At 63.4% G+C, this 112,004-nt stretch carries 109 protein-coding genes, 2 tRNA genes, 1 other RNA gene and 1 pseudogene (1 of these 113 running past the window's edge); 70 read left to right on the plus strand and 43 right to left on the minus strand.

The features are described from left to right. Window positions 1–89: 89 nt before the first annotated feature. Together ACYJ11_RS07915 and ACYJ11_RS07920 are read left to right on the plus strand one after the other, a co-directional pair. Window positions 90–347 (plus strand): DUF5789 family protein, encoded by a 258-nt coding sequence (locus ACYJ11_RS07915; protein WP_461647386.1) that lies wholly within the window; start codon window positions 90–92, stop codon window positions 345–347. Window positions 348–393: 46 nt separating this feature from the next. Further along, a tRNA-Cys gene (locus ACYJ11_RS07920) sits at window positions 394–469 on the plus strand. A gap of 232 nt (window positions 470–701) precedes the next feature. Here ACYJ11_RS07920 and tafF read toward each other — a convergent pair. Then, a complete protein-coding gene (tafF, locus tag ACYJ11_RS07925; protein WP_461647387.1) occupies window positions 702–1,958 on the minus strand; it encodes a TafF family fimbrial protein in 1,257 nt (418 codons plus the stop codon). Window positions 1,959–2,023: 65 nt separating this feature from the next. Further along, window positions 2,024–2,605: a TafE family fimbrial adapter protein gene (gene tafE / locus ACYJ11_RS07930; protein WP_461647388.1), complete on the minus strand. Its 582-nt coding sequence runs from the start codon at window positions 2,603–2,605 to the stop codon at window positions 2,024–2,026. A 172-nt stretch (window positions 2,606–2,777) separates the two neighbouring features. Here tafE and tafA point away from each other — a divergent pair, with 172 nt between their 5' ends. From tafA to ACYJ11_RS07955, 5 genes are all read left to right on the plus strand, one after another. Beyond that, window positions 2,778–3,446: a fimbrial protein TafA gene (tafA, locus tag ACYJ11_RS07935; protein ID WP_461647389.1), complete on the plus strand. Its 669-nt coding sequence runs from the start codon at window positions 2,778–2,780 to the stop codon at window positions 3,444–3,446. Window positions 3,447–3,857: 411 nt separating this feature from the next. After that, window positions 3,858–4,427, plus strand: coding sequence for a DUF7344 domain-containing protein (locus tag ACYJ11_RS07940; RefSeq protein WP_461647390.1), 570 nt, complete (start codon window positions 3,858–3,860; stop codon window positions 4,425–4,427). Beyond that, entirely contained in the window at window positions 4,424–5,662 is a 1,239-nt protein-coding gene (gene tafC / locus ACYJ11_RS07945; RefSeq protein WP_461647391.1) for a TafC family fimbrial protein, read from the plus strand. Before ACYJ11_RS07940 ends, tafC begins: the two co-directional genes overlap by 4 nt. Window positions 5,663–5,820: 158 nt before the next feature. After that, window positions 5,821–7,044, plus strand: a complete 1,224-nt coding sequence (locus ACYJ11_RS07950) for a DUF5305 domain-containing protein (RefSeq protein WP_461647392.1) — start codon at window positions 5,821–5,823, stop codon at window positions 7,042–7,044. Between the two features lie 240 nt (window positions 7,045–7,284). Continuing rightward, complete coding sequence (locus tag ACYJ11_RS07955; RefSeq protein WP_461647393.1) at window positions 7,285–8,427, plus strand: signal peptidase I; 1,143 nt, start codon at window positions 7,285–7,287, stop codon at window positions 8,425–8,427. A gap of 152 nt (window positions 8,428–8,579) precedes the next feature. Here the strand turns inward: ACYJ11_RS07955 and ACYJ11_RS07960 are convergent, their stop codons facing one another. Further along, window positions 8,580–8,993 (minus strand): hypothetical protein, encoded by a 414-nt coding sequence (locus ACYJ11_RS07960; RefSeq protein ID WP_461647394.1) that lies wholly within the window; start codon window positions 8,991–8,993, stop codon window positions 8,580–8,582. Between the two features lie 79 nt (window positions 8,994–9,072). Between ACYJ11_RS07960 and ACYJ11_RS07965 the strand changes: the two genes are divergently transcribed. The 4 genes from ACYJ11_RS07965 to ACYJ11_RS07980 all read left to right on the plus strand — a co-directional run bounded on the left by ACYJ11_RS07965 (window position 9,073) and on the right by ACYJ11_RS07980 (window position 11,045). Continuing rightward, a complete protein-coding gene (locus ACYJ11_RS07965; RefSeq protein ID WP_461647395.1) occupies window positions 9,073–9,381 on the plus strand; it encodes a hypothetical protein in 309 nt (102 codons plus the stop codon). Between the two features lie 112 nt (window positions 9,382–9,493). Continuing rightward, window positions 9,494–9,673: a hypothetical protein gene (locus tag ACYJ11_RS07970; RefSeq protein ID WP_005536462.1), complete on the plus strand. Its 180-nt coding sequence runs from the start codon at window positions 9,494–9,496 to the stop codon at window positions 9,671–9,673. 61 nt (window positions 9,674–9,734) lie between these two features. Continuing rightward, entirely contained in the window at window positions 9,735–10,067 is a 333-nt protein-coding gene (locus ACYJ11_RS07975; RefSeq protein WP_461647396.1) for a hypothetical protein, read from the plus strand. A 111-nt stretch (window positions 10,068–10,178) separates the two neighbouring features. Further along, a complete protein-coding gene (locus tag ACYJ11_RS07980) occupies window positions 10,179–11,045 on the plus strand; it encodes a hypothetical protein (protein WP_188977401.1) in 867 nt (288 codons plus the stop codon). A 36-nt stretch (window positions 11,046–11,081) separates the two neighbouring features. On the opposite strand, the gene ACYJ11_RS07985 is transcribed toward ACYJ11_RS07980, so the two are convergent. From ACYJ11_RS07985 to ACYJ11_RS08000, 4 genes are all read right to left on the minus strand, one after another. Next, window positions 11,082–11,309, minus strand: a complete 228-nt coding sequence (locus tag ACYJ11_RS07985; RefSeq protein WP_461647397.1) for a hypothetical protein — start codon at window positions 11,307–11,309, stop codon at window positions 11,082–11,084. Between the two features lie 194 nt (window positions 11,310–11,503). After that, a tRNA-Lys gene (locus ACYJ11_RS07990) sits at window positions 11,504–11,577 on the minus strand. 34 nt (window positions 11,578–11,611) lie between these two features. After that, on the minus strand, window positions 11,612–12,289 hold the full coding sequence (locus ACYJ11_RS07995; protein ID WP_461647398.1) for a DUF7119 family protein: 678 nt from the start codon (window positions 12,287–12,289) through the stop codon (window positions 11,612–11,614). A 128-nt stretch (window positions 12,290–12,417) separates the two neighbouring features. Then, the gene (locus ACYJ11_RS08000; RefSeq protein WP_170097536.1) at window positions 12,418–12,600 is read right to left on the minus strand and encodes a hypothetical protein; all 183 of its coding nucleotides are present in this window, start codon (window positions 12,598–12,600) and stop codon (window positions 12,418–12,420) included. Window positions 12,601–12,836: 236 nt separating this feature from the next. Here ACYJ11_RS08000 and ACYJ11_RS08005 point away from each other — a divergent pair, with 236 nt between their 5' ends. From ACYJ11_RS08005 to ACYJ11_RS08090, 18 genes are all read left to right on the plus strand, one after another. Next, window positions 12,837–13,178 carry a hypothetical protein gene (locus ACYJ11_RS08005; protein ID WP_461647399.1) on the plus strand — a complete coding sequence of 114 codons (342 nt, stop codon included), beginning with the start codon at window positions 12,837–12,839 and terminating at the stop codon, window positions 13,176–13,178. Window positions 13,179–13,270: 92 nt separating this feature from the next. Further along, a complete protein-coding gene (locus tag ACYJ11_RS08010; RefSeq protein WP_188977409.1) occupies window positions 13,271–15,034 on the plus strand; it encodes a nitrite/sulfite reductase in 1,764 nt (587 codons plus the stop codon). A 341-nt stretch (window positions 15,035–15,375) separates the two neighbouring features. Continuing rightward, window positions 15,376–15,852: RNase P RNA component (gene rnpB, locus ACYJ11_RS08015), an RNA gene on the plus strand. Between the two features lie 61 nt (window positions 15,853–15,913). Next, a complete protein-coding gene (locus tag ACYJ11_RS08020; RefSeq protein WP_461647400.1) occupies window positions 15,914–16,525 on the plus strand; it encodes a rubrerythrin family protein in 612 nt (203 codons plus the stop codon). Between the two features lie 49 nt (window positions 16,526–16,574). After that, window positions 16,575–18,635: an excinuclease ABC subunit UvrB gene (gene uvrB, locus ACYJ11_RS08025; RefSeq protein ID WP_170097724.1), complete on the plus strand. Its 2,061-nt coding sequence runs from the start codon at window positions 16,575–16,577 to the stop codon at window positions 18,633–18,635. A 158-nt stretch (window positions 18,636–18,793) separates the two neighbouring features. Beyond that, entirely contained in the window at window positions 18,794–19,399 is a 606-nt protein-coding gene (gene cbiT, locus ACYJ11_RS08030) for a precorrin-6Y C5,15-methyltransferase (decarboxylating) subunit CbiT (RefSeq protein WP_421642916.1), read from the plus strand. Beyond that, window positions 19,396–20,193: a cobalt-factor II C(20)-methyltransferase gene (locus tag ACYJ11_RS08035; protein ID WP_461647401.1), complete on the plus strand. Its 798-nt coding sequence runs from the start codon at window positions 19,396–19,398 to the stop codon at window positions 20,191–20,193. Before cbiT ends, ACYJ11_RS08035 begins: the two co-directional genes overlap by 4 nt. Next, a complete protein-coding gene (locus ACYJ11_RS08040; protein WP_461647402.1) occupies window positions 20,186–21,064 on the plus strand; it encodes a cobalt-precorrin-4/precorrin-4 C(11)-methyltransferase in 879 nt (292 codons plus the stop codon). The genes ACYJ11_RS08035 and ACYJ11_RS08040 overlap by 8 nt, the downstream gene beginning before the upstream one ends. Before the next feature lie 458 nt (window positions 21,065–21,522). Further along, window positions 21,523–22,494 (plus strand): cobalt-precorrin 5A hydrolase, encoded by a 972-nt coding sequence (gene cbiG / locus ACYJ11_RS08045; RefSeq protein WP_461647403.1) that lies wholly within the window; start codon window positions 21,523–21,525, stop codon window positions 22,492–22,494. A gap of 157 nt (window positions 22,495–22,651) precedes the next feature. Beyond that, on the plus strand, window positions 22,652–23,416 hold the full coding sequence (locus ACYJ11_RS08050) for an SDR family oxidoreductase (RefSeq protein ID WP_461647404.1): 765 nt from the start codon (window positions 22,652–22,654) through the stop codon (window positions 23,414–23,416). A gap of 220 nt (window positions 23,417–23,636) precedes the next feature. Continuing rightward, complete coding sequence (locus tag ACYJ11_RS08055) at window positions 23,637–24,563, plus strand: precorrin-3B C(17)-methyltransferase (RefSeq protein ID WP_188977425.1); 927 nt, start codon at window positions 23,637–23,639, stop codon at window positions 24,561–24,563. Between the two features lie 362 nt (window positions 24,564–24,925). After that, window positions 24,926–25,684 (plus strand): precorrin-3B C(17)-methyltransferase, encoded by a 759-nt coding sequence (gene cobJ, locus ACYJ11_RS08060; RefSeq protein WP_461648422.1) that lies wholly within the window; start codon window positions 24,926–24,928, stop codon window positions 25,682–25,684. After that, the gene (locus ACYJ11_RS08065; protein WP_188852087.1) at window positions 25,684–25,956 is read left to right on the plus strand and encodes a ferredoxin; all 273 of its coding nucleotides are present in this window, start codon (window positions 25,684–25,686) and stop codon (window positions 25,954–25,956) included. Before cobJ ends, ACYJ11_RS08065 begins: the two co-directional genes overlap by 1 nt. Continuing rightward, window positions 25,953–26,612, plus strand: a complete 660-nt coding sequence (locus ACYJ11_RS08070) for a cobalamin biosynthesis protein (RefSeq protein ID WP_461647405.1) — start codon at window positions 25,953–25,955, stop codon at window positions 26,610–26,612. Before ACYJ11_RS08065 ends, ACYJ11_RS08070 begins: the two co-directional genes overlap by 4 nt. Further along, window positions 26,609–27,832 (plus strand): CbiX/SirB N-terminal domain-containing protein, encoded by a 1,224-nt coding sequence (locus ACYJ11_RS08075; RefSeq protein ID WP_461647406.1) that lies wholly within the window; start codon window positions 26,609–26,611, stop codon window positions 27,830–27,832. The genes ACYJ11_RS08070 and ACYJ11_RS08075 overlap by 4 nt, the downstream gene beginning before the upstream one ends. Window positions 27,833–27,856: 24 nt before the next feature. Beyond that, window positions 27,857–28,228, plus strand: coding sequence for a DUF3209 family protein (locus tag ACYJ11_RS08080; RefSeq protein ID WP_188977435.1), 372 nt, complete (start codon window positions 27,857–27,859; stop codon window positions 28,226–28,228). Continuing rightward, entirely contained in the window at window positions 28,221–29,489 is a 1,269-nt protein-coding gene (locus ACYJ11_RS08085) for an outer membrane protein assembly factor BamB family protein (protein WP_461647407.1), read from the plus strand. The genes ACYJ11_RS08080 and ACYJ11_RS08085 overlap by 8 nt, the downstream gene beginning before the upstream one ends. Window positions 29,490–29,637: 148 nt before the next feature. Continuing rightward, window positions 29,638–30,318: an Rnase Y domain-containing protein gene (locus ACYJ11_RS08090; RefSeq protein WP_170097712.1), complete on the plus strand. Its 681-nt coding sequence runs from the start codon at window positions 29,638–29,640 to the stop codon at window positions 30,316–30,318. A gap of 12 nt (window positions 30,319–30,330) precedes the next feature. Here the strand turns inward: ACYJ11_RS08090 and ACYJ11_RS08095 are convergent, their stop codons facing one another. From ACYJ11_RS08095 to ACYJ11_RS08105, 3 genes are all read right to left on the minus strand, one after another. After that, window positions 30,331–31,041, minus strand: a complete 711-nt coding sequence (locus ACYJ11_RS08095) for a CbtA family protein (RefSeq protein WP_461647408.1) — start codon at window positions 31,039–31,041, stop codon at window positions 30,331–30,333. Next, a complete protein-coding gene (locus tag ACYJ11_RS08100) occupies window positions 31,041–31,247 on the minus strand; it encodes a CbtB domain-containing protein (RefSeq protein WP_461647409.1) in 207 nt (68 codons plus the stop codon). The genes ACYJ11_RS08095 and ACYJ11_RS08100 overlap by 1 nt, the downstream gene beginning before the upstream one ends. 65 nt (window positions 31,248–31,312) lie before the next feature. Next, a complete protein-coding gene (locus tag ACYJ11_RS08105; RefSeq protein ID WP_461647410.1) occupies window positions 31,313–33,460 on the minus strand; it encodes a VWA domain-containing protein in 2,148 nt (715 codons plus the stop codon). 35 nt (window positions 33,461–33,495) lie between these two features. On the opposite strand from ACYJ11_RS08105, the gene cobN reads away from it, so the two are divergent. The 3 genes from cobN to ACYJ11_RS08120 all read left to right on the plus strand — a co-directional run bounded on the left by cobN (window position 33,496) and on the right by ACYJ11_RS08120 (window position 38,944). Then, the gene (cobN, locus tag ACYJ11_RS08110) at window positions 33,496–37,419 is read left to right on the plus strand and encodes a cobaltochelatase subunit CobN (protein WP_461647411.1); all 3,924 of its coding nucleotides are present in this window, start codon (window positions 33,496–33,498) and stop codon (window positions 37,417–37,419) included. After that, window positions 37,409–38,119, plus strand: a complete 711-nt coding sequence (locus tag ACYJ11_RS08115; RefSeq protein ID WP_461647412.1) for a precorrin-8X methylmutase — start codon at window positions 37,409–37,411, stop codon at window positions 38,117–38,119. Before cobN ends, ACYJ11_RS08115 begins: the two co-directional genes overlap by 11 nt. A 66-nt stretch (window positions 38,120–38,185) precedes the next feature. Next, window positions 38,186–38,944, plus strand: a complete 759-nt coding sequence (locus tag ACYJ11_RS08120; RefSeq protein ID WP_461647413.1) for a cobalt-precorrin-7 (C(5))-methyltransferase — start codon at window positions 38,186–38,188, stop codon at window positions 38,942–38,944. Between the two features lie 24 nt (window positions 38,945–38,968). Here the strand turns inward: ACYJ11_RS08120 and ACYJ11_RS08125 are convergent, their stop codons facing one another. Beyond that, window positions 38,969–39,436: a DUF2062 domain-containing protein gene (locus ACYJ11_RS08125; RefSeq protein ID WP_461647414.1), complete on the minus strand. Its 468-nt coding sequence runs from the start codon at window positions 39,434–39,436 to the stop codon at window positions 38,969–38,971. 76 nt (window positions 39,437–39,512) lie between these two features. Next, window positions 39,513–40,286 carry a CbiX/SirB N-terminal domain-containing protein gene (locus ACYJ11_RS08130; protein WP_461647415.1) on the minus strand — a complete coding sequence of 258 codons (774 nt, stop codon included), beginning with the start codon at window positions 40,284–40,286 and terminating at the stop codon, window positions 39,513–39,515. A 171-nt stretch (window positions 40,287–40,457) separates the two neighbouring features. Here ACYJ11_RS08130 and ACYJ11_RS08135 point away from each other — a divergent pair, with 171 nt between their 5' ends. Together ACYJ11_RS08135 and ACYJ11_RS08140 are read left to right on the plus strand one after the other, a co-directional pair. Next, window positions 40,458–40,946, plus strand: a complete 489-nt coding sequence (locus ACYJ11_RS08135; RefSeq protein ID WP_461647416.1) for a cation:proton antiporter regulatory subunit — start codon at window positions 40,458–40,460, stop codon at window positions 40,944–40,946. A 34-nt stretch (window positions 40,947–40,980) separates the two neighbouring features. Next, a complete protein-coding gene (locus ACYJ11_RS08140) occupies window positions 40,981–42,192 on the plus strand; it encodes a cation:proton antiporter domain-containing protein (RefSeq protein ID WP_170097702.1) in 1,212 nt (403 codons plus the stop codon). 22 nt (window positions 42,193–42,214) lie between these two features. Here the strand turns inward: ACYJ11_RS08140 and ACYJ11_RS08145 are convergent, their stop codons facing one another. Continuing rightward, window positions 42,215–43,255 carry a zinc-binding dehydrogenase gene (locus ACYJ11_RS08145; protein WP_170097701.1) on the minus strand — a complete coding sequence of 347 codons (1,041 nt, stop codon included), beginning with the start codon at window positions 43,253–43,255 and terminating at the stop codon, window positions 42,215–42,217. Window positions 43,256–43,714: 459 nt separating this feature from the next. On the opposite strand from ACYJ11_RS08145, the gene ACYJ11_RS08150 reads away from it, so the two are divergent. Continuing rightward, on the plus strand, window positions 43,715–43,909 hold the full coding sequence (locus ACYJ11_RS08150; protein WP_004518274.1) for a XapX domain-containing protein: 195 nt from the start codon (window positions 43,715–43,717) through the stop codon (window positions 43,907–43,909). Between the two features lie 84 nt (window positions 43,910–43,993). On the opposite strand, the gene ACYJ11_RS08155 is transcribed toward ACYJ11_RS08150, so the two are convergent. Together ACYJ11_RS08155 and ACYJ11_RS08160 are read right to left on the minus strand one after the other, a co-directional pair. Continuing rightward, the gene (locus tag ACYJ11_RS08155; protein WP_461647417.1) at window positions 43,994–44,710 is read right to left on the minus strand and encodes a hypothetical protein; all 717 of its coding nucleotides are present in this window, start codon (window positions 44,708–44,710) and stop codon (window positions 43,994–43,996) included. Window positions 44,711–44,713: 3 nt separating this feature from the next. Then, the gene (locus tag ACYJ11_RS08160; protein ID WP_461647418.1) at window positions 44,714–48,166 is read right to left on the minus strand and encodes a CehA/McbA family metallohydrolase; all 3,453 of its coding nucleotides are present in this window, start codon (window positions 48,164–48,166) and stop codon (window positions 44,714–44,716) included. A 365-nt stretch (window positions 48,167–48,531) separates the two neighbouring features. On the opposite strand from ACYJ11_RS08160, the gene ACYJ11_RS08165 reads away from it, so the two are divergent. Together ACYJ11_RS08165 and ACYJ11_RS08170 are read left to right on the plus strand one after the other, a co-directional pair. Then, window positions 48,532–49,458 carry a nucleoside hydrolase gene (locus ACYJ11_RS08165; protein ID WP_461647419.1) on the plus strand — a complete coding sequence of 309 codons (927 nt, stop codon included), beginning with the start codon at window positions 48,532–48,534 and terminating at the stop codon, window positions 49,456–49,458. Window positions 49,459–49,728: 270 nt separating this feature from the next. Further along, the gene (locus ACYJ11_RS08170) at window positions 49,729–51,417 is read left to right on the plus strand and encodes a bifunctional metallophosphatase/5'-nucleotidase (RefSeq protein WP_461647420.1); all 1,689 of its coding nucleotides are present in this window, start codon (window positions 49,729–49,731) and stop codon (window positions 51,415–51,417) included. Between the two features lie 173 nt (window positions 51,418–51,590). On the opposite strand, the gene ACYJ11_RS08175 is transcribed toward ACYJ11_RS08170, so the two are convergent. The 7 genes from ACYJ11_RS08175 to ACYJ11_RS08205 form a co-directional block, all read right to left on the minus strand. Beyond that, entirely contained in the window at window positions 51,591–52,751 is a 1,161-nt protein-coding gene (locus tag ACYJ11_RS08175; protein WP_461647421.1) for a DUF7350 domain-containing protein, read from the minus strand. 94 nt (window positions 52,752–52,845) lie between these two features. Beyond that, window positions 52,846–54,153, minus strand: coding sequence for a DUF7405 family protein (locus ACYJ11_RS08180; protein ID WP_461647422.1), 1,308 nt, complete (start codon window positions 54,151–54,153; stop codon window positions 52,846–52,848). A 140-nt stretch (window positions 54,154–54,293) separates the two neighbouring features. Then, a complete protein-coding gene (locus ACYJ11_RS08185; RefSeq protein ID WP_461647423.1) occupies window positions 54,294–55,469 on the minus strand; it encodes a mandelate racemase family protein in 1,176 nt (391 codons plus the stop codon). Window positions 55,470–55,596: 127 nt separating this feature from the next. After that, window positions 55,597–56,463 (minus strand): MBL fold metallo-hydrolase, encoded by an 867-nt coding sequence (locus tag ACYJ11_RS08190; protein ID WP_461647424.1) that lies wholly within the window; start codon window positions 56,461–56,463, stop codon window positions 55,597–55,599. A 44-nt stretch (window positions 56,464–56,507) separates the two neighbouring features. Next, on the minus strand, window positions 56,508–57,590 hold the full coding sequence (gene gfo6 / locus ACYJ11_RS08195) for a D-xylose 1-dehydrogenase Gfo6 (protein WP_461647425.1): 1,083 nt from the start codon (window positions 57,588–57,590) through the stop codon (window positions 56,508–56,510). A 671-nt stretch (window positions 57,591–58,261) separates the two neighbouring features. Then, complete coding sequence (xacF, locus tag ACYJ11_RS08200; protein ID WP_461647426.1) at window positions 58,262–59,707, minus strand: 2,5-dioxovalerate dehydrogenase; 1,446 nt, start codon at window positions 59,705–59,707, stop codon at window positions 58,262–58,264. Window positions 59,708–60,971: 1,264 nt separating this feature from the next. Beyond that, window positions 60,972–61,928: a M48 family metallopeptidase gene (locus tag ACYJ11_RS08205; protein ID WP_461647427.1), complete on the minus strand. Its 957-nt coding sequence runs from the start codon at window positions 61,926–61,928 to the stop codon at window positions 60,972–60,974. Window positions 61,929–62,190: 262 nt separating this feature from the next. On the opposite strand from ACYJ11_RS08205, the gene ACYJ11_RS08210 reads away from it, so the two are divergent. Beyond that, complete coding sequence (locus tag ACYJ11_RS08210) at window positions 62,191–62,907, plus strand: fumarylacetoacetate hydrolase family protein (protein ID WP_461647428.1); 717 nt, start codon at window positions 62,191–62,193, stop codon at window positions 62,905–62,907. Between the two features lie 107 nt (window positions 62,908–63,014). On the opposite strand, the gene ACYJ11_RS08215 is transcribed toward ACYJ11_RS08210, so the two are convergent. Both ACYJ11_RS08215 and ACYJ11_RS08220 read right to left on the minus strand, forming a co-directional pair. Beyond that, window positions 63,015–64,760: an excinuclease ABC subunit C gene (locus ACYJ11_RS08215; RefSeq protein ID WP_461647429.1), complete on the minus strand. Its 1,746-nt coding sequence runs from the start codon at window positions 64,758–64,760 to the stop codon at window positions 63,015–63,017. A gap of 33 nt (window positions 64,761–64,793) precedes the next feature. Then, entirely contained in the window at window positions 64,794–65,420 is a 627-nt protein-coding gene (locus tag ACYJ11_RS08220) for a hypothetical protein (RefSeq protein ID WP_461647430.1), read from the minus strand. Between the two features lie 137 nt (window positions 65,421–65,557). Between ACYJ11_RS08220 and ACYJ11_RS08225 the strand changes: the two genes are divergently transcribed. The 6 genes and pseudogenes from ACYJ11_RS08225 to ACYJ11_RS08250 all read left to right on the plus strand — a co-directional run. Further along, entirely contained in the window at window positions 65,558–66,031 is a 474-nt protein-coding gene (locus tag ACYJ11_RS08225) for a hypothetical protein (protein ID WP_461648423.1), read from the plus strand. Window positions 66,032–66,325: 294 nt separating this feature from the next. Further along, the gene (locus ACYJ11_RS08230) at window positions 66,326–67,429 is read left to right on the plus strand and encodes a pyridoxal-phosphate-dependent aminotransferase family protein (RefSeq protein WP_461647431.1); all 1,104 of its coding nucleotides are present in this window, start codon (window positions 66,326–66,328) and stop codon (window positions 67,427–67,429) included. A 139-nt stretch (window positions 67,430–67,568) separates the two neighbouring features. Continuing rightward, a complete protein-coding gene (locus ACYJ11_RS08235) occupies window positions 67,569–67,886 on the plus strand; it encodes a HalOD1 output domain-containing protein (protein ID WP_229727272.1) in 318 nt (105 codons plus the stop codon). 146 nt (window positions 67,887–68,032) lie between these two features. After that, the gene (gene ligA, locus ACYJ11_RS08240; protein WP_461647432.1) at window positions 68,033–70,111 is read left to right on the plus strand and encodes an NAD-dependent DNA ligase LigA; all 2,079 of its coding nucleotides are present in this window, start codon (window positions 68,033–68,035) and stop codon (window positions 70,109–70,111) included. A 158-nt stretch (window positions 70,112–70,269) separates the two neighbouring features. Further along, entirely contained in the window at window positions 70,270–72,468 is a 2,199-nt protein-coding gene (locus ACYJ11_RS08245) for a PAS domain-containing sensor histidine kinase (protein ID WP_461647433.1), read from the plus strand. 86 nt (window positions 72,469–72,554) lie between these two features. Then, a pseudogene (locus ACYJ11_RS08250) lies at window positions 72,555–73,236 on the plus strand (IS6 family transposase); the annotation flags it as partial. Between the two features lie 109 nt (window positions 73,237–73,345). Here ACYJ11_RS08250 and ACYJ11_RS08255 read toward each other — a convergent pair. The 4 genes from ACYJ11_RS08255 to ACYJ11_RS08270 form a co-directional block, all read right to left on the minus strand. After that, the gene (locus ACYJ11_RS08255) at window positions 73,346–73,789 is read right to left on the minus strand and encodes a PH domain-containing protein (protein ID WP_461647434.1); all 444 of its coding nucleotides are present in this window, start codon (window positions 73,787–73,789) and stop codon (window positions 73,346–73,348) included. Window positions 73,790–74,160: 371 nt separating this feature from the next. Continuing rightward, window positions 74,161–75,165 (minus strand): ABC transporter permease, encoded by a 1,005-nt coding sequence (locus tag ACYJ11_RS08260; protein WP_461647435.1) that lies wholly within the window; start codon window positions 75,163–75,165, stop codon window positions 74,161–74,163. Next, window positions 75,162–76,100 (minus strand): ABC transporter ATP-binding protein, encoded by a 939-nt coding sequence (locus tag ACYJ11_RS08265; protein ID WP_461647436.1) that lies wholly within the window; start codon window positions 76,098–76,100, stop codon window positions 75,162–75,164. Before ACYJ11_RS08265 ends, ACYJ11_RS08260 begins: the two co-directional genes overlap by 4 nt. Before the next feature lie 95 nt (window positions 76,101–76,195). Beyond that, entirely contained in the window at window positions 76,196–76,471 is a 276-nt protein-coding gene (locus ACYJ11_RS08270) for a hypothetical protein (protein ID WP_461647437.1), read from the minus strand. Between the two features lie 232 nt (window positions 76,472–76,703). Between ACYJ11_RS08270 and ACYJ11_RS08275 the strand changes: the two genes are divergently transcribed. Genes ACYJ11_RS08275 through ACYJ11_RS08290 form a run of 4 tightly spaced genes read left to right on the plus strand, consistent with a single transcriptional unit; the run spans window position 76,704 to window position 83,087 of the window. Next, complete coding sequence (locus ACYJ11_RS08275) at window positions 76,704–79,481, plus strand: transglutaminase TgpA family protein (protein WP_461647438.1); 2,778 nt, start codon at window positions 76,704–76,706, stop codon at window positions 79,479–79,481. Next, a complete protein-coding gene (locus ACYJ11_RS08280; RefSeq protein WP_005536349.1) occupies window positions 79,481–80,080 on the plus strand; it encodes a DUF7269 family protein in 600 nt (199 codons plus the stop codon). Before ACYJ11_RS08275 ends, ACYJ11_RS08280 begins: the two co-directional genes overlap by 1 nt. A gap of 2 nt (window positions 80,081–80,082) precedes the next feature. Continuing rightward, window positions 80,083–81,471 (plus strand): DUF58 domain-containing protein, encoded by a 1,389-nt coding sequence (locus ACYJ11_RS08285; RefSeq protein ID WP_461647439.1) that lies wholly within the window; start codon window positions 80,083–80,085, stop codon window positions 81,469–81,471. Window positions 81,472–81,473: 2 nt separating this feature from the next. After that, on the plus strand, window positions 81,474–83,087 hold the full coding sequence (locus ACYJ11_RS08290; RefSeq protein ID WP_461647440.1) for a DUF7519 family protein: 1,614 nt from the start codon (window positions 81,474–81,476) through the stop codon (window positions 83,085–83,087). Window positions 83,088–83,137: 50 nt separating this feature from the next. On the opposite strand, the gene ACYJ11_RS08295 is transcribed toward ACYJ11_RS08290, so the two are convergent. Continuing rightward, window positions 83,138–84,091: an AAA family ATPase gene (locus ACYJ11_RS08295; RefSeq protein ID WP_461647441.1), complete on the minus strand. Its 954-nt coding sequence runs from the start codon at window positions 84,089–84,091 to the stop codon at window positions 83,138–83,140. Window positions 84,092–84,234: 143 nt separating this feature from the next. Here ACYJ11_RS08295 and ACYJ11_RS08300 point away from each other — a divergent pair, with 143 nt between their 5' ends. The 3 genes from ACYJ11_RS08300 to ACYJ11_RS08310 all read left to right on the plus strand — a co-directional run bounded on the left by ACYJ11_RS08300 (window position 84,235) and on the right by ACYJ11_RS08310 (window position 87,142). Then, complete coding sequence (locus tag ACYJ11_RS08300; protein WP_461647442.1) at window positions 84,235–85,521, plus strand: O-acetylhomoserine aminocarboxypropyltransferase/cysteine synthase family protein; 1,287 nt, start codon at window positions 84,235–84,237, stop codon at window positions 85,519–85,521. After that, window positions 85,518–86,726 (plus strand): homoserine O-acetyltransferase MetX, encoded by a 1,209-nt coding sequence (metX, locus tag ACYJ11_RS08305; protein WP_461647443.1) that lies wholly within the window; start codon window positions 85,518–85,520, stop codon window positions 86,724–86,726. The genes ACYJ11_RS08300 and metX overlap by 4 nt, the downstream gene beginning before the upstream one ends. A 113-nt stretch (window positions 86,727–86,839) precedes the next feature. Further along, the gene (locus ACYJ11_RS08310) at window positions 86,840–87,142 is read left to right on the plus strand and encodes a DUF7130 family rubredoxin-like protein (RefSeq protein ID WP_188852035.1); all 303 of its coding nucleotides are present in this window, start codon (window positions 86,840–86,842) and stop codon (window positions 87,140–87,142) included. A gap of 48 nt (window positions 87,143–87,190) precedes the next feature. Here ACYJ11_RS08310 and ACYJ11_RS08315 read toward each other — a convergent pair whose 3' ends face one another. Next, window positions 87,191–87,748 (minus strand): hypothetical protein, encoded by a 558-nt coding sequence (locus ACYJ11_RS08315; protein WP_461647444.1) that lies wholly within the window; start codon window positions 87,746–87,748, stop codon window positions 87,191–87,193. Between the two features lie 89 nt (window positions 87,749–87,837). Here ACYJ11_RS08315 and ACYJ11_RS08320 point away from each other — a divergent pair, with 89 nt between their 5' ends. The 3 genes from ACYJ11_RS08320 (at window position 87,838) to ACYJ11_RS08330 (ending at window position 90,874) form a co-directional block, all read left to right on the plus strand. Continuing rightward, on the plus strand, window positions 87,838–88,722 hold the full coding sequence (locus tag ACYJ11_RS08320) for a ketopantoate reductase family protein (protein ID WP_461647445.1): 885 nt from the start codon (window positions 87,838–87,840) through the stop codon (window positions 88,720–88,722). 223 nt (window positions 88,723–88,945) lie between these two features. Then, on the plus strand, window positions 88,946–90,121 hold the full coding sequence (gene dgoD / locus ACYJ11_RS08325; protein WP_461647446.1) for a galactonate dehydratase: 1,176 nt from the start codon (window positions 88,946–88,948) through the stop codon (window positions 90,119–90,121). Between the two features lie 93 nt (window positions 90,122–90,214). Continuing rightward, a complete protein-coding gene (locus tag ACYJ11_RS08330) occupies window positions 90,215–90,874 on the plus strand; it encodes a DUF502 domain-containing protein (RefSeq protein WP_005536337.1) in 660 nt (219 codons plus the stop codon). A gap of 19 nt (window positions 90,875–90,893) precedes the next feature. Here ACYJ11_RS08330 and ACYJ11_RS08335 read toward each other — a convergent pair whose 3' ends face one another. Continuing rightward, window positions 90,894–91,826, minus strand: coding sequence for a branched-chain amino acid transaminase (locus ACYJ11_RS08335; RefSeq protein WP_005536336.1), 933 nt, complete (start codon window positions 91,824–91,826; stop codon window positions 90,894–90,896). A gap of 204 nt (window positions 91,827–92,030) precedes the next feature. Between ACYJ11_RS08335 and ACYJ11_RS08340 the strand changes: the two genes are divergently transcribed. Continuing rightward, window positions 92,031–92,261, plus strand: coding sequence for a hypothetical protein (locus ACYJ11_RS08340; protein ID WP_461647447.1), 231 nt, complete (start codon window positions 92,031–92,033; stop codon window positions 92,259–92,261). A 131-nt stretch (window positions 92,262–92,392) separates the two neighbouring features. Here ACYJ11_RS08340 and ribB read toward each other — a convergent pair whose 3' ends face one another. The 4 genes from ribB to ACYJ11_RS08360 form a co-directional block, all read right to left on the minus strand. Next, window positions 92,393–93,067, minus strand: a complete 675-nt coding sequence (gene ribB / locus ACYJ11_RS08345; protein ID WP_461647448.1) for a 3,4-dihydroxy-2-butanone-4-phosphate synthase — start codon at window positions 93,065–93,067, stop codon at window positions 92,393–92,395. Then, complete coding sequence (locus tag ACYJ11_RS08350; RefSeq protein ID WP_170097669.1) at window positions 93,054–93,752, minus strand: DUF120 domain-containing protein; 699 nt, start codon at window positions 93,750–93,752, stop codon at window positions 93,054–93,056. The genes ribB and ACYJ11_RS08350 overlap by 14 nt, the downstream gene beginning before the upstream one ends. Before the next feature lie 197 nt (window positions 93,753–93,949). Then, window positions 93,950–94,930, minus strand: coding sequence for a 4-demethylwyosine synthase TYW1 (gene twy1 / locus ACYJ11_RS08355; protein WP_188977516.1), 981 nt, complete (start codon window positions 94,928–94,930; stop codon window positions 93,950–93,952). Between the two features lie 79 nt (window positions 94,931–95,009). Then, on the minus strand, window positions 95,010–95,147 hold the full coding sequence (locus ACYJ11_RS08360) for a hypothetical protein (protein WP_004518317.1): 138 nt from the start codon (window positions 95,145–95,147) through the stop codon (window positions 95,010–95,012). A gap of 143 nt (window positions 95,148–95,290) precedes the next feature. Between ACYJ11_RS08360 and ACYJ11_RS08365 the strand changes: the two genes are divergently transcribed. Next, complete coding sequence (locus tag ACYJ11_RS08365; protein WP_461647449.1) at window positions 95,291–95,458, plus strand: FmdB family zinc ribbon protein; 168 nt, start codon at window positions 95,291–95,293, stop codon at window positions 95,456–95,458. Window positions 95,459–95,484: 26 nt separating this feature from the next. Here ACYJ11_RS08365 and ACYJ11_RS08370 read toward each other — a convergent pair whose 3' ends face one another. Next, the gene (locus ACYJ11_RS08370) at window positions 95,485–96,057 is read right to left on the minus strand and encodes a peroxidase-related enzyme (protein ID WP_188852028.1); all 573 of its coding nucleotides are present in this window, start codon (window positions 96,055–96,057) and stop codon (window positions 95,485–95,487) included. Between the two features lie 148 nt (window positions 96,058–96,205). On the opposite strand from ACYJ11_RS08370, the gene ACYJ11_RS08375 reads away from it, so the two are divergent. Continuing rightward, complete coding sequence (locus ACYJ11_RS08375) at window positions 96,206–96,679, plus strand: DUF6789 family protein (protein WP_461647450.1); 474 nt, start codon at window positions 96,206–96,208, stop codon at window positions 96,677–96,679. Between the two features lie 16 nt (window positions 96,680–96,695). Here the strand turns inward: ACYJ11_RS08375 and ACYJ11_RS08380 are convergent, their stop codons facing one another. Next, on the minus strand, window positions 96,696–97,220 hold the full coding sequence (locus ACYJ11_RS08380; RefSeq protein ID WP_188977523.1) for a helix-turn-helix domain-containing protein: 525 nt from the start codon (window positions 97,218–97,220) through the stop codon (window positions 96,696–96,698). A 145-nt stretch (window positions 97,221–97,365) separates the two neighbouring features. Here ACYJ11_RS08380 and ACYJ11_RS08385 point away from each other — a divergent pair, with 145 nt between their 5' ends. The 6 genes from ACYJ11_RS08385 (at window position 97,366) to ACYJ11_RS08410 (ending at window position 101,534) form a co-directional block, all read left to right on the plus strand. Next, window positions 97,366–97,740, plus strand: a complete 375-nt coding sequence (locus ACYJ11_RS08385; RefSeq protein WP_058993009.1) for a NifU family protein — start codon at window positions 97,366–97,368, stop codon at window positions 97,738–97,740. Window positions 97,741–97,882: 142 nt separating this feature from the next. Next, entirely contained in the window at window positions 97,883–98,428 is a 546-nt protein-coding gene (locus ACYJ11_RS08390; protein WP_461647451.1) for a CDP-2,3-bis-(O-geranylgeranyl)-sn-glycerol synthase, read from the plus strand. 64 nt (window positions 98,429–98,492) lie between these two features. Further along, window positions 98,493–98,765, plus strand: coding sequence for a hypothetical protein (locus tag ACYJ11_RS08395; RefSeq protein WP_461647452.1), 273 nt, complete (start codon window positions 98,493–98,495; stop codon window positions 98,763–98,765). Window positions 98,766–98,821: 56 nt separating this feature from the next. Beyond that, the gene (gene hemC, locus ACYJ11_RS08400) at window positions 98,822–99,988 is read left to right on the plus strand and encodes a hydroxymethylbilane synthase (RefSeq protein WP_461647453.1); all 1,167 of its coding nucleotides are present in this window, start codon (window positions 98,822–98,824) and stop codon (window positions 99,986–99,988) included. Beyond that, window positions 99,985–100,746, plus strand: a complete 762-nt coding sequence (gene cobA, locus ACYJ11_RS08405) for a uroporphyrinogen-III C-methyltransferase (RefSeq protein ID WP_461647454.1) — start codon at window positions 99,985–99,987, stop codon at window positions 100,744–100,746. Before hemC ends, cobA begins: the two co-directional genes overlap by 4 nt. Then, window positions 100,746–101,534 carry a uroporphyrinogen-III synthase gene (locus tag ACYJ11_RS08410; RefSeq protein ID WP_461647455.1) on the plus strand — a complete coding sequence of 263 codons (789 nt, stop codon included), beginning with the start codon at window positions 100,746–100,748 and terminating at the stop codon, window positions 101,532–101,534. The genes cobA and ACYJ11_RS08410 overlap by 1 nt, the downstream gene beginning before the upstream one ends. A gap of 31 nt (window positions 101,535–101,565) precedes the next feature. On the opposite strand, the gene ACYJ11_RS08415 is transcribed toward ACYJ11_RS08410, so the two are convergent. Continuing rightward, window positions 101,566–102,291, minus strand: a complete 726-nt coding sequence (locus ACYJ11_RS08415) for a PspA/IM30 family protein (RefSeq protein ID WP_461647456.1) — start codon at window positions 102,289–102,291, stop codon at window positions 101,566–101,568. 236 nt (window positions 102,292–102,527) lie between these two features. Here ACYJ11_RS08415 and ACYJ11_RS08420 point away from each other — a divergent pair, with 236 nt between their 5' ends. The 5 genes from ACYJ11_RS08420 (at window position 102,528) to ACYJ11_RS08440 (ending at window position 105,530) form a co-directional block, all read left to right on the plus strand. Continuing rightward, window positions 102,528–102,749, plus strand: coding sequence for a hypothetical protein (locus tag ACYJ11_RS08420; protein ID WP_461647457.1), 222 nt, complete (start codon window positions 102,528–102,530; stop codon window positions 102,747–102,749). Window positions 102,750–102,753: 4 nt separating this feature from the next. Next, complete coding sequence (locus ACYJ11_RS08425) at window positions 102,754–103,302, plus strand: hypothetical protein (protein WP_461647458.1); 549 nt, start codon at window positions 102,754–102,756, stop codon at window positions 103,300–103,302. A gap of 75 nt (window positions 103,303–103,377) precedes the next feature. Further along, entirely contained in the window at window positions 103,378–104,841 is a 1,464-nt protein-coding gene (locus ACYJ11_RS08430) for a DHHA1 domain-containing protein (protein ID WP_461647459.1), read from the plus strand. Window positions 104,842–104,936: 95 nt separating this feature from the next. Further along, window positions 104,937–105,170: a hypothetical protein gene (locus ACYJ11_RS08435; protein ID WP_421642858.1), complete on the plus strand. Its 234-nt coding sequence runs from the start codon at window positions 104,937–104,939 to the stop codon at window positions 105,168–105,170. A 42-nt stretch (window positions 105,171–105,212) separates the two neighbouring features. Next, a complete protein-coding gene (locus ACYJ11_RS08440; RefSeq protein ID WP_170097653.1) occupies window positions 105,213–105,530 on the plus strand; it encodes a DUF5783 family protein in 318 nt (105 codons plus the stop codon). Between the two features lie 78 nt (window positions 105,531–105,608). Here ACYJ11_RS08440 and ACYJ11_RS08445 read toward each other — a convergent pair whose 3' ends face one another. Beyond that, window positions 105,609–106,685: a DUF4350 domain-containing protein gene (locus ACYJ11_RS08445; RefSeq protein ID WP_461647460.1), complete on the minus strand. Its 1,077-nt coding sequence runs from the start codon at window positions 106,683–106,685 to the stop codon at window positions 105,609–105,611. Between the two features lies 1 nt (window position 106,686). Next, a complete protein-coding gene (locus ACYJ11_RS08450) occupies window positions 106,687–107,613 on the minus strand; it encodes a S49 family peptidase (protein WP_461647461.1) in 927 nt (308 codons plus the stop codon). 123 nt (window positions 107,614–107,736) lie between these two features. On the opposite strand from ACYJ11_RS08450, the gene ACYJ11_RS08455 reads away from it, so the two are divergent. Then, window positions 107,737–109,746 (plus strand): heme-binding protein, encoded by a 2,010-nt coding sequence (locus ACYJ11_RS08455; RefSeq protein ID WP_461647462.1) that lies wholly within the window; start codon window positions 107,737–107,739, stop codon window positions 109,744–109,746. A gap of 26 nt (window positions 109,747–109,772) precedes the next feature. On the opposite strand, the gene ACYJ11_RS08460 is transcribed toward ACYJ11_RS08455, so the two are convergent. Next, on the minus strand, window positions 109,773–110,534 hold the full coding sequence (locus tag ACYJ11_RS08460) for a methyltransferase domain-containing protein (RefSeq protein ID WP_461647463.1): 762 nt from the start codon (window positions 110,532–110,534) through the stop codon (window positions 109,773–109,775). Window positions 110,535–110,619: 85 nt separating this feature from the next. Then, a complete protein-coding gene (sufU, locus tag ACYJ11_RS08465; RefSeq protein ID WP_461647464.1) occupies window positions 110,620–111,048 on the minus strand; it encodes a Fe-S cluster assembly sulfur transfer protein SufU in 429 nt (142 codons plus the stop codon). Between the two features lie 160 nt (window positions 111,049–111,208). Here sufU and ACYJ11_RS08470 point away from each other — a divergent pair, with 160 nt between their 5' ends. Beyond that, window positions 111,209–111,685, plus strand: coding sequence for a dual specificity protein phosphatase family protein (locus tag ACYJ11_RS08470; RefSeq protein ID WP_461647465.1), 477 nt, complete (start codon window positions 111,209–111,211; stop codon window positions 111,683–111,685). A 22-nt stretch (window positions 111,686–111,707) separates the two neighbouring features. On the opposite strand, the gene ACYJ11_RS08475 is transcribed toward ACYJ11_RS08470, so the two are convergent. After that, window positions 111,708–112,004: the 3' portion of a cupin domain-containing protein gene (locus tag ACYJ11_RS08475; protein ID WP_461647466.1), read on the minus strand. It continues 243 nt past the right edge of the window; the window shows 297 of its 540 coding nt (coding positions 244–540); its start codon lies beyond the right edge, outside the window; the stop codon is at window positions 111,708–111,710.

The raw sequence follows: 112,004 nt of genomic DNA on the forward strand, positions 1-112,004 counted from the left end.
CAGCCCACTCAGGAGAGACATCTCTCCGAGTGGGCTTTCTGTATTTATAACCAGTGCGTAACTACGTAACTGGGTCGAGAAACAATGGCATGACCCGTGAAGTCAAACTGAACGAACTCACGGCGCTTCTTGAAACGGCGACGTATCCGCTGTCGGTCGCGACTGCTCAGCAGGAGTTCGACGATGTACGACTCATGTACGCAGACGGTACTGAACCGTTAGCTGCGGTACTGGATCGGATCGATGACGAGCAGTTCGATTCTCCCGACGAGGCGCAATCGTCAATCTACAGTACTATCCCGGTCGAAGGAGTCGGCGAGCCGGGCCAGTCAGAGGGTGAGGGCTGATCGAATTCGCTACGCTTAAACGACCGAGTTGACTACCACTATTCGCGCCAAGGTGGCAGAGTCTGGCCTAACGCAGCGGCCTGCAGAGCCGCCCATCGCCGGTTCAAATCCGGCCCTTGGCTTCTTGATCTCTCATACGCCGATGTTTCCCGGTTAGTAACCTGAATTCTCACTCTTTTCCATGTGGAGATGACGCCACAGGAGTGCCCGAGACCAGTCGGGCACAGAGCACGGGCCCCAATCAACGACTGTAGAAATGTACTAGCGGCTGTGATCCACATTCCCAGTTCAGTGTATTGAGTATCACTACGAAGCTACAGCCAACAGTATGGGACACCGGATTGATCGAGTGGTTTAGTGCTCTCCGGTGCCATCTTCGGTGGCATGCGCTTCGGGTATCGCAGCAAGTTCCGGGATCAGCCGGTACCCAGTACCCGTCCCGACTGCAGCGGAGAACGCGATCGCCGTACCCAACTGCGCGACCGGGCCGAAGCCGGCGCTCGAAACCGCTGACACGACAAGAACTGTGAGCACGATTCCGACAAGACCGATCACCGCTTCGCGGACAGCGACGCGACGGAACCGGCGACGGCGGTCACTCGGTTGTGTTTGGAGGACCGGGAGCACATCGTGATATCGCGTCTGCACGAGGTAATTCGTCACTACAGCGAGCAGGCCAGCGATGAACATCCATGGTCCCCAGCCAATACCGAATGCCGGGTCAAAGTCGAGCGCAAATCCACTCGGCTCAGCTGGCTGTTGGCTTTCGGGTGTCGGCGGCACGGCCCCGCCGCCACTCACGGTTTCAGTCTCTTCCTGGCTGTCGATAGATGTGCCGGTTGGCTCGCCAGTCGATGTTTCGATGCCAGTACCACCGCTGCTTTCCCCAGCGGGTGCTTCAGTCGGTTCTCCAGTTGGCGTCACAGTTCCAGGCCTATCCGTACTCTCCTCGCCGGTGCCGCCATCGCTCGTATTAGTATCGCCACCACCACTTGTACCGGCGTCGTCGCTACCACCACTACCCGCATCTGTGCCGTCTCCATCGCCCGTGTTAGTGTCATTGCCGCCGCTACCTGTGTCAGTGTCATTACCGTTGCTGCCGCCCGTATCAGTGTCTGACTCGGCATCCGGAACTTCCATGGTGTACGTCACTGTCTCGGAGAGGGACGACGGGCTGTCGGCGTCTGTCGCCACGGTGAACCCGAGCGTTGCTTGCTCGCCCGGGGCAAGCGTAAGCGTATGACTCACTTCATCGACCGACTTGCGTGTACCTGTGTCTGTGTTCTGGTAGATGTCCAACCACTCACTCTCGTGCTCGATCTGGATCGTCGCCGCTTCGTCGGTACCGTTGACTCCCGCAAAACTAACGACAAACACGTCGTCGAATACGGTCTCGGTGCCCGAAAAAACGTCAACAGAAATAACAAGCTCGCCACTGCTGTCAAACGATGCGTAGCGGTCGCCGTTGGGCGTGTCAGCTGGAGCCAGCGCAACTCCGGTGTCCTCCGCCGGAGCGAGTTCATCAACGGGTTCTGAGAGCGGGACCGCGGCCGTGGACATGACTGTCCCGCAGACGACGAACACGAGTCCAAGAGCGAAGTACCATTTCATATCGTGGCGTGTGAGACTGCATAACGCTACCGTGAGCCCGTCCGCCTACTGTTCAACAACAGACATCAGTTGGTACCGCTTGCTCCTGCTGTTCGTGCCGCAAAGACGATTGCATTGATCGAACTGATCTCCTCTCCTTTGTTGCCGTTTCGAAGGTCAACGACAACTGTGAAGTCCTTGGAGTTGCCTGCGCTCAGGGAAACAGCATTATCACCGTCGCTGGAGTCATCGACGATTGTGTTTCCGTTGTACCGGATATCAAGCACGTCTCCGATGAGGTCGTTCGGGTCTGGTGTTGTCGAACTGCTTCCCCCATCATCGTTCACCGAAACACTGACTTCTTTGTCTGCGTTGTTTTTTACGCGAAGGACATCCTCAAATCGCGTTGTTGCCCGTTCATTTAGATTACTCTGCTGAATCTTAATCGCCCCGTTACTGTCGGAGCCGCCGGTAGTGATTAGATCAGTAGCATAGCTCTTGTTTGGATTTTGTTTAAAACTCACAAGCGCACTTGCATCGTCACTAGTACTAAGCGTAACTGTCCGTGTCGCTTCAACTGAGGAGAATGCACCGGAGCCAAACGCGCCGCCGACAGTCGCACTGATTGTCCCGAGTCCGAGCAGGACACTTCGTCGATTTAGCCTCATCTGTTGTACTACAGAACGCTAGCCCACCAGTTACTATTGACGTGCCTGAGCGGGGTTAATGCCGTCCATTAACGCCTCAAGCACGGCTATAACCCCGCTCAAGCAGTACAATAGTAAGTCCCCGGAAACTGTTGTGGCTGGTACGGCACGGCCATAACGTGCTGACTAACATATGAATCGCAGAAACGTACTTACGGGACTCGGCGGATTGGCAATCAGTGGTGGGGCGCTCTTCGGTACGGGCGCATTCACGAGCGTTACCGCGACGCGTTCAGTCGAAGTGAACGTTTTCGGTGCAGATAGTGGCACGGACGGGCTCGTAGACGGTGTAGACCAAACTACCGAAGACGATATCGCAGACACAATCACAAGCAACGCTGTCGATGTGCTTGTCGATACGTCGTCAAGTGACGTCTCAGTCAAAGGCCCTGACGGTAACTCTGCTACTGCAACAAACCTGTTCCCCGCTAATCCGGGTGCTCAGGATGGAGCAAACCCGGGCACAGATGGAACGTACGACAATGTGAGCCACAAGTACGTGAGCCTCGTTGCTAATGATGTGACAATCGTCTTTGGCGAAAATAATGGCCTCCCACCGAACTCGACTCTCGGGTACAATGGTCTCTTTAAATTCATGCCAAACAGTGACAGCAACAGTAAGTTTAACGTTACGTTCGGGGGAGATAATGGCGGAACTGTGCTTACGCAGGTCGATGAAGAGTCGGTTAGCGACGGAGCAGTCGTCTCAGTCTCTTCAAGTAGTAGTTCTTCAAATGCCGAAATTACGACAGAAACCTCGAATAAAAGCGAAGACCTCGACATCAGCATTACAGAACAATAAAACTCAGACGTGAATCGCAGACTGGCTTTGACAACTCAGGAAGCTATTTATTTCACTCCTATTTGTCAATAAATGTCATGATGTAGACATCGGGTAATCGCAGACAGCGCAGGTACCAGCTCCGGAGCGTCTTGCCACTGATAAACCGTAACAATGCCTCTATCTTATCTACTCACTGTAGCTAGTACACCGCGTCGACTACTCACATCTTGGCACCCAACAGTATTCAACGCTCACAAGATCATAGACTCATCTGCTGCATTATCAGTAATCCTATATATAAATCTCTGTACTACCGTCTCTGAAGCTGTCAACACCAGGTCCCGTCTGCTAACAGCCTAATCTACATACAATTTTGTTACCATTGACATTCCAGAACGCTTTTACATATTATAAACTAATATGTCGGCAATGGCAGTGGGTGGGAAGCAAAGCAACCGGACAGCGGCTGGTGACGCGATTACACGAGACGAGGTGTTTGAGCTACTCAGTAATCACCGCCGCCGATACGCATTACACGTAGCGAAGCAAGCAGACGGTGACTCAGAACTCTCGGATATTGCTGAACAGGTGGCGGCGTGGGAAAACGGGAAACCACAGAGTGAGATCACGTCCAGCGAGCGCCATCGCGTGTACACGTCAATGCAACAGACGCATCTGCCCGCAATGGACCGTGCGGGCGTGATCGAATACGACAATGGGACAGTCACGCTGACCGAACAGGCAGCGGACCTCGACGTGTACATGGATGTCGTGCCGGAAGACTCCATCCCGTGGGGACAGTACTACCTCGGATTGTCAGTTCTGTCGGGGGCTGTCGTTGGCGCTGCTGGGCTGGATGTGTTCCCAGCCAGTATTCCCGACCTCGCGTGGGCTGGTCTCGTCGTCATGTTGTTTCTCTGCTCCGGACTGTATCACGTCTGGCAGAGCCAGCAACTCCGTCTCGGAGCGGGCGAGACGCCCCCGGATGTTGAAACATGAGCAAGAAGTGGACTCGCCGGAGTGCACTTGCGCTAATCGGTAGTGGTGCCGGCCTCCTGACGTGGGGTACTGGTGGGTTCACAGACGTGACCGCCGACCGTCAGGTGAATATCGACACAACTGAAGACAGTTCTGATGGTCCGCTGCTGGGGATTACATCACTAGGCGACGGCGGTAGCCCCGGTCAGACGGTATCGTTGATAACATTACAGAACAATCTTGGAGAAGAGGTCAGCGACATAGTACTGGAGGATGCCAGTGTTGGTAGTATTGCGCTGGCTGATATTTTCAAGGGCGAGAGAGTGTCCCCTTCTAACTATTTTGACACACCTAATAGTATTGCACCAGGAGAACAGGGAGCGATCAAGGCAACACTCGATCTCCTCCCTAACGTGTCTATCGGTTCCGACCGCGAATATGATGTTACGCTTGATTTTACTGCTAGCACTGCAAATCAAGAAGTGACCGTTGAACGGGAATCTACCGTTAAATACGAAGATCCCCGGGTTTCGTACTGGGATTTTGATAAAATAGGCCTTGGAAATCCAAGCGTCCCAGATAGTTGGGGCAATAGCGGAGCCAGTCGCCTACCCAACTATTGGCCATCGCTAAGACTGTCCAGGCAGCGCCGCCGCGTCCTTTATTTCAGCGGCAATAGTAACCAAGAAGATTTCAGTGGCAATAGTAACCGAGGAGACGTAGTTAGGATATTCGACAGCTCTAAATTAGATTTCATAGAAGGAGACGAGTTCTCACTTTCCGTTTGGATAAAACCGTATTCGATTCCGAACTCGTATGCACGGCTGTTCAGCAAATGGAATTCTGCTATCGAAAGCGGATACCAATTCTTCCTCACGCGTCATTCTCGTTCTGGGTTTGAAATCGGAATCGAAACTGGACAACAAGATGGAAAAACGAATGTGATAAACACAGGTGCAACAGTAAGCCAATCTAGGTGGAACCATGTCGTCTGGACCCACCGCTCATCTGAGTCATCTGGAGACAAAGTATATGTAAATGGCGTAAAAGAACACGAGAGCGACTTGGAAGACCCGTTTGGTTCCAACGAACCCCTCCGCCTTGGCAACGGAATTAATGCTAGTGGCATCCTGAGTTTCCCGTTCAACGGCCGTATGGATGAGCCAAAAGTGTATGATACTGCGCTCACTGACGAGTGGGTGGAAAACCTCTACAACACAAGCAAAGGCGGCGATGGCGGCAGCATAGGCGGCTAAGTCCCATGAGCGTATCTACCCGAAAATCACACTGTATGTAGTGCAACAAAACAATATGGCCAACAGCGACTCAAACAAAGCAGAAAACGATAGTGCATCAGTCTTGACGGGGCTGGTGACCACGCCGTACCGCAGGTTACCGGATATAAATGGTAAAAATGGATAACGTACTTTCAGCGTCTGTTCGCTCCGCCCTCAATCGCTGGTTTGTCCTGATATTACTCGTTGCACTTGCGCTAACGCTTGCTGGCGGCTACGTCACCTACGACAGCCATATCGACGGCGCGGAAACAGTTACTGAACAACAGACCGTCGGCACGTGGACGGTGGAAAGCGAGTTCGAACACGGGGCAACAGTGACGCGTGATACCGAGGTTTTCAGTTCGGGTGAGCAACTCAGCAACCGGTCGCTGTATTTTACGACGGCATCGCCCGAACTCGATGGCACGTACACGGTCTCACACGACAACACCGACGGGAACGCGGCAGTCACCTCGACGAACCTGTCGCTAGTCATCCGCGCGGTCGAGGAACGAAACGGGAATCAGGTGGTCCACTGGCAGACACGCGACTCGCTCGACACGCTCGATGCCGTTGAGGTAGCGGACGGTGAGGCGGCAACAACCACAGTCAGCGTGGACATCCCGACAATCCTCAACCGTACCGAAGCGATACAGAACGATCTCGGGGCTGCCCCCGGACAAACCGAGGTTCTCCTCGTCGCCGACACAACTGTCGAGTCGTCAGTCGACGGAGAGACGTTCACCGACACTCGCACTGACCGCATCGAGATTGTGCCCGGACGGAGTGTCTACCGCGTCAGCACTACCACAGCGGGTGCGAGTCCCTACGACGCGACCGAGCAGGTGACCCGGACCATTGAGCCAACACGGCTGGAACTGTACGGGGGGCCTGTGCTCTGTGTGCTCGGACTGCTCTGTATGGCTTTCCTCGGGACAGCACGCAGGCGTGGCTGGCTTGAAGTCACTGACCGTGAGCGAGCGCGCAACGAGTTCGAGCGTGCACGTGACGACTTTGACGAGTGGATCTCAACGGCACGAATCCCGGATACCGACGACCGGACACCTGTCCCGACGGACTCGCTGGTGGACCTCGTTGACATTGCTATCGATAGTGACAGGCGCGTCCTCGAAGATGGTGATCAGTATGCAGTCCTCGTCGACAGTGAAATCTACACGTACACGGCGCCACCGGCTGTCGATCGGCTTGCGTCACCAGCGACACGCAATACTGAGTCCGCTGCGGAAGACAGAGAAGGAGCGACGGCGTCGCTTTCAAGCCTGCTTTTCAACGACTCGGGCGAGGACGCTGATGCAACACACCCTGATGAAAACGAGATGTCTGATTCAAACGACGGGTGACGCCGTTGATCGGTCACTTTCTACAATCGCTGGTCGCCCCGGCACAGTTTGTGCTGCGTATGTCCCTCTGTGGCCACGACAGGTGTTCGATATTGATTTCGGGAGGCACTGCTCGTGACTGTATTAAACGGTGGTCCGGAACGTGGTAGCCCATGATGACAGGGGGATCGCGTCGTCCCCTTCGACTCAGCAACACCGATTTATATTCTGCTGGTCTACATCGCGTAGCGACACATTGGCATGCTCCGAACGTATGTGACAAAAGGACTGACAATCGGCGGGTTTGTGTTGGTTCTGGCACTCATCGTGGGTGCACTCGTCGGGCAGCCAGTGCTTTTGAGCTTCGTCGTGTCCGGAAGCATGTCGCCAACGATTCAGGAAGGCGACGGCTTCGTTGCGATTCCGGAGCAGGTTGCGGGCGACATTGAGCAGGGTGATGTCATCGTATTCCAGTCACAGGAGATTCGTGGTGGGGAGCTGACGACACACCGAGTTGTCGGCGAGACTGACCGGGGATACATCACCCGTGGGGATGCGAATCCGTTCACAGACCAGGACGGGGCCGAACCGCCCGTGACTGAAAGCCAGATCGTCGCGGTCGCCTGGCAACCTGGTGGACAGGTGGTGACAATCCCGAATTTCGGCACGGCCATCCTCGCCGGCCGCGTCGTCGTCACGAACATTCTAACTGCGGTCACGACGGTCCTTGGGGTTGAGCAGGCAGCCGAGTCCTGGCAGGCAGGATCAGTGATGCTGGTCTCCGGCGTGATACTGTTTGCAATAAGCATCGGCAGCGGGATCGTGAATAGGTCCTCGCGTGAACGGGCCCGTTCGCGTGGGCAGGATACCTTTGACCCGCGCTACGCCGCGCTCTTTCTGACTGCAATCATTATTGTGCCAGCCAACATCGCAATGGTCGCTCCGAGTTCGACCCACCAGATCCCGGCGGGTGAAATCGCAGCTGGGAACAACATCGCCCCCGGTGAACCAGTTGAAGCCACGCTTGTAGCTAACAACGAAGACGCATTGGTGACTATGCTCGTCGTGTTTAACGCGTCTGGTCGGACGACTATCGAGAACCGGTGGCTCGATGTGCCGGGTGGCGAAACGGACTCAACAGCGCTGTATGTACCTGCACCGCCACGAGGCGAACAGAAGGTCGTGACCGTCTCCGAGTACCGTTATATCGTGTTGCTGCCCCCCTCGGTCATTATCGCAATGCATGACATCCACCCATTGGTAGCATTAGGTGTGATTAATGCGGCGCTCACTGTTGCTGTGCTAGCATTCATTATTGGGTTGCTTGGGACAAGCAAACGACGTGTCCGCGACACTGACCGGGATATCCCGCTGTATTTGCGATTAAAGCGTAAATTGTTGTGACTAGGAATGGGATTGTTCAACGCAACGCAGCGTACCTGACGGCGCATCGTCCAAACACGTCGAAAACGGTAGTCGTGGTGGCTGTCGTTCTCCCGGGAAAATAGACCGCACAACAGGCCAATTCCGGCCGACAATACCACTGACCGCCTCGATTACTCTCTTTCGACAGGTATCGTATGGACCTGCCGGAGCGGTTCGATGTGTGCTTTCGCCACCTCGTCCAGCGGAAAGGTCCCGTGGATATCGGCCGGAACCTGGCCGTGGACGAGACGCCCGAACGGCCCAGCGGCGGTTGGATACACCTGCTCGGCCAACCGAGCGACGGGGGCCGCGACATCGAGCCCTTCCAGCGCTTCCTTCACGGCCGCTTCGCCGACGTGGACGGACTCACCTTCGATCAGAATGAACGCGAACGGTGGGTCGTCAAACTGTGCCCGGAGAAACGCCTGAATCGCGTCGGATTCCCAGGGAACAGGCGTGATATCCGTGGCACAGCGGGTGATCGTCTCGGCAGCGCGCCGGAACAGGTCGGTACTGCCGTCGTAGACGAGAAGCGACTGAGTCACATCCACTGTAGGGGTTTGGACCGTTTGAACGTTGTGTCGTGTCACAACGGCTTATGCGTCTGCGCTCCGATGTTTCTGTATGGACGTACGGGACGAACCGACGGCCAGACTCCGCCGGCGACTCGAAATGGCACTGGAAAGCGCGCTTACCGATACCGTGTCGTGGACGGTCGCTACTGATGGCCCGGTCGTTGCTCGACTACCTGACCGCGAAATCGCGTTTGAACGGGCTGATGGTCCGGACGGCTACCGGTGGACGGTCGTGTTACGCGCGGATGGGTCGGTCGTGAGCAAGTTCGGGCAGTTCGAGACGATCGACAGCGCTGTCGAGAAGGTTGAGTCGCTTGTCCGGGCTGACGTTCGGTATACGGTTTGCTGTGACGGCTAGCTGTCACAGTTCTGAACCCAACCCGTGTGGCTAACTCGGCGGCTCCGTATCAGTCAGCAAACACCGCTTGGAGGCCAATCTCTATACGAACCCCGCACCAACAGACAGGCGTATGAGTCTGCTCAAGAACAAGCACCTCCTCAACGGGATCGTTTCACTAGTCGTCAGCGTCGGTATCACTGTCTGGCTGGCCGACGACGAAGATGCGCCGTGGAGCCTGACTGATATGGCTCTGGCCGTTGCCATTTCGTCGTTCCTCTCCGGCTTTTTCACCAGCTACTTCGCCGACTGACGGTCAGGCGAGGCTGTGAATTGGGGGAACACCGATACCAGTCCGCCCCGTCCTACTTGTCATGGACGAACCAGAACCCGTCGACGACTGGCCACACCGCCCGTTCTCGCCGGCTGAAGCCAGTGCCTTGCTGGATGACATCGATGGCGCTGTCGCGGTCTGGGTGATGCACCACGACAACGACGTTCGGTCGGCTGTTGTTCTCGATGATGCCCCCGAGGACGCAGTCATCGACATCGTCGTCGAGACCGACGCCGCATTCGAGATGTACAGTTACACGAGCGGCGTGTGGATGGACTACGGCACACAGCGAAAAGACGATCCGGATGCTCCGCCGATGGCAGGGACGCTCGACAGCTACGATGTTCTCGCTGGCGAATCTGAGACAGCCTGACCAGTGTGATGCATCTGCACCGCCGTTGCCGGGGCAAAACGGCCGTGCCACCCGCGTACCGATACACTCGAAAAGTAATCATTAAACGGCGCGGCGACTGACCCTCCTGATATGCAACGACGAGCCGCGGCGGCGTACTTCGCGTTCTTCCTCGTTATCAGTGTTGCTGCGTACGCCTACATCGGCGTCGCGGAGAGTCAGCGGCCGGCGGTGTCGCTCGACGCTGACGCCGAACTGACCAACGAGAGTGCATTCACTGTCGACGGAACGGAATACACAGCCACGAACATCCACATGTCCAGCGGCGGCGGTGGCGGCCACGGCGGCGGTGGCGGCAGTATGGCCGCTGACCTCTCGTGGACGAATGAATCGTCACAGTACACTGCGACGTTAGAGCACAACGCTACGACGACCTATCAGAACGACACCTACCGCGTGCACACCGACAGCAACGAGAGTACGGTGACCCTCGAAGAAGAACTCAACGTCAGTGGGCTCCTCGCCGAGGACTCCTCGGTCAAGAACACGCTAGCGACCCAGAACGGGACTGAGTACGTGGTCTACCGGTCGAACAATACGCAAGTCCCGCTGAGCGAGTGGCTCCCAGAGCCCGAGACGGTCTCGTTCACCACCGGCGACACCTACCCGTACGCGACCGACAGCGGGACGCAGGAGACCACGATCTCTGACGTGAGCGACAGTGGCGCGACGCTCGAATGGTTCGCCCCGCGCGAGAACACAATCGAACTTTCCGAGGGTGGGAATATCACGCTGAACGAGCAGCGGTTCTTCACGCATTTCCCCGACCACCACACCGTCCAGATCGTCCCGATTCAGCAGTACGGTCAGTATCAGGAGACACTCGACCAGCAGGACTACTTCCACGAGCGAAAGAACGGCATTTGGGGCATCTCGATCCTCTCGGGCATCGCTGCCGTACTGATGCTGGGGATGGCGTATATGCCCGTCCGCGGATAACAACGACGTCTGTTTTCGGCTTTTTGAGCGACTGATTTACGCGTCGGCTGCCCAGCTGATGTACGCCAGTCCGATACCGATCACACCCATCAGGACTGCCGCGATCATCTGTATAATCGCCGCGCCCATCGAGGCGTATGTCTGCCACGGCGTGCTGGCAATCGCCGCGAACGTGGCGACGACGAGCAATACACCGACGGTGACACCTAGTGGGCGCAACGGCTGCGAAAATACGCGCTGAACCGTACCGGTAGTTCCGTCCATACTGGTGACATTCGCTGTCTCTGTGGTAAATGAACCGGTCTCGGGCTATGCACTGTCGCGCTGTTTCTTGTACACAGAAAAGCGGGCCGGGAGAGAGTTGAACCGGAGCCAGACGTGCTCACTTCGTTGCGCGCGACTGGCAGGGTCCAACTCCTCCGTAGCGTTACCACTATTCACTGTCGTTCATAGGGTAACGGGCCGGGAGGGAGTTGAACCCCCGACCATCTGGTTAAAAGCCAGACGCTCTGCCTAACTGAGCTACCGGCCCTCGCTATTCGCTCGGGGGAGCGGCGATTAAGGCCTTACGGTCCGTCGTCGAAGTACGATTCGATAGCCTCGCTGATGACTTCTCCGGGAGAGACCCCATCGAGTGCGGCCTGTCGGCGGAGCCGACAATAGGCGTCGCGATCGAGTTGCGTTCGCAACTCCCCCAGCGCGTACCCGTTCCTGGCGAGCGCTGCGTCCACGGACGCGCCGTCGTTGACACTGCTGGCAACGGATCGGATCTGGCGGACGGTGAGGTCGTGATCGAGGGCGGCCCACGCCAGCAGGAGGCGGGATTCGCCGGAGACTCTGGCGATGTGTTTGGCCGCCGTCGGCGCGATTTCTCCCTTGGCGACGTGAATACGGACGGACCGCGGGAGATCGTGCACGCGGGACCACTTGCGGATGAACGAGACCGACGCCTCCCCGCCGGCCCGTTCGGCAGCGGCCTTGTAGGACCCTTCACCGCGGACCAGAGCCGCACACGCGGCCGCGCCGCGCAGGATGAACACGTTATCGTCGGCGCCGGCAGTGTTCTCGGAGAACTTCTCGACCGTTCTGGCTGCGAGCTCGAGGCTCTCGGGGTCGTCGGGATCGAACTCGATGGCCTCCTCGGGTCGCTGGCCAGTGAGTGCTGGGTCCCCGCGGATAACCGGTTTACCGACCGGTGATTCACGGTCGGTCGATGGAACGTAATTGTCGGGCCCCTCAGGCATCGATACGTGCTTGGGGAGCGCCGCACAAAAGTATCCCGTACAGGGGTGTCATACAGGCTATTGTAAGTCATTCCGGGATTTCGCCGACCCGGGCCGGCGCAATTAATACGCAGTCACAACAGTCTGTATCAGTCGTCGGAGGCGCTCTCGCGCTCTTCGCTCATGTGCTCCCAGATTTCTGTGCAACCGCAGCCGTCCTCGACGTTGTCGAGGTGGTCTGTGGTCGGCTCTTCGCGTTCGGCGTCGTCGTCGTGGGTCTGTTGTGCCTTCGTCATCGTTTCTGTCACAGCGGCGGCCTGCGTGGCCGCCACGTGGTGTCGTACTCCTTCATAATGGCCCCACTATCTTAAACACGGACTCTCCTGTAAGCTTGGCCCGCACTGCGACTTACAGGCAACATCTGTTTGTATCTCGTACAGAACCCAACAAATAGTGGACTATTATGCTCTGATGCAGTCACCGCATGACTGCGGTGGATTCGACCCGACCGCGGTGATACTTGCAACCGCCGATGCCCTCAGGTATCTCTGGAATCTAATGAGATGTAATGACAACTGACGTTCACCAGCTCGACGACGGGGCCTGGATTTCCGTCAACGACTCACGGGAAGTGAACGTCTCGGACCTGTGGTTGTTGGCTCGAAGCGACTTCTGTGGGTGTGAGACGACGGATTTCCTCGCTGAGGGGTTCGTGAAAGTGGGGGTGGATTACCCGGACATTCAGGCGCGAATAGCCGGGCAGTGCATCGCCTGCGGTGAAAGCGGCGTTACCGACTGGCTAACCGTCGGGCGCGTCGTAGACCCTGATTCCGGCGAGTTCTACGGTGTTGACCACGAAAGCGTCCATTTTCCGGAGAAGCGGACCCGGCTTGCCCACCCTGAGAAATAGGCAACAATTTCTTGTTTCGGGGAGTGGGGGAGACGGTTGACGGCAAAGTGTGTTGTATAAGTCTGTGAGACTTGTGAGAGAACACACTAGCTATGCCCAGTAAAGTCGAGAAATGGAAGGACGAGGTCTACGGTAACGAGATTCGGGAGCATCTGATGGAGTTCGCGGAAAAGGGCTGGGACGCCATCCCGGAAGACGAACACGACGCCTGGTTCGAGCGCTTCAAATGGTGGGGCCTGTACCACCAGCGCTCCGGCCAGGAGTCGTATTTCATGATGCGTATCGGGACGCCAAACGGCGTCATCAAGCCGGGCCAGCTCGAAGTCATCGGCGAAATCGCGAAGGAGTACGCGACCGGTCCCGTCGACAACCCCGAGTTCGGTGAGGCCTACTGTGACTGGACGACCCGCCAGTCCATTCAGCTCCATTGGATCAAGCTGGAGGACATCCCGGAAATCTTCGAGAAGCTCGAAGCCGTCGGTCTGGGAACTCAGCAGGCCTGTGGCGACTCCTGGCGGAACATCGTCGGCTGTCCCGTCGCCGGTAAGGACAAACACGAGCACGTCGACGCCTGGCCCGTCGCTGAGGATCTCCACGAGACGTTCAAGGGCAACGACGATTACTCGAACCTCCCGCGCAAGTGGAAGGTCGCCATCGCCGGCTGTGACGAGGGCTGTGGACAGGGCGACATCAACGACCTCGCCTTCGAGCCCGCTGAGAAGGATGGCGAACTCGGATTCAACGTCCGTATCGGCGGGGGTCTCTCCCGCAAGGAACCGCGCCTCGCCCGTGACATCGACGTGTGGGTCCCGCCGGAGCAGGCCGCTGACGTGGCCCACGGTATGTCTTCGCTCTTCCGTGACTACGGTGACCGCGAGGACCGCTTCAACGCTCGCATCAAGTTCCTCATGGACGAGTGGGGTCCCGAAAAGATGCGCTCGGTCCTGCAGGAGGAGTACGTCGACTTCGAACTCCCGACTGCTGGCGAGGACATGCGCGACCAGTACAGCTACAACACCGGGTCCCAGGACGGGCACAACGACCACGTCGGAATCCACGAGCAGAAGGACGGCAACTACTACATCGGCCTGAACGTGCTGGTCGGCCGCATGGGTGCTGATGACGTGCTGGAACTCGCGGAACTCGCCGACGAGTACGGCTCCGGCGAGGTCCGACTGACCCAGCGTCAGAACATCATCGTCACCGACGTGCCCGAGGAGAACCTTGACGAGTTCACCAGCGAACCCCTGCTGGAGAACTACTCCCCAGACCCGTCCCCGTTCATGCGCGGCTCCATCGCCTGCACGGGCACGGAGTACTGCTCGCTCTCGATCGTCGAGACGAAGAACCGTCAGGTGCGGTACGCCCGCTGGCTCAAGGACAACGTCGAACTGCCTGAGGACCACAAGGACTTCCACATCCACCTCTCGGGCTGTACGGCCTCCTGTGCCCAGCCCCAGATCGCCGACGTATCCCTGCGTGGGATGAAGACCCGCAAGGACGGCGAACCGGTCGAGGCGCTCGACATCGGCCTCGGCGGCGGCCTCGGCGACGACCCGCGCTTCGCTGACTGGGTGGAGATGCGCGTCCCGGCCGACGAAGTTCCTGGCGCGATCAAGAACCTCGTCAACAACTTCGAGGACGCCCGCGAGGGCGGCGAGACCTTCCGTGACTTCGTCGAGGACCGCGACGAGGAGACGCTGGCCGAGATGGTCGAACCCGAAGAGACGGACTACCACGACCCGTACATGCACAACACGAAGATGACGTGGTACCCCTACGCAGAGGACGACGACATGCAGTCCTCGCCCGCGCCGACCGACGGCTCCGGCGAGCCCCTACCCTCTGACGACTAAGACGCACTGCTGGGCACTCTCGGTTCGATTTTCTCGAATCGTACGGTTGCTCACGTTTTGCTCGCTTCTATTCACCGCCTGTGGCCGGGAGCGCGCTCCGTCGCGCGACCCGGGGAAGGGCAGGCTCACTCGAATACACAAAATCAGCAGTTGCCGTTACTGTTGCGCATACCGCGAGCGAAGCGAGCGGTTTCCCCGGACTCGCCACGGCGTGGCGAGTCCGGCCTTTTTCATCGACGTTTTTCGAGGAGTGGTTCGAGCGCGCCAGCGGCGCGACTCGAACCCGACGACAAAAAAGGTCGTTGGTAAGCCTTATTCGCGGCACTGGCGTACCCATTGGTGGCAGCGGGAGGCCGGCTCCCGTGGCGCAAGCCATGAGGAAAGTCCCCCCACCTGTCGGACAGGTGACCGGGCGCAAGCCCGGGGCGGGAGACCGTCGGCTCTGGAACAGCAACGACACGTCGTCGCCGGACCGATGAGGTGTGCGAATCCCGAGCGAGGCTGGTCGTGCCCCACCAGACGGTGCGGCACGCGGCCAAAGCGAGGGAGAGCTAACCCACCGAGGGCAGTCGCGACCCGGTGACTCCGGGGCGCGCGTTCGTGGACCACAGTTGTGCTCCACACGTGGGCCGCAGATGCCCCACGCATTCCGTGGGCCGCTGACGCGCCCCACGCCTCCGGCGACGGACCGATGGAACGGCGAAACCTCACCGGTGCAAGGCCGCGTCGACAGGTAGTCCGACGCTGCGCGCAAGCGCTGGACGTGGCCGCTCAGCCGAATGCTGGCCCGAACAGAAGGGGGCTTACTCCCCGCAGCCACATGAGCCTTCTAGCGGCGGGTCCGATGGTTACAAGCCCGCGCCGGCCACAGGCCAGAGTATGACCGCAGCCGACCTTATCGACGCAGTTCGTGACGACCAGCAGACGGAACTCTCCCGACTGGGCTCTTCGAAGACGCTGTACGCTGACACCCGCGGCGAGATGGAACCGAACGTAGTACTGGCGGCGGCGGCCGCCCGCGAGCAGGCGGCCCACGACACCTTTGACGCCTGGAGCGACGACGCGAACGACGACGCGGCCGCGCTATTTGCCGATGCAGCCACCGAGACGGCCGAGCGCCGTGACAGCCTCGACGCCGAGCCGGTCGACCGAACGCCGGCGATGCACGACGTACTCGACGACTTCGACGGGACCGTCGAGCGACTCGGCGGCTTCGTCGGCTGGGCGCTCGTCGACAAGAAGGTCAAAGAGCAGTACACTGGCTTCTTCACCGGGCAGGCGGACCCACAGACCGCGAGTACGTTCCGCAGCGCCGGCAGCGACGTGGTGGACCTCCGCGACGAGGCCGCCGAACTCCTCGATGCTGCGTGCGAGAGCGACGACAACTGGGACGCCGCGGAGGAGGCTGCTATCGACGTTGTTTCGACAGCGTACGACGAGTACTTCGAGACGCTCGAAGACCTCGGCGTGAACCCGAAGCCGGTCTGCTAACGCCTCACGAACCACGCGGCTCAAGTCCGTCCAGCCCGACGTGTGAGTAATGAGCGACACCGGCGGACCACTCTCTATTGACCGACCGGACGTCGACCGTGCGTTCCGCGTCGACGCCCCGTTCGAGCCGGCGGGCGACCAGCCCGAGGCCATCGAACAACTCGCGTCGGGCTTCCGGCAGGGGATGGACCGACAGACCCTGCTCGGTGTGACCGGCTCCGGGAAGACAAACACCGTTTCGTGGGTCGTCGAGGAGATCCAGCAACCCACGCTCGTCATCGCCCACAACAAGACGCTCGCGGCCCAGTTGTACGAGGAGTTCCGCGAGCTGTTCCCGGACAACGCCGTCGAGTACTTTGTCTCCTACTACGACTACTACCAGCCCGAAGCGTACGTCGAGCAGACGGACACGTTCATCGACAAGGACGCCTCTATCAACGACGAGATCGACCGGCTGCGCCACTCCGCGACGCGCTCGCTGCTCACCCGGGACGATGTCATCGTCGTCGCGTCGGTGTCGGCCATCTACGGGCTCGGTGACCCGCGCAACTACATCGACATGTCCCTCTCGCTCGAAGTCGGGCAGGAGATCGAGCGCGACGAACTGCTCGGTCGGCTGGTCGACCTGAACTACGAGCGCAACGACGTGGACTTCACGCAGGGAACCTTTCGTGTGCGCGGGGACACGCTCGAAATCTATCCGATGTACGCCCGCTACGCCCTGCGCGTGGAGTTCTGGGGAGACGAGATCGACCGGATGCTGAAGGTCGACCCGCTGGAGGGTGAGGTCAAAAGCGAAGAGCCGGCCGCCCTGCTCCACCCGGCGGAGCACTACTCGATTCCGGAACAGCGGCTCCAGCGAGCTATCGACGAAATCGAGAAACTGCTGGACCAGCGAATCAGCTACTTCGAGCGCCAGGGCGACCACGTCGCCGCCCAGCGCATCGAGGAGCGGACCACGTTCGACATCGAGATGATGCAGGAGACGGGCTACTGCTCGGGCATCGAGAACTACTCGGTCCACCTCTCGGACCGCGAGACGGGTGAGGCCCCCTACACGCTGCTGGATTACTTCCCCGACGACTTCCTCACCGTCGTCGACGAATCCCACCAGACGCTCCCGCAGATCCGCGGTCAGTTCGAAGGCGACAAGAGCCGCAAAGAGAGCCTCGTCGAGAACGGCTTCCGCCTGCCGACGGCCTTCGACAACCGCCCGCTCACCTTCGAGGAGTTCGAGGAGAAGACCGACCAGACGCTGTACGTGAGCGCCACGCCGGGCGACTACGAGCGTGAACACAGCGACCAGGTCGTCGAGCAGATCGTTCGCCCGACCCACCTCGTTGATCCGGCCGTCGAAATCGCGTCGGCAACGGGGCAGGTAGAGGATCTGCTCGGACGCATCGACGACCGCGTCGAACGCGACGAGCGGGTACTTGTGACCACGCTCACGAAACGGATGGCTGAGGACCTCACGGAATATCTGGAGGAGTCCGGCGTCGACGTGGCGTACATGCACGACGAGACGGACACGCTGGAACGCCACGAACTCATCCGCTCGCTCAGGCTGGGCGACATCGACGTACTGGTCGGTATCAACCTCCTCCGGGAGGGACTGGACATTCCGGAGGTGTCCCTCGTGGCGATTCTCGATGCTGATCAGGAGGGGTTCCTGCGGTCGGAGACGACGCTCGTCCAGACGATGGGGCGGGCCGCCCGGAACGTCAACGGCGAGGTCGTGCTGTACGCCGACGAGCGGAGCAACGCCATGCAGTCGGCCATTCAGGAGACCCAGCGCCGCCGGCGCATCCAGCAGCAGTACAACGAGGAACACGGCTTCGAACCGACCACCATTGAGAAGGAAGTCGGCGAGACGAACCTGCCCGGTAGCAAGACCGATACCGGCGGTATTTCCAGTGACGGAGCGAGCGACGCCGACGAAGCCGCTCGCCAGATCGAACAACTGGAAGAGCGGATGCAGGAAGCCGCGGACAATCTGGAGTTCGAACTGGCGGCGGACATCAGGGACCGTATCCGTGAACTACGTGAGGAGTTCGACCTCGACGGCGGCGACGACAGCGACGGCGTTCCGGCACCTGGGCCGGAGTTCTGAGCCCGAGTCTGTTTTCGATCCCGCTGTCTTTCCTGCTCGTTTTGCTATCCGACCAGCCCATCGACTCGTTGCTCCACCCGTCTCAGACGCCGTTGTAATCTCGACTTGGACTAATACAACCAAAATTGTTTTACGCGCTACTGTAGTTGTATAGCGTGATGTCCCGCGTCTCGCTCCCACACGATGCGAAGGCCGGTCCCACCAAGCCGGAGGTCCGGGCCGTCCTCGCTAGCAAACTCGCTCTCACCGGGTCCGACCACTTCGCGGAGGTCGGTTCCTGTACCGGTGCCGTCACCATCACGGCGGCGCGCCGGGCCGGGCGGGTCACTGCGCTCGAACGCAAGGGGAACCGACTCGATGTGACTCGCAAGAACCTCGCTGCCAACGATGTCGACGCCGATGTCGAATTGCGCGAGGCCGAGGCCCCGGAGGGCTTGCCGGATGACGCCGACGCCCTGTTCCTCGGCGGATCACGCAACTACGAGGCCGTTCTCGATCACGCGGTCGAGACCGGTGTCGACCGAATCGTCATGAACGTCTCGCGGCTCGAAGTCGCCGGCGCGGCGACGGAGGCCTTCCGCGAACGCGACATTCTGGAGGAGGTCGTCCAGTTCCAGGTGAGCCACGGTTACGAACTCGCCGGCGCGACGAGTTTCGACTCGGAGAATCCGGTGTACATGCTCGTCGGCAGCGCCAGCGAGGATGTGGCAGCCGACGGCGGGGCACCGGCCCAGACTGAGGCGACCGACGGAGGCCAGCAATGACCCTCTACGGCATTGGCCTTGGTCCCGGGCAGCCCGATCTGGTGACTGTCCGCGGGAAGCGCGCACTCGAATCGGCCGATGTGGTGTACTCGCCGGGGCGGCTCTCGCGGTCGGTCGCGACCGAGCACGTCCCCGAGGAGCGTATCGGCGACCTCGACTTCCCGATGACACGTGACGAGGAGAAACTCCGGACGGCCTGGAAAGAAGCCGCCGCCGAGATTGCGCCGACCGCCCGCGACGGCGATGCCGCCTTCGTCACGCTGGGGGACCCGAACGTCTACTCGACCTTCGGTCACCTCCGGCGGACGCTCGCCGCCTTCCACCCCGAGGTCGACCTCGAAGTCGTACCCGGCGTCAGCGCCATGTCGGCGTTTGCGACGGCGCTGGGCGTCGAAATCACCGCCGGATCGAGCCTCGCACTCAGGGAAGCTGACCGCGGCGCGTCGCCGACTGGCCCTGACCGGATGATTCTGTTCAAAGTGACCGACGCGCCGGCCACTCACGAAGGGCTGGTCGAGGCCGGCTACGACGTGGTGTACGGCCGCCGGCTGTTCATGGAACAGGGCGAGACCATCGTTACCGACGACCCGAGCGAGATCGACGAGCGAGACTACTACACGCTGGCCTACGCCGAGAAGCCCGAGACGCGCGTCGAGCAGGCGACCGACGCCTTCCTCGAAGCGGCCGACGAGAGCGGCGTCGTGACCGATGGCGGCGAGCAGTCTATCGGTGAACTGGCGAGACAGGAACGCTCCGAAGCCGTTCTCTGCGGCGACGAGGTGAAGCATGACTGAACAACCGAGCGAGACGGACCCACAGACGGCAATCGACTCTGTCGCCGGGAACCGAGACGACCGTGTGTACGAGTACAGTGCCGGCGACGAGCAGGAGGGCATTCCCTTCGTCGGAGCCGGGCCGGGCAATCCCCGGCTGCTGACCGTCGCTGGGCGGGAATTGCTGGCTGACGCCGACCTCGTGGTCCACGCCGGGTCGCTCGTCAACAGCGAACTGCTGGAGGAGTACTGCGAAGACGCCGAAACGGTGTCCTCCATCGGCAAGGACCTCGAAGAGCTGATTCCGCTGATGCGGGACGCCTACGAGGCCGGCGACACCGTTGTCCGCCTTCACAGTGGCGACCCCGCCATCTACGGCGCGGCTCTGGAGCAGATGGACGCGCTCGAACACGAGGGCGTCCCGACCTACATCGTCCCCGGCGTCACCTCCGCATTCGCCGCCAGCGCGACGATGCGAACCCAGCTGACGCTGAATGAGGTCGCGAACCACGTCGCCTTCACCCGCCCGCAGGGCAAGACGCTGGACGAGGACGAGGACCACATCTCCGAGTTCGTCGGTATGGGCGACGTCACGACCTGCATCTACTTGGGAACCCACGCCGTCAGCGAGACGATGGATCGGCTGCTCGAAGACGGCCACGACCCTGAAACGCCGGTGGCGGCTATCTACCACGCATCCTGGCCCGATGAGGACGTCATCGAGGGGACGATTGCGACCATCGGCGAGAAGCTGGAGGACGCGGGCTATCGCGCCTCCGCGATGGTCGTGATTGGGGATGCTGTTGGTGGTGAGGACTATGAGCGGTCGTTCCTCTACGGCGACTGGGCGAACCGGGGAAGTTCCGATGAGACGCAGGAAGCCGACGACTAGGATGAATCGCCTATTTCGCCGAGTACAACTCGAAAGCCCCCGGATGCTCCGGTCGAGGACTAGTAGTGGCTGGGGGTTTCGAGAAGAGTCCTTCAGTGGTGGACGACCGCCAGAAAGCCCCCGCGCGCTCCAGTCGAGGACCTCGCTGTGCGCGCTCGCTTCGCTCGCGTGCTTGCGTCGGTCGTCGTCCCGGAGCGCCCGGCCCCTTTCAGTCCACCCGACAGCACCGCACGACACCACGAGCCACAGACCTCCCCAACCGACTGCGCTGCTCGCTCGTTTCACTCGCTGTGCTGCTCATCCCTCGCACAGATTTGGCGCCCCATCGGAGCGCGCCAGCGCGCGCCGACAACAGGTGAGCGTCGCTTCGCAGCCGAGCACCGACCCACAGACACCACCTACGCGGCTTCCCGGCCGGCGGTCGCGCCTGCGGCAATTTCACCGGCCGGATATAATCCATGAGTACTGACACAGACAACGAATCCAGTTCGAACAGTTGCAAAGCACCCGATTCAGACGGCGAAGTAGCCGAAGACATCGCCATCGTGGCCTTCGAGCGGAAGATGGACACGGCCGAGGACATCGTCGACGGCATCGGCGACCGTTACGAATCCATCGACATCCTCGAATACCACGGCGACGTGTTCGAGGAGTACTGGGGCGAGTACGACTGCTTCATCGGATTGATGGCGAGCGGTATTGCGATGCGCAAGACCGCCCACCTGCTCGACGACAAGTGGGACGACCCCGCCATCTGTGTCGTCGACGAGGAACTCACGTGGGCCATCCCGATCACCGGCGGCCACCACGGCGCAAATCAGGTCGCTGACGACCTCGCGAGCATGGGCGCGGTGCCGGCGATGACGACCGCAAGCGAGGCCGCCGACAAGCAGGGCGTCGAGAAGCAGGCTAAAGCACTGGACGCTCACGTGGTCAACGGTGACTCGACCGTGGCGACGAACCTCGCCGTCTTGGACGACGAACTCGGCCCAATCGAGCGCCTCGACGGGCCGAAGGCCGTGCTGGTCGACGACGACGTGACGGTACTCAAACGCAACAAAGATGACGGCGTCGTGCTAGGTACCGGTAGCGTTGCTGGCGCGGATGTCGAGCAGTTCCACGCGGCCTGGGAGCAGGCACTCGACGAGGCTGACCTTGACCGCGACGACGTGGAGTTCGTCGCCACGGGCACCCGGAAAGCCGATGAAGAAGGAATGCTCGCCGCCGCGGAGGAGTGGGGCCTCGGCGTCGTTGCCTTCGAGAAGGGGACTTTGGAGGGGTTCGAGGGGCCGACCCCCTCGCGCTCGAAGGAACTTATCGGGTGGCCGGGCATTGCTGAAGCGTCGGCCATCGCCGCCGGCAGCGAGCACGACCTGCTGGCCGAGAAGACCCGCTACGACGAGGCCGTGACCGTCGCTATCGGACGCTAAGCTCGCTTTTTGTCAGAAATCGGGTTTTCGTTTCGTCTTTTCGTCACCCAGCAGCTACTGAATTCTCCCTGGCAGTGCTTCGATAACTGTCTTGAGTTCACACCACTGTACAACTCTAAACTTATTTATTATGTGCGCCTGTGATGACAAATGGCGCATGACAACACTACTCGAAGATAAGGTGGCGGTCGTTACGGGCGGCGCAAGCGGGTTCGGCCGGGCCATCTGCCGACGGTACGCGGAGCACGGTGCAGACGTTATTGTTGCGGACCGACAGCAGGACCCCCGTGAGGGCGGCGAACCGACCCACGAACTGGTCGAAGCTGAGACCGACCGGACGGCGCATTTCGTCGAGTGTGACGTGACCAACCCCGACGATCTGGAGGTGGCCGTCGCCGCGGCCGAAGAACTGGGCGGTATCGACATCATGGTCAACAACGCCGGCATTTCTGAGATAGCGGACTTCTACGAAACCACAGAGGAGGACTACGACCGGCTGATGGACGTGAACACGAAGGGCGTGTTCTTCGGCGCGCAGGCCGCGACCGAGGCGATGCGGGAGAACGGCGGCGGCACCGTCATCAACATGTCCAGTTCCGGTGGCATCCGCGGGACCGGCCTGCTGGTCAACTACTGCACCTCGAAAGGTGCAGTCCGGCTGTTCACCTACGCGCTCGCAGACCGACTGAGCAACTACGACATCCGGGTCAATGCAATCCATCCGGGCTACAGCAAGACCCAGATGTTCGAGGACGAGCGCATCGACGACACGAAGAAGATGATGCTGAAAGAACTCATCCCCTCGGGCCGCTTCGGCGAACCCGAGGAGATTGCCGACGTGGCAACGTTCCTCGCCAGCGATATGGCCTCCTACGTCAACGGTGAGAGCGTTGTGGTCGACGGCGGGCTGACAAACACCTGACCGCGGGGTATCGACCTGTTTTGCGGTGCCATCCGCCGACGTGATACGGTTGACCAGCCACTGCTCTTGACGCTTCCTCGAACTCGAATACAACTGAACCACACCCTCTCAACACGTACACTTGCACTAGTACAAGCACAATTGTTTTATGCGAAAGCGGCGTTGTACTCACCATGCGCCACAGTATCGAGATTCGAACGGCGGCTCTCGGAGACCCAGGATGAGCAGCGACGGACGCCAGTCGACAGCGGCCGCGGCCGAGGCGACGCGTCCAGCCGACTACGGGACGCTGTACGTGGTCGGCATCGGGCCGGGGCTCCCCCACGATATGACCCAGCGGGCGAAAGACGTCATCCAGACCGCTGACTGCATCATCGCCTCGAACCTCTATCAGGAGTTCCTCCGGAAGGACGGCACGCTCCCGCCCCAGTCGGCCGAACTCGACGGCGAAACCGACGACGGCGAAATTGCCGGCGAAGAGGGAGCCGTGCTGGAGCGACCCGACGGCAGCCGGCAGACGCTCATCCGGTCGTCGATGGGCAAACAGGTCGAACTCGCCCGCGAGGCATTCGAGCGGGTCCGGGCCGGCGAGGACATCGCCCACGTCTCCGGCGGCGACCCGAACGTCTACGGGAAGTCCGACCTGCTGTTTACGATGGCCGACGCCGACGACGCCGACGACGTGCCCATCGAGATTGTCCCCGGCGTGACCGCGGCGCTGTCGGGGGCGGCGAACCTCGGCGCGCCGCTGTCGAACGATTTCTGTACGATTTCGCTGTCGGACAAGTGGCGCGGCTGGGACGAAATCGAGGAGAAACTCCGGGCGGCCGCGATCAGCGGCTTCGTCGTCGTCCTCTACAACTGCTGGCGCGACTACGAGCGGGCCGTCGATGTTCTGCGGGAGGAACGGGCCGACGACGTGCCCGCCGCTATCGTCAACGACTCCGGCCGCGGCGAGGCCGGGCGAAATCTCGACGACGAGACGGAGACTATCACCACGCTCGGCGACCTGCCCGAGCACGACGACAAGGTCGGCGGCATGGGCTCGTCCATCGTCGTCGGCACCCACGAGACCGAAGTCTGGCGCAACGACTACCAGGAGTTCCTCGTCACCCCGCGCGGCGGGCGTGACGTCGACGATTTCTGACAATGAGCACTGACAACACCACCGACGCAAGTACCGAGACAGAATCGAAATGCGGCGCAAGCGAGGCTGGCGAGGCGCGTAGCGCCTCGAAGAACGCGAGCGGCACGGCCGCGAGCGAAGCGGAAGCAGAGACCGATACCGCCTCCAAGTGCGGCGCGAGCAAAGCAAGCTCGTCCACAGAAACGACACCGGACACGAGCGACGACAGCGCCTCGAAGTGTGGCGCGTCCTCGTCATCGTCATCGTCGTCTTCGTCCTCGTCCAGCAGTAGTTCCTGCGGGGCGTCCTCATCCAGCGAATCGGACGAGGAAGAGGAGGTCGGCGCGACGGTCGACGACTTCGACGCCGAGCCGGGCCGACTCATCGCCGTCGGCCTCGGTCCCGGACAGCCGGAGGGAATGACCGCCCGCGCTCGCTCCGCCCTGCTCGACGCCGAACACATCGTCGGCTACACGACCTACGTCGACCTGCTGCCCGACGAGATCACCGACGGAGCCGACGATATCTACGATACGCCGATGTGCGGCGAGGTGTCCCGGACGGAGGAGGCAATCGATCGCGCGCTGGCGGGCAACGACGTGGCCATCATCGGCAGCGGCGACCCGAACGTGTACGCGCTGGCCGGCCTCGCACTGGAGATCATCGAGTCCAAGGGCGCGACGGCGACGATGCTTGACTTCGATGTCGTTCCGGGCGTCCCGGCCGCCCAGTCCTGTGCCGCCCGCGTCGGCGCGCCGCTGGTCAACGATACCGTCTCCATCTCGCTGTCGGACCACCTCACCGACATGCCGACCATCGAGTCGCGACTCCACGCCGCCGCCAAGGAGGGCTTTACCATCACTATCTACAACCCGTGGAGCCGCAAGCGCCGGGACAACTACGAGAAGTGTTGTGAAATCCTGCTGGAACACCGTGACCCCGAAACGCCCGTCGGCGTCGTCCACGCCGCCGGCCGCGAGGACGAACAAGTCGAGATCGTCGAACTCGGTGAACTGCCCGAACTCGGCGAAACCGATCTCGTCGACATGACTACCACACTGCTCGTAGGCAACGAGGACACCTACGTCTGGGACGACCGGATGGTGACCCCGCGGGGCTACGAGACCAAGTACGATTACTAATGTATCGAATCACTATCGACCGTGACGCCTGCGACGGGGTCTTCGCCTGCCTCGTCCGCGACGACCGCTTCGTTGAGGACAGCGAAGGACTGGCGGCAATCGAGACGGACGACCAGACGGCGATCGAAGCCACCTTCGACGACGACCGGCGGGACGACGCCGAGCAGGCCGCCGCGGCCTGTCCGCTGGACGCGATTCACGTGGAATCTGTCGAGGAGGACGCTGGAGCCGTCGACGTACCGGCGACTGATGCCGAGGAGGTCCAGCCATGAGCGTCGAAACCGGCGCACCGAATGACATGCTCGCAGCGCACCCCGAGACGGCGTACTTCTGGGGGCGGGTCGCCGGTGATGGTGACTGTGAGGACGGCTGTATCACCGTCCGGACGAACGACGAGACGGCCGCCCGACGGCTCGCCTCCATCGCCGGGGCGGAGCGGGCCGACCGCCGCATCGTCGAGCGGGCGTACGCCCACGACACTTCGGTTACACGCAAAGAAGAGGAGTTCACGGTGCAGGTCGTCGGCGGCCTCGCTGACCGTGCCGGCGCCGCGCTTGGGCTCCCGTTCGACGGTGAGTCGGGCGGCTACCGCTTCGACGCGCTGGCCGACTACGACCGCCAGCTCCTCCGCGGCCTGCTCGAAGGCTGTGGGACGGTGTGTTTCAAGTCCGACGACGAGGCGGTCGGTATCTCCTTCGTCCACGAGGACGAACGACTCCTCCGGACGATTCAGACGCTGCTTGACCGCTGCCCGGTCGATGCGCCCTACGACGATCTCTCGGAGACGTCGTCGGGCTACTGGTTCGGCGTGGACGACGACGCGGCACCTACCCTCGGCGACTGGCTGTACGAGGGGAGCGAAGAGACGGGGCTGTTCGCGCCGAGCCGGCGGCGCAAGCTCCGGAAAAGCATTGAACGAGTCCGATGAGCGAAGCCATCACCGCGCCTGAGACGCTGGACGACGAAGCGGTGTTGCTCGTTGGCCACGGCTCCCGACGCGAGAAGTCCAACGAGCAGGTCCGCGACCTTGCGGTCGAACTTGAGGGCCGACTCGGCATCCCGGTCGACGCGGCCTTTCTCGAACTGGCCGAGCCGGCCATCGACGAGGCCATCGCGGGGCTGGCCAGAGCCGTCTCGCAGGTATCCGTGGTCCACCTCTCGCTGTTTGCCGCCAGTCACGTCAAAAACGACGTGCCGCTGGCTGTTGAGCAGGCCCGCGAGGCCCACCCTGAACTGACCATCAACAACGGCGCACATCTCGGTGTCCACCCGGCCCTGCTGGACTTGCTGGACGACCGTGCGGCGGCCGTCGAGGCCGAACTGGGCGTCGACCGGGAGGAAGACGAAGTAGCCGCTGTCGTCTGTGCCCGTGGCTCCAGCGACCCGGACGCCAACGCCGACGTACACAAGCTCGCCCGGCTGCTGTACGAGGGCCGCGAGTTCTCGCGGGTCGAGGCGTCGTTCATCGGCGTCACCGAGCCGTTGCTCAATGACACCCTGCACGACATCGCCAAGAGCCGGCCCGACGCCGTTGTCGTCATCCCGTACATGCTCGGCGACGGCGTGCTGACCGGACGAATCAAAGACGGCGCAAACGAGTTCGACGAGGAATACCCCTACGTCGACGCCGCGCCGGGCGAACCGCTCGGGACCGACACGCGCCTGCTTGACGTGCTGGGCGACCGCTGGCAGGAAGCCCGGACCGGGAGCGTGGAGATGTCCTGTGACACCTGCAAGTACAAGGTCGAACTCGACGGGTACGAGGAGGACCAGGGCGGCGCTCGGGCGATGCTCCGGGCGCTGACCCACCAGGCCGAACACGCCGACCGCGAGAACGTCGACGACGACCCGCACGTCCACGACGCCCCCGAGAAGCACGTCGCCGTCTGTACGAACCAGACCTGCGCACAGGACGGTGCGCCGGCGGTCCTCGAACGACTGCGGCAGGCCGCCCGCGACAGCGACCAGTGCGACGCCCGCATCACGCGGTCGTCGTGCCTCGGCCGCTGCGGCGAGGGGCCGATGGTCGCCGTCTACCCCGACGGCGTCTGGTACGGCGGTGTCGAAGACGAGGATGCCACCGAGATCGTCTCCTCGCATCTGGACCGCGACCGCATCGTGAGCGAACTCGTCGATCAGACGCTGTGAACACACACCCGATTCAATACACACATGAGTTGCTACGAAATCGAGGCCCTCCGACTGGGCCTCATGAACGTTCTCGGTACCGAAGACGACCACGCGCGCCAGCACGCGGAACAGGAGCTGGAGGGCCACATGACCGGCCCGATAGAGGCCCTTGCGGGCGCGGAGACGCTCGCCGGGATCGAGCGCCACCTCGACGCCGCGCTCGTGGATCTCGAAGAGGAGATCGCCGCAACCCCCGAAGACGACCCGGAGTACGACTATCTCCGGGGCCGACTGGTCGCCGTCCGCGACGCCGAGCGGGCGGTGTCGCGCATCACCATGCAGGGCGAGGATGTCCTCGCCGGGCTCGGAGAGGCCCACGACGTGCTTCACGAGGCCTTCCCGGTCGATGAGTAGCCAGCGAGCCCCGACCGCCGATCTCGGGGACGTAGCGCCGGCCCGCTCGCGCCATCAGGGCCGCCGCTCGGCGGTCACGCTGACCAATGGTATCGCGGTCGTCGGCACCGCTGATGGTGACCTGCGGGCGTTCGACGTGTCGGCGGACGCCGGTCCGCCACACCGGCGCTGGCAGTACGACACGGATGGCGAACCGAGCGTCGTCGCGGCGGTGCCTTTCGACGGCGGTGTCGTCACTGGCGAACGCAGCGTCCGCGGCGAGATCCGCTGTCACGATGCCGGCGGCGACCTGCGATGGCGGTACGAAACCCGCGGGGACCTCGGCGAGGCCCAGCAGGAGACGCGCTTCTTGTTACCTTTCGTCGCCAGCCTCGCCACCGACGGTGATCGCTGCTACGCCGCCGCCCGGCGATACGAACGCCGGACCGACGACGACGGGAACGACTTCCGCCACTTCGAGAGCGTCGTCTATGCCTTTTCGCCTGACGGCACTGTCGACTGGACCTACCGGACCGACGGCTCCCCCATCTCACTCGACGCCGACGGGAACCGCGTCGCCGTCGCGTACAACCGGTGTCCCGGCGACCACCAGCACGGCCTCGTCGTCCTTGACGCCGACGACGGCGATCCGCGCTGGATGTGGGATCCCGGAACCGACGGCCAGCGCCGCGTCGGCGACGTTGCACTGGTGGCTGACGGTGCTATCGTTTCCAGCCATGGCGACTACTGTGGGTACCGGCTCGATAGCGGCGGCCGGGAGCGCTGGCGCGTCCAGCTGGCGACGCCGACCGACGTGGCCGGCGACACCGTCTACGCGTACCCGAACCACGCCCACGCGACGGACGAAGGCGCGGTGTTCGTCACCGGCAACACCTACCCCGAGGACGGCCGCGAGACGGACGCGCGGCATCCGAGCGAGCATACCGCTATCGGCGTCTCGCTCGATGGCGACCGCCGCTGGGATGCGCCTGTTGGTGGGTTCGCCAGCGGGCTGGGGACTGACGGCTCACTGCTGGCTGTTCCCGGCGCGCAGAACTTTCGGGACCGTGATGCCGACGACCACGCGCTTCGACTGTTCGATGTCGTCGATGGCCCTATCGATACGCTGGACACCGACGGCGTCGTGACAGCGGCCGCAGTCGATGATGGAACCGCTGTTGCTGTCGAGGAACCGGTCGTCTACCACGATGAGGGCCACGAGCGCGGCGCGTACCGGTTGCATCGAGTCGGGACACGCGAGACGGTCCGCTCGCGTTCCTGACGCCGCGACGTAGCGACCTGAACCGGTAGCGAACCGTACTGACGATCTTTTGCACGGATGCGACGCTTCGGTTTGGCTCCGGTTACTGTGTTATGTAGTGTCAAACTAACCGTTCGCTGGCCGTAGCGCCTCGGTACGGGAGCCCAATATGGCCAATGACACAGATGCGGACCACGAGGAGGCACCGGCGGACGCGGACTCCGATGCCGACGACAGCACCGTCGACGACCGCCCAACCGAGCGCGAGCGGGAGTTCGCGCAGATGCAACGCCGACTCAACGAGCGGGAGATGGGCCTCGACCAGCGGAGCGCGGAACTCGACCGCCGCGAGGAGAAGATCGACGCTCGCGAGGAGGAGCTTGACCGGCGAGAGACGGAACTGGACGAGCGGGAGTACCAGCTCGATGAACGTGAAGCCACGCTCGACGACCGCGAGACCGACCTCGACGAGCGCGAGGCTGAACTGACGGAGTACGACGCACAGTTATCCGAGCGCGCCGCGGCACTCGACGAGCACGAGGAGACGCTGAACACCTACCTTTCGGGGCAGATGGCGGACGTAGAGGAGTCGGTCACGGAGACGATGCACGACGCGCTGGACCGGTACGAGGCGAACCGGTCGACCGGTCAGTTCGGCCCGACTGGCACGATGCTCGTCGGGCTGGCCGGCGTGGCGCTCGTCGTCGCCGGCATCGGGTTCGGCGCGCTGGCATCGGCCGGCACGGCCCCGTTCAGCGTCGGTGGGACGACAGCGAACCTCGTTCTCGCCGCTGTTGTCGGTATCGTCGGGCTGGCGCTGAATCTTGGAACGGTCGCCGGAAAAATCTGAGCCGCGTCGTCGTCAGTCCGCTGTCGCGGGATAGTCCAGGTCGTCTGTGGCCGGAGTATCGCTGTCCCCGAGCCAGGCATGAACCCCTGCGATTGTGGCCCACAGCACCAGCTGGCCGAACACGACCGTCCAGCGGTAGGCCGCGACGAGCGCGGCAGGGACGTCGCCGTGGACCGGATTCGCTGGCGCGAGCGCGACTGGAACCGCAAGCAGCGCGAGCGGCAGCGCCATGGCCCCGAGTCGAACGGCGGTGTGGTGATGCTCCGTCCGCTGATACGCGAGCCCGGCGAGCACTGCGACAAGCGCACCCAGTGCCATCAGGCCGGCGTACCAGGCGAGGCGCGTCTCTGTCCCGAGCGCCTGCTCGACGCCCGGTGGCTGTGGCGGCAGGACGAGCCACGGCGCGCCGGAGACGGTGAGAAAGCCGGCTCCCGCAAGCGCCAGTCGCTTCGTCGCGCCCGAACCGGGGATCGCGGGTTCGAGGAAGAAGTACACCATTCCGAAGGCCGCGACGCCGAACAGCAGACCCCAGAGGACGCCGCCGCCGATGCTCGCGACGGTCGTCGTAAGTTCGGAGACGACAGGGCTACCCCCGCCGTGGCTGTGTTCGAACGTCTCTAGCCCGGCGGTGAAGGCGTTCCCGACTGTCGCGACGAACAGGCCGTAGACCAGCCCGCCAGCCACGCCGGCCATCGCGCCGCGTTCGAGGTAGTCGGTCGCCATCAGTGGCAGGTGATGCCGGCGCTGTGCCGGAAGTTGTGCAGTGAGTCGTGCAACATCGGGTCCTGCACGAACAGCAGCGTGAAGCCAAGCGCAGCCACCAGCGCGACGGCGATGGCGATCTGCGGGCCGGTCAGCGACGCTCTGGCGCGTTCGATACGGTCGTGCACGCTATCCGCAGCGTGTTTGGTGTCAGTGTCCTCCTGCATTGAAATCTCATTTGTCTTAAGAACAAGTAAGATTGTAAAACTTCCGCCTGACACGGCTTCGGGCGTTATCGTTCGCTGGCGACGGCATCGACGCGGTCGGCAGTCAGTGCATCCAGCGGGACGACCGACGCGTCTGTTTCGTCTGCAACAAGGTCGAGCAAGCCAGCGCGGCCCGCGTCGCCAGCATTCACCACAACGGTCTTGTTGGCTTTCTCACCGAGAGTCTGCGCCGCGGTTCTGGTCGCCGCGACCGGACTCCCGTCGGCGGTGTTCGCCCGGCCGTCAGTCACGACAACGACGACGCCGGCGTCCGGGTCCGCCCGGTCGAGTACCTCGCGCGCGGCCGTCAGTCCATCCGGCAGCGGCGTCCGGTCGCCGGTCGGGAGGTCCTTCAGGTGCCGGGCCGCCAGCGAGACACTGTCGGTGGGCGGGAGCACCACGTCCGCGCCCTCGCCAGCGAAGGTGACGAAGGCGACCTGATCGCGGGCCTGATAGGCGTCTTTCAATAGTTCCAGCACGGTGCCCTTCGCGGCTTTCATCGCCGGGCGCATCGAGGCGCTCGCGTCGACGGCGAACACAACCAGCGTTTCGGCGTCGCCTGCGCGAACGGACTTCCGGAGATCCCGTGACTCGACGCGGCCACTCCCACGGCTGGCCGCCGCTCGGACCGACGCCGCGGCGTCGACTTCGTCGTCGCGGCCGGCACGCTCAGTACGGACCGTTGCGCCGCGTTTCGTTCCCGTCGCGCTCGCACGCCCGCTTGCGCTCCCGCCGTCCGTGTCGACCGACGGGGCGTCCACGTCAGGTGCGCCGCTGTCGCCGACTGCGGCCCGGGACTGGCCCGGCAGCAGCGGAGTCGCGTTTTCGGGGTCGTCGGACTCCCCCTCCTCACCATCGTCTATATCCTCGTCTTCACCCTCGCTGGCTGCTGCTTCCTGCCGCTCGCCGTCGCTGTCGGCCGAAGCAGGCGTCGGCTGCTCGCCGCGCTCGTCTGACTCGCCGTCGCCGTCCTCAGTGGATTGTTCTCTGTCGTCCGGTCGCTGTTCCTGCTGTTCGTTGCCCTCGCTTGCCTCTCCGTCACTTTCGCTATCTTCCGGGTCGCCACCGGCTGCTTCTTCCTCGCCGCCGTCTGCGTCGCTTTCCTCGTCATCGCGCTCCCCGTCTTCGGCGGACTCCCGCTCCGACTCGTCCTCCCCCTCATCGAAGTGGTCGTCGAGCACGTCGTCCACGTCCGGCGCGTCTTCGAAGGGGCGAGAGGTGAGCCGGTGGGGGAGCGCGAACTCGGCGGCGCGTTCGATGTCCGATTCGAGGACTGTCGTCCGCCCGTCCAGCGCGGCGAAGGTTCGGGCTGCCCGCGCCGTGGCGATGTCGCCGCGGTGGCCGTCGAGGCCGGCGTTCCGGCAGAGTTCGGCGATCTGTTCGCGGAACTCGCGGGCGAGGGCGATCTCCGGGAGCAGGTCGCGGGCGGTTCGCAGCCGCTCGCCCGGGCTGCGGTCGGGTTCGGTCTGTCTCTCCTCGTCGCTGCCTTCCCCGAGCGCTTGGTCAATGATGGCGACCCGGTCATCGAGGTCTTCGCAGGCAGACACCTCGGTCTGGAGGGCAAAGCGGTCCCGCAACTGCGGCCGAAGGTCGCCTTCCTCGGGGTTCATTGTCCCGACGAGCGTGAACTCGGCGGGGTGGGTGACAGTGACGCCGTCGCGCTCGACACGGTTCTGGCCGCTGGCGGCCGCGTCGAGCAACACGTCCACGAGGTGGTCGTCCAGCAGATTCACCTCGTCCACGTAGAGGATACCGCGGTTTGCACGGGCGAGCAGGCCGGGATCGAACTCGTGGTCGCCGTCGAGCGCGTCGGCCACCGACAGCGTTCCCACGACCCGATCCCGCGTCGCGCCGAGCGGGAGCGTCACCAGCGGAACCGACCGCGTTTCGACAGGCGGGTCCGTACGCGCTCGACAGTCTTCGCATTGCTCGTCAGGGCGGTCGGGCGGACAGCCGTAGGGACAGTCCGCGACCGCGCGTTGCTCGGGCAGCAGATCGGCGAGCGCGCGCACCGCTGTCGACTTCGCCGTCCCCTTCTCGCCGCGGACCAGCAAGCCGTCCAGGTCGTCGTCCGTCGCGACGGCCAGCAGGCCGTCTTTGAGGTCGCGCTGGCCGACGACGGCCGCGAACGAGACCCCCTGCGAAGCTTTTTTGCCCGCGCCGAATACAACCATACTTGTATTAGTGCAAACGGAGATTTAATAACGTTATGCCACAGCTAGGACTCTACACCGCGACGGAGAACGAACTCGGGGCTGTTCAGCGGGCCGCGGGCGAGGTCGATGCGGACCTCGTCGTGCGCTCGGAGAGCGACCTCGACGACGAGCCAGCGGTCGAGGCGTTCGTCGACGAACTGACCGACGCCGACGCCGTCGTCCTCTGGCTCCACGGGGCCGAGGACAGCATGCCCGGCTATGACCTCGCCGTCGAGCGGTTGCGCGAGGCCGGCGTCCCGCTCGTGGTGAAAGCGACGGGCGACGCCTTCGCCTTCGAGGACACGTCGGTCCCCGACGAGCACCGCGAGACCGTCTACGACTACCTCGACAAGGGCGGGGCGAGCAACGTCGCCAACTGCCTCCGCTACCTCGTGGCGAAGTACGGCGACGCCGACCCCTCGTACGACGACCCGGTGACACTGCCGACGGAGGGCGTCTACCATCCTGCTCATCCCGGCGCGAGCATCGAGGACCTGCGGGCGACGTTCGATCCGGCGAAACCGACAGTCGCCGTCTGGTTCTACGAGTCCCACTGGACCCACGAGAACACCCGCTACGTCGACGCACAGGTCCGGGCCATCGAGGCACAGGGGGCGAACGCGCTCCCGATATTCTGCGAGCCGGCGACCGACGCCGAGGGCCAGTGGAACGCCGAGCAGGTCACAGAGGAGTGGCTGCTCGATGCTGACGGCAACCCGCTGGTCGATGCGGTCTGCTCGTCGTTCATGTTCTCGCTGTCGATGGACGAACGCGGCCGCAGCGCCGACGACGAGGGCCAGAGCGCGGAGGACGTGTTCCTCGACAAACTCGGCGTTCCAGTCATCCAGACGGTCACGACGATGCGCTCACGCTCGCGCTACGACAGCAGCGACACGGGCGTGATGGGCTTCGAACTCGCCCTCTCTGTCGCACTCCCGGAGTTCGACGGCAACGTCATCACGCACCCGATCTCGGGCAAGGAGCGGACCGACGACGACGCCGGCATCGGCAGCGCGCCGAAGCAGCACTTCCCTATCGACGACCGCATCGACCACGTCGCGCGGCTGGCGGTCAACTGGGCCGAACTGCGCCACACCCCGAACGACGAGAAGCAGGTCGCCGTCGTCCTGCACAACTACCCGCCGAGCGACGACGGCATCGGGACGGCATTCGGATTGGATTCGCCCGAGAGCACGGTGAATCTCTTGGAGGAGCTTGACGCTCGTGGCTACGACCTCGGTGACACGATGCCCGATAGCGGCCAGTCGCTGGTCGAACGCCTCACTGCTCAGCTAACACTGGACGACCGCTGGGTCGCGCCCGAGGACGTGCGCGAACTGAGCGTCGACACCGTCTCGCCCGACCAGTACGGCGAGTGGTTCGACGCGCTCGACGACGACTTCCGGGAGAACGTCGTCGAGGAGTGGGGCGACCCGCCGGACCGCCCGTTCGCAATTCCCGGCGTGGAGTTCGGCAACGTCCTTGTGACGGTCCAGCCACCGCGTGGCTTCGGCATGGACCCCTCGAAGGTGTACCACGACTCGGACCTCCAGCCGCCCCACGACTACGTCGCGTTCTATCGCTGGCTCCGAAACAGCTACGAGACGGACGCCGTCGTCCACCTCGGAACGCACGGCAGTCTGGAGTGGCTGCCGGGCAAGACCGTCGGACTGGACGGCGAGAGCGCGCCCGACCAGCTCATCGACGACATCCCGAACGTCTACCCGTACATCGTCAACAACCCCGGCGAGGGAACGCAAGCGAAGCGCCGGTCCTACGCCGCCATCGTCGACTACCTGACGCCCGTGATGGCCAACGCCGGGACGTACGACGACCTGGCCGACTTAGAGGAACTGGCCGACCGCTACCGCGAGGCCGGCATGGAGGACGCCCGGACCGACGACGGCGAACACCTCGCCGAGCAGATCCGACAGACGGTCGATGAGTTGGACCTCGCGGTCGAACTCGGCATTGCTGGTGAGATTGACGAGAAGGCCGATGTACGCGGCCCCGACGAGGCGGGGTCGACGCTGGCAGAGGGAGACGTGGCTGGCGACGAACTCGGCATCGACGCCCTCGTCGAGCGCGTCCACGAGTACCTCACCGACGTGAAGACGACCCAGATTCGCAAGGGCCTGCACACGATGGGCGAACCGCCGGCCGACGACCGGCTCATCGACTATCTGGTCGCGCTCACACGCCTCGAGAATCCCGGCGCGCCGTCCCTGCGCGAGAGCGTCGCGGGCGTGCTCGGCGTCGACTACGACAAGCTCCGGAACGCGCCGGGCGAGTACGACGAGACGCTGGGCATGACCTACGCCGAGGCCGCCGACCACGTCCACGAGACCAGCAAAGACCTCGTCCGGACGCTGGCTGAGCACGATTTCGACGTGCCCGAGAGCGAACTCGAAGACAACACTTCGGAGGTGAACATGAACCTCCTCGTGGTCGACATCGAACCGCTTGGCGATGCGCGCGTGCGGTCTGGCGCGCACGACGACCTGCGCGAGGCGCTGGCCTACATCTGCGAGGAGGCCGCCCCGCGGGTGGCCGGTGCGGCCGACGAGATTCCCCGCACCGCCGACGCGCTGGCCGGCGAGTACGTCCCGCCGGGTGGCTCCGGCGCGCCGACCCGCGGCGGCGTCGACCTGCTTCCCACAGCCAGAAACTTCTACACGCTGGACCCGCGCAAGGTCCCGGCGAAGACGGCGTGGGACGTGGGCAGCGAGGTCGCCGACGGCGTGCTGGAGCGCCACGAAACCGACGAAGGCGAGTACCCCGAGGAGATCGGCGTCGTCGTCTGGGGCACACCGACTGTTCGGACTCGCGGCGAGACCATCGCACAGGTACTCGCGCTGATGGGCGTCGAACCGGTCTGGTCCGATGCCGGCCGCGTCGAAGACGTGGAGCCGATTCCGCTGGAGGAACTCGGCCGGCCGCGCATCGACGTGACGACGCGCGTCTCCGGCCTGTTCCGGGACGCGTTCCCGGCGGCTGCGGGGGTCGTCCACGACGCCGTCGACGCCGTTGTCGATCTCGACGAACCCCACGAGATGAATTACGTGAAGAAACACGTCGAGGAGGAGACCGACGACCTCGTTGCCGACGGTATGGACGAGGGCGACGCCGAGAGCGCGGCGAAACACCGCGTCTTCACCACTCGGCCGGGCGGCTACGGAGCCGGGACGAACAAGGCCGTCGACGAGGGCAACTGGGACGACCGCTCGGACCTCGCCGACGTGTACGTCCAGTGGGGCGGCTACGCGATGGGGTCGCGCGGTCGTGTCAGCGACGCCCACGACGCCTTCGAGCGCCGCCTCTCTTCCGTCGACGCAACCGTCAAAATCGAGGACACCGCAGAACAGGACGAGTTCGACTCCTCGGACTGGTATGCCTTCCACGGCGGCTTCATCTCCGCAGTGACCGAGATTGCGGGCGAGGAACCGAACTCCTACGTCGGGGACTCCTCGGACCCGGACAACGTTGATGTCTACACCAACGAGGAGAAAGTCCGCAAGGCGATGCGCGCACGCGTACTCAACCCTTCGTGGCTCGACTCGATGGAGGAACACGGGTACAAGGGCGCTGGTGACCTCTCGACGACGGTCGACGTGGTGCTCGGCTGGGACGCGACGACCGACGTGGTCAGCGATACCCTCTGGGAGGACGTGGCCGAGCGCTACGCCTTCGACGAGGACCGACAGGACTGGCTCCGGGACGTGAACCCTTGGGCGCTGGACTCGATTACTGACACGCTGCTGGAGGCCATCGACCGCGGGCTCTGGGACGCTGACGACGACACCCGGGACCGCCTTCGGGACCTGAATCTGGAAGTGGACGGTGACTTGGAGAGCCGAGCGACGGGGGGTCCGAAGGAGCGAGCGGGGAGCAGTGCGACCCGCGAGCAGGACGAGGAGGTGACTTCAGATGACGACTAACACAGATGACGCGAACAGCGACGACGACTTCGAGGAGTACGCCGACCTCGGCGCGACCACCTCGAACGCGATGGACATCGCGGAGACGTCGATGGACCGCGTGCGCGAACTCGTCCCGGACGAGACGCTGGCCGACCGGATTCGCCAGAAGTCCGTCCACGCGACCGGCGACCCCGAGTTCCAGCACCTGGTCCGGTTCACCGGCACGGACGACGACGAACCGATTCGTACTGGGGCGCGCGCCGTCCTCGATGAACAGCCTATCGTCACCGACATCACGATGGTCAAGGCCGGCATCACCGGTCGCGGCCACGACTGCCCGGTCCAGAAGGCCATCGGTAACGGCGCGGAACTGGCCGCCGAAACCGGGATGACCCGGACGGCCGCGTCGGTGCTCGAACTCGATAAGCAGGGCGTCTACGACGGGGCCATCGCCGTCGTCGGGAACGCGCCGACGGCTGCACTCGCGCTGGCGGACTGTATCGAGGACGGCACGCGCCCGGCGGTGGTCGTCGCCACGCCGGTCGGCTTCGTCAAGGCCGCAGAGAGCCGAAAGCGGCTCCGGGAAGTCGCTGCCGAGCACGGCGTCCCGACTATCACGAACGTCGGCCGCCGCGGTGGAAGTGGGCTGGCTGCTGGGCTGACGAACGAGCTGGTGCACGTTGCGTCGGACGTGCGCGAGGGTGTGGTCGATCTATGACCACACCCCCGGAACGAGCGAGCGGGGAGGAACGACCCGCGAGCCGTGAGGGAGGAGTTTCGCTGGATGGCTGACGACTACGATCTTGACTCCGGACCGGACCCGGCCGATATTGCGGCGAGCACGCCCGAGGACCCCGACGCGGACGGGCCGGTCCACGCCGTCGGCATTGGCCCGGGGAACCCTGACTTCCTGACGCCGCGCGGTGAGCAGGCGATCCGCGAGGCCGACGTCGTCGTCGGCTTCGAGACGGTGGTCGACTTCGTTGCCGACCGGACCGATGCGGACCTGCTGACCTGTGGCTACCGCGACGAACTTGACACGCTGGACGCTTTCGCCCAGCGCGTAGCCGACGGCGAGCGCGGGACCGCGGTCGCGATGGGCGACCCGAACCACTCGGGCTACCAGTTTGTCGGGAAGGTCCAGCGTGCCGTCGACCGTCCCGTCCGCGTCGTTCCGGGCATCTCCTCGCTGCAGATCGCCGCCAGCCGTGCCCGAACACCGATGGAGGACACGTCCTTTGTCACGCTACACAAGAGCGGTGATCTCTCGGCAGATCTCGACCGGCTTCGGAGCGACGTGGGCGACCGACACCTGCTCGTCCTCCCACGCCCGTTCGACCTGATGCCCGAGGACATCGCCTCCGAGCTGTTGGATGCTGGCGGCGATCCCGATCTGCCGGCGCTGGTCTACGAGTGCCTCACTCATGATGACGAGGCCCGGACCGCGACGACGCTCGGTGATCTCGCGGAGGATGCCGGCGGTGACAGCAGGGACGACACGCAGTTCTCAGACCTGTCCGTGTTCGTCGTCCGGCGGGAGTGACGCGAGTCCCCGCTCCAGTCTTGCTTAGCTAACTGCGGCTGTCTGTCCCTGCCGTCGCCTGTACTCGTTGATCAACCGGAACGCGAGCACGTATCCGATAGCGGCGAACACGACGGCCAGGATGACGTTCCCCGTCCACAGTCGGACCAGCACGTCACCACCCATCGACATTGACACACCGTCGAATGACAGCCCGGGTACCGGCCCCAGAATCCGGTTGCCGAGCCAGAAGCTCGTCGCGTACACGCCCCACTTGACCGGCGGATTGAGTATCAGCACCGAGGCAAACAGCGCGACCTTGCTGAGTTGTCTGAACAGGTACGCGAGGACGAGGAAGGCGATGAACCCAGTGCCAAGCGTCGGTAGTGCGGTGAGAAACACGCCGACGCTGAAGCTCATAGCGACCTCTCTCGGCGAGTGGTCTTCTATCAGCGCGGCCACTAGCTTCTCTTTGACCTGGTCCCGCGTCTGCGCTACTCGTCGGCGAACCATCTACGTGTCAGAACGTACCGTGGGTACAAATCGCTTCCTCTCGTTCGTCGCTCCCGGTTCTGCCGCCGCGACAGCCCTAATCGCCCTCGCCGTCGGTCGCCATCGGCCGGTTTGTGGCAGCCAGCGTCGCCTCGAAGGTCTGTGGGGTACGTGTGTCTGCCATCGTCCGTGCCGTCTCGACGGCGGTTGCAATGGCTTCGGTGACAAGCGGGTGGTCGTCCAGCGTGTCAGTGTAGGCGAGTCCGCCTCTGCCGAGGTCGAGCTTGGCGGGAATCTGTGTCTCCGTCGCGTCGCTCGGAGCGAGAAAGAGCGGTACGGCGACGGCGTGGTCGTGGGTGAGGTTGTACCTGACACATTCGACGGCGGGGTTCTGGAGCAGATAGCACGGTTCGACCTCGCCGAAGGCCGAGCGCTCGCGCAGGCGCTCGGCGTGGTACTCCGTCACCTGACGCTGGTACGGCTTGCCGCTGGAGCCGAAGGCGACGAGTGCGACAGAGGAGTCGGCGGCCTCCGGGACTGCAGCAGCGGCGCGGTCCCGGAGCGCTTCGGTCAACAGCGGACTTCGGCCGACTGGTTCACAGTAGTGCATCTCGGCGTCGACCTCGTCGAGTACCGCCGGCACGTCCGTGACTGTCGCGTGGTCGTGCGCGACGGTCATCGGCAGCGCGAACACGCGGTCGGCGTCGATGGCTACCAGTTCGTCGCGTAACTCCCGACGGGGCTCGTGGTCGTAGGTCAGCACCGTCACGTCGGTTGCTACCCCGCGCTCGCGCAACCGGCGAGCGTGTGTCTCGTAGGGCGTAGCGCGTGACGTGTCCCGACCGATGAGCAGGAGTGTGTCGTGTGGCATTGGTAGCTCCCAACGCTAAAACAAGTTGAGTTGTTTTAGCGAAAGTTGGCTTGCCTGAACGTTGGCAGGAACCCACTAATACCTTTGGGTCCCGCCTTTCGGGTGCCGACGACCTGCTATCCGTCGTCATGGGCACAGGGGCTTATACGCAGTCCAGCGCAATCCCGGGCTATGGACGTGACAGAGACCGACCTGCCTGGTGTAGGGAAGAAACACGAGGTGAACATCGGTGGCGGGCAGCAACTGGTAGTCGTGACGCACAACACGGGTACGCGCGAACTATACCTCAAAGAGGACGAGGACGCCGACTCCGAGAAACTCCTCGAACTCTCCGACCGGATGGCGCGGATGGTCGGCACGATACTCGAAGGCGCGTACTTCCAGCCGGTCGAATCCAGCCACGTCGAGACGATGCTGTCGGAAGGGACGCTGCTTGAGTGGTACGCGGTCGAGAGCGACTCGCCGCTGGTCGGCGAGACGCTGGCCGGTGCGAACGTCGGACAGCGGACCGGCGTCACCGTCGTCGCGATACAGCGCGATGACGACGTCATCTCCGGCCCCACGTCGACCGTCGAAATCGAGGCTGGCGACACTGTCGTCGTTATCGGCGAACGCGACAACTGCGAGTCGTTCGAGAAACTTCTGGCCGGAAACCTGTAGATGACTCGAACCGAGTCGCCGGGGGGCCGCCGCTGTGGCTGACCTGCTCGGTATCGGTGTGTTGTTCGCCGCCGTCGCAGCCGCCACGCTCGGCGCCGTGTGGCTGAACAAGTCGGTGATCCCGTTGTACATTATCATCGGGATGCTGCTGTCGCCGTCTGTCGCGGGGCAGTTCGCCGTCGCCGGCTACGGCCTCCCAGTCGTCGAATCCTCCGAGTTCATCGAACTCGGCGCGGAGCTGGGTATCGTCTTCCTGCTGTTTTTCCTCGGACTGGAGTTCAATCTCGACCGGCTGCTGGACCGCTGGGAGCGCATCACCAGAGCGGGGGCTCTCGATCTGGGCATCAACTTCGGTGCCGGTCTCCTGCTCGGGTTCGCGCTGTTCCGGGACCCGCTCGCGGCCTTCCTTATCGCCGGTATCGTCTACATCTCCTCCTCGGCCATCATCACGAAGTCGCTCATCGACCTCGGCTGGATCGCCAACGACGAGGCGGACCCGTTGCTCGGAACGCTCGTGTTCGAGGACCTGGTCATCGCAGTGTATCTCACGATAGCCGCCGCGCTCGTCGCTGGCGGGTCCGACGTGGGGGCCGCCGCGACCTCTGTCGGCGTCGCGCTATCGTTCATCGTCGCGCTCCTGCTCCTAGCCCGCTACGGGACGCCGTGGTTCGAGCGGGCCTTAGAAACGAACTCGAACGAGTTCACAGTGATACGAGCCGTCGGCATCACGGTCCTCATTTCCGGTATCGCCCTCGCTATCGGCGTCAGCGAAGCCGTCGCCGCGTTCTTCGTCGGGATGGCCTTCGCTTCGACAACGCACACGCACAAACTGGAGAACCTGCTGGAGCCCGTCCGCGACACGTTCGCGGCGGTGTTTTTCTTCTGGATCGGCGTCGAGACCGACCCCCGACTGTTCGCAAGCGTCGCGGGGCTGGTCGCCGCCGCTGTCGTCGTCACGACGCCGACGAAGATCCTGTCGGGCTATCTGGGCGGCCGCGTATACGACCTCGACCCCCGTCGGTCGATGCGTGTCGGCCTCGGCATGGTCACTCGCGGCGAGTTCTCCCTGATTATCGCCGCCGTTGCGTTGACCGGCGCAGGCACGTCGCTGTCGACAGAGCTGGCCAACGCTGTCTACTCGTTTACCGTCGCTTACGTCCTTCTGATGAGTATTCTCGGAACGATGCTGATGCAGTACTCGGCCCCTTTCGAGCAGTTCGCGACAGCTCGGTTCGGAACAGAGTAACGACAAAAACGCGAGGGCGGACCTACAGCTCGCTGTCCGGAACGACCACGACCTTCCCGAAGCCTTCGCGGTCCTCGATTATCTCGTGTGCCCGCGCGATCTCGCTCATCGGCAGCGTCTCGCGGACTCGCGGTTCCATCTCCCCTTGCCAGACCAAGTCCAGCACTTCGTCGGCCTGTCCCGGGGTAGCCATCGTCGAGCCGATGACCTGCAACTGGTTCCAGAAGATGCGGTTGATGTCTGTCTCCGGATTGCCGCCGGTGGTCGCGCCGCAGGTGACGACCCGGCCGCCCTTGACGAGGCTCTTGAGCGAGTCCTGCCAGGTCTGTGCGCCGATATGGTCGACGACCATGTCGACGCCGCGGCCGTCAGTCAGGTCCCGGATCTCGCCCGCGAAGTCCGTCTCCTCGTAGTTGATCGTGTGGTCCGCGCCCAGTTCCTCGGCGTAGTCGAGCTTCTCCTGACTGCTGGCGGTCGCGAACACCTCAGCGCCGGCGTGGTCGGCGATCTGGACGGCGGCGTGGCCCACGCCCCCGGAGGCACCGAGGACGAGGACGGACTCGCCGGCCTTCAGGTCGCCACGGTCGCGTAGCATCCGCCAGGCGGTCTGGAACACCAGCGGCGACGCGGCGGCTGTCTCCCAGTCGACGCCCTCCGGGACCGGTGTGAGGTTCTCCGCCGGCACGGCGGCGTACTCGCTGTGGACGCCCCGGACGTGTTCGCCGATGATGTGGAAATCCGGCGCGAGTGTCTGGTCACCCTTTCGACTGAACTCGTCGCCCCCGCCGCTTTTGCCGGCGAGGACGGCGACGCGGTCGCCCGGTTCGAATCGCGAGACGCCGTCGCCGACCTCGTCGACGACACCCGCGGCGTCACTGCCCGGGATGTGTGGCATATCGAGGTCGATGCCGGGAAGCCCGCGCCGGGTCCAGATGTCGAGGTGGTTCAGCGCGGCCGCCTTCACGTCGATGACCACCTCGTCGCGGCCCGGTTCGGGGTCGGGAAACTCGCCATACTCGAGTACATCACGGTCGCCGTGACTGTCGAACTGAACGGCTTGCATCGTCATCACTTCCCGTGGCTTGGTTATAAACGCCAGCCTCCCGGAGGCTATTCTGGTCGTGGTTGGTCTGCTCGGACCCCATCAATTTGTGTGCGTCTTTTCTGTACTCTGCTTCTTTAGGGACTATTTGTTTACACAGTGCGCCGTTTATTCTCGTTCTGCTCTCTCTTGCTATGTTATATTCTTATATGGCGGGATATCATTGAGTAATACGAGAATAAGACTGCCAAACTTCGATTGACTCGGATATTTGGATGTACTTCTGGGTGCTATAGATTTACTTTGGTTGGTGTGTGTTACTATTCACCACTGCTGGCTCGATGAGGAGCATACTTACCGCTTGAATCCGTTCTTTATGCCACCAATGGCACACACTTCAAACACACCCATCGGCCGCTCTCAGGTCGCTCCGACACGCGACTGCGTGGGTCCTCGCTGCAGGACAGTGGTGACCGACCGATGAATCTCTCACTTGTTATCGTCGCGACGATGACCGGCGTCGCTACCGGTGTCGTGTTCGGACTGCTGGATGTTCCAATTCCGGCCCCACCGAACCTCGCCGGTGTCATGGGAATCCTTGGAATCCTCGTCGGCTATCGCCTCATCGAGTACTTCGACGTTGGCGTCAGCCTGCTGTCGCTGCTGAAGGTCTGAGCAACGACACGGCTCTTTTCGAACCGAATCGTCTCACATTTCGCGCCCAGAACGGCGACGACGGCAGTGACTACACTACCGCCGTCAGTGGTCTGCGTGCTCGGTTCCGTTATGCTGGTGAGTGCTTTCGTTCCCGCTGTGGTCGGTTCCAGCGTGGTCGTGATCGCGAGTGAGGCGGCCGTGGTACGTGTCGAGTGTCCGTTCGAGCAGCGCGGTCCGCGTCTCGTGGCCCTCGACGACCGGTTCGACCCACCGCGATTCAGTTCGCCAGTAGCCCATGACGTCCCCGGACGGCTCGATTACCTCCGCATCGAGGCCCTCGACCCCCCAGTCGTCCGTGTACGCCTGGATGAACGAGACGACGACCGTTTCGATGCCGGCCGCGAGTTCGTGGCTGCGCGTGCTCTTGGTGACGTAGGTCAGCCTGATTCGGCTATCTTCGACGGCGAGGGAATCGATATCGACGAACCACTTCCGCAGATTGGACTCGAACGCGGCGAGTTCGGTGTCGGCAGCGATATCGGCTTCGTCGTCGCTACCGTCGTGGCTGTGTCCATCGCCGTGGTCGTGACCGCCGTCTGTGTGCGTGTGGCCGTTCGCTCCGTTGTGATGCGCCCTATCGTCTGCCTGTGCGGGCGTGTCACTCGCCTCGGGTGTTACCGTCGAGCCGCCGGCTCCGGTATCGCCCGGCTGGCCGTTCTGGGTACCGCCGAGGCTGCTACAGCCAGCGCTGGTCACCGCAGCCAGCGCGAGGGTTCCGAGGAACCCACGCCGACTCCGTCGCTGGCTGGTGTCTGCCATGGCTCAGGGCCTCCGTCGCGTTGCAAGCAGCGCTGCGCCGACGAGCGCGAGCAGCGTGACGACGGCGGTGAACCCGGGTCCGGACGCGGCGCTCGTCTCCGACTCCGCGGTTGCAGTATCATCGGCCATCGTTCCCGCCGACCCGTCCTCAGTGTCTGGCGTGGCGGTCGCCGTGGCACCGCCGGATTCGCCGTTGCCGTCCGTTCCGGATTCGGCTCCCTGCTCGGCCGAAATCCAGACCGGGCTGGTCAGCGCCCGGTCGCCGTCCTCGTCGACGACGCGGAAGGCGACCCAGGCGTTCCCGTCGATGTCAACGTCGGTGCTCATGGTGTCGTTTGTGCCGTCGAGCGTGACGTTCGAGACGGTCGTGCCGTTCCGGATGACCTCGGCGTAGGCTAGTTCGTCGAGGTTCCGGACCGTTGCGGACGCCTCCACGGACGACCCGGCGGTCGTGTTCACGGTTTCGCCGGGCATCCTGTCGTCGACGGTGAAATCGACGGCTGGACCGTACGTCGCGTACGTGTGCCCGTCCTTCACTGACTGGGCCCACTTCTCGGGCGTGACGGTCCCCTCGACGTATGCACGGGTGCGGGCGCTCCCGTATTTCGCCGGGAAGCACTGCGAACAGTGGTCGTCGCTGACCCCGGTCGCCGTGATATCGTAGCCATTGTTCCAGAGGGTAAACAGCCCCTGAACGCTCGCGGCGTCGGACTCGCCGTACGGACCGTTGTACGCCTCGATGGCGTCGACCATCGGGAGGTACTCCTCGTGCTGGCCGGGCGCGCTGTCGAGGCTGACGAAGCGGTCACCCGGATGGTTGATCTGGAACACCGTCGCGTTGTGTCGGCTGCGGGACTCCTCGATGAACTCCACGAGGGTCCCGTCGGAGTCGATCATCTCCTCGCCGTGCAGCGGATAGGGGTTGAAGTGCCCCAGGTCACCGGTGGTGATCTCCTCACTCCGGACGAACATGATCTCGCGCTCCTGTGCCTGTGACTGCATCGACCCCCAGCCGCCGATGGCGTTGTGGTCGGAGATGAACACCGCATCGACGCCCGCCGATTTCTGGATGGCGACGAAGTTGTCGATTGGCGTCTTGCCGTCGAAGCTGACGCTGCTGTGGGCGTGGGGGTCGATGCCGACCCAGTCGCGTTCGCTGGGGTCCAGTTCCTCGGTGAACGTCGCGTTGACGCTGACTGCCTCGCCGGGCGTCACCGAGATGTTCTTCTCGACCGGTTCGGCGATGTAGCCCGTCCCGTGGTTGAACACCAGCGTGTAGTTACCGGGCGGGAGCTGGAACGAGGCCGTCCCGGCCGGCGTCGTCTGTGTGTAGACGGTCTGGACCGCGGTGCCGTCGTCGAGCACCGTAATCCGGGCGTCGGCGGGCCTGACCTCGCCCTCGTCGTCTATCGTTGCAGTGACGTTGACGGGAGCCGGCCCCTCCAGCGAGTCGAAGTCGGCGGTGGCCGTTTCGCCGCCACTAACGGTTACGGACTTGGGCTCTGATGCCGCAAACCCGCTGGCATCGGCCGTCAGCGTGTACTCGCCGGCGGGGAGTTCGAGTTCGTACGTTCCGGTCTCCGATCCGACGGTGTAGGTGAACGCACGGTCGCCTTTCGAGGCGGTGACTGTGGCCTGTGAGACGGACTCGTTGTCCGTACTCTCGATACTGCCGGTCACCGTCCCCGTCTCGGTTCCCTGCTGCTTGTTGTAGTACTCGCTGGTCGCGCTACTTGAACCGTCCTCGCCGACGAAGAAGGCGAACTCCGCCGACCGCGTTTCGCCGGGATCGAGGCGGTGTTCGAGCCACGGGTCAACCCAGGTCGTGGAACCCGTGTACGAGGTGAAGGAGCCGTTCCCGCCCCAGACACCGTAGCTCACGCGGTCACCGGTGAGCGCAGCCCAGGGCTGGTCGAGCGTGTCGGCACTCACTGGCGGCGAGCGCGTCTCCTCGACTGTCCCCGAACCGGGGAGCCAGGTCGACTGCCCCTCGGAACTCAGTGCGGCCCCGCTCTGGAGGCGCTCGGAATCGTTGACCGGGAGGCGCTGGTCGCCGCCGTTCTCCATCGTGGTGTTGATCCAGATGTGGCTGGAGTTAGCCGGTAGCGTGTACGTCGTCGTGACGGACACGTTCGGGTTCGTACTGACGTGACCAGTCGCGGTGACGACTGCTGCGCCGTTCGGACCGGTGGCGTTCTGGCGCTCGAAGGACTCGTAGTCCGGCCACGTCCCGAAGTTGTTGAACGCGAACTCGGCGACGCCGATCTGGTCGGTCGTCAGCCCGTACGCGTTGGCGTCGTAGATACCGCCCGGCAGCGTGCCGAAGGGACCGTTCGTCTCGGTGCCGATGGCGGCGGCGACTTCGCTGTTTTTCAGGACGATCGTCTCGTTCGCCGGCGTCTCGCCGCCCTTGACTCGCTCGCCGGTGACAGCGACCGGCTTGTCCGGTCGCTCGACGTGGCCCGACGAGGCCAGCCACTTCACCGTCCGGAAGAGGAACGGCCGCGTATCGGTCTGCTGGTGTTCGGCCTGCCACTCGTCGGTGAGATACGTCGTGACCGACTTCTGGCTGCCGAAGGCGACGACGCGGCCGTTGTTACCGATGTCCCACGTCGCGGCTGCACCGACGATGCGCTCGCCACGAGGGTACTCTTTCTCTGTCGTGGAGTAGGTGTACTCGTAGGTATCGCTGTCACCGTACAGCAACGGGGCTTGCGTCCCGTTTTCCGTGTCGGTGACGTTGAGACTGACACCGTCGTACTCCACGGTGTCGACGTTGTTCATTATGGGATGCTGGCCCGTGTTGTGGAGCACAACTCGCCACTCGTAGTCTTCGACTGTCTTGTTGGTCGGGTCCTGAATGTTCCGGAGCCACTTGTCGCTCTCGCCGTTGAAGTGGAGTCCGTACGGGTCGGTAATGTCGTTGAGCTTGCCGGCGTGGCCCTGCAGTGGTGAGGTCCACTCCCCGACGACGAACAGGCTGCCGCCGTTTCTGACGTACTCGTCGATCGCCTCCTGTTCGGCCTCGCTATAGGCTGTCTGGGGGACGGGAATGATGACTACGTCGTAGTCCGACAGCCCGTTCGCGGCCGAACTGTTCCACGAGGTTAGCCCGCCTGACGTCGACCGTTTCGTGTCGACGTCGTACCCGCGTTCGCTGAGTCGGTTTGCGAACTTCGTGAACGTCGAGCCCTGATGACTCCCGTCGATCAACACGTCGACCCCGGCACCGCTGTTGTTGAGATCGACTGAATTGTCAGGGACTGGACAGCTACGGTCCAGCTGACAGGTCGCCCCACCACCCGAGGCCGTCTGTGTTGCTGTCTGACTGTTCGCCGTTGCCAGCTCGTTTTGTTCGCTCGGTGCAGCAGCGGCGCTTCCGAGGAAGCCGGTGCTGACAACCGACAAAACGAGTAGTACGCTGAGTAGTACTGGCCGTATGTGATTTCTATTCATCACTTTCTGTACAGTATTGTGACTATATAGTTAAAATTTATCATAGACGCACTGTTTCCGGATACTGACTGTTCTCCGTAACGAATAATCGACTTCGCCTCGTCCCTGCGAACCGTGGCTCGGATTTCGGCTCTGGGGATGGACCTACTTCTTACTGTCCCCTGCTATCACACCGCTTGGCCAGTATAAGACGGCGTTGACGGACACACCGGATCTGTCGGCCACACATTCCGACACACTGATTGTGGTAGCGACGACAGCCCAACAGATTCCCACAGAATACTGCGGTCTGTCTACAGCGGGGCTGCCGTGTCACGACTGGGACGTACCAGCTTTTAAGACCTGGTGGGCGGAATTCCGAAGGTATGTCACGGAAAATCTTCTTCGATACCGACCCTGGTTGCGACGACGCGGTCATGCTGGCGATGGCGCTCGGTCACGATGCAATCGACGTTGTCGGTCTTTCGACTGTCTGTGGGAACACGACTATCGAGAACACGACGCGAAACGCCCACGCAATACTGGATATCGGGGGCTACGACGTTCCGGTATCCCGGGGCTGTGGCCGCCCGCTCGTCGACGACCTCACGACCGCCGAGTGGATTCACGGTGAGAACGGACTCCGCGGCGATATCCCCGACGCCGACGGCGATACACGGGACATCCACGGGGCCGACGCAATCATCGAAGCCGCTTACGAGTACGGGGACGAACTGACGATCGCGGCCGTCGGTCCGCTTCCGAATCTGGCACTCGCACTGGCCAAGGAGCCCCGGTTACCCGACCTCGTCGAGGACATCTATCTCATGGGCGGGGCGGCGATGACGACCGGGAACGTGACGCCGATGGCCGAGGCCAACTTCCACAACGACCCTGCGGCGGCCAGCCGCGTCCTGCAGGACGCCAACACGCGGATGGTCGGGCTGGATGTGACCAACCGCGCCACCGTCTCTTCCGAGTTCATCGAGGAGTTCCGCACGGCTGGTGGCGTCCGAGCGACCGTGGCTGAGTGGCTCGACTACCGGCCCGACTCCGGGACCTACCCGCTGGCCGACGCGCCGGCTATCCACGACGCCGCTGTCGTCGCCGACCTCGTCGACGACTCGGTACTCACCTTCGAGGAGTACTACCTCGAGGTCGACACGACCGGCGGCCCCTGCCACGGGGCCGTCATCTGCGACGAGCACGGCACGACCGACAACGACCCTAACAGTCGTGTCGCTGTTGACATCGATGTGGCCCGTTATCGGGATGTCCTTGAAACGGGGCTTCAGGCCTACGCGACACAGTAACAGCTGCTTGCTGTGCGGTTTTGCTAGTATAAATTCCTCTTAGAGCGATGTGAAACTACATCGAAACCAGACCACGGAAACACAGGCGACTGAACCGTTTTATCACGCGTGTCCGACTCCTCTACTGTGCCATTGCCGACTGGGTGAAATATGGCACAACTTCTGTTGCTCATTTTGCGCCAGAGTCCCGCACCAGCGTCTGTGTCGATCGATTGTCGGACGCTTATCGAGATCGATCCCGGCAAACATTTTATATAAAAGTTCAATCTAATGGGTACTGTGGCACGAAGCAACAAAGATGACGTAGAAACCCCTTCAGCGGACCGAACGGAGAACGATACGGAGAACAGACCAGTCGACCGGCGGAAGTTCCTCTCGGCTACTGCTGCACTCGGGGCTGTGGGTCTCGCTGGCTGTTCTTCCAGTACCGAGGACGGGACTGAGCAGACCGACGAAGAATCCGAAGACGCTCAGGAGACCGCGACTTCATCTGGAACTGCCGAGACCGAATCTGAACCTGCAACGGGCGAGGTGACGCTCGTCCACGACACCCACGTCCACGGCAGTTATGGCGACCTCGAAGAGGCGGCGAACATCGCCACCTACTTCGACCTGATGAATCAGATTGCGGACAATAACGAACACTCGATAAAGGTTGGATCCGGGGACGATCTGGCCACCTCCATTCTCTCCGCACAGTTCGACGGGAAACACATTGTCGACGCGTTCAACGAAGGCGGGCTGGAGTTCGACACGTTCGGAAACCACGACTTTGACAGAGGGCCGGACGTTTTGCGGGACCGTATTATCGACAGCGAGTTCCAGTGGGTAAGCGCGAACGCCCGCAACACACAGACGGGCGACGTGTTCGGTGCTGAGCAGGGAGCGAGCCAGTACGAACTCGTCGAGGCCGGCGACGTGACGGTCGGTATCACGGGCATAATCAACGTCGAAGCGCCGACGATCACGACCATGGGTGAGACCACGGATGTCCCGGGCCTTGAGGAACCCGTCGACGAGGTCGTGACCGAAATGCGGGACGACGGTGCCGACCTCGTCGTCGTGCTGTCCCACGTGGCGAGCCCGGTTGCCGTCGAACTCGCGGAGGCTGTCGACGGGATCGACGCTATCGTCGGCGACCACGCCGCGAAGTTCTCCGAGGAGCCGCAAGTCGTGAACGACACGGTGCTTTCGTTTGTCGGGGACGAGTACGAGTACCTCGGCGAACTGACGCTCACCGTCGAAGATGGGGAGCGTACCGACCACAGCCTGACGGTGTACGACACCGCTGCTGCGGTCGAGGAGGACCGTGTCGAACCGCACCCAGACGTGCTCGAAGTTGCGCAGAACTACGAAAGCCAGCTCAGTGACGAACTCGACGTCGTCATCGGGGAGACAACCGTTCCGCTCGATGCCCGCGAGGACGTTGTACGTTCCGAGGAATCGAACTTCGGGAATTACATCGCCGATGCGCTCCGCAGCCACGGCAATGCGGACATCGCAATTCAGAACGGTGGTGGCATTCGGACTGACGAACTCTACCCTGAAGGCGACATCACGAGACGGATGGTCTACAGCGTTCTCCCGTTCGGAAACAACCAAGTGACCATCGAGGTGACCGGTGACACGCTGGTCGAGGCGCTGGAACTCAGTTCGACTGGCGGGGGTGGATTCTTGCAAGTGAGCGGTATGCGGTACACCTACGACCCGGATAAATCGAAGGGCGACCGCGTCACTGAGGTAACGGTCGGCGGCGAGCCACTCGACACCGAAGCAACCTACACCGTCGCAACAAACGGCTTCACCGCCACCGGCGGCGACGGCTACACGATGTTCCAGGATGCTCCACGCATTATCGACGCGAACGAGGGCGAACTGCTGTCGGTCATCGTCGAGGACGCAATCAAGGAAGACGGAACGATTTCGCCGTCGGTCGAAGGCCGCATCACGACAGCGTAACACACAGATATGGACTCACTTGGGCCAATCGGTACTGTCTCGGCGCTAGCAGACGTTTTCTGGTCTGACGCTCCGTCTCGGCGTTTCATCTCGCTCGTAGCTGGCGTGACACGGCCAAGCCACACCTCACGTGAGAAACATTGTCTCTTCGCTGTATCCCTGAACGGCCCTGACTACTGCTCTCCAAGTGTGAGCGTCATGTCGTCGAACTCCAGAAACGCAGTCTGGTAGCCGCGATGTCGCGCGATCTGCGGCGGGGCTCCGACCTCTAGCGTCACCTCGTCACCCATTGCGATAGCAGGGAACGGGGCACCGTAATGGTACCCCAGTTCGGGGTGAATGGCTGCCTTCAGTGGCTCGCGGACCTCTTCACCGGCGCTGGAAACAGTTGCTCGGAGGCCCATGAACGGGAGTGGATACTGGTTGTACGGTGTTCGAGCGGACACCGCGAGATACGGGCCCGAACTGTCGATTCCCGCCGGAGCCTTGCGCAGAACCTGTACCACAAATTTCGCGGCCCCACCCTCGACGATACCACCGTGATCTCCCGGTAGCGCCGTCGCTTCCGGCAGCGATCCGTTGGGTTTCATGTTCGTCTCCATCGGTTCGAGCGCCCCCGCTTGCCCTGCCTCGTCGACGAACCGCTCGCGGATGTTGTTCGTGATGTCGGTTCTGAACAGCAGGTCGAACTCGGCGTCCACCGAGTCGGTGAATCGCCCGCGATACTCCCCTAACTGCCGCGCCGAAACCGGGTCAAACGAGAGTTGCACCGTGTGCTCACCCTCGTCGGGAAACGCGACGTTGTCTCCGAAGTGGGGGCCCATCTGCTGGGACAGCATCGGCCACAGCGACTTCTCGGCCACACTGTCGCCGCTCGCGGCGTCTCGAACCTCGACTGGCGGGCTACCCAGCGGGATACGCTGGTTGTACTCCGGGTCCCACACGGTTGCCATAAGGTGCAGTCCCTGCCCATCGTTGATCCGCACGTAACTCTTCTCTTGGCCAGCCAGTACCCAGAAGTCGTGAAGCAGTGTATAGGACATCGCCACCATGTACGGCCCCACCTCGGTCATACCGACCATCCGCATCCCGTCCTGATGTGCCGGGATGTGTACCAATGGGCGTTCCTGCGCAGTAGCTGTCGGGAGCTCGTTCTCCCGCCCCGCGTCGGTTCCCTCGGACGTTGCTTCGGTCCCGCCAGGTGCAGCCCCGGATGGAGTCTCAGTCTCGCTTGCGGCGTCGTCCCCCGTTGCACAGCCGGCGACACTCATCCCAAGTGCTACCCCGCTCGTAGCGATGAAGTCACGGCGCGTAGGGTCTCTCCCGGGCCACATGGTCTGTATAGTAATTAGTCTCTCGGAAAGAATATAAAACCTTGTCAGGGACACACTATCGCCGTCGTTCGGGAGGGCTGTGGGTCCAGTCGGGTCACGACGGACGGGGGAACGAGCGCTTTGATCGGGGCGGGAGCAAGTAGTTCCCGCGTCGAACTGTGGTAATGTACTGCAGTATCCCGTTGTTGTTCTTCGTGCCGACGCCGCCGACATTCGCAACGTCGGTGCCGTTCATGGCGCTCCGGGTCTGAATAAAGTCCGCGATGCTCTCCTGGAGACTGAGGAAGTGGACACCGGTTCGGCCATCGTCTACCGTCGCGAAGTCGCGTCGGAGGAGCCGTGGGTCGCCGTTCTCGTCTCGCGCACGTGCGAGCTTCTGGGCGTGCCCGACCACGCCTTCCTCAAATGCGTCGTCACTGACTCGGTCACCGACGCCAGTCTCTGAGACGAGCGACGAATCACCGAGGTTGTCGCCGACACCCTCGACCAGATCCTCCGCTGCGTGCGTCGCCGAGAACATCTTTGCGACGCGCTGCTTCCGGGAATCTTGGTTGTACCACTGGTCCAGCTCTGTGCGTAGCAGTGAGAGGTGTTGCGTGGTGCCGCCCGCGAACGGACCCTCAGTGATCGTTACGCTGTCTTCTGTTGCCTGATTCTCTACAAACCCCGATTTGAAACCCATGAACAGCGGTGCATCTTCGGGGACCGCTCCGTCCGGAACGCCGTCCACGTCGTCGTGTTCCGCCGGGAGCCCCGGACCGATAAATCCCGTCCGCCGATCGACCAACTCGACTATCCCGTCTATGGTTTCGGTGACTTCACTCCCGTTTGCGGTTTCCAACTCACCGAATAGCGCTTGCTTGGCCTCGATCACCGCCGAAGCGCGGTCGCTTGCCAGATGCACGAGGAGATCAGGGGTGTCGAACGACGGGTCCTCGAAGGGGGCTAGTGCCGCTGGCTGTGGCAGGTCAACCGATTCCGGAAGCGGCTCGTCATATCGGTCGAAGTATGCCGGGGAGTAGCCGACAGTAAACAGCAGCCCGTCAGACGCCCACCGATACGTCTCCTCTAGCTCGCGAAACGCGTTCGCAGCCTGCTTCCGGTCTACGTCGTCGACCGGCCCGTCGCCAACATAGTTAGCCAGTAGCAACACGTGATGCCGAGCGAGCACCGGGTTCCCGTGCTTGTCGGTTCGGGAGAACTCGTTCCATGCGTGCTGTCGATTCGGTAGTTCAGCCGCCGATTCGGTGCCGTCTGGCCGGTCGGTATTACGGTTAGCCTCCCCCGTCTCCGTTGGCTGGCTCTCTAGATTGAGGCAGGCTGCGAGCCCTGTCGACCCTCCGACCGCGACGGCTGCGCGGAGCGCTTCCCGGCGGGTCAAGGTGCTGTCTCCGTCTGTCATCAGCTACTGCCCGTTCGGACGAGTTCGGGATAAATATTTGCCTGACATCCAACAGGACGACGTTTGGCGGCCTGTCCTCGCTGGCGACAAGGCGCTTCCGCTACTGAGCGATCAAAACAGATGGGATGTGCTATGTGCCGCTATTCGTAGACGTGGACGCTTCCGGTGGTGTTGTCCTCGATGTAGTCCCAGTCATACTCGACGCCCAGACCGGGGCCGTCAGGGACACTGACCGTTCCGTCGTCATCGACAGCGTCCATCAGGTCGGAGTAGCCGCCCTCGTACACCGGCGGCTGAGTGTTCTGGCAGTCCGGGTGGACAAGCGCCATTTCGTAGTAGTTGGAGTTGCGGCAGGCGGCGATGCAGTGGCGCTGGGCGGGACCAGGCGCGTGGAACTCCACGTCCAGTCCGAACGCCTCGGCCATGCGGGCCACCTTGATCGCGCCGGTGATGCCCGCGTCGTACTCTGGGTCGGCTCGGAGGAAGTCGGTTGCCTCGCTGGCGGCGAAGTCGGATTTGATTTCCAGTCCGCGGATGTGTTCGGTCTGGAGAATCGGCGTGTCGAGTTTCTGTGCCAGTTTCTTGTGGGCGTGCTGTGAGATGCCGCCGTCGCGGAACGGGTCCTCGTACCAGAAGAAGTCCTGTTCGTCGAGCGCTCGGCCCAGTTCCAGCGCGTCGGCGAACGTCTCCAGTTCGCAGGCGGGGTCGTGCATCAGGTCCATCTCGTCGCCGACTGCTTCGCCGACAGCGTGGACCGCCTCGACTTCGCGGTCGAGGCTTCGAGAGTCGTCGCCGCCGCCCCAGCCGTGGATCTTGAAGCCGCCGAAGCCCTCGTCGCGGCACTCCTCGGCGAAGTCGGCGAAGGCCTCGGGCGAGTCCAGCCCGCCCGCGTCGTCGCCGTGATAGGTCGATGCGTACGCGGGAATACGCTCGCGGTAGGTCCCCAGCAGTTCGTGAATCGGCGCGTCGTAGTACTTGCCGGCGAAGTCCCACAGCGCGATGTCGATTGGCCCGATACCCATCCGGTCGTACTTCCGGAGCGCGCGCTTGCATTCGGACCAGTGCTTCTCGCGTTTCAGCGGGTCTTTGCCGATGAGGTACTGTGAGACGATGTTGTACTGGGCGGCTGCCGGCGAATTACCGCCGACGTACTCGCCCGTGATTCCTTCGTCGGTATGGATCTGTACGCCGAATAGTTTCCGCGTGGTTGTCTCGCCCGGCGCATAGACCAGATTGAAACCGTGCTTGTCGGTCCCCACGTCCTCAAGGGGGTACTCGAACTCTCGGCTTTCGATTTTCGTTATTGTTGGCGACATTTGTCTGACGTTCCGGGGTTGGGTTATTAAAGCTATCCCGCGGCAAACGAACGACAGCACGCTGGGTGGCTGTTTGAACCTATATCCGCTTCATCAAACGAAAGGCTGGGCGGAAACGGCGACGCCATCAGCCGTCGCCCAGCGCGTTGAGACGGCGAATCCCGGGCTCACCCAGCCGCACTGAACAGCCGATGTACAGCGGCTCGATGACTCGGGGGTAGTCGAACGACACCGCGTGCTCGTGAAGCACCTTCGGGTCGCCGGCTTCGCCCTGCCACATATCGTGATGGGAGGGGAGCAACCGGGATAGCTGGAGCTGGTTCGCGGCTTCGATGATCTCGTTTTCGTCCATATACCACTTCGTTCTGACACCGCGGTCCGGATCGGGCTCGTAGATAGAGCCGACGGTGCCAAACGCCAGCGCCCCCACGTCGATGTCGAACCGCTCGCCGACGTCGGAAAACGCCTCGGCAGGCCGGCTATCGCCGGCGTGGAAGAACGTTCCGGCGTCGTGCTCGATGACGTACCCCACCGGTTCGATGGCGTCGGGGTCGTTCGTCCCAGTAACGTGGACGGTGAAATCGCCGACAGCGAACTCGTCGCCGACGGTGATCTCGTTGCGCTGCTCGTCGGGCACCCGCATCTCACCGTCGTAGTCCGGGGACTCGTACGATGCCGACGGCGCATACAGATCCGCGCCGAGGTCCTCGACCAGCGGGCCGTACGACGGCGGATGCATATGATCGATGTGTTCGTGTGTGACGAGTGTGGCATCACACTGGGTCGCGTCCGCGGGGTCCATCGGCACCGGAATTATACGGATGAGGTTCGGCGGATCGCCAGTACCGAAGTAGGGGTCGATGTACAGCGTCGTCGACTGCGAGCGGAGTACGAACCCGTTACAGCCGAGATACCAGATCACGACGCCGTCGCCGGGATCGGTCGCTTCTATTTCGTCGCGGACGAACCAGTCATCCCACGTTGACTGAATCATGCGCCGAACTATGCCTGGCCGGGTCAAAAAATCTCGCACCGCATTCAGTCGAGTGTGACCGTCGACTCCGTTTCCGAGGCCTCGTAGACGGCCTTGATCGTGTTGATGTCGACGAGGCCGTGTTCCCCGTCAGCGTAGGGCTCAGTGCCGGTCAGCAGACAGTGGGCGAAGTACTCGAACTCCTCTTCCATCTGGTCGATCTGTTCGAAGTCGATGTCGACCGTCGTCCCCTCGTGAGACAACTGGAGCGCGCGGTCGTCCCAGGGGTAGAAAGCCGGTTCGACGCGGACCTTGCCCTCAGTTCCGAGTACGGAGATGTGGCTGTCGAGATGTGCGTTCTGGCTGGCGGTACACACCGCGTATGCGTGGCCGGGGAAATCTAGCTGGAACGCCCCGTGTTCGTCGGGCACGTCCGCAAACTCCTCCTGCACTGATGCGACGGTTCCCCGGACGGCCACGGGGTCGGCATCCAGCAGGAATCGGCTCGTGTTCAGCGGATAGATGCCGATATCCATGACGGCACACCCACCGGACAGCTCCCCGTCCAGCCGCCACTGGTCGGGGTCGGGGACGAGTTCGAGAATGGGTTCGGTCATGTTGCCGTGGACGAACAGCGGCTCGCCGATGTACCCCTCGTCGATGAGGTCCTTCGCTCGCCGGACGGCTGGCTCGGTGTGCATCCGATAGGCTATCATCAGCGTCGCGTCGTGTTCCTCACAGACCTCGACCATTCGCTCGGCGCGTTCGATGGTGGCCTCCATCGGCTTCTCACAGAGGATCGCCTTGTCCAGTTCTGCCGCCGTCTCGACGTACGGGAGGTGGAGCGCGTTCGGGGTGACGATGTAGACGGCGTCGTACGCGTCGCTTGCGGCCCCGTCGTGGAACTCCTCGTAGGTGATCGCGTGCTCGACTGTCTCCGAATTGGCTGCCACGTCCGCCGCTTTCTCGCGGTCACTGCTGACCAGCACAGTCGTTTCACAGAGCTCCGCCGCGTCGACGGCGGGCATCGCCTGTTCGGTGGTCCACCAGCCGACGCCGATCATCGCGAACCGAACTGGGTCGTCGGTCTCTGTCTGTTCTTGCCAGTCTCGACGGTCGAATCCTCCCGTGAGCGCGTCAACGTTCATGCCGCTGTCATCGACTGGCTGGATATTATCTTTTGTGTTGGCACGCCCGTGTCAGCCTGCACTGTTCCAGAGCGGCGAATAATAGTTCACCAGTTAAGTAAGCTAGTCCCGACAGATGACATAGGTGTTTGGTATCGTGGAACGATATGATAGTCTCACCTGCAGATAGCTTACACCGACCGGGTCGACAGTTCGAGTGGAAAATGTTGTCTCACGGGCCGCTTGTGGTCTGTCTTCGTCTCCGCTCTCCGGTTTCCGTATCGAGAATAACGACAGTACAACCGTTACGGAAGGTGTTCCATCATTATGAACGAAGGGCCGTGAGTGGAGTACCTCGGTTCGTTTGACAGAGTATCGATTCAGATCTCTGCCCCACTCGCTGTGTGCACACGGGGTATTTTTCGCCGCACTCAGACTGGCCCGGTTAGTGGTATTTCCCGGTAGTGACGCTTGGTCCGGATGCTGGGGCGCTAAAAACGAAAGTGGAACGTCTGTATGGGACAGACAGTGCCGATGCTGGGACCGGTCCACCATCGTCGGTCGGTTGGGCTACGACCATGACTTTGCACGCTCTTGCGGTTGACAAGAGCGACAGGAAGTAGCGATTAGTACGACATAAAAACTATGTAACAAAAATGCCACTTCGTAGTTAGCGGTAGTGGCCGCCTCGATTAGCTGTTGCGGTACACCGTCTTGATGTAGCTGAAGAACTCCAGTCCGGCGTCACCCTGCTCGCGGTAGGTGTTCGTCGAGGAGCGCTTGAGGCCGCCGAAGGGAACGTGCAGTTCCAGCCCGGTCGTCTTCTCGTTGACCTTAACCACGCCGGACTCGGACCGCTCGATGAACTCGTTTTCTTCCTCGATTCGGTCGGTCACGATGCTGGCCGAGAGCCCGTAGTCGATATCGTTGGCGACCTCGACACCTTCGTCGAAGTCGGAGACGGGAATTACGGCGAGCACCGGCCCGAACACCTCTTCCTGTGCGATACGCATGTCGGGCTCGACGTCGGAGAAGACAGCCGGCGAGATGAAGTTCCCGGCGTCGTACTCGCCACCGGTGAGTTCCTCGCCGCCCGTTTCGAGAGTCGCACCCTCCGACTGTGCGATATCGATGTACTCTAGGCTTCCCGCGAGTTCGTCCTCGCTGACGTGGGGACCCATGCCGGCCCGGTCGAGGCCGTCTCCGATATCCAGGGACTCGGCGTAGTCGACGATGGCGTCGAGGAACTCGTCGTACACGTCCTCGTGGACGATAGCCCGGGAGGTCGCCGTACAGGCCTGCCCCGTCCCGCCGAAGGCTCCGGCTCCAACGATGTCGGCCGCTTTGTCCACGTCGGCGCTCGGCATGACCACAGTCGGGTTCTTCCCGCCCATCTCCGCCTGGGCGCGCTTCCCGTTGCTCGTCGCCTGTTCGTAGACGTGTTCGCCGACCGAGGCACTGCCGGTGAACGACACCACGTCGACATCGTCATGGGTGGTCAGTCGCTCACCGACCTCGCTACCGGGGCCACAGACCAGGTTGATGGCGCCGTCCGGAATGCCAGCCTCGTCCAGCGCCTCGACGATCATCGCGCCGACGGTTGGCGCCTGCATCGCGGGCTTGATGACGACAGTATTGCCGACCGCAAGCGCCGGGGCAATCTTCCAGGCCGGGATCGCGATGGGGTAGTTCCACGGCGTGATGAGCGCCGCGACGCCCATCGGCTCTTTCTTCGTCTGCAGACCGGCGCGACCGCCGCTTGGCTGTTTGACGGTGCCGCCGAAGTCGCGGGCCTTCTCCGCGTAGTAATAGAAGATATCAATCGCCCGCTGTACCTCGCCTTCGGCTTCGCCGAGCGGCTTCCCCTCTTCGCGGGTCAGTGTCTCCGCAAGCTCGTCTTTCCGGGATTTCAGGATTTCACCGGTCTCACGCAGGATCGCACCACGCTCCGGGCCGGGCATCCCGCCCCATTCGTCCGTTGCTGCTGCCGCGGCCGCGACCGCTTCGTCGGCGTCCGCCGCCGAGGCCACCGGAACCGTGCTGACGATGTCAGTCTCGTCTGCCGGGTTCGTGACGTCCTGTGTCTCTCCGCTCCCGGTCCACTCACCGCCGATATAGTTCTCATACGTCTGCGTCATACGTTTGATTCATCTCATTCCCAATACTTACGCGTTTCCCATCCTTCGTTGTGCCGCGTCGTTCGACGGTATGGAACGACCGGCTGATGCCGGTGGGTCACGGGAATGCTCGATAACACCGAAGTCGGTGCCATCGCCGCCTGTCCACCGGATTGTGACAACTGAATCATAGCGGAATCGCAATCGAAGACCACTAAAATAGCTACCGCTGTCAAACACCGCGACAACACGGATCTGTGTGTTGCCAGATCTGTCACAACGGGCGGCGTGGCCGCGTTGCGATATTTGTGTTGCTGGAAATACTATGTCGGTCCGTACCGACTCCTGAGCTATTCTGTTGCCCTGTCGTTATGATTGCTCGTTGCTTCGCCCTCTCCTAGTATATAAACCTACTTCATAGTATAACATGTGTATGTATGTTATCGATCCGTTGCTGGTCGTTGCTGGATTGGCTGTCGTCGGTGAGGCGCTCTCACACCATTTGATATAGCGATACTTGATTGATAGCGATGAACAGTACCGGCGAAAAAAATACCAGTCAATGCACTGTAGGACGGCCCAATTCTCTCGAACCAGGTCGAATTTACCATGCTAACGGCTCCAGCCTTCTATCTCGATTTCAGATTCTGGATACTAATTCGACGAATATGGACACAAATGCCACATCAATTTCTCTAGGAGACACTATTTAGCACTCAAATTGATACTGGCGTCTGTCCCGAAATTAAACCCGGGCTAACTCGTCGCTGTCCACTCTTTCGAGAAGTGCGTCAACAAGTGCGCTCTTCCGGTGTGATACCAGCAGATGGCAGTAAATGTCCTCTTCACTGTCCGCACCACAGTTACACAGCGGGCATCCATATGTGTCGCTCTTTGCCCCCTCCGTCGCTCGTTTTGGGATGCTGGCTTGCATATGCGGACGTAGCGCCTTGCCGAACATAGCGGTTTCTAGGACTGCTATGTTGCTTTCAATGTGTCTATAGAGACTTTCCACACGTCGGCATCGGACGCAACACTACCCGGCTACTTGTCTCGATCGGCGTCACGACAGACCCACACAGTCGTGTTTCTATTCACATCTCAAACAAGATTTTGGCCGGTCAGACCAGCTTATTGAAACCGACGTGTTACGAGCAGTATCTATGGCGAAACTGGCCGCCTTTTGACTATACGCCTCCGATATGGCTGTTAAATCTGATTGTCTATGCCTGAAAGCGCTGATCGAATATGTTACTGCGCTTTCGCCCGTTACTGAACGACACAACTACCGACGGCTGCCTGACGACTTGCTCACCTTTGCGGAACTACCGTGCTGCGCTCGCTCCTGTAGCCGCTGTATTCGTTCGTCCATCGGTGGATGCGTCGATAAGAGGCGTGAAAGATCACTGTCCGCTTCGTTGTGTACGTATAACTGCCGCAGGAGACCGGGGTCTGGTTTCGACGCCTGCTCGATCTTCGCAAGGGCACGAGCAAGTCCAAGGGGATTCTCCGTTATCTCGATCGCACGGTCGTCGGCTGCCAACTCGCGACGTCTGGAGTAGCCGAGTATCAGCAACGTCACCGCGAATCCGAGACCGGCAACGACCTGTAGCGCGTATCGCTGTGCCCGCCCAAGCCAGGAGCGCGACCACGACGACGGGTCGCCGCGTAGCAACGCGAGTGAACGGGCGATACCGCCGGTGAGTACCACGATGGGGAACACCACGAGGCCGACGAGCCCAATAAACGTCTGGACGAGGCTGTACGCGACAGTCTGAACGAGCGCATCGCGGGTCTCCAGATGCGCGAGTTCGTGCGCCAGCAGCGTCTCGAACTCCGACACGGACAGCAGCCGGAACAGCCGCCTGTCGACGACGATCGCCCCAGCGCCGCCGCCGATGGCGAACGCGTTCGGGACTGGCAACTCCGCCAGTAGCAGCGTCGGCGTCTCGACGTCCATTTGAGCGACAAGCGTGTCGAGGCGGCGGTAGACCTCCGGCACGCGCGCCCGTGAGAGTTCGACTGCATCGAGAGACCGCTTGAGCTGCGCCGTTGCAGCCCAGTAGTTCAGGACGCCAAGAGCGATCGCTGTCCCGATAATGACCAGCGTGGCCATCAGTGGCGATGGACGGCTGTCCCACACTGGCAGAAGCAGCATATACCCGACGTATGCCGCCGCGAGATAGACCAGCAGCGACAGCAGTCCGACGACGGCCATGAGTAGCCGTCGGGTCACAGACATGTATGCTGGTACGCCGCTGTGCGAAAAAGTCGCTTCGGTGGTGTCACCGCCGTTCCGTCCTTCGAACCCTTCGATGCCTGTTCCGTGATCGTTGGACTATTTGATATAGCGATATTAGATTTACTTCGACTACAGCAAACGGATCGATGATTTGCTATACCGGTCACAGAGCGGCGTTTTCGGCCTCGTAGCTGGTGATGACTGTCGAGCGGTGTACGCGGTAGCCGACACGCCTTTTTCACCGCCACACAGACCACTCGGTATGCGAACTGCACGACTCCTGACCGAGGATGGACCGGTCACCGGCGAATACGTTGACGGCGTCATCAACGCCGACGACGGCCAGTACGTGGTTGGCCGCGATGGCCGACTGCTCCCGCCGTGTGAACCGACCGCGCTGTACTGCGTCGGCCGGAACTACGCCGCTACCAATGACCAGATGGATTACGACCGCCCCGAGGAGCCGGATTTCTTCATCAAGCCTCCGACAGCGCTACTCGCCCACGAACAGGACATTTCTTACCCACCGTTCACCGACGAGCTCACCTACGCCGGTGAGCTAGCTGCGGTCATCGGCAAGCGGTGTCACGATATCGATCCGGCTGACGTTTCTGACGCCGTTACGGGCTACACGATACTGAACGACGTCGACGCGCTGGATCAGCAGGGCCGAACCGCCCGAAAGGCCTTCGACGGCTCCGGCCCCCTGGGCCCGTGGATCGAGACTGACGTCGACCCCACCGGTATCGATATGTACACCGACATCAACGACGAGCGCCGACAGTCTGCCAATACCAGCGAGATGCTGTTCGGACCGCACGAGGTAGTCGCGTACCTCTCGGAGCGGTTCACGTTCCGGCCCGGCGATGTCGTTGCGTTCGGCAGCCCGGCCAACCCGGGCACGGTCGCGCCTGGCGACACGATCGAGATAACCTACGAGGGCGTCGGCACGCTCCGTAACTCGGTTGTCGAGCCATAACGTATCAGGTCGCCGAAAACGTAGCGTAGCGGCTTTTTACGACATCTATCCGGAGAATCGTGGGTTTGGCCAGCTATCGACGATAAACTACTATCTGCTATACGAAATCACTGTAGCCGGGTCCGAATCGTCTCCGCGGTTTGCTCGCCGATACCGTCGATAGCCGTTAGTTCCTCGTCGGAGGCCGCTCTGACGCTGTCCACGCTACCGAAGCGTCGGAGCAGCCGCTTCCGCGTCTCCGGGCCGATGCCGGGGACGTCGTCCAGCGTCGTCGAGACTTCGTCCCGTAGCGTCTGGTGATATTGGACGGCAAAGCGGTGCGCTTCGTCACGCACCCGCTGGAGCAAGTGGAGTTGCGGGGCGTCGTCGTCCCAGTCGTACACACGGTCGGGTGTGATGACCAGTTCCTCGTCTTTCGCGAGCGCGATGGCCGGGACGTCCCAGCCAGTCTCTGCGAGGGCGTCGCGAGCCGCCCCGAGCTGGCCGTCGCCGCCGTCGATGAGCAGTAGGTCCGGGTCTGGCCGGTCGTCCCGGCCCTCGACGGCGCGCGCGGCCCGCCAGCGGAGGAGTTCGCGCATGTTCGCGTAGTCGTCGTTTTGTTCGGTGAGCTTCTTCCGGCGGTAGTCGCTCTTCTCAGGCGTCTCGTCGACGAACGTGACGTTCGAGCCGACGGCCGACCGGCCCTGCGCGTGGCTCACGTCGAAGCCCTCGATACGGCTCGGACGGCTGATTCCCAGCGCATCGGCCAGCCGGCCGCTCTCGTCGTCAGTCCCGCCGCGCTGGCGGGCGTTTTTCAGCGCGAGGTCGACCAGCGTCGCCTCTCGACCGGCCCCGGGCACCCCGAGCGTGACGCCCACACTCTCCAGCCATGATTCGATGTCCGGGTCGGCGGGGTCTTCGGCACAGAGAATCCGGTCGGGTAGCTCCCGCTCGGCGTAGTACTGCGGGATGAACGCCCGATACACGCCGGCGGTGCCTTCGCCGTCCGGCGCTTCGAGCGTGTGCCGGTCCCGCTCGACAAGCTTGCCGCCCTCGGCGTGGAGCCGGGCGACGATGGCGCGCTCGCCCTCGATGGCGGCCCCGAGGACGTCCGTCGTCTGGTATCCTCCGGAGTCACTGACCGCGGTGTCGCCCTCGCCGTGAAGCGCCTCGACAGCCCCGAGCTTGTCACGGAGGTTTGCGGCGCGTTCGAACTCCTGGTTCTGTGCGGCGGCTTCCATCTCGCGGCGCAACGGGTCCGCGAGGACGCCCGTTTCGCCCTCGAAGTACCGCGTGACCGATTCCACGTCCTCGGCGTACTCGGCTTCACTAATTTCACTGGTGCAGGGCGCGGTACAGATGCCCATTTCGTAGTCGAGACAGGGCCGGTCCCGGTTGCTGTACTTGTGGTCCGAACACCCCCGAAGCCCGTACGTCTCCCGCAGTGCTTTCACGACTGTCTCCACCCGCCCCTTGTCGGTGAACGGCCCGTAGACGGTCGCGCCATCCGCCGGGTCGCGTGTCACCTCGATCCGGGGGACGGCATGGTCGGTCAACTGGACCAGTGGGTAGGACTTGTCGTCTTTCAACCGGACGTTGTACGGCGGTCGGTGGCGCTTGATGAGGTTCGCTTCGAGCAGCAGTGCCTGCGTCTCGGTGTCGGTGACGGCGAAGTCGATTGTCTCGGCTCGCTCGACCATCTTGGCGATGCGCTCGCTCCGCGGGTCGGCGTAGGAGCGCACGCGGTCGCGGAGGTCGACGGCCTTCCCGACGTAGAGGACCCGGCGCGTGTCGTCCCGGCTCTGTTCGAACAGGTACACGCCGGGCTCCCGTGGCAACGACCCCGCGCGCTCTCGAACCTCGTCGGCGTCCATTACTCTGGGGTTAGCGCTCGGCGGGGTTGAACGTCACGGGAGCGGGTCGTCGGACGGCGGCTGTGCCGTCCCCTCGCCGTTGGAAGGTGGTGTCTCCGGAACAATGGCGGTTTCGATCCGCTCGACGACGCTCTCGTCGTCTGGGGCGGCCAGTTCGATGTCGTCGTCACCGGCGACGCGTACGACGAGCAGGCGGTCGCGACTCCAGAGATAGACCCCGAGGACGACGGCGGCAAAGGCCAGCGCGAGGCTCCCGAACAGGCGCATCAGGTCGTCCAGTTGTGCCATCAGCGTCAGCATCGTCTGGAGCATCCCCAGCATCCCGCCAATACCGACGGCGCTCGCAGCACCGCCGCTGTCCAGTGAGACGTTACTGACGAGGCTATCGAGGCTCACGGTCATCCCGGCAGCTACCAGCACGACGCCGACGACCAGCGCCTTCACGCCAAGTTCGAGGAATGACCAGTCACCGCTCGTGGTGACATCGACGCCCTCGACGTTGGGGCGGTCGACCTGTCGGTAGTTCGATCCCTCGCGGTCCGGCGTGAACACGAGGACGCGGTGGCTCGTCACGACGACGCCACCACGGTCCAGCCGAACGTCTGCCTCGATCACCTCGCCGTCGTACAGGAGGCTTTCGGCCCGTGCGACCCAATCCATACACCCCGTTTACCCCGGAGACGTGTATATTCTCCCCCCGTAACCGCTAACTGTGCGCCCTCGAACATGACAGTATGACCGCCGATCCCCGCTGCCCTCACTGCTCGGAGAAAGTCAGTGCGACCGCGACGTGGTGTATGCACTGTGGCCGGGACTTCGACAGCCCGGTCGACGCTGGAACCGGGACAACGGTCCTCGACGCTGGCGGCAGTCAAACCACGTCGGACCTCGAAGCGGCCCTCAACGCCGGTGACCTCGACGGTATCCAGAACGCGCTCGCACGGAGCGACAACGGGCCGACAATCGTCGGTGTCGTACTCGCCGGTATCGCACTGTTCACGCTCCCACTCGTTTCGCCTCCGGGTGCCGCGCTGTATCTCCTCGTCGTCGCCGGCATTGGAGCAATTGCCGCGACACAGTCGACGTTCGACGCGGCGCTCAGAACCGGCGGGAAGGCACTCGCGCTCGCGCCCTTCCTGCTGGTGTTTATCGACGTGTTCCTCGGATATCTGTTCAGCGGCATGGTAGCGACCAGTGCGACGGTTCTGGTTGGTCCGGCGATTTATGCCGGGCTGGTCATGTACGGTATCCGCTGGTATCGTCGTCGCTGAGCGGTTTGCAGTGAGTTGATTGCGAGCCGTCGTGCATCTCGACCAACGTGTCGGCGACCTGCTCGACCGCTCTATCGGCGACGGCCGCTCGCTGGGCGTCTGTGAGCTGGGTGTGGCAATCCATGGCCGAATGTGATTGTTCAATTGGTAACTACTTCGTGCGGGTACAACCGCCATCTGTGTTTCTTCCCTGTGAGCGTATGCGTGCTTCAGGGCGTGCGCCGGTTCGCTTCGCCCGGTATCAAAACTACCATGCCCCCCGGATTCGAGAGTGTACCTACTACAGGTGGTTCTGTGACCGAAAAACGCGAATACAAAGACGACTACCAGGACAAGACGCTGTATCTCCCGGGGCCGACAGAGGTGCGCGAGGACGTTATCGAGGCGATGGCCGAGCCGATGTTCGGCCATCGGATGGACCGGATGACCGACCTCTACACCACCATCGTCGAGGACACGAAGGAGTTCCTCGGGACCGACAACGACGTCATCGTGCTCACGGCGTCGGGCACGGAGTTCTGGGAGTCGACGACGCTCAATCTGGTCGAGGACAGCATGCTCGTGCCGACCTCCGGCGCGTTCAGCGAGCGCCAGGCCAACGTCGCCGAGCGCCTCGGCAAGGACGTCGACCGCATCGAGTACGACTGGGGGCAGGCGGTCAAACCCGACGATATCCGCGACGCGCTCGAAGCCGGCGACTACGACGCTGTCGGGACCGTGATGAACGAGACCTCGACCGGCGTCCGAAACCCGATCGAGGAAATCGGCGACGTAGTCGCGGAGTACCCGGATACCTACTTCATCGTCGACGCTATCTCCTGTCTCGGCGGCGACCAGATCGACATCGAAGCTCACGGCATCGACGCCATCTTCACGTCCACACAGAAGGCGTTCGCCATGCCACCCGGGCTGGCCGTCTGTGCCGTCAGCGACGCGGCCTACGAGCGGGAACTGGAGAAGGACTCTGCGTCGTGGTACGGGGGCTTCCAGCGCTGTCTGGACTACTACGACCGGAAGGGCCAGACCCACTCCACGCCGGCGATCCCGCTCATGCTCGCCTACCGCAAGCAGATGAAACACATGCTCGATGAGACCCACGACGCCCGCGACCAGCGCCATCAGGAGATGGCCGAGTACACGCGCGAGTGGGCCCGCGAACACTTCGACCTGTATCCCGAGGAAGGCTACGAGTCCCAGACGGTCACCTGCATCGAGAACACGCAGGATATCAACGTCGCCGAGACGGTCGAGGCCGTCTCCGAGGAGTACGACATGGTGTTCTCCAGCGGCTACGGCGACATCAGCGAGGAGAGTTTCCGCATCGGGCACATGGGCGAGCACACCGTCGAGAGTATCAAGGAGCTAACCGACGCAATCGAAGACATCGCCGACCTGTAAGCAGAGCGATGATCGACGGAGGCCGGGGCTATAGGTAGATTTGGGGCAGTTCGATTCTACGATGTGGCATTTTCACAGTTTGATAATGCTGGGAAGACTATATTACTGATTGCTACTTTGATGTAAACAGACAAACCGTATGAGTAAAAGTAACAGGCGGAGTAGGGACGGCGACACCCCAACATCGATGAACGTGACCAGAAAACAGTTCGACTGGAGCGAGACGCGGCCCAGCGCGGCAGTGACTGAGTACATCTCTGCCATGACCGGCCGGGAACAGACTGACTTCGCACCGCTGTACGAGACTATCGACCCCGAAGCGCTCGATTCACTCCTCGACTCTCCGAAGCGCTCGACACCTGTTAGCATCTCGTTTGAATACGCCGGTCACTCGGTCACCGTCCGAAGCGATGGGGAACTCGTCATCGAGGCCCCCAGTTCCAGTATCGGCCGATAGCTGGCAGTTTCTGCACTATTTCTCTCCCCTTGTCACGGGCGGCAGCGACGTGGGTAACGCTCACTCCCAGCTTCCGCCCGTTGCTCCCCTGACCTGAGGGCCGGAGCAGAGCCGTTTTTGTATCCGAGGCGCAACACTCCGTCAGCATGACCACTGCCGAGGACGCCGTCGAGAACCCCTATCTCTCCGATCCGCGGACTGAGTTCGAGCCCGTCGAGACCATCGACGCCGAGACCGCACGCGAGCAGGCAGACCAGTTGCGCGAGGCCATTCGCGACCACGACTACCGGTATTACGTCGAGAACGACCCGGCCATCGGCGATCGGGCCTACGATGCGCTGTTTACCCGGCTCCAGCGACTCGAATCGGCGTTCGATCTCGACACTGACGGCAGTCCGACTCAGCGCGTCGGCGGCGAGCCACTGGACGAACTCCCCGATGTCGAACACGTCGCCCGGATGGGCTCTATTGATCAGGGCGGTGAGGAAGCGGACGTACGGGAGTTCGACGAGCGGGTCCGGGGCCGGCTCGACACCGACGACGTGCAGTACTTCTGCGAGCCGAAGTTCGACGGCCTCTCCATCGAAATCGTCTACGAGGACGGCGTCTACCAGCGGGCCGCGACGCGTGGTGACGGCGAGGTCGGCGAGGACGTGACCGAGAACGTCCGGACCATCTCCAGCGTCCCCCAGCGGCTCCGCGGTGAGTACCCCGAGTATCTGGCCGTCCGGGGCGAGGTGTACATCCCGCGGGACGCCTTCACGGCGTTCAACCGCGAGCGCGTCGAGCGCGGCGAGGACCCCTTCGCGAACCCCCGCAACGCCGCCGCCGGGACGCTCCGCCAGCTCGACCCGTCGGTGACCGCCGAGCGCCCGCTGTCGGTGTTCTTCTTCGGCGTCCTCGACGCCTCGGTCGACTTCGAGAGCCACAGCGAGATGCACGAACGGTTCCCGGAATGGGGACTGCGAGTCTGTGACCGAACTGCCGTCGTCGAGGACATCGACGCCGCCATCGACTACCGGAACGACCAGCAGCAGGCCCGCGATGACCTCGATTACGAGATCGACGGTGTCGTCATCAAGGTCGACGACATGGACGCCTGCGACGCACTCGGGTCGACCTCCCGCGCCCCGCGCTGGGCGTTCGCCTACAAGTTCCCGGCCCGGAAAGAGGAAACCACAGTGCGGGACATCGTGGTGCAGGTCGGCCGGACCGGGCGGCTCACCCCCGTCGCGCTCATGGACCCCGTCGAGGTCGGTGGCGTCACCGTCTCGCGTGCCTCACTACACAACCCGTCGCTCATCGCCGACCTCGGCGTCGACGTGGGCGACCGCGTCCGCATCAAGCGAGCCGGCGATGTCATCCCGGATGTCGTCGAAGTGCTCGACGACGACGGCGACGGTCACTTCGAGTTCCCGGCAACCTGCCCGGCGTGTGACAGTCCCGTCGAGCGCGATGGCCCAATGGCGTTCTGCACCGGCGGGCTGACCTGCCCCGCCCAGCGCGAGCGCAGCGTCGAGCACTACGCCAGCCGCGACGCGCTCGATATCGAGGGCCTCGGCGAGAAAGCCGTCCAGCAGCTGCTGGACGCCGGCCTCGTCTCGGACCCCGCGGACCTGTACGAACTTACCGTCGAGGACCTCACCGATCTGGAGGGCTGGGGCGAGACCAGTGCCCGGAACCTCGTCAAGGGGATGGACGCCGCCCGTGAACCACCGCTCGCGGACTTCCTCGTCGCGCTGGGCATCCCCGAAGTCGGGACTGTCACGGCGCGAAACCTCGCTCAGGAGTTCGGTACGTTCGAGGCGATACTGGACGTTGCTGACGAGGGCGATACCGACGCGTTCGAGGCCGTCCCCGACGTGGGTGAGGCAGTCGCCCGCTCCATCGTGGAGTTCTTCGAGGGCGAGGGCAACCGTGCCGTCATCGACCGCCTGCTCGACTACGTCGATCCGCAGGCCGCCGAGGAAACGGGTGGCGACGCTCTGGATGGCCTGACGTTCGTCTTCACTGGATCACTTGACGGCTACACCCGCAGCGACGCGCAGGAACTGGTCGAGCGCAACGGCGGGTCGGCGACCAGCAGCGTCTCCGGCAACACGGACTATCTGGTGCTCGGTGACAACCCCGGTCAGCGAAAACAGGACGACGCTGCAGAACACGACGTGACGACGCTTACCGAAGCAGAGTTCGAAGAACTGCTGGACGACGCGGGTGTGTTGTGAGATGCGGGTCGAACGGTCCCGAATGAGCCGCCGTCGGCCATCGCGATAGCGTTCAGACACGCTCGAACCGACCAGTCACGCTATCACCCGTCTCGTGTCTGTGTCCGCTGTTGACCCTATCTATTTTGTTCGCGTATTTCTATTATACTTGAAAGACTATGGACTTCGCCGGTGAGACAGTCCGCGTTCTTCACGTCGACGACAACTCGGACCTCGTGGACGTGACGGCGACGGTGCTCGAACACGAGGACGACCGATTGTGTGTCGAGACCGCGACGAATGTCGATGCGGCGATGGAGCGACTCTCCGTGGAGCGCTTCGACTGTATCGTCTCGGACTACGACATGCCGGACCAGAACGGAATCGAGTTCCTCGAAACCGTTCGTGAGGGCCACGGTGACCTCCCATTCATCCTCTACACCGGGAAAGGGTCCGAGGAAATCGCGAGCGACGCGATATCTGCTGGCGTGACCGATTACCTCCAGAAGGGCTCGGGCACCGAGCAGTACAAACTGCTCGCGAACCGGATCTGCAACGCCGTCGGCGCAAGCAGGTCCCGCCGAGAGCTCGACGAGCGAACCCGGCGATTGGAGTCGCTCATCAGCAGCCTTCCGGGGATGGTCTATCGCCGTCCCAACGCATCGGGCTGGCCGATGGAAACCGTCGAGGGCGAGATCGAATCTCTCACCGGCTACACGGCTGCAGACTTCGAGACTGGGGAGGTAGTCTGGGGCGACGACGTACTCCATCCGGAGGACCGCGACCGGATCTGGGAGACGGTTCAGGACGCGCTCGCGGCCCAGGGTGAGTTCGAGGTGACCTATCGGATTATCACTGCCGACGGCATCGAGAAGTGGATGTGGGAACACGGACACCGAGTTCCGGGGGCAGCGGACGAACCGGACGCACTGGAAGGGTTCGTCATGGACATCACCGACCTCCGGGAGCGAGAGCGCAAACTGGAGCGATACAAGCGGATGGTAAACACGATGCCGGAATCGGCCTGCATCTACGACACGGCGGGGCGGTTCGAGCTCGTCAATCAGTATCTAGCCTCGTTCTACGGAACGACGAGAGAGGAACTGGAAGGGGAACCAAGCAGTCTTCTGCCGAAGATCCGGATCGAGTACGAGGGAGACCCGTACCAAGAGTTAATCGACGGTGAACGCGACGAACTCCGTGGGGAGGTGAGCGGCGAGTTCCCCGGCCACGGGTATGAGGTGCTAGAGTACCGGCTCACGCCGCTTGTGATCGACGGGACGGTCGAGGGCGTGGTCAGTGTCACCCGCGAAGTGACCGAGCAACGGGAACACGAGACAAAAATCGCCAGACAGCGGTCGATTCTCAAAGCACAGCAAGAGGCGGTGATCGACGGGATACTCGTCGTCGACGAAGACGATACTATCGTCTCTTACAACGAACGGTTCGTCGATATGTGGGACATCCCGCGAGATATTGTCGAACGTGGCGACGAGGAAGTGGCCCTGGAGTGGGCAATGGAGCAAGTCGCCGAACCCGAGGCGTTTCGCGTAGATGTTGAGTCACTGTATGAACGCCCCGAGATGACCGCCAGAGACGAACTCGAACTCGCGGATGGTCGCGTGTTCGACCGCTATACCGCACCCGTTGTCGCCGAGGATGGGACGCGGTTCGGCCGGCTGTGGACCTTTCGAGACATCACGGACCTGACGGAGCAAAAACGGGAGTTGGCCCAGCAAAACGAGCGCCTCGAAGAGTTTGTCAGCGTCGTCTCTCACGATCTTCAAAACCCGCTACAGGTGGCTCGCAGCCGATTGATGCTCGCTCGCGAGGAGTGTGACAGCGAGCACCTAGACTCGATGGATAACGCGCTCCAGCGGATGAACGACATCGCCGACGACGTCCTCAGGCTGGCCCGCGAGGGAGTTGATATCGGGATGACAGAGCCCGTCGATCTCCGGGAGACGAGCGACGCCGCCTGGACGATCGTCGCGGACGGCGACGAAGCCGCCGAGCTACGGTATGTGGCCGACGAGAACCGGGAGTGGATCGCCGAGGCCGACAGCGACCGACTGTCGGGCCTGTTCGAGAACCTCTTCGGGAATGCGATCGAACACGGCGGCCCGGGGGTAACCGTTTCGGTCGGGCTCCTTGACGACGGAACGGGGTTCTACGTGTCCGACGATGGCCCGGGTATCCCCGCCGACAAACGCGAGAAGGTATTCGAGGCGGGCTACTCAACCGCCGAGGACGGGACCGGCTTCGGGCTCCGGATCGCCAGACAGATCGCCGAAGTCCACGGCTGGGAGATCCACGTCACCGACAGCGAGGACGGGGGCGCTCGGTTCGAAATCACCGGTGTCGAGTTTCCCGAGTGACGAATCCGTTGTGGTGCTATGGCGCTCTCTGTGGCGGTGTTTAGTTAAGCGTGAAAGGCAGAGGCGGACGGATTTCTTACTGGTTCATGGCAGAAATCAGCCGCCTCAGCGGACATAGCGAGTGGATCGACTTGGATTTTATCGAGCGAGAGCGGACACCCGAGTCGGCGATGGCGTTGGGTATTCAATCGCACGTTGCGGGACTTTCGTTGTCGGATACCGTCGAATTACTTGATTCGCTGGGTGTCCAACACAGTCGCAAAGCCATCCACGATTGAGTTCAAAAAGCCGATATACAGTCAGACTCTGGAAGATCACCGAATCAGATTGCGCTTGACGAAACGGTGATACGCATCAACGATTAGCAATTCTGGCTGTACGCCGTCCTCAGAATGGTTTTGCCATTCTGATGGGCTGCACAAGAGCTGTGCTCTTGTGAACGCCGCTGATCCGCAATCGAACGAGCTGCTTCACGTCGGTTGTTTGCGACGACTACGACCACTCTCACAGAAACTTTCCTGTGCGAACTTCGGCAAAAACACGATGTCGAAACTGCCGTCTTTCTCGTGATGGCGCTCAATACCTCTAAACTGCACTACAACGAGTTGAACTCTGATTTCAGATGTGTTGCCACGGAAATCGGAACGCTGTCGAACGAATTTTTCGAGAGTTGAAGCGTCGAACCTCGTCGTTTTCAAACTGCTTCAGCCAGTCGACCCAGAAACCGCCGAAAACTGGTTGCAGAGCTTTGCTCGATGGCTCAATGCTCTAACTAAACGCTATCGATGGGCTCATCACCAGAATAAAAACGTGCGGGCAAGGCGACAGTTTACTGCTTTCTCTCGACAGAGTGGAGCCTATTACCGTTCAGAACCGTTTACTTTCGATCCATTGAGGCATCGAACTGTCGCTGTTGCTCTCGGATGACGGTCGCGACGGCGTCGTGGTCTGGAACGCCGACCCAGGTAATTGTCGTCCCGTCGGCAGTCCGAACTTGGATGTCACCGATTCCGAATAGTTTCGCGATGATACCTTGAGAGGTGTCCAGTCCTTGAACGTCCGAGATTCGGTATTCGCGGCTCTGGCTCCGAATAAAACCTAGGTCCATTTTGATACGCTCGTCGGTCACGATGAAACGAGATTGTGACCGTGCGAACGCAACGTAGCCGACAATCGCGCCGGCAATCAAAAGACCAAAGAATATCCCGCCGAGCTCACCGGATCCAAGCATTATCAAAAACAGGAATCCGGCCGCTCCGAGGAACTTCCACCAGAGGCCCCATCCCGGATGTCGGTTCTCCAGAACTACCTCGCCATCCATGGTAGTTATTCCATCCGTTTCTGCTTCGTGCTGCACGGCTGTATCGTTCGCTGTGGCAGTACTTCCAGACACATACCAAAATCTGCTCATTTGGTATAATAAAATACCCTTCTAATTTTCACTTTTGATATCTATAGCTCAGTCTACATCAGAGCTTCTTGATAAATTCGTCCGCAAAATCGAAGATAACCTAGGTATATTCTACATAGAACGTTCTCGATACAGTTGTAGTTCCACACATCGCCTCCGGCGTAGACCGAATTGGGCCGATAGGGCCATAGCGTGTATTTAAGTCTCGATTGGCGACGTGAGGTCTGTGTACTGGTTTTAAATGAACTGTTTGGAGACTGGGATACCCGTCCGATCTCCAGTTACAGGTCCTTGTTCTCGAAGACGTAGTAGCCGGCGACCAGCGGGACGACCAGCCACAGGAGGAGGTAGGCGATAACTGCGATAGTGCTGTACTGGGGCGGCAGCGCTGCGTTGGTACATTCGGCACCGGCCTGTGTCACTTCGAGCGTCCCGCCTAGCATTTCCTCACACGTCACCTGCGGACTCGATGTCAGGAGGAGTCGAGAGCGGATCGGCGACCCCTGCAGGATCTCCTGAACGAGCGTGCGGTACGATGCAATGGGACTCAGCAGCGAGACGAACAGCTCGACGTGAAGCTGGGTCACTTGGCCGATGTTCGCGTGGTCCGATAGCAGATTTCCGAGGCCTGCCCCGAGGTTCGACCAGAACACCTGCAGGTAGACGTAAATCCCGAGCGACGCTGCCATCGCCCGGCGTGCGGTTTTCAGCGCCGCCGAAAGACCGATAGCGAACGCCGTGAACACGACGCCGTACGCCATCGTGGCGAGCGCGAACAGCAGGAACGACTCCCACGCGATCTCGATTTTCGACGGGAGCAACACTAACAGGGTCGTCAGGAGTCCGACTGTCACCGGGATGAGCGTGATCGCGCTCCGGCCGACGAACTTGCCGGCGAGCAGTTCACCGCGTGTGTACGGGAGCGACAGCAGTATCTTCAGGGAGCCTCGCTCGCTCTCGCGGGCAATCGCGGCATAGCCGATGACGATTGCCACAGCGGGGAGCAGCGGTGCCGCAATCGGCAGTGCAAAGCGGACGTACGCGTCCGTCGTCAGCGACGCCCCGGCTTCGGCGAACTGCTGGCCGATGTTGAAATACAGGCCCAGCACCGCCGGTAGCGCGAACAGCACGATGAAAATAAACGAGAGCACCCAGATCCACGGCGAGCGGACCGTGTCACGGAACTCCTTTTTCGAGATCGGGTACCAGTCGGCGAACTCGGAGTTCTTGATGCTCGTGTCGATGTCTCCAAGAAGGCGCTTGACCGGGTTCTGTTCGGCGCTCATGCATCGACCTCCGCCTGCTCTTGCTCTTGTTGCTCGGTGTAGGCGGCGAACACTTCGTCAAGCGAGGTTTCCTCGGTCTCGAAGTTGGCGACCTCGCTCCCGCTTTCCTCGACAGCGTTGAGCACGGCCATCTTCGCGTCGCTATCACAGCCGACAGTGAGCGTCGTTCCGTCCGCTGTCACCGTCGACACCTCGTCGAGCCCCTCGATAGCCGCGACCGCGGCGTCGGTGCCGTCGCCGTCGGCAAGCGTCACGCGGAGGACGGTGTCTCCAGCGGCGGCCTCTCGAAGCCCGGAGACGCTATCTTTCGCGATGAGGCGGCCGTCTTGGAGGATACCGACCGTGTCACAGACGGCCTCGACCTGGCCGAGGATGTGACTGGAGAAGAAGACGGTCGCGCCGCGCTCGTTCTCCTCGCGGATGATTTCGCGCATCAGCCGGGCCCCGTTCGGGTCGAGCCCGGTCGTCGGCTCGTCGAGGATGAGGAGGTCGGGCTCACCGACGAGCGCCATCGCCAGCACGAGGCGCTGTTGCATCCCCTTGGAGTAGCCACCGGCCTTGCGGTCGATGGCGTCGGCGATGCCGACTCGTTCAGCCAGTTCGTCGGTGTCCTCGTCGGCGTCTTTCGATTCAATGACAAAGGAGAGGTGCTGCCGACCGGTGAGCCGGTCGTACACGTCGTAGCCTTCGGGGAGGACTCCAGTGCGGGCACGGATTCGCTTCGGTTCTTCGTGGATGTCGTGGCCGAGCACCGTCGCCGACCCGTCGGTCGCGCGGACGAAATCAAGGAGGATGTTGATCGTCGTCGACTTCCCGGCCCCGTTCGGGCCGAGGAAGCCGAAGATTTCGCCCTCCTCGACGGTAAGGTCGACCCCTTGCAGTGCGGTGAGACTCCCGAACTGCTTGGTGACGCCATCCAGTTCTATCGCTGCCATACGGCCGGTTTGTGACGGCCGCTTGTATAGTCTTTCGTGTTTCAGTTATCAGTCAAAAAACCAGATAGACGGGCCATAGCCGCCGAAACACCCGTTTACACTTCGGCGTCGGGGTCGTGGCGCTCGGCCATCCGCTGGGCCTCCGTGGCGTAGCGCTCCTGAGTTTCCTCGTCGGTGACGGGTTCGAGCCGCTCGGGTTCGACGTCGATGGCCGCCGTAATCCGTTTGCGCCTGAGCAGGTTCGGCGAGAGTTGCTTGGTCAGGTGGCGATCGCCCTCCGGGGGCGCGTAGATGAGCGTCACCATCCGTTCGTCGCCGAAACTGGAGCGTTCGACCAGCCAGCACTGGACCGTCTCCTCGTCGTCAGTCATTGCTGTGTCGTTTGCGTGCCGGCGGTTTATATCTTACAACCCCTCTCGAACCGCCGTCAGCGGGGCACGTTTCGCCCGTGCTCGATTCCCATGTTGCCAGAACAGAGTCGAATGACGTTCGCCGATGCATCGTCATTGTGTTGTCCGTCACAACTGCAGTGACTGGCAGCGCCGCCCCCGCCGCTGACAGCAGATTTATGCCGACAGCGCCGGGACGATACGGTAATCCGACGTGGGCTCCGACGACTCGCCGTTCGACGACGTGTCGGCAGACCGGGACTACCTCCGTGTCCTCCTCACTGCCGTGTGTGTCGTCGCCGTGGTGCTGGCGACGGCAACCCTCCCGATTCTGGCACCTGGTGGGACACAGAGCCCGATGGAGTCCCTTATTCCCCTTCCGCAGGAGAACCCCTTCGGGGAGGCTGGCGGCTCCTCGACCGGCGGCAGCGGCGGCCAACTCGGCGCGCTGAACCCGGGCAGCCAGACCAGTGTCGGCGGCTCGCTCGACAGCGGTGACAGTCCGTACCAGTCACAGAACACGGACCCGCATTTCACCGTCACGAGTTCTGAGCCGGCGTACTGGCGGACCGGCGCGTACGAAACCTACACCGGGACGGGCTGGGACGGGCGGGCGGATCCGCAGGCCTATCAGGGACCGATGGCGGTCGACGGGATGGCTGACTCAACGGTCGACTACGAGGTGCGACTGGCAAAGTCCGCCACGTCGCTACCGACCGTCTGGCGGCCGAAGTCCGTCTCGCGCGACGACGTGATGATCACCGAGTACGGCGCGGTCACGTCCGAGCGACCGCTCCCTGCCGGAACGACCTACAGCGCGACCAGCGTGACGCCGCCCGATGACCCGGAAGTGCTGCGGACGAGCGGCCGGGACTACCCCGACGCCGTGGAATCACGCTACACGGGCGTCCCGGCGTCGACCTCGGCACAGGTGGGGCCGTTCACCGACCGGCTAACCGAGGACAGCGACTCGCCCTACGAGACGGCGACGACCATCGAGCAGTGGCTGGAGGCGAACAAGGACTACTCGCTGAACGTCAGCCAGCCGCCAGAGGACGATGTGGCCTCGGAGTTTATTTTCCAGATGGACGAGGGATACTGCGAGTACTTCGCCACGTCGATGGTGGTGATGCTGCGGAGTCAGGACATCCCGGCGCGCTACGTCGTCGGCTACTCGACCGGCGAGCAGACCGGCCAGAACCAGTACACTGTTCGCGGAATGAACGCCCACGCGTGGGTCGAGGTGTACTTCGAGGGCGTCGGCTGGGTGAAGTTCGACCCAACGCCGGGACAGGAGCGCCTTGCGTCCGAACAGCAGGCGATGCAAAACAGCAGTCAGGACTACAGCGCCGCGGAGTCCGGGAGCCCCGACGAGGAGTTCGCCGTCGGGACGCCGACGGACGAACCACAGACCGAAGTCCCGACTGCCGAGGCCGGAGCGCAGTCAGAGAGCGACGGAACCGAGGGCACTGAGACGGGGACGGACGGGACTGATGAGAGCGATGGCACCGGCGACTCGGGCGACGGACAGACAGTCTCCCAGTCCGGCGAGTTCGTCATCGAACTCAACCGGACGGCGACGCCGGGCGCGGCGGTGGCCGCGACAGTGACCCGCGACGGCGCACCGGTGGAGGGCGTGACGGTCTCGTTCAACGGTGAGCCGGTCGGAACGACGGGCCCGGCCGGCACTGTTTCCGGGACGGTACCCTACGAAGACGAACTGACGATCACTGTCGATGCAGTCGGCGACGCGGACTCACTTGTCGCTCCGTCGGTCCCGCATGACAGCACTCGCGCGTTCGCTGTCGCCGGCCCACAGGCCCAGCAGTCGACGAACGCGAGCTACGAACTGAACACGACCGCGTCGGTGAGCATCACTGGCGAACAGGTCACTGGCGGCGAGGTGACTATCACTGCGACCGTCGACGGCGTGCCAGTGCGGGACGGCGATGTCCTGCTCAATGGCGAACAGGTAGCCACGACGGACCGGCAGGGGCGGGCGCCGGTCACGCTTCCGACCGAACACGGAAACGTCTCGGTTGCCGTCGAGCGCGACGCCGTCAGCGGCAACACAACTGTTGTGCTCGAACGGCTCTCTATAGCAACGTCGCCGTCGCTCCCGCTGGCCTTCCCCGTCGCTGGCCAGACGGTGAACGCGACGATGGGTGGGGACCCGGTCACGAACGCCACAGTGACACTCGGCGGCGAGCCGACGGCACGGACCGGCGCGGCCGGTCAGGCGACGGTCGGGATGCCGCTCGCGGCGAGTGCCGAAATTTCCGTTTCGAAGTACGGACAGACGGCCACGACGACGGTCAATGGCCTGTTCGTCAACGCCGCAGGCGTCGTGCTGGCTCTCGGCGTTCTCCTCGCCGGGACGGTCATCGCCGCTCGTCGTCGGAACGTCACGCCGGGGACGGTATGGGGCTGGGTTCGGGCCGCACGTGAACTCGCCATCGGGGCGCTCGTCGGCGTTGCGGTGGTGGCCGATGACCTGCTCGATCGATTCCGAACGCGTGTTGAACTCACTGTCACAGCACTCCGTGACCTGCTCGCCGGTCACCGGTCGCCGGCGGCGCTGTTTGACGCGTTGCGAGCGTGGATTTCTGAACGCTTTGCAGCGGCCGAAGACGCAGCCAGCGATGCGGTGGCGGCTGTCTCCACGACCGAGTCCAACGGAGGCAACGGAACGCCCGCGGCTCGCGTCACCATCCGCGAAGCGTGGACGCGCTTCCTGACCCACGTTTCCCTTCGGCGGTACTGGACGCGGACGCCTGGAGAGATCGCGACTCACGCCATCGAACGCGACGGTCTTCCACCGGCCGCGGTTCGGACGGTCCGGGACGCGTTTCGGGCGGTCGAGTACGGCCAGCGGGATCCACAGGAACACGTCGCGGCCGTCGAGGACGCGATCCGGACCATCGAGACGGCCGCCGGACAGCAGTCCAGCGCGACCGACGACACTGACGACGCGACGGAGGGGCGGCCCTGATGCGCCTGCGAACGGTCGTTTTCGGAACTGTGGGGCTGCTGGCGACCACCGTCGCGGCCTCGCTTGTTTTCGCGCCGACGATTGCCGGCGAGTCGCTGGTCGCCGTGTTCGGTAGCGTTGCTCCGACAACCATCCTCCTCGCTGGCAGTCTGACCGTCGGACTCTGTGCGGTCTTTGCCGGCTGGCTCGGTGGACTCCTCGGCGGTGGCTCACCGACTGCCTTCGACGTGGCCGTCGACAGCCCACCGGAAGACGTGACAGCGACGGAGAGCCGACTGTTCGCCGCCGACATCGATGCGGCCATCGACGACGCCGTCGGTGGCGACGACGCGGCGATGGATACGGTTACCGAGCGCCTCACCGCGGCAGCGACGACGGCCTATGCTATCGGGGCCGGTGTCTCGCAGGCGTCCGCCCACCAGGCAGTCCGTACGGGGACGTGGACCGACGACGCCGTCGCGGCGGCGCTGCTCGCCCCGGACGAACCACAGTCGCTGCTGGCCCGGCTCCGCCTGTGGCTCGACCCGGAGAGCGAGCGCCGCCGCCGCATCCGCCGGACGGTCGACGCTATCGAGCAGGTTTCTGGAGGTGAGCGCTGACGATGGACCGTCGCGTGCGACGCTGGAGTGGCGGCCTCGCAGCCGCGCTGTTTCTCGTCAGCGTCTCGCTTTTGACCGCCGAGCCGCTGTTGCTTGCGGCGACCGCAATCCCGCTCATCTACGTCGCCTACGGCGCGCTCTCGCGGCTACCGGCGGGAACCGACCTGCAAGCGGCACGGTCTGTCTCTGACGCACAGCCGACGCCGGGTGAACCGGTTTCGGTCGAACTCACCCTCACGAACACCGGCAGCAGTTCGCTGACCGACGTGCGGGTCATCGACGGCGTGCCCGAGGAACTGGCAGTCGTCGAGGGGTCACCGCGGCTCTGCACCTCGCTGCGGCCCGACGAGAGCGCGACGCTGTCCTACGCAGTGATGGCAAAGCGCGGAACCTACACGTTCGATGCCGCCGCGGTGCGGGTACGGACGCTGTCGGCCAGCGACGAGGTGACTGTCGACCTGCCCGTGGCCGACGACAGGACGCTGACGTGCTCGAACACTGTCTCCGAGGTGCCGATGGCCGACGCCACGCTCCCGCGGGCGGGAACGCTCCCGACCGACACTGGCGGGAGCGGGCTTGAGTTCCACTCGACACGAAGCTACCAGCCCGGCGACCCGGTCAACCGCATTGATTGGCGGCGCTACGCAAAGACCGACGAGCTGACCACTATCGACTACCGGGAGGAACAGGCCGTCAGGACGGTGCTGGTCGTCGACGCTCGCCCGCCGGCTTGCGTGACGCCGGAGCCGGGGTTCCCGACCGGAGCCGAGTTATCGGCGTACGCGGCCGAGCGCCTGTTCGACGCGCTCTCCCGGACCAGCGTCGTTGCGAGCGTCTGTGCCGTCGGACTGGCCCCGGAAGATGTCCCCGGCGGGCTCGGTCCCGACGGGCTGGCGTGGGTCGATGCTTCGGGTGGCCACGCGGCCGCCCACGCGAGACAGATATTCGACAGCGTCGGCCGCGCCGCGGCCCGGCAGTCGGACACCGACGCGGCCGGTGACGCTGCCGTGGCCGAGGACGAGTCTCCACAGCAGCCCCGGGGCGAAGCTACGGGGGTGACGACAGCCGACGGCGGCACTATCGAGGACCCGGACCTGCTCGCCGTGCTCGCCCGGCTCCCGCCGACCGCGCAGGTGGTCGTGTTCTCGCCGGCCGCCGACGACTGGGCCGTCTCGTTGGTGTCGTCGCTCGCGGTCCGTGAGTACCCGACGACGCTCGTCAGCCCATCGCTGGCCCGCGGGGACTCGCTCGGCGCGGCAGTCGCGAGTACCGAACGCACCGCCCGCCTCCAGCGGGCCGAACTGTCCGGCGCGACCGTCATCGACTGGGACCTCGACAGCCCGATCGACGTGGCGCTCCGTGCCTCGCTTGCGGACCTGTTCAGCGTGTAACAATGGACGACCACACCACACTCCCGACCCGGATGCCCTGGACCAGCCTCGCCACCGTCATCGGCGTGACGGCGCTGCTGGTCGCGGGATTACTGGGAACCGTTTCTGCCGATCGGGCCGCGCTCGTCGGCGTGGTGACCGGCGTACTGCTGTCGCTGTCGCTGTGGCTGAGCGGCTGGGACCGCTGGCAGGCGGTCGGGACCGTTCTGGCCAGCGTTCTCGCGCTGCCGGTCGCCGTCGGGCTGTCCGTCGCCACCGGCGGGACGGTCGTCTCGCTCGGTGCCGAACTGTTCCCCGTCACTTCCCAAGCTGGCGTCCGACCGGCGGTCGTCACGCTGCTGTCGCAAGTCATCGTCGTCCTCGGTTGTCTGACCGCCGTCTTCGGCGCGACCGCGGCCACCCGCGGCGTCGTCGACACCGAGCGGGTGGGGGCCTACGGTGGCGTCGTCGTGCGGACGACCGCCGTTCCGTTCACCGTTGGTCTCGTATTGTTCACGCAAGGTGCCGTCGACTTCTTGCAGTCTAACGCTGGGACGCCAGGCATTCAGCAACTGACTGGCAAACTGCTCACTCGGGTGCTGGACCCGATTTTCGACCCGATCCCCGGACGAACGCACATCGCTATCTTCAGCCTGTTGCTCGCCCTCGCCGCCGCGGCACTGGCCCGTGGGCTCGACGCCCTGCCGCTTTCCGAACTCGTCCCGGAAACGAGCGACGCGCCCGACGTCGACAGGGCCGTCGCCGCCGTCGAACGGACGCTCCGGTGGACGGGCCGGCTCGCCTTGCTGGTCGCGCCGGTCGCCGGCCTGTTCGAACTGGGCCTCGGTCAGGAATCACTGGCCGGACTGCTCCCGGTCGGGCTGTACGACCTCATCGTCGCAGTCACAGCCGCGCCGGGCCTCCGTGGACTTCTCTGGTGGCTGTTCCTCAGCGGGGCGGTCGTCTCGGTGGCTGTCTGGGTCCTCCGGCGGACAGTCCAGAGTTCGGCCGACCGCGTGGGGAGTGTCCTCGCACCGTACGTCGGTGGCGGCGTCATCACGCTCGGCGCGGTGGCGGTCGCGGGGCCGGCAGTCGATACTATCGAGACAGCTCTTCGGACGACGCCCGCCGCGGCGGCCGTCGAGCAATTCTTCGTTCCGATGTTGGACGTGTACGGCCCGGAGACCGTCACGCTGGCGCTGGCCGTTGTGGCGCTGTTTTCGGTCGTCGGTGCAGTTGGACAGCTGTGGGTGGCGCTGGCGACGAATTATCTGCGTGCGCGGACGGCTGGCGTCACGCTCGCCGCGGCCGGCCTGTTCGGAGCGAGCGCCTTTGCCGCGACGCTTTCGACGCCGACGTGGCTGGTGCTCGCTGGCCTAGTCGGTGCAGTCGTCGTCTGGGACGCCGGGTCCTTCGGGACGACGCTGGGACACGAGGTTGGCACCGGGGCCGCGACGCGCCGGGCCGAACTCGTCCACGTCGGCGGGACTGTCGCGGTGGGCGGCGTCGGCGCGGTGGCGACGCTGGGCCTCTCCGGCGTCGCCCGTGGTTCGATTGCCGTCGAGCCATCGGTCGCCGTGGCCGGCCTCGTGGTCTGTCTCGTCGCTGTGTTGGCGCTGGTGGCCGCGATACGGTAGTTACCGTTGAAACGCCCGTGCCGCCGTGACGCCGAGCGGCCCTGAAATGCTCAGGGACTGACCGCCGGCACCTCGACGCGGTCCAGCACGTCGTCAACGACGGTCGCCGGGTCGACGCCGCGGACGCCCGCGTCGGCGGTCAGGACGAGTCGGTGGGCGAACGCCTCCTCGACGACGCTTTTGACGTCGTCCGGGACGGCGTAGTCGCGGCCGTCGAGGACCGCGGCGGCGCGAGTCGCCTCGAACAGCCGCTGAATACCACGCGGGGAGACGCCAACGTCCACGCGGTCGTCCTCGCGAGTGGCGCGGCCGAGTTCAACGACGTAGTCCCGGAGCGTGCCGTCAACGGTGACTGATTCAACAGTTCGCTGGAGCGCCGGCAGCCGCTCGCCGTCGATGACGCTGGTGACGCTCGGGGCCTGTGCTGTGCGGTCGGCCCGCCGGTCGATGAGTTCGCGTTCGCCGCCGAAGTCGGGATAGCCCATCGTGGTTTTGACGATGAAGCGGTCCCGCTGGGCCTCGGGCAGGCCGAAGGTCCCCTCCTGTTCCACGGGGTTCTGCGTGGCGATGACGAAGAACGGCTCGGGCAGGTCGTGGGTCACGCCATCGACGGTCACCTGCTTCTCGCCCATCGCTTCGAGCAGCGCGGCCTGTGTCTTGGGCGGCGCGCGGTTGATCTCGTCGGCCAGCACGACGTTGGCGAAGACGGGGCCGGGCTGGAAATCGAACTCGCCGGTGGCTTCGTTGAACACGTTCGAACCGGTGATGTCAGACGGCAGCAGGTCTGGCGTGAACTGCACCCGCTTGAACGAGAGGTCGAGCGCCGTCGCGAACGACTGGGCGGTGAGCGTCTTTCCCGTACCCGGCACGTCTTCGAGCAGTACGTGCCCCCGGGCGAGAATCCCGGTCATGACGGTTTCGAGGAAGTGGTCGTCAGCGATGGCGGCACTGCCGACGGCGTCGAGAATCTGTCGGCTGGTTCGTCCGGCAGTGTCGTGGTCCATACCGGCGTGTAGACAGCCACCGACAAATACCCTCTCCCTCGGTTTTGCCGGCGGGCGGCCCGACTCCGTGTCACTCACCCACAATAAGAGAGTATTGCCGTAACTCTGAGTTATAGATAGCTAGAGATATATGCATACTGCACATGACTGACGACTACGGATTCGGGACGCGCTGTGTCCACGCCGGCCAGGAGGAGCCGGACCCGGTCACAGGGGCACGCGCGCCGCCCATCTATCAGACCTCGTCGTACGTCTTCGAGGACGCCGACACTGCGGCCGACCGGTACGCGCTAGAAGACGACGGGAACGTCTACTCGCGGTTCGACAACCCCACCGTCCGGATGCTCGAAAACCGCATCGCCTCCCTCGAAAACGCTGTCGACGCCGTCGCGACGGGGTCGGGAATGGCCGCCCTTGACGCCGGGACGTTCGTCCTCGCGGCCAACGGCGACAACATCGTGACGGCCACCTCTATCTATGGCGGCACCCACTCCTATTACTCCAACACTGCCAGCCGCCGGGGTATCGAGACGCGGTTCGTCGACACGCTCGACCCGGACGCCTACGCCGAGGCCATCGACGAGAACACGGCCTACGTCCACTTCGAGACCATCGGGAACCCGTCGCTCGTCGTCCCACCGATGGAGGAGATCGCCGAGGTGGCCCACGACCACGGCGTGCCCGTCTTCGTCGACAACACGTTCGGGACGCCGGCCCTGTGCAACCCGCTGGACCACGGCGTGGACCTCCTCTGGGAGTCGACGACGAAGTGGATCCACGGCTCCGGGACGACTGTCGGCGGCGTCCTCGTCGACGGCGGCTCGTTCCCCTGGGACGAGTACCCCGAGAAGTTCCCGGAACTCGGCGGGGAAAACGACGCCTTTGGAAAGAACTTCTCCGAGGCCTTCGGCGACCGCGCCTTCTCGGTCGCCGCCCGACAGCGCGCGCTCCGCTCGCTCGGCGATGGCCAGAAACCGTTCGACGCCTGGGCGACGCTTCAGGGAACGGAGACGCTCTCCCTGCGGATGGACCGCCACTGCGAGAATGCGATGGCTGTCGCCCAGCACCTCGACGACCACCCCGAGGTCGCCTGGGTCACCTATCCCGGACTGGAGAGCCACGAGACCCACGACCTGGCACAGCAGTACCTCTCCGGCGGGTTCGGCGGCATCGTCACGTTCGGGCTGGAAGCCGGCTACGACGCCGGTCGACGGTTCTGCGAGGAGACGGACCTCGCCCAGTTCCTCGCGAACATCGGCGACGCCAAGACGCTGGTCATCCATCCGGCCTCGACCACGCACGCCCAGCTCAGTGAAGCGGAACAGCGTGCCAGCGGCGTCACGCCGGACCTCCTCAGATTCAGCGTCGGCATCGAGGACCCCGAGGACATCATCGCAGACATCGACGCCACCATCGACCGGGTCACATGAACGTCGAACACAACACCGTCTCCCTCGGCGAGTTCGAGTTCGACTGCGGGGAGACGATTCCGGAGCTGGAAATCACCTACGAGGCCTACGGGGAGTTCGACGGCGACAACGCGGTGCTGATCTGTCACGCACTGACCGGCAGTGCCCACGTCGCCGGCCGGGACCGGGTCGACAGCGCCGATCAGGCCCGCGCCTGGTGGGACGACATCGTCGGACCGGGCAAAGCCATCGACACCACGGAGTACTACGTCGTCTGTGCGAACGTTCCAGGTTCTTGCTATGGGTCGACAGGTCCGAAAAGCGAGAACCCGGAGACAGGTGAGCCCTACGGCACCGACTTCCCGCCGGTCACCGTGAGAGACTGGACCGAGGCGCAGCGCGCGCTGCTTGACGAACTCGGGATTCCGCACCTCCACGCCGTCGTCGGCGGCAGCGTCGGCGGCATGAACGTCATCGAGTGGGCCAAACGCCACCCGGACCACGTCGACCGCATCGTTCCCATCGCCGCGGCCGCGCGACTGGACACGCAGTGCCTCTCGCTCGATGCCATCGCCCGCCGGGCCATCACGACCGATCCGAACTGGAACCAGGGTCACTACTACGCCGAGGATCAGGACCCGCCGAGCGACGGGCTAGCGCTGGCCCGCCAACTGGGCCACGTGATGTACCTCTCGAAGGCGTCGATGGAGCGGCGCTTCGGCCGCCGCGCCGCCGGCCGGGACGCCGTCCGTACGTTCCCCACTGACGCCGCGGGCGCGTTCTTCCCCTACCGCGATGTGGAGTCGTATCTCGACTACAACGCCGAGAAGTTCACCGAGCGCTTCGACGCCAACAGCTACCTCTACCTGACTCGGGCGATGGACAACTACGACCTCGCCGCCGGGTTCGAGTCTGACACGGACGCGCTGGCGGCCTTCGACGGCGACGCGTTGGTGATGTCCTTCACCGCCGACTGGCACTTCACCACCCAGCAGGCGGAGGCACTGGCCGACTCGCTCCGCGATGCCGACGCGAACGTCGCCCACCACGTCATCGACTCCGACCACGGCCACGACGCGTTTCTGGTCGAACCGGACAACGTTGGGCCGCCGCTGGCGGACTTCTTAGAGGCCGGCGTCGACGGCAACGCCGTCACCGACTCCGTTGTCGAGGACAGTCAGGAGAGCGACTTCGCGCCGGTCCACAACAGTCTGTTCTCGCGGTAGCGGGCGTAGCAGCGGCCAACTGGGAGGTTCGCTCTTCCCCAATCGGCTCGTCGGTCATGCAATTCCTGACTCACGGTAGCATTTAACACATCTCGGGCCGACTAGCTCTATGTATGGCTGACATGACCACGAACATCGAAAGCGAGGAGTATTCGTTCGGACAGACGGTGTACGACGAGGACGGCAACGAACTCGGGACCATCCGCGGGTTCGACGAACACGGGTTCTACGTCACGGTCGAGAACGGCATCGAAGCGATGTCGAGCGAGCATCTCAGCGCCGGGGCCGCGGGCGAGGCCGAACTGATGTGGCGCTGCTGGGAATGCGGCGAAATGGGACAGATAGAGGACATCCCCGACGAATGCCCGTCCTGCAACGCGCCAAAAGAGGATATCTACTACTGGCAGGAAGATTGAGACGGCTCGGTGGCTGTCTGGAACCACCGACCGTATACGTGGCAGTGATTACGTCTGCTCGAATCGCTCTGCGACGGCCGGTCCGACTGTCTCCTGTACTGTCTCGGCGGCCGACGGCGGGAGCGAGAACCGAAGCGTCGTCCAGTCGAGTTCGAGAATCGCCCGTCCGTCCTCGTCACCGATGACGACGTACACCAGTGTCCCCCCGTAGACTCGCGCCAGCGCGTCGAACGTCTCTGCCGTCAGCGGCACCGTCCCGGTCGTGTGAGTGTCCGTAGCCGAAACGTCGGTGTGGCCCGCGAGTGTCTCGACAGCGAACCGTTCGTGCTGGGGGGTGTCTCGCCGTCCGACACCGAGGTGGACAAACGCCTTTTCGGGGGACCGCGGTGACGCGTCTAGCACCGCGGCGAGCACGTCCAGTCCGACCGCTTCGTCCGGGTCGTCCAGTTCGAACCGACGCCTGGTTTCGCCTTCCGGCCAGGTCGGCCCCGGTTCGCCGTCGCCACCGATGCCCTCCCACGCCGTGACGATCGTCTCGGTCAGTCGGTCGATACCGATCTCGTCGATGGCCCGAACTACTGCCTCGGCGTCGTCGGAGTCGCCCATGTCCACTCGTTCGCCACTCGCGGCCAAGTGCGTGCTGATTCCGGCGCGCCAGTGGTAGGTTTTTGTCCGGGCCGTCCCTGCGAGGCGGTATGGATATCGTCGTCGTCGGGGCCGGGAGCCTCGGCAGCCTCGTCGGTGGCCTGCTCGCCCGCGAGCACGACGTGACGCTCGTGGGCCGCGAGCCACACGTGAGCGCCGTTACCGAGCGTGGCCTTTCCGTCGTCGGGACCGAGGAGTTCCGGGTCCGCCCGAACGCACAGACGGCGATACCGGAACGTGCCGACCTCGCGCTGGTGGCGGTCAAGGCATACGACACCGCCGCCGTTGCAACGGACCTTGCCGACTGTACGCTCGATGCGTGTCTCTCACTCCAGAACGGGATGGGAAACGAATCGCAGTTGGCTGCCGAACTCGACTGTCCGGTGCTGGCAGGGACGTGCTCATACGGCGCGCGACTTCGAGAGCCGGGCACCGTCGAGTTCACCGGCCGCGGTGAAGTCGTGCTGGGGGACCGCAACGGCGGCCGGTCGGCAGTCGCCGACGACATCGGGGCGGCGTTCCGTATGGCTGGCATCGAGACGACTGTCGCGGCGGACATGCCGACCCGGCTCTGGGAGAAACTCGCGGTCAACGCCGGCATCAACGCGGTGACAGCGCTCGCCCGCGTGCCAAACGGTGCGCTGGCCGACTCGCCGGCCGACGCTATCGCCGCTGACGCCGCCCGTGAGACGGCCGCCGTTGCTCGCGAACAGGACATCGACCTCCCCGACGAGCGTGCGGTGTCGCTTGTCGAGCGTGTCGTCGACGACACCGCCGCCAACCACTCGTCTATGCTCCAGGATGTCTCGGCCGGCCATCGGACGGAAATCGACGCCATCAATGGCTACGTCGCCGAGACTGCGACCGAGCGGGCCCCGGTCAACGAGACACTTGCCGGGCTCGTCAGTACGTGGGAGCGCCACCGCGAGCAGTAACTAGCCGAAACTGACCGCTACCGAGGTGATAGCGGACGGTCTGCGCTGCTCACCGACACCGAGATATCGGCGCTGATGGCCGTTCTGGAATCACACAATGACTATATACACGTCTCCTATGTGTGTCTCACATGACTCCACACACCGACGGAGCACGGTTCGAAACGTCGCGTAGTGTCCTTGAGAGGATTGATCTGCATGGCACAGCGCGGAGGACACCGGCATGACAGCCGACGGCGCGGGTGAGAACCGTATCGTCGACTACGAACTGTTCGAGGTGCCGCCCCGGTGGCTCTTCCTTCGACTGGAGACAGCCGACGGCACCGTCGGCTGGGGCGAACCCGTTGTCGAGGGCCGGGCCCACACCGTGCGTGCGGCCGTCGAAGAACTGCTCGATAGTTATCTCGTCGGGGAGAACCCCGAGAACATTCAGGACCACTGGCAGGCGATGTATCGCGGTGGCTTCTACCGCGGCGGCCCGGTCCTGATGTCTGCCATCGCCGGCATTGACCAGGCGCTGTGGGACATCAAGGGCAAGCAACTCGGCGCGCCGGTCCACCAGCTATTGGGCGGGCAGGCCCGGGACCGGATTCGGGTGTACCAGTGGATCGGTGGCGACGAACCCTCCGACGTAGCCAGCGCCGCTCAGGCGCAGGTCGACGCTGGGTTCACGGCGCTGAAAATGAACGCGACACCGGAGATCGAGCGCGTCGACACCCCAGCCACCGTTGAGGCCGCCGCGACACGCCTGCGAGAGGTCAGGGAGGCTGTCGGTCCCGAGGTCGACATCGGCGTCGACTTCCACGGTCGGGTTACGAAGCCGATGGTCAAACGGCTCGCGTCCGCGCTGGAGCCCTACGAGCCGATGTTCATCGAGGAGCCGGTGTTGCCCGAACACAACGACGCGCTGCCGGCGCTTGCGGCCCACACTGACATCCCGATTGCGACCGGCGAGCGGATGTACTCGCGCTGGGACTACAAGGAGGTGTTCGAGGACGGTGCCGTCGACGTGATTCAGCCGGACCTCTCCCACGCCGGCGGCATCACCGAGGTGTACAAGATCGCGTCGATAGCCGAGGCCTACGACGTGGCGATGGCCCCCCACTGCCCGCTCGGCCCGGTCGCGCTGGCCTCGTGTGTACAGGTCGACGCCTGCTCGCCCAACGCACTCATTCAGGAGCAGAGTATCGACATCCACTACAACGAGACCACCGACGTGCTGGACTACCTCGCCGACCCGTCGGTGTTTGACTACGAGGACGGGTTCGTCACCGTACCCACCGACCCCGGCCTCGGAATCGAGATTGACGAAGCGTTTCTCCGGGAACAGTCCCAGCAGGAGGTCGACTGGCACAACCCTGTCTGGCGACACGACGACGGCAGCGTCGCCGAGTGGTAGTCCGGTCGCAGTTCCCTGTCAGAACTGTGTGGGTAACAGCACGGGCACGTACCAAAGGAAAGGGCTCATATCCCGCGCCCGATACGTACCTGTATGGCCTCCTCAACGTCGTGGAAGCGCGATTTTGCGAGCGGCCTCATCGTTCTGTTGCCCCTGCTGGTGACGATTTACGTTATCCTCTATCTCTACTCCATCCTCGCGTCCGCGGCGGTCATCCCTGCGATCGATAGTGAACTGCTAGCGATGCTTGGGCTCCCCTCGGGGACTTCGTCTGTTGAACTCGCCCGGGTGTTCACGACGCTGATTATCTTCATCCTCATCGTGTTCTCCATCGGCTATCTGATGCGGACGGCCTTCGGCGACATCGTCGAACGCGCAATCGACGACGCGATGAACCACGTCCCCGGGCTCCGGGTGGTGTACAACGCCTCGAAGATGGCGGTCGAGACGGCCGTCGGGGGAACGGAAGACCTCCAGGCCCCGGTGAAACTCGAAGTGTGGGACGGGATGCGCATGACGGCGTTCAAAACGGGACAGACGACTGACGATGGCCGCGACGTGCTCTTCTTGCCGACGGCGCCGAACATCACGACCGGCTACGTCGTCGAGGTCGAACCGCACCGCTACGAGGAAGTCGACGAACGCGTCGAGGAAGCGTTGACGCGTATCCTCAGCGCCGGCTTCGGTGACACGGACCGAAGTACTGCCACGCCGATTCCGGTCGCCGACGAGGACGACCTCGCGAACGACTAACAGCGCCGTTTAGTGGGTTTCAGACGTAGTGGAACCACTCTTCGCGGTCGCCGCTCTCGATCACGTCAAAGAAGGCCGACTGCAACTCGTCGGTGACTGGCCCTTTGGTCCCCTCACCGATCTCGTTGTCGTCGACGCTCCGGATCGGCGTGACCTCCGCCGCCGTCCCGGTGAAGAACAGTTCGTCGGCGGTGTATAGCTCACCGCGGGAGATGGTCGCCTCCTCGTGGACGGTGTAGCCCATTTCTTCGGCGAGCGTGATTGCGGTGTTGCGGGTGATGCCTTCGAGGATGCTCTCTGCCAGCCCGGGCGTGTAGATTTCGCCGTCCCGGACCATGAAAATGTTCTCGCCCGGCCCCTCGGCGACGTTGCCCTCCTTGTTCAGGACGATGGCTTCGGTGTAGCCGTTGCGGCGAGCCTCCTCGCCGGCGAGCATGCTGTTGACGTACAGCCCCGTGGTCTTGATGTTGGTCGGAATCTGGCTGGAGGCGTGCTTACGCCAGGACGACACCATCACGTCGACGCCCTCCTCCAGCGCTTCCTCGCCCAGATACGCGCCCCACGGCCACGCTGCGATAGTGGTCTTCGTCGGGCAGTCTTTCGGACTCACGCCGAGCGAGTCGAAGCCGTAGTAGACGATGGGGCGGATGTAACACGACTCGAACCCTTCCGTCTCGATGAGTTCCGTCGTCGCCTCGGTGAGTTCGTCTTTGCTGAACTCGATGTCGAGGTCGTACGGTTTCGCGGACTTGTACAGGCGGTCCAGGTGTTCCTCCCAGCGGAAGATGGCCGGTCCCTGCTCGGTGTCGTAACAACGGACGCCCTCGAAGACGCCGGTCCCGTAGTGCAGCGCGTGGGTGAGGACGTGGGTCTGCGCGTCCTCGAAGTCGACGAACTCGCCGTCCATCCAGATGCGCTCGGTTCCCTCGAACATCTCCGGACGGTCGCTCATCGCACGACCCCTCCGCTGAGTCGGCCGTCGCGATGCCCGCGGGTGATGCCTCCTGCTGTCTCGTCGTGTGTCATATCTACCCCATTGATTCCCGTGGTTAAGAGTGTTGACGATACCCTTGCGGCTCAGGGCTGCGCCGTCTGGCACGGCGCACTGCCCTGCCGACCGCAAACGATTTAGTAAAATCTGGCCGTTCGCACCTACATGTCCTCGCTGAAGCGGTCGCTCCACCGTAGCGTCGCTGTCCTGTTGCTGCCGCTGAGCCTGCTCCTGATTCAGACCGAGGTCATCACGCGCAATCTCTCTGGTGTCGTCGAGTCACCGATCCCTGCGCTCTCTCGGGCCGTAGGTATCGCGTTGTTCACTGGAGCGGTGCTGTACCTCGTCGTCAGCGGTCTCAGACAACTTGCCGCGGCCGCGGATACACCCTTCTGACTCGAAACTCCGATTCGGTTCCGTGGGGACAAACAGTAGCTGCTCGCTTCTCGTGCTGTCGGACGTCGGTCCCGCAACAATCATAGTACTACGGAGTGGCGACAACGCTGCCTCGGCTACAGCCGCCAGTCTCAGTCGAACCGCTCTAGCAGGCTGGCACCTTCGACGTACACGAGCCCCTCGCGGTCGGCGTAGGCCCGTGCTGCTGCCGGGGGCAGCGCTGCACCCGTCTCGTCGTCCAACATCTCACAGACGACGGCGGCCTCGGGCTGGTCGGCCGCGGCCGCGAGCGCGAGCGCGAGTTCGGTGTGACCTTCGCGGTCGGAAAGCCCGTCCGGAGCCGCGCGGAGGAGGTGGACGTGACCCGGTGACCGGAAGGCATCGCTGAACGCGTCCGGGTCCGGGTCCGCCGCGACGGTAGCCAGCTCCCGAATCGTCAGCGAGCGGTCGTCGTCGGTGATGCCGGTAAAGGTATCGCGGTGGTTCACCGTCAGCGAGAACGAGGAGCGCTCGTCGTAGGCGAGGTCGTGGTCGGCCGCCGTCGGATGGTTGAGAACCTCCTGCATGAAGGGGAGTTCCAGCGCCTCGGCAACGTTGTCCGTGAGCGCGACGCAGACGAGGCCCCCGGCGTCGTTGCGCATCCGGGCGACGGCGTCGGGGGTGACGGCTCCGGCCGGGTAGACGAGGTCAGTCTCACCTTCGCGGTCGGCGGCGTCGTGGATCAGCACCGGCTCGCCACGGGCGAAGGCGGCGACGGCGTCGGCCACGCTGTCGGCGTCGACGGCGGTTTCCTCACTCCGAGACATGCACGATCACCTCGTCACCGTCGGCCAGTTCTAGCACGCCACGGAGCTTCTCGGGTGCGATCACTTCGAGTTGCTCCTCGCCGTGGTGTGTCCGTTCGGGCGCGATAACGTGGGCCGGCTCGTACTCGCCGTCGCTCCCCTCTATCGAGGCGGGGTAGCAGTACGCGGGGCCGTACGTCCGCTCGTCGTCCTCCCAGCCCTCGATGGTGACCGGCTCGATGGCGCTCATCCGCGCTCGTTTGCGAACGCTCTCGGCGGTGAGTTCGAGGTTGAGCGTGCCCGCGAACGGCTCGTACCCCAGCCGTTCGATGAACTGCTCCATGTAGCCCGGTAGCGTGATGTAGTGGCGACCCTCGCCCATCCCCGAGGTAACGACCCCGGTCAGATCGACGCTGGCGTCAGATTCGAAGATGCGCCGGTAGTCGGCGTACTCAGACTGGAGGCGTCGTTCGCCGTCGCCAGTCAGCTCCACCTCCTGCCCGTCGCTGACGATGTCCCGGGCCAGAAACCCGGCGTCTTCGAGCCGCTGGAGCCGCCGCGAGGCGGTCTGGTTCGAGGCGTCCAGCCGTTCGGCGAGATCGGCACAGGATACTTTCGTCGATTCGTCGAGCGCACCGTCGAGGGCGAGCAGTTTCAGCGTCGCCAGCTCGTCCCGACCGACGCCCTGTCCCGTTGATTCAGCCATGCACTGCAGTAGGGATTCCCGCCGGATAAGCATACCGAAGGTGGAATGCATTCCACTTTTGGAACGGAGAAAAACTAGGACAGGGTTGGTAGCAAAAGCGCGATTGTTCTTCTTTGCTGGATACAATTCAACCCGCTGCCTAACACGTTCAGTCCCGTCACACTGTTGTGATGGCGCTGCCTCGCCTTGTGATGCAGTCAGTACTCCACCAGCGGGTCCTGTTCCCAGAACTCGCTCGACTTCTCCAGTTTCGGGACCCACGTGTTCTCGTCCTCGGCAAGCATCGTCACACGGGAGTCTTCGACCTCCTTCAGCACGTCGTGGTCGGGGAGGTACTCGCCCATCTCCCGCGTGAACTCGCGGACCTCGCTGTGGTCGGGCATCGAGTCGCGGTCGAGACGACCCCGCGAGTGGCCGACGTGCATGTACGCCTTCATCTCGACGAAGTCCGCGTCGGCCCGGTCACACATCGCCGCGTACCACTCGGGGTGGTGCATATTGTGGCCCTTGACCAGCGTCGTCCGGATGACGGTGCGGGTGTCGTCTTTCTCGGCCAGCACGTCCAGCGTGTCGATGAGCGAGTCCCAGGCGTCGTCTTCCATCGCCTGCACCGTCGAATCGAACGTCTGGCGGTCGGCGGCGTCGACGGAGACGTACATCTGGGTCGGGTCACACCGCTCCAGCATCTCCGTGTTGGTCCCGTTGGAGACGAGGAACGTGGTGATGTCGCGGTCGTGGAACTCCTCGATGAGTTCCGGCAGATGCGGGTAGAGCGTGGGTTCGCCGTCCAGCGAGATGGCGACGTGGCGCGGTTCCATCGCTTGGTCGAACACCTCGCGCGGAACTTCGTCGTTGCCACCGAAGCCAGAGAGAAGTTCGCGCTGGAGTTCCACGGAGGCGTCGGCGACTGCTGCCGGGTCGTCCCACTCCACGTCGCCGAGTTCGTAGGCGTGGCCGGCGTGGTCCCGCCAGCAGAACACGCACCGCTCGTTGCATTTCACGACCGGCGTCATCTGGATGCAGCGGTGGGACTCGATACCGTAGAAGATGTACTTGTAGCACTTCCCCTCCCCACGCAGGGCGTTTTTCGTCCAGCCGCAGGTCTGGGCAGCCGTGTGGTTCTCGCTGTGGTAGGCCGGGTCCGAGACCTGCTTCGGACCGTCGTCGGCGTCACTCATTGGACACCGATTCAACAGCCAGCGGCAAAAACTCCCGGATGTTGTGCGTCAGCAGCGATGCTTCGGGACTGCGTTGCGCTTACGTCAGCTTGACGATGGGGTTGCTCATGTGGTGGCCGACGACGTTGCCGTTCTCCATGATCCGGTCGTACCCGTCGGCGTCGACTTCGATCCGCGTCTCGCTGTCTTTCTGCATCAGATAGAGTGTTTCGCTCATACACCTGTGGATGCCCCTGATAGGCAAGACCAGAACTACTAGGTGTATAGATACGCGCTGTGATGCATGCTATATGTATCAAACCACGCCGGAAATGTACTTCAGCCGGAAGATTTTGGGGGCTCGACGTTGAGTGCACTAGTATGGGTGTACTTGACACGGTCTCCGAGCTGTTCGGCTCCGGAGAACGGCACTACAGGTTCCGCTGTGACGACTGCGGGACCGAGTTCGCACAGCGCGCGGCGACGGTCGAGAACCTGACCTGTCCGGAGTGTGGCGCTGGCTCGGTCCGATCTGCCGAGGCGGCGTGAGATCGGGCGGCCAGCCGCCCGCCTCATCACCGGCCCAGGTCGTAGAACTCGTCGTTCGGGCGGATGTCGGCGAGCTGTGCCAGGCGGTTCGAGAGGTTGAAGAAGGCGGCGACGCTGCCGATGTCCCAGATAGCGCGGCGGCTATACCCGTGTTCCTCCAGCCGTTCGAGGTCCGATTCCTCGATACGGGCGGGCGACTCGGTCAGTTTCACCGCGAAGTCGAGCATCGCCTTGTGCGTCTCGTTGATATCGGCTGTCCGGTGGTTCGCGGCGACCTGCTCGGCGAGCTTGGGCGCGTCGGCGTAGATACGTAGGAGCGCGCCGTGGGCGACGATACAGTAGAGACAGTCGTTGACGCCGCTGACGGCGACGATTATCATCTCGACCTCTTCGCGTTCGAGCGCCGTCTCCTCGACCAGCGCATCGTGGTACGCGAAGAACGCCCGGAAATGCGAGGGGCGGTACGCCATCGCCGGGAAGATGTTCGGCGTGAAGCCGGCGCGGTCGGTCTCCGCTTCGATGCGCTCCTGCAGGTCCTCAGGGAGGTCATCGATGGCCGGAGTTTCGAACCGTGTCATCACTGTGTCGGAGTCTGCCATACCACCTGTCCGTCCGGCCCCGGCTTGAAACTTGGTTGCCTGTCTGACAATGGCCGGCGAGAGCCAGTGTATAGTTCTTCCGGGGACGTGGCACGGGGTCGAACAGCCACGCCGGCTCTTTTGTCAGACGACGCGACGAGTCAGATGCATGTCAACGACGACAGAAACGACGCAAACGTACGATCTCGGTACCGGCAACTGGAAGGCCGGCGTCCTCGGCGGCATCGCCGGGAGCGCCGTCATGGGTGCGCTGATTCTCGTCATGAACACTGCGACGCTAGCCGTCGCAATCCCATCCCTGTACGGGCTCGCGCCGCCGCCGAGTCCGGGGGCCGGCCTTGTCGTCCACCTCTCACACGGTGCAGTGCTGGGTGTGGCCTTTGCAGGGCTGGCGAGTGCGCTGCAGCTGGACACGTCCGGGAAACTCTTCGGACTCGGCGTCGGCTGGGGCGTCGCCACTTGGGCCGTCTTCGCGGCTCTCGTGATGCCGGTCTGGCTCGGTGTCGTCGGCTCGCCGGCCTCGCCGCCGTTCCCGAACTTCGCGCCGCCGTCGCTGCTGTGGCACGTCGTCTACGGTGCTGTCCTCGCGGTCGTCTACGCTGTGACCGCCGACCGCATCTGAGGCGATTGACTCACAATTACTGCTCCTGAAACACGGTCCACTGTCGCTCGTCGGTTTCGGCGTCGGCTATCGCCTCGACCTTTTCACGCTGCAGGTCGTCCAACTGCGCGGTCGCCAGCCGAACCCACGACAGGAACGCCCCGCGGAGCCGCTCACGCACTACTTCGGCCGGCTGTGGGGTGTACACGTACACGTGCCCGCCCTCCGGCCTGATTCGCCGGCGTTTCTCGACGACACCGAGGTCGGCGAGATGGTTGAGATGCCGTGCGACGACGCTCCGGTCGTAGCCGATCTGCTCGGCCAGTGCTGCAACGGTCAACTCACCGCCCTCCATCACGCAGAGACAGACGTCCAGTTCGGTGCCGGACATCTCGAAGACCGTCTTGAGCAGAGTTTCGAGTGACGGCTCGCTGACCGCCGTCTCCTCTATCTCGGTCGCCGTCATCGGCTCGCTACAGCACTCCGGGCGATTGTCGCCGATGCCGATGCCGCCGCAGGTCTCACACTCGAACAGCTGTGGTCCGTCAGCGGGGGGTGTCATAGGACGGGCTACTCGCCCCGGCGGTAGAAGCTTCAGGTATGTTCAAGGTAACTACGGGCAGGTGCTCGCGGGTCGCGGTTTCTCGCCCGTCATATAGATGTTAGTCCAAAGGTCTAAGCCCTCCCGGGACGGAATATGATTCACTATGAGCACTGAAACAGAGGACGCCAACGACCTGCGCGAGCGAATCACGAACTTCCTGCGCCGCAACTTCCCCCAGATCCAGATGCACGGCGGGAGCGCGGCCATCGAGGAGATCGACCGCGAGGAAGGCAGCGTCACGATCCGCCTCGGCGGCGCCTGTTCCGGCTGTGGCATCTCGCCGATGACCATTCAGGCCATCAAGACGCGCATGACCAAGGAGATCCCGGAGATCAACGAGGTCACCGCCCGAACTGGGATGGAACAGCAGGAAGGGATGTCCGGCGGTAGCGGCGGCATGAGTCCGTCCTTCCCCGGTGAGTCCCGCGGTGGCGACGTTGGCGGCGACGAAGACGAAGGCCCGGAAGCGCCGTTCTGAGGCCAGTTCTCGATCTTTTTCACTTCGTGGCTAGCAACGGGTGTAGCCATACCCGTGTGAGTCCCGGAGTCTGTGTCCACTCTCGCCAACCGCACAGCAGTGAGTCACACAGATTAAGACGACGGGGGAAGACGGCGGGGATATGGAGACGGTCGACACGGTCGTCTGGGCGCTGTGGGCGATGTTGCCGGCGTACATCCCGAACAACGCCGCGGTACTCGCCGGTGGCGGCAGACCGATAGACGGCGGCCGAACGTGGGGCGGGCGACGAGTGCTAGGTGACGGCAAGACCTGGCGCGGGACGCTCATCGGCACCGCCGCCGGGACGCTACTCGCGCTCGGATTAACGCAGGCCGAGCCTAGCGTGAGCGCTGCACTGGGAGCCGACCTCCCGACGTTTTCGGTCCGCGCGGGATTCGGACTCGCCTTCGGTGCGATGCTCGGGGACATCGGTGCGTCCTTCCTCAAGCGCCGGACGGGCCGCGAGCGCGGGGCGGCGTTCCCCGGGCTGGATCAGCTGGACTTCGTCGTCGGAGCGTTGCTCTGTGCGCTCGTGACCGCGCCGTCGTGGTTCACCGAGACGTTCACCCTCCCGGTGCTGGTCGTCGTTGTCGTCGCGACGCCGGTGCTACATGTCGTGACCAACGGCATCGCCTACCTGCTCGGCCTGAAAAACGAGCCGTGGTAACGCGTCGTGACGGCCCGCGGATTGCACCATAGAACTACTTCGATCGCCCACGAAGCCGCATCCGATGGCCCTGCCCAACTCCTTCCCTGTCGCTAGCCGTGTCCCGCCGGTCATCCGACGCGCGACGGCTGCCGGCGTGCTCTGTACGGCGGTCTTTCTGCCAATCATGTACGTTCTCTTGCACGCGTACGTAGTCCTCACAATCAGCGTCGGTCCCGTCGACACGCTCAACAGACTGATCGACTTCGCCCTCGTCGCTGGCGGCGTGACGGCATTTGTTGGAGGATTCGTTTCGCAGTGCGTGCTCGGAGCTGCGTTCGCTGAGACGGCTGCGTAACTCCAGCGAATCGGCGAAGAAGTGCGTTTTTACGCGCTGACCGAGGAGTGTCGGGTATGACAACACGCGGGGAGACACTGCAACTGGCGACGCGGGGCTCGGACCTCGCGTTGCGCCAGGCGGCGACGGTTCGGGATTCGCTGAGCAGTCGCCGACTGGCGGTCGAACTCGTCGAGGTGGAGACGACGGGCGACCAGATACGGGACGAACTCATTCACCGACTGGGAAAGACCGGCGCGTTCGTTCGCAGCCTCGATGAGAAGGTTCTCGATGGCGAACTCGACGCGGCGGTCCACTCGATGAAGGATATGCCGACCGAACGGCCAGACCGACTCGTCGTCGCGGCGGTCCCCGAGCGGGCCGCCGCTGAGGACGTGCTGGTAACGCCCGAGGGCCGCTCGCTTGACGAACTGCCGGAGGGTGCGACCGTCGGTACGTCGAGCCTGCGACGCAAGGCGCAGTTGCTCGCCGAGCGCGACGACCTCACCGTGGAACCGCTCCGGGGCAACGTCGATACACGTCTTGCAAAACTGCTGGCCCCGTCGCTTCAGCAGGAACATCAGGAGCGCCACGAGGCCGAAGAGGAGCAGACGGACGATGCCGAGGACTCCGACACCGACGAGTCCGACACTGACGAAGAAGAGCACCCCTACGACCGCACCGTTGAGGAGTGGTTCGACGACCTCACCGAGTTCGAACGGCGGGCGATGGAGCGGGACCCGGACGTGGAGTACGACGCTATCGTGCTGGCGAAGGCGGGGCTCCACCGCGCCGGGCTCACGCGCTATGTCGGGATGTCCGACCTCGACCCCGACCGATTCGTGCCGGCTCCGGGACAGGGCGCATTGGCGGTGACTGCCGTCGACGGTGACCTCGCACTGGACATCAAAGACCGGCTGGACGACCCACAAACGCGCGTCGAGACGACCGTCGAGCGGACGATTCTCGAAGAACTCGGCGGTGGCTGTGTCGCGCCAATCGGCGTCCACGCCCACCTGGAAGGCGGCGTCGTCCACACGCGAGTGCGCGTCCTCTCACAGGACGGCACAGAGGAAGTCTCGGTTGGCCGCGACATCCCGGCCGAGTACCACATTGACGCGGCACAGGACCTCGCGGCGGAACTCGCCGAACAAGGCGCTGACGACCTTATCGCCGAGGCAAAGCGGGACTCGACGGGTGCGGACGACGACGCCTCGACGGCGCGGGAGGAAGACGAGGAATGACGGACGCTGCACCCGGCAAGGTGTATCTGGTTGGCTCCGGCCCCGGCGACCCGGACCTCCTGACGGTCAAGGCAAAACGCCTGCTTGAGGAGGCCGACGTGGTGCTGCACGACAAGCTCCCCGGCCCGGAAATCATCGGGATGATTCCAGAGGAGAAACGTGAGGACGTGGGCAAACGCGCCGGCGGCGAGTGGACGCCACAGGAGTACACCAACGCCCGATTAGTGGAACTGGCCGAGGAGGGTAACACCGTCGTCCGGCTGAAAGGCGGCGATCCGACGGTGTTCGGCCGCGGCGGCGAGGAACTGGCCCATCTCGCGGAGAACGGAATTCCCGTCGAGATCGTTCCGGGAATTACGAGCGCTATCGCCGGCCCCGAAGCCGCCGGGATTCCGGTCACGCACCGAGATTACACGTCTTCGGTCTCCTTCGTCACCGGCCACGAGGACCCGACGAAGGACGAATCCGCTGTGGACTGGGACGCTCTTGCGGCGACCGGCGGGACGCTCGTCGTCCTGATGGGCGTCGGTAAGTTGCCCCAGTACACAGAGGCCCTGCGCGAGGCCGGGATGGACTCCGACACGCCAGTCGCGCTCGTCGAACGCGCGACCTGGCCCGACCAGCAGGTCGCTACCGGCACGCTCGACACTATCGTCTCGGTCCGCGACGAGGCCGGTATCGAACCGCCCGCTATCACCGTCATCGGCGAGGTAGCCGGCGAGCGAGAGCGAGTAGTGGAGTTCCTGGAGGGGTACTGATGCGCGAGGAACCGCGCCTGCGCGTGGCTGCCTTCCGCCCCGACGACGAGCGTCTCGACGATGCGGTCGAACTGCTGGAATCGCTCGGTGCCGACCCGATTCCGGACCCGATGCTGGCCGTCGAACCGGCGACGGCCGACGATGCCGACGGTGATGGAGACGATAGGCCAGCCACGCCCCGTACTGACGCCGACTACGTCGTCCTGACGAGCAAGACCGGCGTCGAACTCGCCGCCGAAGCTGGCTGGGACCCCGGCGAGGCGACGGTGTGTGCCATCGGCCAGGCGACCGCCGAGGCGCTTCACGAGGCCGGCTACGGCGTCGACATCATTCCCGCGGAATACTCTTCGACGGGACTTGTCGAAACGCTGTCCGGAGCGGTGGCCGGCACAAGAGTCGAAGTCGCCCGGTCGGACCACGGCTCCGCAGTGCTGACTGACGGACTGGAAGCCGCCGGTGCGTACGTCCATGAAACCGTGCTGTACCGGCTCATCCGGCCTCCAGAATCGGGCGAATCTGCGGAGCTGGCAGCCGACGGCGACCTCGATGCGGCGCTATTCACCTCTTCGCTCACCGTCGAGCACTTCCTCGATACGGCCGCGGACCGCGGTCTCCGCGCGGCCGCCGTCGACGGGCTGAACGAGGCGACTGTCGGCGCAATCGGCGAACCGACGCGGAAGACGGCCGAGGACGCCGGCATCTCGGTCGATATCGTTCCCGATCAGGCCGACTTCGAGGCACTGGCTTGCGAGGCTGTCGAGGCGGCCGCTCCGACACACCACGAATAACGGCTCTGTATGGTTTCGACGCCTGCCCGAGCTATTTTGCGGCTTCTTCGACGGCCTCGCGCTCGTCCATCTCTGCCCGTAGCGTCGCCAGCTCGTTCTCGACCGCCCGCTCGCTGGAGAGGCGGTCGAGTTCCTGATCGATAGAGTCGCTCTCGTCGAGTACGGATTCGAGTTGACCGCTCGATTCGAGTTCCTCCAGCGCGGCCGCGCGCGCCTCCATCTGCTCCGTACGCTCCGTCGCGCGCTCGATGGAGCGGTGCACGTCGGCCATCGTATCGCCAGCGCCGGTAAACGCCTCCGAAACCCGCGCCGACGCTTCGGCGGCCTGATAGCGGGCTTTCATCGTCTCTTTTTTCGTCCGGAACTGTTCTATCTGGCTGCTGAGTTCGGCCCGCTTGCCGACCAGCCGGTCCTGTGTGTCCTGTAGGTCGTCTATCTGCCCTGTCAGCTCCGTTATCTGGCTGACGTTCACTTGCTTCTTTTCCAGCGCCCGGCGCGCGAGGTCATCGCGTCCTTCCTGCAGGGCGGCCCGGGCCTGCGTGTCGTGTTTCTCGACGTTCGACCGCAACCGAGTTCGGTGGATCTCTAAGCGTTTCTTCTGGGTCGTCACGTCGGCGATACCGCGGGTCACGTCCTGCAGTTCGTCCCGCATCTGCTCGTATGAGTAGTCAAGCTCCGCCGCCGGGTCCGAAGTCCGACTGAGAAGAGCGTTGAGCTTGGCACGGATCGCGAACGCGAACCGTCGGAGCAGACTCATCGAGACTGCTCCGGTCGGACAGGAACTCGAATCGATTCCGACTGCGGCTCGGACGTGACAATACTCATGTCACTTTGTATGACTGTAGATATTATAATAACAGGGTATTACTCGATTTAATACGGGCTTAATGGGTCACAACGTCGGAAACCCGTGGCTATTCGATTTTACTGTCTGACTACTTGATGGATGCCGGAAACAACCAACAGGCGTTGATGACACGGACTACACTGCGCATGGTCGGTACGCTATTGCTCGCACTCCTCACCGGCGCGACCCTCCCCACAGCGGGCGGGGACGACGTGCGGAACGCCGTCGGCCCGCCCGGAAGCTTCCCGGATCCGGTCTCTGACTTTATGACGGCGAGCATCGAATTGGTTCAGGAGTTCCTCGCCGGTGGGAGCGATGCCAGCCCCGGACCGGCCGTGAGCGGAGCGGCGACGGGTGCAGGTGTGTAGGCCGATGGACCGGAAGCTACTCGCTGTCGGCGTCGTCGTCGCGCTCCTGCTAGCGGGCGTCGGCGGTGCGCTCGTCGCCGGTATCGGCCCGTTTCAGGCGGAAAGAAGCGGCGAGGACCGCTCGGAGTTCCCGACGGCAACCACCGGAGCAGCCGAGAGTGACACTGCAACCACCGACACTGGTGATTCTGACGGCGGCGCAGCACGTACTCCGCCGTTTACGCTCTCCGTCGACTCCATCGAGGAGTGTGGCCGCACCTGCCGAGACGTGACCTCGACGCTGGCAAACCAGCAGAACAGCACGGCGGCGGATGTCACCGTCTACACGCGTATTTACGCGGGTAACTCGACCGATGGCGATGTGGTCTGGGAGGGCTCCGAGGACGTGGGTACTCTTGAAGCGGAGGGGTCATACACTACGACCCGACGCGTCGACCTGTCATTCAGCGACGCGTACGCTATCGAACAGGCGGACGGCTGGATAACCATTCGAACGACCGTCGAGACTGCCGACCGGACGGTCACGCTCAGTGACCAGCGGGAGGTCGCCTGACGGGACAGGTCACTCTGGTACGACTGCCTGCGCGTCTGAACGTTTTTATGCCGGAGCGTACCTATCCCCGGTACGATGACTACGACCGGCCCCGTTCCAGCGCTCGCCGACCGCGCGGCCGCCTGCGCCGACCGACTCCGGGCGGCTGACCGCGTGTTGCTGGCCTCCCACATCGACGCCGACGGGCTGACCAGCGCTGCCATCGCCACCGCGGCGCTGTCGCGGGCCGGCATTCCTGTCGAGACCGTCTTCAAGAAGCAACTCGACGCCGCCGAAATCGAGAGCATCGCGGCCCGCGAGTACGACACCGTGCTGTTCACGGATTTCGGGTCCGGCCAGCTAGACGTTATCTCCGAGCACGTCGCCGCCGGCGATTTCGAGGCAATCATCGCCGACCACCACCAGCCGTCGGACCCGGGTGACTGCCACCCAGACGCGGTCGTCGACACCGACGGCTACGCCGACTTCGAGACGCATCTCAATCCGCTGCTGGAAGGCATCAATGGCGCGTCGGAGCTTTCGGGTGCGGGCGCAGCGTATGTCCTCGCCCGCGCGCTCTCGACCGAAGCGACGGACAATCGAGACCTCGCCGCGCTGGCGGTCGTCGGCGCGGTCGGGGATATGCAGGCCGTCGGCGGCGAACTCGTCGGAGCCAACGCCGGCCTCGTCGAGGAGGGCATTGACGCCGACGTGCTGGAGGAGGGGACCGACCTTTCGCTGTACGGCAAACAGACCCGGCCGTTGCCGAAACTACTCGAATATGCGACCGAAGTGCCGATCCCGGGCATCTCGAATGACCAGGCCGGCGCGACGCGGTTCCTCGAAGGACTCGGGCTGGATCTCAAATCCGATGATGACTGGCGCACGTGGGCGGACCTTTCGGACGACGAGCGCCAGACTGTCGCCAGCGGACTGGTCCAGCGCGCTGTCGAGCGTGGCGTCCCGGCGGACAAGATAGAGACGCTCATCGGCACGACCTACACGCTGACCGCGGAACCGCGCGGGACGGAACTCCGGGACGCGAGCGAGTTCTCGACGCTGCTGAACGCCACGGCCCGCTACGAGCGGGCGGACGTGGGACTGGCCGTCTGTCTCGGCGAGCGCGATGCGCCGCTTGAACGGGCGCGGACGCTGTTGTCGAACCACCGGCGAAACCTCTCGGAGGGACTCACGCTCGTCAAGGAGCGCGGCGTCACACAGGCCGGGACCGTCCAGTGGTTCGACGCCGGCGATGCAATCCGCGAGACCATCGTCGGCATCGTCGCCGGGATGGCGCTGGGGACCGATGGCGTCGATTCGGACAAACCAATCATCGCCTTTGCCAGCACCGACGAAGACGAGACGAAAGTGTCCTCTCGGGCGACCGGCCCGCTAGTCGGCCGGGGCGTCGACCTGTCGGTCGTGATGCGTGACGCCGCCCAGTCCGTCGGCGGCGACGGCGGCGGGCACGACATCGCAGCGGGTGCGACTATCCCGTCTGGAGAGGAGTCAGCGTTTATCGAGGCGGCCGACGAGATTATCAGCGAACAAGTATCGTAACCGGGACGCAGCAAACCGCGCGGCAGTGAGACTGACGACGCTGCCACCAGTATCAGCAATAAAAGCTATACGTCCGCTTCTCCGAACACCCCACGATGGACTCTCGGGGCCTGTTCGATATTGCACTCGTCATCGTCGCCGGCCTGCTAGCCTACACTGAGACGTTCGGCTTCGCGAACCCGCGGACGACGCTGCAAGAGATCATCGCAGCTATCGCCGGGCTGGACATCCGCGTCTTTCTCGTCTTGGGTGGCATCTTCGGCATCTGTTTCGTCGCGTACCTCACGATGTACCTCCCCCGGAAGGACGCACGCACGATACAACGCTGAACATCGGGCCATCTTTATCCCCAGCCCCGTACCGTTCTGGCAATGACAGAGTTCGATCCCGAGAAGTTCGAGGACAAGTACGCGAACTACTTCCCGGAACTGCAGAAGGCCTACAAGAACGCTTTCGAGCGGATGAACGACACGTACGACTCTGAACTGGTCCACGCGATCGACCAGCAGATCCTCAACGAGTCGGAGCCGTTCTACGAGGACGGCGAGTTCAGCGTCGAACTGCCGGAGAATCCGACCGAGCGGCTCTCGGCGATCATCGTCGACGACGAGAAACTCGACGCCGTACTCTCCGAATACATCGACGAGATCGAGCGTGAACTGCGCCGCGTGTTCGATCTCGACGACTGACTGCACTCGCCGCGGTTCGGCAATTGCTGCGTTATTCCTGTTCTACCAGTATACCCAACGCAAACGCCTGGTGATGCCCTACTCGTCGGGCATCATCGTCTCATTCGGTTCGGGAGTCGGAGTCGAATCCGGTTCCGACGGCAATGCGCCGCCACCGCCCACTCCGGTACCGGGGAGCGATCCACCAGGTCCGGACTGGCCGGATTCCTGGGTTTGTGGCGCGTCTTCGGGTGATTTTTCGCCCGTGACGAGGAAGTCAAGCAGGTTCCCGACCAGTTGCTCGTTGTCGGCCCGGTAGAGGAACTCCTGCGTGAACACGTTCGTGTCACCGACAGTGACGACGTTCCCCGAGCGGGCAACGACGCCGTACGTGTCCTGTCGCCGGGTCTTCGAGAGCGTGGTCTGTTCCGTCGTCGTGAGGGCGGTGTCACCGCCTTGGACGGGGATCGCGGCGTAGAAGACTGTTCGGTCGACGCCCTCTGTGAGTTCCGTATCTCCTGTTGGCGTGGCGTAGACGTTCTGGTAGTTGGTGTCGTACTCGTGCATGTTGTACAGGTAGCCGTTCCCGTACGAGAGGCCGTACTGGCTCGCCAGTGGGGCCATCGGCATGGTCACGCTATCCGACCGAATCGGGCCGAAAAGCCCCAGTCCGGCGGGACTCGCCTGTGACGGCTCGTTTAGCAAGAGCACGCGACCGCCCGCGTCGCTGAACGCGGTCAAACCGTTCATTTCACTCTCGGTGTAGCGCTGTTCCGCGCCAAGGACGACAAAGGCGTCAGCCGAACGCAGTGACTCGTTGAGCGGGCTCCCACTCTGTCGCTCACCGACGTGGTAGCGCACCGTCGCTCCGTTCTCGGTCAGGGTTGAGACGAGCGGCGTGAGCGCTTCGCGGTCGATATCGCCAGCGTGAGCGACGTCGATAACGACGACCTTCCCGGACGCGTCGGCCGACATCGAGAGGTCACCGCTCTCGTCCGCTGGAGTCGCGACGCCCTCGTCGCTGTTGAACGACGGGGCGTCCACCTGATTTACATCGGGAGCCGATTGTGCACTGCCACCGATCGCGACGGTGCCGACAATCACCGACAGGACGAGTATCCCGACGAAAAACCCTGCTCGAATGACTGGACTCGAACGTGAGCTATCGGCTGACATTTCAGGCACCTCCCTGTGCGGTGCTGTTGTAGATGACCTGTTGGTTCTCCGGCGTGCCGTATATCATGAGGAAGTGGACTGTATCGACGCCCTGGTACGTGTACGGTGCGCCTTCGGCAGCGACGGTCGCGTTCCCACTGGCTCCACTTCCGCCACTGAGGAGGAATATCCCCTGTGGGTCCGCGGGGTTGGTGTACACGACCTGATACTCCGAGAGACCGGCCTCTTCAGCCGCGCCGGCTATCGCAGCTTCAAGTCCACCGACTTCATCCGCATAGCCGGTCTGGACTGCGCGACCGCCCTGATAGGCCGACGCCTCAGCGACAGTCTCGCGGGAGACGTTGAGCCTGTCACCGCGTTCAGTCATGACCGCACCGACGAAGGCTCGCTTCATCGATTCGAGGCTCGCGTAGTACTGGTCACGCGTCATCCCTCGATGGGCCTTGTCGGGGCCAGTGGTGGCGGCGGGGCTCAGGCCGTCGCTCGGCGCGGTTCCAATGACGCCGACGTGGCCAACGAGGCTGGCCGGCGTCACGTAGATGCGGTCGCTCGGGACCGCGGTGTAGTACGCGCCGGAGGCGGCGTACTGGTCGACGCTCGTGTACACCGGCTTCTCCGCCGAGAGCCGCTTGACGGCCAGATACATCGACTCACTGGAGGCGGCGCTCCCACCGGGGCTCGATATCCGGAGGACGACCGCTTCGACTGACTCGTTGCTACGGAGTTCGCGGAGCTCCTGTACCGTGTCCTGTGAGGTAGAACTGGAAATCGTTTCGTCGATGTTCACTACAGCGACGTACTGTTCGTCATCTTCGGCAACCGACGCCGCATACGGTACGACGGCGGCACCGATGAGAATGGCAATAACCGCAAGTACCGTGTACGACTGGAGGGCAGTTGCGACCCGTCTATCGATTGGGTTGTTCATGCGACAACATAGATTCGCTGTCACGTTGGACTAATAAAAGCATACCCTGAACTGCTGGCCCAGAAGTCCCCGTCCCGGAACGACATGAGAAGTTTCCTTACTGTCGACCTGCAATCGATACCTATGGACCAACGCAAGCCGCCAGCCACGGAAGAGGGCTGGTACGCGCTGCACGACTGTCGGAGTATCGACTGGGACGCTTGGCGCGACGCTCCCCAGCGAGTCCGCGATCGTGCGCTCTCGGAGGGGATCGGCTTCCTCGACGCTTACGAAGCCGTCGAAGACGCCGAGGAGGGGCAGACGGCGGTGTACACCGTCATGGGCCACAAAGCCGACATCATGATCCTCCACCTGCGGCCGACGATGGGCGACCTCGACGCGGCCGAACGCCATTTCGAGCAGACGGAGTTCGCCGCCTTCACCGAGCAGGAGTTCTCCTACGTCTCCGTGACGGAGGCCTCGGGCTACACCGAGAAGTCCCGCGAGTACTTTGAGGGCGAGGTCGACGACGACTCCGGGCTGGCCCAGTACATTCAGGCCCGTCTCCACCCGGACGTGCCGGACGAGGAGTTCGTTTGCTTCTACCCGATGAGCAAGCGCCGCCAGCCCGACCAGAACTGGTACGACACGTCCTTCGAGGAGCGGGCGGCCCACATCAAACGGCACGGCGACATCGGTCGCGGGTACGGCGGCGAGGTGAGCCAGATGATCGCCGGCTCCATTGGCTTCGACGACTGGGAGTGGGGCATCACGCTCTGGAGCGACGACATGCGCCACATCAAGGAACTGCTGACCGAGATGCGTTTCGACCCCTCGACCTCGCAGTTCGCCGAGTTCGGCCCCTTCTACGTCGGCCGGAAGTTCGACCCAGCCGAGTTGCCGGCCGTGCTGGCTGGCCAGCGCGTACCGACCGATGGCGAGTCGGTTCCGGAGACGCCGGCGGACGTTGCGGAACACGAGCACGCGCCGGCTGATGCCAGCACGAATCACAGTCAGGCCAAGGAGCCTACAGCGAGCGACGCACAGGCTGGGGCACACGCCGGCGGTGACACCGGCAGCCACGGCGGGACCCATCCTGGGAGCGCCAGCGAAGGCGACCATCCGCATTCCGAGGACTCGTCCGACGAGGGAGATTCGGATTCTGCAAGTAGCTCGGGCGGTCGGCCTGACGTTTCGGCGGACTTCGAGGAGATAGACGACGCCGCACAGCGGCTCGGTCGGCTGGGGCTGCACGAGGGCGACGCGTACGACGCCGGCGACTACGCGCTGGTGTTCCACTCTTCGGCCGATGCGGAGGATATTGTCGACGATGTCTCCGACCTCGAAAGCAACTTCGACCACTACGACCGCCACGTCCGGACGGCCGTGCGTGCCGACAGTGGTCAGACCTACGTCGTCAGCATCTGGACGGCGAAAGACGCTGCTGAGACGGCGGCCGGATTCCTGAAGGATATCGATGGTGTCGACGAACAGTTCGGTGGCTCCCTCGGTGAGGATGGCGGGAGCGCCGAGACTGCGGACGACAGCGACGCCCAGACCGCCGAGTCGTCCCAGTCCATCCGCGAGACGCTCGAATCCGCGGGCGTCTACGCCGGGCAACCGCACGGCGAGGACGTGTACGCCCTCGTGGTGTACTCCGAAGCCGACGCGGAAACGCTTGACGAGGAGGTCGCGGACCTCCGGAGTGCGTTCGAGCGCTACGACACGCACGTCCAGACCACGGTGTACGGCGACACCGACGGCGATGTCGCGGCTGTCGCATCGCTGTGGGACACCGAGGACGCCGCCCAGACCGCCAGCGACTACCTCACCGACCTCCCCGGCGTCGTCGGCCGCCACGGCGAGGGCGACGGGTTCGGGACGATGGGGATGTTCTACACGGTCAAGCCCGAGTACCACGAGGACTTCGTCGAGAAGTTCGACACCGTCGGCGGCCTGCTCGAAGAGATGGACGGCCACCGCGAGACCTCGCTGCTGTTCAACCACGACGACGAGAACGACATGTTCATCGCGAGCCAGTGGGACTCACAGGAGGACGCGATGGCGTTCTTCCGCTCCGACGACTTCTCTGAGACGGTCGACTGGGGTCGGGACGTGCTGGCCGACCGCCCGCGGCACGTGTTCCTCGCGTAGCTGTCCCCGGGCGGGCCGCGATATTCTCACCGCTTGGCGACGAACCGGAGTCGCCGGTAGTCGGCGGTCCACGTCTCGGTCTCGGCATCGTACAGGTCCGGCCGCAGGCGCTCCTCGATCCCGTCAAGAACGGCCTCGCGCTCGTGTTCGGCAACGGGTGTCAGTACTGCATCGCCGAACATCTCGATCCACTCGCGCAGACCCGCTGTCCCGCCCTCAAGCGTTGTCGGCCGGTCGAACAGCCACGCCGCGGTGACTTCTAGGCCGTGCGCTTCGATACGTGACGTGTACTCGCCGAGACGTGGGAAGTACCACGGGTTCTCAGTTTCATAACCACGGTCAGCGAGTTCGGCCCGTACAGCGGCCTCGACCTGCGAGACGTTTCCCTGCCCACCAAGCTCCGCAACGAAGCGGCCGTCCTCGGTCAGTGCATCGGCAACCATCGACAGAACGGCGTCGTGGCCTTTTCTGGGGATCCAGTGTAGAGCGGCGTTCGAGAAGACGGCGTCGAACGCGCCGGGGTCGTATTCGCCGGCGTCGGCCACTTCGAACGTCAGGTCGGGATAGTGCTCGCGAGCCTGGGCGACCATCTCTTCGGCGGTGTCGATGCCGACCACATCGGAGCCGCGGTCGGCGATCTCGGCGGACAGATGGCCGGTTCCACAGCCGATGTCGAGGACGCGTTCGCCCGGCTGGGCGTCCAGTAGTTCGACCACATCCGTTCCGTACTCGGCAACAAAGCCGTGGCCACCGTCGTAGTCGTCGGGGTCCCACTCGTTGTCTGGCATAGACCGAGTGGTGGACAGCGTAGAGTGAAAAGAATACTGTCGGTATGTGAACTGACCCTCACATAGTTGGCTTGGGCCGCAGGTATCAGTCGTCGTCTTCAGTCGTCGTCCGGTCGATGTCCTTCTCGCCGAAGTAGATCTCCGCGCCGTCTTGGGCCACCTTCTCGGCGAGGACGGCGCACTTGACGCGCATCGGCGAGATGTCGACGCCGAGCATCTCTGTGATATCGTCGCGGTCCATCGTTTTCAGGTCCTCGACCGCCATCCCAGCCAGTTCCTGCGAGAGCATCGACGCGGAGGCCTGTGAGATGGCACAGCCGTCGCCCTGGAAGGCGACCTGTTCGATGGTCTCCTCGTCCTCGTCGAGGACGACATCCATCCGTATCTCGTCGCCGCACATCGGGTTCTCGCCGATGTGGGTAAACGTCGGGTCCTCGATCTCCCCGTAGTTCCGGGGGTTCTTGTAGTGATCGAGGATCTGCTGCCGGTACATATCCGAGCCACCGATACCCATAATTGAACTATGATACGGCTGTCAGTCGGAAAAACGTTCCGAGGTATCGGTTCGCACGTCTGCTGTCCTGCGACCGGAAACCACTGACAGCCTGAGCGGTCCGGCAGGCTCTCCTCCGCCAGTGGGTAATATTTACTGCCGCCGTCCGGTCTGTCACTCTGTGGGAGAGAACAACGCTCCGTCTCCAACTGACCATGCCGTTCGGCCCGTGGGGTTCGTCAGCGACGAGCCGGTAATCCGTCAGATCGGCAACCGGGCGCTGTATCTCGGCAACAAACACGCGGCACGGCCCGAGGCACACAATCAGTCCTTCGAACACGTGCTTTCGGCGACGAGCGAGGCCTACCCGCTCACGACCGCCCACCACCCGCTTATCGACGGTGCAGGCAACGAATGGACGGCGTTCGAGGCGGCCGTCGATACCGCCCGGCGCTTCGTCAGAGCGGACGGCCCGGCGCTGATTCACTGCAAAGCCGGTGTCTCCCGGAGTGCGACGCTGATTGCGACGGCACTCGCTGCCGAGGAAAAGCGGCCGCTTTCCGATGCGCTGGCCAGCGTACAGGCGGCTCGGCCGATTGCGACTCCGAACCCCGCACTCTATGAGCTAGCCGTCATCTATCTCGCTGCAGACCGGTGACACTCATCCACGCTTCCCGGGGCTACTCCGTGACAGCGTTCTCGTCTTTCCTGACGACTTCGTCCCGGATCCGGTCGACCCACAGCGCAACCGGCCAGTCCGCTGTCTGAGCCGGTCCATCCCCTTCGAGCAATTCGAGTCGTCCAACCGAGTCCGGCGGCATCGCGACTAGTCCTTGATGCGTGGTCTCACCTATTGTTTCGATCTTGTGCCGCGCCCCACCAGGTAGATAGACGAACTCACGCTGCTCTGCCCTGAGGACCTGCTCGTCTCCGTCCTCACGTTCCAGCGTGTATCTGGCAGCGCCATCGAGGCACAG

The organism is Haloarcula sp. H-GB5, from assembly GCF_054850705.1.

What these genes read in the sequence shown, in the direction of transcription:
- ACYJ11_RS07915 (WP_461647386.1), top strand. Translation starts at nt 90, where the DNA reads ATGACCCGTGAAGTCAAACTGAACGAACTCACGGCGCTTCTTGAAACG.
- tafF (WP_461647387.1), bottom strand. Translation starts at nt 1,958, where the DNA reads ATGAAATGGTACTTCGCTCTTGGACTCGTGTTCGTCGTCTGCGGGACA.
- tafE (WP_461647388.1), bottom strand. Translation starts at nt 2,605, where the DNA reads ATGAGGCTAAATCGACGAAGTGTCCTGCTCGGACTCGGGACAATCAGT.
- tafA (WP_461647389.1), top strand. Translation starts at nt 2,778, where the DNA reads ATGAATCGCAGAAACGTACTTACGGGACTCGGCGGATTGGCAATCAGT.
- ACYJ11_RS07940 (WP_461647390.1), top strand. Translation starts at nt 3,858, where the DNA reads ATGGCAGTGGGTGGGAAGCAAAGCAACCGGACAGCGGCTGGTGACGCG.
- tafC (WP_461647391.1), top strand. Translation starts at nt 4,424, where the DNA reads ATGAGCAAGAAGTGGACTCGCCGGAGTGCACTTGCGCTAATCGGTAGT.
- ACYJ11_RS07950 (WP_461647392.1), top strand. Translation starts at nt 5,821, where the DNA reads ATGGATAACGTACTTTCAGCGTCTGTTCGCTCCGCCCTCAATCGCTGG.
- ACYJ11_RS07955 (WP_461647393.1), top strand. Translation starts at nt 7,285, where the DNA reads ATGCTCCGAACGTATGTGACAAAAGGACTGACAATCGGCGGGTTTGTG.
- ACYJ11_RS07965 (WP_461647395.1), top strand. Translation starts at nt 9,073, where the DNA reads ATGGACGTACGGGACGAACCGACGGCCAGACTCCGCCGGCGACTCGAA.
- ACYJ11_RS07970 (WP_005536462.1), top strand. Translation starts at nt 9,494, where the DNA reads ATGAGTCTGCTCAAGAACAAGCACCTCCTCAACGGGATCGTTTCACTA.
- ACYJ11_RS07975 (WP_461647396.1), top strand. Translation starts at nt 9,735, where the DNA reads ATGGACGAACCAGAACCCGTCGACGACTGGCCACACCGCCCGTTCTCG.
- ACYJ11_RS07980 (WP_188977401.1), top strand. Translation starts at nt 10,179, where the DNA reads ATGCAACGACGAGCCGCGGCGGCGTACTTCGCGTTCTTCCTCGTTATC.
- ACYJ11_RS07985 (WP_461647397.1), bottom strand. Translation starts at nt 11,309, where the DNA reads ATGGACGGAACTACCGGTACGGTTCAGCGCGTATTTTCGCAGCCGTTG.
- ACYJ11_RS07995 (WP_461647398.1), bottom strand. Translation starts at nt 12,289, where the DNA reads ATGCCTGAGGGGCCCGACAATTACGTTCCATCGACCGACCGTGAATCA.
- ACYJ11_RS08005 (WP_461647399.1), top strand. Translation starts at nt 12,837, where the DNA reads ATGACAACTGACGTTCACCAGCTCGACGACGGGGCCTGGATTTCCGTC.
- ACYJ11_RS08010 (WP_188977409.1), top strand. Translation starts at nt 13,271, where the DNA reads ATGCCCAGTAAAGTCGAGAAATGGAAGGACGAGGTCTACGGTAACGAG.
- ACYJ11_RS08020 (WP_461647400.1), top strand. Translation starts at nt 15,914, where the DNA reads ATGACCGCAGCCGACCTTATCGACGCAGTTCGTGACGACCAGCAGACG.
- uvrB (WP_170097724.1), top strand. Translation starts at nt 16,575, where the DNA reads ATGAGCGACACCGGCGGACCACTCTCTATTGACCGACCGGACGTCGAC.
- cbiT (WP_421642916.1), top strand. Translation starts at nt 18,794, where the DNA reads ATGTCCCGCGTCTCGCTCCCACACGATGCGAAGGCCGGTCCCACCAAG.
- ACYJ11_RS08035 (WP_461647401.1), top strand. Translation starts at nt 19,396, where the DNA reads ATGACCCTCTACGGCATTGGCCTTGGTCCCGGGCAGCCCGATCTGGTG.
- ACYJ11_RS08040 (WP_461647402.1), top strand. Translation starts at nt 20,186, where the DNA reads ATGACTGAACAACCGAGCGAGACGGACCCACAGACGGCAATCGACTCT.
- cbiG (WP_461647403.1), top strand. Translation starts at nt 21,523, where the DNA reads ATGAGTACTGACACAGACAACGAATCCAGTTCGAACAGTTGCAAAGCA.
- ACYJ11_RS08050 (WP_461647404.1), top strand. Translation starts at nt 22,652, where the DNA reads ATGACAACACTACTCGAAGATAAGGTGGCGGTCGTTACGGGCGGCGCA.
- ACYJ11_RS08055 (WP_188977425.1), top strand. Translation starts at nt 23,637, where the DNA reads ATGAGCAGCGACGGACGCCAGTCGACAGCGGCCGCGGCCGAGGCGACG.
- ACYJ11_RS08065 (WP_188852087.1), top strand. Translation starts at nt 25,684, where the DNA reads ATGTATCGAATCACTATCGACCGTGACGCCTGCGACGGGGTCTTCGCC.
- ACYJ11_RS08070 (WP_461647405.1), top strand. Translation starts at nt 25,953, where the DNA reads ATGAGCGTCGAAACCGGCGCACCGAATGACATGCTCGCAGCGCACCCC.
- ACYJ11_RS08075 (WP_461647406.1), top strand. Translation starts at nt 26,609, where the DNA reads ATGAGCGAAGCCATCACCGCGCCTGAGACGCTGGACGACGAAGCGGTG.
- ACYJ11_RS08080 (WP_188977435.1), top strand. Translation starts at nt 27,857, where the DNA reads ATGAGTTGCTACGAAATCGAGGCCCTCCGACTGGGCCTCATGAACGTT.
- ACYJ11_RS08085 (WP_461647407.1), top strand. Translation starts at nt 28,221, where the DNA reads ATGAGTAGCCAGCGAGCCCCGACCGCCGATCTCGGGGACGTAGCGCCG.
- ACYJ11_RS08090 (WP_170097712.1), top strand. Translation starts at nt 29,638, where the DNA reads ATGGCCAATGACACAGATGCGGACCACGAGGAGGCACCGGCGGACGCG.
- ACYJ11_RS08095 (WP_461647408.1), bottom strand. Translation starts at nt 31,041, where the DNA reads ATGGCGACCGACTACCTCGAACGCGGCGCGATGGCCGGCGTGGCTGGC.
- ACYJ11_RS08100 (WP_461647409.1), bottom strand. Translation starts at nt 31,247, where the DNA reads ATGCAGGAGGACACTGACACCAAACACGCTGCGGATAGCGTGCACGAC.
- ACYJ11_RS08105 (WP_461647410.1), bottom strand. Translation starts at nt 33,460, where the DNA reads ATGGTTGTATTCGGCGCGGGCAAAAAAGCTTCGCAGGGGGTCTCGTTC.
- cobN (WP_461647411.1), top strand. Translation starts at nt 33,496, where the DNA reads ATGCCACAGCTAGGACTCTACACCGCGACGGAGAACGAACTCGGGGCT.
- ACYJ11_RS08115 (WP_461647412.1), top strand. Translation starts at nt 37,409, where the DNA reads ATGACGACTAACACAGATGACGCGAACAGCGACGACGACTTCGAGGAG.
- ACYJ11_RS08120 (WP_461647413.1), top strand. Translation starts at nt 38,186, where the DNA reads ATGGCTGACGACTACGATCTTGACTCCGGACCGGACCCGGCCGATATT.
- ACYJ11_RS08125 (WP_461647414.1), bottom strand. Translation starts at nt 39,436, where the DNA reads ATGGTTCGCCGACGAGTAGCGCAGACGCGGGACCAGGTCAAAGAGAAG.
- ACYJ11_RS08130 (WP_461647415.1), bottom strand. Translation starts at nt 40,286, where the DNA reads ATGCCACACGACACACTCCTGCTCATCGGTCGGGACACGTCACGCGCT.
- ACYJ11_RS08135 (WP_461647416.1), top strand. Translation starts at nt 40,458, where the DNA reads ATGGACGTGACAGAGACCGACCTGCCTGGTGTAGGGAAGAAACACGAG.
- ACYJ11_RS08145 (WP_170097701.1), bottom strand. Translation starts at nt 43,255, where the DNA reads ATGCAAGCCGTTCAGTTCGACAGTCACGGCGACCGTGATGTACTCGAG.
- ACYJ11_RS08150 (WP_004518274.1), top strand. Translation starts at nt 43,715, where the DNA reads ATGAATCTCTCACTTGTTATCGTCGCGACGATGACCGGCGTCGCTACC.
- ACYJ11_RS08155 (WP_461647417.1), bottom strand. Translation starts at nt 44,710, where the DNA reads ATGGCAGACACCAGCCAGCGACGGAGTCGGCGTGGGTTCCTCGGAACC.
- ACYJ11_RS08160 (WP_461647418.1), bottom strand. Translation starts at nt 48,166, where the DNA reads ATGAATAGAAATCACATACGGCCAGTACTACTCAGCGTACTACTCGTT.
- ACYJ11_RS08165 (WP_461647419.1), top strand. Translation starts at nt 48,532, where the DNA reads ATGTCACGGAAAATCTTCTTCGATACCGACCCTGGTTGCGACGACGCG.
- ACYJ11_RS08170 (WP_461647420.1), top strand. Translation starts at nt 49,729, where the DNA reads ATGGGTACTGTGGCACGAAGCAACAAAGATGACGTAGAAACCCCTTCA.
- ACYJ11_RS08175 (WP_461647421.1), bottom strand. Translation starts at nt 52,751, where the DNA reads ATGTGGCCCGGGAGAGACCCTACGCGCCGTGACTTCATCGCTACGAGC.
- ACYJ11_RS08180 (WP_461647422.1), bottom strand. Translation starts at nt 54,153, where the DNA reads ATGACAGACGGAGACAGCACCTTGACCCGCCGGGAAGCGCTCCGCGCA.
- ACYJ11_RS08185 (WP_461647423.1), bottom strand. Translation starts at nt 55,469, where the DNA reads ATGTCGCCAACAATAACGAAAATCGAAAGCCGAGAGTTCGAGTACCCC.
- ACYJ11_RS08190 (WP_461647424.1), bottom strand. Translation starts at nt 56,463, where the DNA reads ATGATTCAGTCAACGTGGGATGACTGGTTCGTCCGCGACGAAATAGAA.
- gfo6 (WP_461647425.1), bottom strand. Translation starts at nt 57,590, where the DNA reads ATGAACGTTGACGCGCTCACGGGAGGATTCGACCGTCGAGACTGGCAA.
- xacF (WP_461647426.1), bottom strand. Translation starts at nt 59,707, where the DNA reads ATGACGCAGACGTATGAGAACTATATCGGCGGTGAGTGGACCGGGAGC.
- ACYJ11_RS08205 (WP_461647427.1), bottom strand. Translation starts at nt 61,928, where the DNA reads ATGTCTGTGACCCGACGGCTACTCATGGCCGTCGTCGGACTGCTGTCG.
- ACYJ11_RS08210 (WP_461647428.1), top strand. Translation starts at nt 62,191, where the DNA reads ATGCGAACTGCACGACTCCTGACCGAGGATGGACCGGTCACCGGCGAA.
- ACYJ11_RS08215 (WP_461647429.1), bottom strand. Translation starts at nt 64,760, where the DNA reads ATGGACGCCGACGAGGTTCGAGAGCGCGCGGGGTCGTTGCCACGGGAG.
- ACYJ11_RS08220 (WP_461647430.1), bottom strand. Translation starts at nt 65,420, where the DNA reads ATGGATTGGGTCGCACGGGCCGAAAGCCTCCTGTACGACGGCGAGGTG.
- ACYJ11_RS08225 (WP_461648423.1), top strand. Translation starts at nt 65,558, where the DNA reads ATGCACTGTGGCCGGGACTTCGACAGCCCGGTCGACGCTGGAACCGGG.
- ACYJ11_RS08235 (WP_229727272.1), top strand. Translation starts at nt 67,569, where the DNA reads ATGAGTAAAAGTAACAGGCGGAGTAGGGACGGCGACACCCCAACATCG.
- ligA (WP_461647432.1), top strand. Translation starts at nt 68,033, where the DNA reads ATGACCACTGCCGAGGACGCCGTCGAGAACCCCTATCTCTCCGATCCG.
- ACYJ11_RS08245 (WP_461647433.1), top strand. Translation starts at nt 70,270, where the DNA reads ATGGACTTCGCCGGTGAGACAGTCCGCGTTCTTCACGTCGACGACAAC.
- ACYJ11_RS08255 (WP_461647434.1), bottom strand. Translation starts at nt 73,789, where the DNA reads ATGGATGGCGAGGTAGTTCTGGAGAACCGACATCCGGGATGGGGCCTC.
- ACYJ11_RS08260 (WP_461647435.1), bottom strand. Translation starts at nt 75,165, where the DNA reads ATGAGCGCCGAACAGAACCCGGTCAAGCGCCTTCTTGGAGACATCGAC.
- ACYJ11_RS08265 (WP_461647436.1), bottom strand. Translation starts at nt 76,100, where the DNA reads ATGGCAGCGATAGAACTGGATGGCGTCACCAAGCAGTTCGGGAGTCTC.
- ACYJ11_RS08270 (WP_461647437.1), bottom strand. Translation starts at nt 76,471, where the DNA reads ATGACTGACGACGAGGAGACGGTCCAGTGCTGGCTGGTCGAACGCTCC.
- ACYJ11_RS08280 (WP_005536349.1), top strand. Translation starts at nt 79,481, where the DNA reads ATGCGCCTGCGAACGGTCGTTTTCGGAACTGTGGGGCTGCTGGCGACC.
- ACYJ11_RS08285 (WP_461647439.1), top strand. Translation starts at nt 80,083, where the DNA reads ATGGACCGTCGCGTGCGACGCTGGAGTGGCGGCCTCGCAGCCGCGCTG.
- ACYJ11_RS08290 (WP_461647440.1), top strand. Translation starts at nt 81,474, where the DNA reads ATGGACGACCACACCACACTCCCGACCCGGATGCCCTGGACCAGCCTC.
- ACYJ11_RS08295 (WP_461647441.1), bottom strand. Translation starts at nt 84,091, where the DNA reads ATGGACCACGACACTGCCGGACGAACCAGCCGACAGATTCTCGACGCC.
- ACYJ11_RS08300 (WP_461647442.1), top strand. Translation starts at nt 84,235, where the DNA reads ATGACTGACGACTACGGATTCGGGACGCGCTGTGTCCACGCCGGCCAG.
- metX (WP_461647443.1), top strand. Translation starts at nt 85,518, where the DNA reads ATGAACGTCGAACACAACACCGTCTCCCTCGGCGAGTTCGAGTTCGAC.
- ACYJ11_RS08310 (WP_188852035.1), top strand. Translation starts at nt 86,840, where the DNA reads ATGGCTGACATGACCACGAACATCGAAAGCGAGGAGTATTCGTTCGGA.
- ACYJ11_RS08315 (WP_461647444.1), bottom strand. Translation starts at nt 87,748, where the DNA reads ATGGGCGACTCCGACGACGCCGAGGCAGTAGTTCGGGCCATCGACGAG.
- ACYJ11_RS08320 (WP_461647445.1), top strand. Translation starts at nt 87,838, where the DNA reads ATGGATATCGTCGTCGTCGGGGCCGGGAGCCTCGGCAGCCTCGTCGGT.
- dgoD (WP_461647446.1), top strand. Translation starts at nt 88,946, where the DNA reads ATGACAGCCGACGGCGCGGGTGAGAACCGTATCGTCGACTACGAACTG.
- ACYJ11_RS08330 (WP_005536337.1), top strand. Translation starts at nt 90,215, where the DNA reads ATGGCCTCCTCAACGTCGTGGAAGCGCGATTTTGCGAGCGGCCTCATC.
- ACYJ11_RS08335 (WP_005536336.1), bottom strand. Translation starts at nt 91,826, where the DNA reads ATGAGCGACCGTCCGGAGATGTTCGAGGGAACCGAGCGCATCTGGATG.
- ACYJ11_RS08340 (WP_461647447.1), top strand. Translation starts at nt 92,031, where the DNA reads ATGTCCTCGCTGAAGCGGTCGCTCCACCGTAGCGTCGCTGTCCTGTTG.
- ribB (WP_461647448.1), bottom strand. Translation starts at nt 93,067, where the DNA reads ATGTCTCGGAGTGAGGAAACCGCCGTCGACGCCGACAGCGTGGCCGAC.
- ACYJ11_RS08350 (WP_170097669.1), bottom strand. Translation starts at nt 93,752, where the DNA reads ATGGCTGAATCAACGGGACAGGGCGTCGGTCGGGACGAGCTGGCGACG.
- twy1 (WP_188977516.1), bottom strand. Translation starts at nt 94,930, where the DNA reads ATGAGTGACGCCGACGACGGTCCGAAGCAGGTCTCGGACCCGGCCTAC.
- ACYJ11_RS08360 (WP_004518317.1), bottom strand. Translation starts at nt 95,147, where the DNA reads ATGAGCGAAACACTCTATCTGATGCAGAAAGACAGCGAGACGCGGATC.
- ACYJ11_RS08365 (WP_461647449.1), top strand. Translation starts at nt 95,291, where the DNA reads ATGGGTGTACTTGACACGGTCTCCGAGCTGTTCGGCTCCGGAGAACGG.
- ACYJ11_RS08370 (WP_188852028.1), bottom strand. Translation starts at nt 96,057, where the DNA reads ATGGCAGACTCCGACACAGTGATGACACGGTTCGAAACTCCGGCCATC.
- ACYJ11_RS08375 (WP_461647450.1), top strand. Translation starts at nt 96,206, where the DNA reads ATGTCAACGACGACAGAAACGACGCAAACGTACGATCTCGGTACCGGC.
- ACYJ11_RS08380 (WP_188977523.1), bottom strand. Translation starts at nt 97,220, where the DNA reads ATGACACCCCCCGCTGACGGACCACAGCTGTTCGAGTGTGAGACCTGC.
- ACYJ11_RS08385 (WP_058993009.1), top strand. Translation starts at nt 97,366, where the DNA reads ATGAGCACTGAAACAGAGGACGCCAACGACCTGCGCGAGCGAATCACG.
- ACYJ11_RS08390 (WP_461647451.1), top strand. Translation starts at nt 97,883, where the DNA reads ATGGAGACGGTCGACACGGTCGTCTGGGCGCTGTGGGCGATGTTGCCG.
- ACYJ11_RS08395 (WP_461647452.1), top strand. Translation starts at nt 98,493, where the DNA reads ATGGCCCTGCCCAACTCCTTCCCTGTCGCTAGCCGTGTCCCGCCGGTC.
- hemC (WP_461647453.1), top strand. Translation starts at nt 98,822, where the DNA reads ATGACAACACGCGGGGAGACACTGCAACTGGCGACGCGGGGCTCGGAC.
- cobA (WP_461647454.1), top strand. Translation starts at nt 99,985, where the DNA reads ATGACGGACGCTGCACCCGGCAAGGTGTATCTGGTTGGCTCCGGCCCC.
- ACYJ11_RS08410 (WP_461647455.1), top strand. Translation starts at nt 100,746, where the DNA reads ATGCGCGAGGAACCGCGCCTGCGCGTGGCTGCCTTCCGCCCCGACGAC.
- ACYJ11_RS08415 (WP_461647456.1), bottom strand. Translation starts at nt 102,291, where the DNA reads ATGAGTCTGCTCCGACGGTTCGCGTTCGCGATCCGTGCCAAGCTCAAC.
- ACYJ11_RS08420 (WP_461647457.1), top strand. Translation starts at nt 102,528, where the DNA reads ATGGTCGGTACGCTATTGCTCGCACTCCTCACCGGCGCGACCCTCCCC.
- ACYJ11_RS08425 (WP_461647458.1), top strand. Translation starts at nt 102,754, where the DNA reads ATGGACCGGAAGCTACTCGCTGTCGGCGTCGTCGTCGCGCTCCTGCTA.
- ACYJ11_RS08430 (WP_461647459.1), top strand. Translation starts at nt 103,378, where the DNA reads ATGACTACGACCGGCCCCGTTCCAGCGCTCGCCGACCGCGCGGCCGCC.
- ACYJ11_RS08435 (WP_421642858.1), top strand. Translation starts at nt 104,937, where the DNA reads ATGGACTCTCGGGGCCTGTTCGATATTGCACTCGTCATCGTCGCCGGC.
- ACYJ11_RS08440 (WP_170097653.1), top strand. Translation starts at nt 105,213, where the DNA reads ATGACAGAGTTCGATCCCGAGAAGTTCGAGGACAAGTACGCGAACTAC.
- ACYJ11_RS08445 (WP_461647460.1), bottom strand. Translation starts at nt 106,685, where the DNA reads ATGTCAGCCGATAGCTCACGTTCGAGTCCAGTCATTCGAGCAGGGTTT.
- ACYJ11_RS08450 (WP_461647461.1), bottom strand. Translation starts at nt 107,613, where the DNA reads ATGAACAACCCAATCGATAGACGGGTCGCAACTGCCCTCCAGTCGTAC.
- ACYJ11_RS08455 (WP_461647462.1), top strand. Translation starts at nt 107,737, where the DNA reads ATGGACCAACGCAAGCCGCCAGCCACGGAAGAGGGCTGGTACGCGCTG.
- ACYJ11_RS08460 (WP_461647463.1), bottom strand. Translation starts at nt 110,534, where the DNA reads ATGCCAGACAACGAGTGGGACCCCGACGACTACGACGGTGGCCACGGC.
- sufU (WP_461647464.1), bottom strand. Translation starts at nt 111,048, where the DNA reads ATGGGTATCGGTGGCTCGGATATGTACCGGCAGCAGATCCTCGATCAC.